Source organism: Desulfovibrio intestinivivus (genome assembly GCF_053570665.1).
Window position 1 is genome coordinate 2,738,408 of the sequence record NZ_JBRBQT010000001.1, and the last position, 115,343, is coordinate 2,853,750.

Genomic DNA, 115,343 nt, shown 5'->3' on the forward strand with positions numbered 1-115,343 from the left:
GAGGTACGCTTTTTCTGGCAGGAGGGCATCAGCCGCTCTGCGCTCTTTGACGGCAAAAAAAGCCGCAGCCGCTTTGTGGAGCAACTGCTGTGGGAAGAAGAACAGCGCCGTGGCGAGCTGCTTGTGCCCGGTCAGGAGCCGCTGGGCATGGCTCGTTGCGTGGTGCGCAGCACCCCTGCCGCGCCCAAAAGCCTGCCCCGCACAGAGGCCCTGCACGAGGCCATGCTGGCCCTTCTGCAAAAACCGCTTTCACCTACCCGGCTGGATGTTTACCAACAGTGCCCTCTGCGCTTTGCCTGGCAGTACCTCTGCGGCTTGCAGCCACCGAAGGAAGTCAACGAAGGCGACGACCCCGCAGCCGTGGGTACCTGCGTTCACGATACGCTGCACGCGCTGTATGAACCGTATCTCAATAAAGAGGTACGCCGGGGCGATATCAGCCGCGACACCATGCTTGCGCGTTTTCATGAGGAGCTTGAAAAGGCCGACCTGCGCCGCATTTTGCCGCCGGACAGCTGCCTCATGCTGGAAGAAGCCGCCCCTGTGCGTTTGAATCGTTTTCTGGACAATCAGCCCGACAGCACAATCATTGTTGCGTTGGAGGAAGAACTCAAGGCCACGCTGTCGCTGGCTGGCGGTGAATATTCCTTCAGGGGCATAATGGATCGCATTGACCGGCGCGATGACCTGCTGCACATCCTTGACTACAAGACAGGCAGCCTTAAATTACATGATGGAAGCTTGTGGGGCGACATCCTTTATTTCAGGCGTACTGAGAGCCTTTTTGAGGCCTTGCGCCAGACGCAGGTGGGCGGCGAATATGAGCCGGACGCCCAGATGCTTGAAGATATGGATACCCTCTTTGAAGAGCTGCGGCCCCGGCTGCCCAGCCTGCAATTGCCCTGCTATGTGAGCATGGCTGTGGGCAGCGGCCTTGGCCCGGTTGGCGACGCCGCGCTGGTTGAATTGCGCGATGCTGGCAGGGAGTATCCCCTTTTTGGCGGGCTGGTGGATGAAGACCTGGCGGAGGCCATTGGATACTGCCATGCGGCGCTTTCTCTTGTATTGCTGCACATGCGCCATGCGCCGTCGTTTACGGCGCGTCCAGACCGTCATTGCGACTGGTGCCCCTATGCTTCATTGTGTGCAGGATAACGGGCCGGAATACATATTATAAAGATGATTGTTGCGTCTTGTGAAATTACCAGCTATGCTTCCCGGCAAACATAGGTATGTCGTTTGAAATCGAAACGATGCAAAATGACACCCTGCTTACGGACAGGACGGAGGTCTTGCAATGTCTTTTCCCGCACTCAAGATAGGTGATCTCACGGCTAAAATCCCTGTAGTTCAGGGTGGCATGGGCGTGGGCATTTCGCTTTCCGGGCTGGCGTCGGCTGTTGCCAATCAGGGTGGTATCGGCGTCATCGCCGGGGCCATGATCGGCATGAAAGAACCCGATGTGGCCAAGGATCCCCTTACAGCCAATCTGCGCGCCCTGCGCAATGAAATATTGAAAGCCCGCGAACTCAGCAACGGTATTATTGGCGTCAACCTGATGGTGGCGCTTACCACGTTCAGCCAGATGGTGCGCACCGCCGTTGAAAACAAGGTGGACATCATCTTTTCAGGCGCTGGCCTTCCCCTCGACATGCCGCATCACCTGTTGCAGGTGTGCGAGGAAAAGAAAGAAGAATTCAAAACCAAACTGGTTCCCATTGTTTCTTCAGCCAGAGCGGCCACGGTAATCGCCAAAAAATGGGCTTCGCGCTTTGGTTACACGCCTGACGCCTTTGTGGTTGAAGGCCCCAAGGCTGGCGGCCACCTCGGTTTCAAGGCTGAGGAACTGCAAGATCCCAACCATTCGCTTGAAGTTCTGGTGCCGCAGGTGGTTGAGGCCGCCAAGGCCATGGAAGACAAGTGTGGTCGTGCTGTGCCTGTTATTGCCGCTGGCGGCGTCTATTCCGGCGCTGACATCATGAAGTTCCTCGAGCTTGGCGCTTCCGGCGTGCAGATGGGTACCCGCTTTGTGGCCACCCACGAATGCGATGCTGATGACCGCTTCAAGCAGAGCTACCTCACGGCGCGCGATGAAGACATCACCATTATCAAAAGCCCGGTGGGCATGCCTGGCCGCGCTCTTGGCAATGAATTCATCACTGCCTCGCGCGAGGGCAAGAAAAAGCCTTTCAAGTGCGTGTTCCACTGTGTGCATACCTGCGAACAGGAAAAAACGCCCTATTGCATCGCCCAGGCGCTCATCAACGCCATGAGGGGCAATCTTGAACGCGGCTTTGCCTTTTGCGGTGCCAACGTGGCGCGCGTGAACAAGATTATCTCGGTGCATGAACTCATGGACAGCCTGCAAAAGGAATTTGACGACGCCATGAGCACCCTGAGCAAGAGCGTGCAGAACATGCAGAGCAAGCTCAATTTCAGCATCAAGAGCTAACGCTCTACCCTGCCTGAAAATGCAAAGCCGGGTCTGGATTTCCAGGCCCGGCTTTTTCGTGCGCTACAGTAAAATATTGCGTTGATGGCGCGCGATATCTGTCCCGTAATCATCCGACTGGAATTGTGTTTTTTGATTGTGTTGGGGCGTTTTTCGCTGGCATTAAGTGGGCGCAGTCAGGGCACCTGCGGCGCAATTCAGCGGCATTGGCAGCAATGCTGATGGAGGTGCGGCCTGCATACTGGGCAGCCAGAGAAACACATTCACACGCATCAATGGATGATGTGTGTTTGAATCCACGCCGGGTCATCTCTGTTACAAGTTCCTCATGCCTCGCAAAAAGTTGCTGCGGGTCAACCAATCCGCCAGAAAGAAAACCCTCAATACTCTTGCCGCGCCGCATGCTGCCAAGAAGCATATGCAGTTCCACGTGTTCGCCCAGCAAATGTTTGCGGCACATGCCTTCAGGGGGTAACATCCACATGCGCATACGATTCTCCTGCAAGCAGAAAAAGTTTTTTGAAGCCAGAGATTGCGTCACCCATTCCGCTGTATGCGAAAAGGCCCGAATCCTGAGATCCGGGCCTTGGTGTATCAGTCGGCAGTGACCGGCTTGCGCTAGTCGTTGACCGTGCGGGAGTATTCCAGAGCCTTGGCCTGCTCCTCGAAGTTCTGGAAGCCGGAGTGATGCAGGGCATCCTCAACCGTCTCGTTCCAGTTCCAGGTGGCGTAGATCACGGGCTTGTGGAAAGTGGAACGGAAGCTCTGCAATTCAGCGCGGTAGAAGGCTTCCTTGGGGGTGTCGAGGTGCTCGCGGAACTGCTCGTGCCGACGCTGCAACTCGCCCTCGTACCATTCCTGAATATCCTGCGGTTCCTTGTACTTCTTGAGGATATGACCGTAACCGGTCTTTTCCATCAGATCGGCAAGGCGCTTGTGGTGTTGGGCGGCAAGCCACTTGCCGAGGTCGGCTGCAGAATGGTTTTCCCCTTCCACAGAGGCGATGTCGAACACGGTCTGGTAGTAGGTATCGGGCACCACCGAGGCGGAGGTAATACCCGCAATGGCGACCAGGCCGCGCAGGATGATGCTGTTGGACACGCCCTGACCGCAGAAGCCCACCTTCTTGGCGTACTTTTGCCCGGTGAATATGCTGACAAGGATGGCCCAGATAACAGCGGGATCTTCCTCGTCATAGATGTGGGACAGGCGCGAGTTGTCGCGGTCTGTCGCCAGCACCATCTGGGTCATGTCGTTGGAGCCGATGGAGAAGCCGTCAAACTCGGAGATGAACTGCTTGGCCAGAATGGCGTTGGAAGGCAGCTCGGACATGAGGATGATCTTCAGGCCGTCCTGACCGCTCTTGAGCTTGTGAACCTGCTCAAGGTAGCTGCGCATGGAGCGGGCTTCTTCCAGAGTGCGCACAAAGGGCAGCATCATGCGCAGGTTGGAGCCGCCGTATACGCCGCGGGCCAGCTTGAAGGCTTCAATTTCCCAATCATGGATATTACGGGAAACGCCGCGATAGCCAAGCATGGGGTTGTCTTCGGTATGTTCAAAGAGGCTGCCGCCCAGCAGATTGCGGTATTCGTTGCTCTTGAAGTCGGTTGTGCGGTACGTGATGGGCTTGCCGTAGAAGGCCATGGCAAAGAGGGCCAGGTTTTGGGCCAGGGTCTGAACGTAATGCTCCTTGCCGGTACGGAAGCCGCGGGACTTGATGATGCCGCGAATTTTGTCCGTCAGGTTGCGCAGGTCGTCCATTTCCTTTTTCAGGCCGGAGCGCAGGCTCACTTCTTCACGCAGATGGTTGATGTTGTCCATCAACTTGGTGACTGCGGGCAGATCCTTGATGCGGCGCACATGTTCTTCAACAGTGGCTTCGATTTCGGCAACACGCTTGGCGGATTCGGGGTCAGCCGGATTCAGCAGGGCCAGAGCGTCATCGTAACCCATGATGATGCGAACATGGTCGGCCAGATCATTGGAGGTCTTGAGCACTTCAATACGGCGCGAGGCCATTTCGAGGTGCTGGTCAACCTTGTGATCCAGTTCGCGCATTTTGCGGTGCTGCATCAGCACTTCTTCCGCATTCAGGCTCTTGCTCGCTTCGGCAAAGGCTTCAACCTCTGCGGCAAGGCCGGTCACTTCGCCCACGTATTCGCGCAGGTTGAAGTTGAACACGATCAGCCCGGCAGCCATCTGCTCGCGCAGCACCTTGGAAAGGCGGTTTTCAAGCTCTTTCAGCTTGCTGTGCACCACATTTTCCAGTTCGCCGTTGTCAAAAGCTTCCAGTGCCTGCGGATGGATGCTGATGTTGCCAAGCATGAATTCCGCGCGCAGCAGGCCCACTTCAAACTGGGGGAAGTTGCGCAGACGGGAGAGGAACAGCGCCTGACCCACATCGGCCAGCACAAGGCCGACCTTGGTCTTGGTAAGGGGCAGCTTGGAGAGATCCATTTCGCCGCCCACAAGGTGCAGGGGCAAAAGGCCGCGATAGACCTTGCCGCGTGTGCCGTCAACGGTCACTTCCGCGCCGTCGAGCGCACGCAGTATGTCAAGTCGCTGAATGCCAATAATGGCGGCAATGCCAAGCTCGCGCGAGGTAATGGCCGCGTGGCTCGTGTCGCCGCCCACATCGGCCATAATGGCCGAGGCCACGCGCATGCCCGGCACCATGTCCGGGTCGGTGCGTTCGGCGGCAAGCACATCGCCCTTGGCGATCTTGTTCAGTTCAAGGGCGGAGCGCAAAAAGCGCACCGTACCCTGACCAGCCCCGCGTGAAGCGCCATTGCCTTCCACCAGCACTTCGGCTTCGGCGGCGGCTTTGGCATCTACCTCGCGGCGGCGCATGAAGATGGTATGGGGGTGCAGCTCAAGGTCATCGTTCCAGCGGGTTTCGGGCCGCGCCTGGACGAACCAGAGCTTGTCGTTGGCGTCAATGCAGAATTCCGTATCCATGATGATGCCGCCGTAAGCCTTGCTGACGGAGCGCACACCCTGGGCTACGCGTTCGGCCTGGCTGAGCGAAAGCGCCCAGCGCAGAGCCTCAAGCTCAGAAACTTCCACTTCACGGGTGCCGCCACGTTCGTCATAGACGATCTTCATGTCCTTGCAGCCCATCTGGCGGATCACAACTTCGCCGCCGTCATCGCGCTGGAAGACATAAAGCTTGTCAGGCGTCACCTTGCCGCCTACCACAGCCTCGCCGAGGCCGTAGCTGGCGTCGATGCTGACCAGTTCGCGGCGGTCTGTGCCGCGGCAGCCCGTGGCGGTATCGGCAGAAAAGGCCGTACCGGAAATCACGGGATTGATCATCTGCATCATGCAGACAGAAAGCGAGGTGTGCTCAATGGCCCACTCAAGCTTGGCGTTTTCAGCAATGCTCTCATCGCCGGTTTCTTCGGCCTTGGCCAGAGCATCAAGGATGGCCTCGCGGCGGTAGGTCATGGAGCGCAGATTGTAGGCAGAGGAACAGTCCCAATGGTAGGCTTCCACTACTTTGTCTTCACCCACCATGTTCAGGTAGGTATCCTGCAGACCGGCAAAGGCCTTCTTGCGCGAGTCTTCGCCTGCAGCGGAAGAACGCACGGCCACGGGGGTCATGTCGTCTTCGTTTTCGCGGCAGATGTCGCGGTATGCGCCGCGCACGGCTTCCGCAACATCGTGCGGCACTTCAACAGACAAAATGGCTGCCTGCACCATGACCGAGCGCTTGCGCAACTGGTCGATGCCCTCGGGGGAGGTGGCGAAACCTTCGACTATATTATTGATAAAGGTGCGCAGCTTGGTATTGGTTTGCTCGCCTTCCGCCAGCGCGGCCTGATGAATCTGCTTGCCGAGCTGGCGCACGAACTTCTGCAAGAAGTCCGGATCCTGGTTGATTTCGGGGTCGTTCCAGTCAATGCGCCCGTATTCACGGTCCACCACGCTGCGTACCACACGCCCATTAACCTTTGTTTCATCAAGCAGATGATGAAAGGCAATGGATGAGATGGCGCGAAAATGGGGCGCCTGAATGCCCTGGATCTGACTGATCAGGGCTGTGTTGTAGTTCTTACCACCAACAAGCAACTCCGCTTCGGGACCAATCTGCACAATTTCGGCGCCATCAAGCACCAGTTTTTTCTGAACTGCCTCGGGCGCGGCGCCCTTGGGTTTGTTCTGCGCAGGTTTGGCGGCGGGAATCTTAGCCATGTCTTCCTCCGGTTTGGGAAACAGAAGCTTTACAACCTTGGAAATTGTATATCGCCATTAAGGAACTGTCCACAAATTCCAGTAGTGAGCGTAGTAATTAACTTACGCGCACACCGCAATAGGGGCAGAATGCGATGTTATCCATAGGAATGGGCTGGCCGCAGGCCTCATTGCCGCATATGCGCGGCACAGGCCCCAGCTCCACAATAAGCTCACCTTCTCTGACCGAAACCATTTGCTTGTTTTCTTTAAAGTCGGCGGTTTTGAGCACACGTTTCACCATGCCGTCAATGGGGGCCAGAACGGCCTTTTCCTGCTTCATGATGGAAACGTTAAAGAGCTCTTCGCCCGCTTTGACCACATCACCGGGATGCACATACATGACCCACAAGTCGCCGTTGCTCGGCGCGGCCACGTGATACTTGTTGGCCGTATCGGCCATAAGCGTGCTCTTTGCACCGTTGCCCGAAGGCTGACGAACCTGAACCTCGCAGCTCATGAATTCGGAGTCGAGCACGTAACGGCAGATGGAGATGCCCGCCTCGTTGGGGTTGGATATGCTGAGCAGCAAGAGGTGGTGGGGCTTGCCGCTGCTGTCGTTGAAGTACAGATCCTGGCCGACTTTCAGCCCCTCGAACCATACGTGCAAAGGCAGGTTGTTGGGGTCGCCGAACTTGGACTTGAACTGGATGGTCTTGAGCGCGTCCGCCGGATGGTTAAGGTACAGCACGAATTCTTCATCGTTGGGCTTACGCTTCAGAATTTCGGTGCAGGCCTTTTCTTCGGCTGCAAGGTTCACTTCTGCCAGCGATTCAAGGGGCGAAGTCTCGGTGCGGGCCGCCATGGCGCTCTTCCAGTCAGAGCCGAAGGCGCTCTGATAGACCCAGTCAGCCGGGAAGCCGAGCGGCAGTTTGCCGAACTTGCCCTGAAGCAGGTTGCGGAAGGCGTCGTTGCAGTCCTGATAGATGTTCAGGCGCGCCCGGCGCATTTCGTCCGTAAGTTCTTTTTCAGGGGTGCGGGTGACCTGACCCAGCACTTCCAGAAGGTAGCGCACTTCGTCTTCGCCGCCCCGCTTCCATGCGCCTGTAACGGCCAGAAACGCCGTGTTCCAGGTGATCTGCGAGCCGGGCGTAACATCGTGATAGCGCACGATCTGACGGGTGCCTTCAAGGAACTTGAGCATGTAGGGCAGCAGGTGAATGTACCCCTGCTTCATGGCGCCTTCCTGCGAGGAGGAAGTGGCCCCGCCGGGCATGCCGTGGCGCGTTACGTCATAGTCAATGCCCTGGAAGTACGGCGCACAGTAGCGGTCGTAATAGGGCATGATCTGCTTGCAGACGAAGTTGGCGTCACGAATGGCGTTTTTATCAAGGCTGCACTTGAGGCCCAGTTCGTCTTCAATATAGGCCATGGTGGCGAGCACATCGCCCTGACCATAAGAACGCACCGAAGAGCCGAGGCCCACGTCGATGATGTGCGCGCCAGCCTTGGCCGCAGCACCGCACGAGGGCACGAACAAGCCGTCTGTATAGTGCCTGTGGTAGTGCAGCACAAGTTCGGGCCAGGCTTTGCGCAGGGCTTTGACCAGCTCGTCCATGAAGCGCGGCGGGCAAACGCCGGCCATGTCCTTGAGGCCCAGAATGATGTGGCGCGAGGCTTCCTTGGGGCTTGCGCCCATGATGTCGCCCACCATGCGCAGCATGGCTTCGGTAACGCCCAGGTAGTGCTTGACGTCAAAACCCTTGGCCCACGACATGGAAATGGCGGGCTGGAAGATAATGTCCTTGCGATCCATGACCACTTCGGCAATGGGGCGCATGTTTTCCACATGGTTCAAAAAGTCGAAGCAACGTACGACCTGATAGTGGTCGCAAATCATTTCGCCCGTTTTGAGCATGAGGTTGCGCGGCTGCGGCGTATACCCAAGCACGTTGGTGGAGCGCACCAGCAGCTGCTTGAGGGTTTTGGGCGCAAAACGGTTCCATTCCTTGGCTTCGGTAAAGGGGTAGGTCATGTTGGCCAGCATGGCCACATGGAAGTGCGCCCCGCCGCCGTTTTCGAGCGAGAAAAAGCCCGCATTGTCAAGGTAGGGGCCCATGAGTCTGTCCTCGGCAAGGCGCAGGCGGTTGCCGGAGTTGGACTGCGTGAGGTCGCGGGTAGTGGTGTCGGTAAAGTGCACCAGCCCGGAATCACGGATGTAATCCAGCGTGGCCATGCGGTCGCCCTGCGGATAGGGCGAAGGCTGACGGCGCGCAGCCGTGCTTATGGCAGGCAGCACTGGCTCAAAAGGTCCAAGACAGGGCGTGGAGCTTGAACGGTATTCGCCAAGCTGCACGTAGGGGTTGAAGCCCTTGGCCGAAATTTCGGCCACCAGCTTGGCAAGGCGCTCGCCTTCGGGCGCAAGGTCGGTGTAGACCATGAGCTCGGGATGCGTGGCGATGAAGTTGGTATTAATGTTGCCCTGTTTGAACAGCGGGTGCTTGATGACCTGACGGAAGAAGGGAATGGTGGTTTTGATGCCGCCAATCACATATTCGCTCAAAGCGCGTTCAGTGATGCCCAGAATCTTTTCCCAGTCGGTTGCGTACGAAATAAGCAGAGCGCCCGCAGAGTCGTAGTTGGCGGGGAACTCGTAGCCTGCGCTGATGTTGGAATCAAGGCGCACGCCGGGGCCGCCGGGCGACACATAGCGCGAAATGAGGCCGGAATTGGGGGCGAAGTTGTCCTGCGGGTTTTCGCAGTTGATACGCACCTGCATGGCCCAGTACGAAGGACGCTGGCTTTCTTCGCGGTAGCGCAGTTCCGCGCCAAAGGCCACGGCGATCTGCTCTTCCACAAGGTCAATGCCATAGCGGCATTCGGTGATGCCGTGCTCAACCTGCAAACGGGTGTTAACTTCAATAAGGTACGGCGTACCGTCAGGCGTAACGAGGAATTCGACCGTGGCAAGCGAATGGTAGCCCACGGCGCGAACCAGGCGGCGGGAATAATCCTTGAGCCTGTCGCGCAGGGCCTTGGTCATACCCGGCCAGGGCGAAGGCGTGATTTCAATGAGTTTCTGGTGGTTGCGCTGCACGGTGCAATCGCGTTCGTCAAAGGCGAACACGTTGCCGTACATATCGGCAATGACCTGAATTTCAATGTGGCGCACATCGGCAAGGAACTTTTCCACAAACAGGCGCGGATTGCCAAACGAAGCCTGAGCCATGGTGGAAGCCTTGAAAAAGGCATCTTCCAGGTCAGCCTCGTTATGGATGGCAAAAATACCGCGTCCGCCGCCGCCCCCTTCTGCCTTGAGCATGATGGGCAGCCCGATCTCGTTGATAAGCTGGCGGGCGGTAGGAATATCCACGGCTCCTTCAGAGCCGGGCACAACAGGAATGCCCAATTTGCGAGCCACTTCTCGAGCCTGAACCTTGTTGCCCAACAGGTTCATGGCCTCGGCTGTCGCGCCGATAAAGGTGATGCCCGCCTCTTTGCAGCGCTGCGGAAAGCGCGTGTCCTCGGAAGCAAACCCCCAGCCTGGGTGAATGCCGACTACGCCACGTTGTTTGGCTTTGTCGATAATGCGGTCAATATCCAGATACGCGCGGGGGTCTGTCCCGAGCAGCATCAGTTCCTGCGCCGTTGAGGCCGCAGGGGCCGTTTTGTCCACATCAGTCGCTGTCATTGCCGCTACCGCGTCAAAACGTTCGCGGATGGAACGACAAATGCGACGGGCCGGAATACCGCGGTTAGCTACCAGTATTACCTTGCCCTTCAAAAAATCCTGAACTTCCGAGAATGTCTTGTTGGCCATGCCTTTCAGCCCTTTTCTACCGGCGCATTTCTGCCCACGCACCGGCGTTAGACGGCGAAAACACGCTTAGTGCTTCGCATTGGGCGGCGATGCCCCCAGGCCCAACCATGCCGGAATGACCATAATCCCGCGTCATTCCCGCGCAGGGCTCAGCCGGAGACTACCGCAAATGAATTCCTCAAGCCGTCCGTTGATGTTAAGACACAGGCCGCCTGACGTTCCTAGGCCCGCCAGCCAGCCGCGTACGATGCGGTCATCGTCACGCAGCTCCACGTTCTCGCCGCGCCAGAGCAAAAGAGGCTCCGCACGGGCTCTCCACCCCTCGGGAAAAGAGTGGCAGTTAATATAAGCTGAAAACATGCGCTTTACAAGGGTTTGCCACAAGGCTTCGGCCATTGGAGGTGCAAAAGTGGCGGATTTATACTGGGTGGCAAGGCTGGTTGCCTCTAGAGCGGCGTCCGCCCGCATCTGCTCCGCCGGTGGCGACCAGCACACATTTATGCCAATGCCAGCCAGCAGCACCCCGCCCCGCTCCTCCAGCAGTATGCCTGCCAGTTTTCTGGGTTCGTCTTCCGACGTACACAGCACAAGATCATTGGGCCATTTCAGGCGCACCTGCCAACCGTCCACTGCCAAGGCTTCGGCCAGCAGGGCACCCACTGCCGGGGCCGCCGCCGTGCCGTCAAAAGGAGGCGCAAGCGGCAAACGCAGGGCCGCATACAAATTGCCCGCAGGCGAATGCCACTGACGCCGCAACTGCCCGCGCCCCGCTGTCTGGCTGACAACCTGAACACTGTCCCACGGATCAAGCCAGCCCCGCGCCGCAAGGTTTGCAGCGGTATCAAGGCAGGAGCCTACCTCGCCAAAGCGCCAGATACGCGGAACAAAATTTTTGTCAGCACCAGTGGGGGAGCTTCCCTCAAACGGTTGGCTGTGACATACTGGGGGCATGGAACTCTACCTCGTCGGCGGCGCAATGCGCGACCTTTTGCTTGGGCGTATGCCCACGGAGCTGGATTTTTCCTTTTCAGGAAGCATGGACGATTTTTTGGCCGCGCATCCCGATGCGGTCTGCGTGGGCAAAAGCGTCAATGTCTGCCTGTGGCGCGGGCGCGAATGCATGCCCCTCCGGGGCGGCACCCTGGAGTCTGACCTTGCAGCGCGGGATATCACCATCAATGCCCTTGCGCTCGACAGCGCTGGGCGGCTGTACATGCATCCCAAGGCGGTTGACGACCTGCGCAATAAAATGATGCGTCCGGCTTCGTCCACGGCCTTTGCGGATGACCCCACCAGAATTTTTCGTCTGGCGCGCTTTGCCTCCCGCTGGCCCGACTGGCGCATCGCCCACGAGGCTTTTGAGCAGATGCGCGCCACGCCCAAGGCTTTGCTGGCGGCCATTCCGGCGGAGCGTGTGGCCAAGGAAATGCTCAAGGCGCTGGCCTTGCCGCGCCCGGCGCGATTTTTTCGCGTTTTGGCGCAGGGGGATTGTTTATCGCCCTGGTTTGAAGAACACGAGCGCGCACGCTACATTCCGGCAGGCCCCGTGAAGTGGCATGCCAACAGCGTGTTGGGCCACAGCCTGCGACTGATGGACGAACTCGCGGGCGATGCCATGGCCGTGTGGATGGCCTTGTGCCATGACCTCGGAAAAATCTGCACTGACCCTGCCCTGCTGCCCCATCATTATGGGCACGAAGCGCGCGGCGTGCCGCTTGCACTGGCCCTTGCCAAAAGGCTGCGGCTGCCGGCAGTCTATGCGCGGGCTGGCGCGCTTGCTGCGGAAGAACACATGAAGGCGGGCATGTTTGCCAGCCTGCGCACCGGAACGCGCCGCGACCTGCTTTGGCGGGTTAACCAACTCGGGCTTTCGCGCCCTTTCTGGAAGCTGGCGGATGCCGACAGCAATTCACCTATCAGCAGTTTGGCCTACCCGAGCCTGAAGGCTATAAACGCCGTGCGTCTGCCCGAAGAATGGCACAACCGGGGCGAAGAATCAGCCCGCAAGCTGCGCGAAATGCAATGCATGGCCTTGGCGGCACTGAACAGAAAGCGGGCCGCCTAGCCGATTTTGTGCAATCAGACCGAGACTTCGGCGCATCAAGCCACTGCTTCGGCGGCGACTACCATGAAATAATCGCTCACCGCATCCATCTGCGCGCTGTGGTCAAGCCCGCACAGGTGGGCCATTCCGTGGGCCAGCAGGCGTAGCGCGTGCTCGCCCGGTTCCTGCCCGTACAGCAGGCACTCCCTGCGCAGCGTATCCAGTGAAAACAGAAGAGTGCCGGGGCTGTCACAGCCACCGGGGAAGGAAAGCACGTTGGTAGGGCCCTGACAGCCCATACTGCGCCTGTTGGCTGCGCTCATGGCGGCATCATCGACCAGATGCAGTTCCACAGCCGGGGGCACAACAGGCACGTTGGCCTGCTCTGCGGTGGCAAGCATGGCCGCAAGAGCAGCGCGTTGCTGCCTGCGGTCAAGCGGCAGAATCCATGCTGTGGCCGGATAGCGGCAAAAAATGCGCACGGTTGCCTGTTTCTGCCTGTCCTTGACTGCGCCCATGATTCCTATGCCTGTCCCTTTTCTTCAGGGATGGCTGGTATGCCAGCCTGTCTGGCGCTCTCCGGCTGGTTCGTCAGGGCTTTGACTTCGGGCGATTGCGCTGCAGCGGGTTTGTCTCCGTTACAAGGCTTGTCGCCGCACGGTTTGCCATGCCCCGTGGGGGTAAGGGCCGTTGCGCCATGCGTTGCAGGGGCAGATCCATTTTTGCCGTTGGGCTTGTTTTCAGCCCGGGCGGCATCATTGATTCTGGCGTCAGGATAGGCAATGCGCTGATGGAAAATACCCGTCAGAATACGCTGGAAGTTTTCGCTCAGGAAGTGCAGATCCTTAAAAGTCAGCTCCGATTCGTCCAGCTGCCCTTCCGAGAAGATGCCCTTGATGATGGTGTCAATGTGCGACTTGATGCGCGCGGGCGTAGGATCGTTGAGCGTGCGGCTGGATGCCTCAACGGAGTCGGCCAGCATGAGGATGGCGGCTTCCTTGGTTTGCGGGCGCGGCCCCACATAGCTGAAATCAGATTCACGCGGCTTTTCGCCCTGGTTCAGGGCCTTCTGGTAGAAAAAGCGTATGAGCCTTGTGCCGTGGTGCTGACTGATAATGTCGGCAATATCCTGCCCGAGCTTGTACCGCTCTGCCAGTTCCGTGCCTTTTTTGACATGCGAAAGCAGAATGAGCGCACTCATGGACGGGGCCAGTTTGTCGTGCTTGTTGGGCCCGCCAAACTGGTTTTCGATGAAATATTCGGGATACGAGAGCTTGCCCACGTCATGATACAGTGCCGCCACCTTGCACAGCAGGCTGTTGGCGCCGATGGCCTTGGCCCCGGCTTCAACCATGTTGGCGACCACAAGGGAGTGATGGTAGGTGCCGGGCACAGTTACCATAAGCTCCTGCATGAGGGGTTGCTCAAGGCTCATAAGTTCCATGAGGCGGAAGCGCGTACTGTACCCAAAGCTGATTTCAAGCACAGGGCTCACGGCAAAAAGCAGAATGAGCGAAAGCACGCTGTTGATAAACACGGCCAGCAACTGCGTGGGCATGACGCCGGGAGCGCTTTGGGCCAGCAGGGTTGCGCCAAGCCAGATGATGGATTGCCCGATGGTCAGCGGCACTATGCTCCACACCACGTCCTGCCGATTCTGGGCATTGGTCACAAGCCATGTGGCCAGCATGCCGCCGAGAAAATGGAGTAGGAACAGGGAAAACTGCGCCTGAAACATGAGCATGGTAAAGAACGAGATCAACAGGGCCATTGTGCAGTAGCGCCGGGCGGCAAAAACCATGGCGACCAGCCCCACTGCCCCTGCCACAGGGTAGCCCACGGCCAGCGTATTGATGAACGAATGGCTGTCGATGCGCATGCCAAGCACGTATACAGCCTTTGCCCCGGCGCTGAAAAGCAGCAGAAGCAAGGAAATGAGCAGCATGTCCTTGCAACGCAGGGGGGTGCCGGGTTTGCCGCTGGGGGCAACAAAAAAGCCGATGGAAAGCACCAGCGAACACAAAAAGGCGCCAGCGGCTATATCCCAGTGCATGGGGTCAGAAGCGGATTTATAAAGCGTTTGCAGCTTGATCTGCTGCTCGCGGCTGACCCTTTCGCCCTTGCGCAACACGATCTCGCCCTTCTGTATCTGATAATAGACGGGCTCAACCATGGACATGACGGCAGAGCTGCGCTTTTGGGTAGATTCCCGATTCAGCGTCAGCGAGGAAGGCATGGTTGCGGAAAGCAGAATATTGATGGCGCGCCGCGACTGCGGGTTTAGCGTGGAAACCTGACGTATCTGGGCAGAAATTTCCGCCAGATACGATTGCACGTCGGGCAGATTAACCACGTCCGGACGCAGTATTTCTGTATTTGTATCCAGATTGCGCACTATAACGCCAGAACGGTCAACCCTGGCCGAGCGTATGTCGCCCACAAGGCCTTCTGCCATATGGTCGCGAATCTGGGGCAGCAGCACCTTGAGCAGATACGTCTGCGCCTCGGGCTGGGCGAGTTCCGGCAAAATTTCGTCAGCAACGGTGGGTGTCAGTTCATCCACCAGCCTGTGCAGCGGGCCTTCGACCCCGACATGGTAATCGATGCCGTTGTTCAGGCTGCGCATGATCTCCACAATACGGTTCTGAAAGGCCGTAAAGGGTTCAAGACTCAGATCATAGACAGGCGGTTGCAGAAGCTGCACCTGTTTGCGCCGGGCCTTGGTGGCCTGCACGTCTTCTACAAGGATGTCGCGGTCGGCAACGACGTCAGAATCCGCCACTTGCCCGGCAACGTACACGCGAGGCACAGCCTCAAAATTGGCCCCTGAAAGCAGGCTGATGAAAAGCAGGGTGAGCACAAGTACTGAAAGCCCCAGGCCACAATGGTGGCGGGCCCGCAACATGCGAAAGAGTGCGAGGATGCTAGCTGGACGTGCCGCTTTTTTCTGCATTATCATAGGCGTTTACAATTGCTCCCACCAAGGGATGACGCACTACGTCGGCCTTGGTGAAGTGATGCACTGCGATGGTTGGAACTTTGGCAAGGATATTCAGCGCGTGGATAAGGCCCGAGCGCGGACGCTGACCGCCGGGCTGCATGGGCAGGTCGATCTGGGTGGTGTCGCCCGTTACAACCATGCGCGAGCCAAAGCCCATGCGGGTGAGGAACATCTTCATCTGTTCCTGCGTGGTGTTCTGCGCTTCGTCAAGAATGATAAAGGCATCGTTAAGGGTGCGCCCGCGCATGAAGGCCAGGGGCGCAACTTCAATGGAGCCCACTTCAAGCATGGACGCCACCTTGGGCTGGGGCATCATGTCGTGCAGGGCGTCATAGAGCGGGCGCAGATAGGGGTTGACCTTGTCGGCCAGATCGCCGGGCAAAAAGCCAAGGCGTTCTCCCGCTTCCACTGCGGGGCGCGTCAGCACAATGCGTTTAACCCTGTGCTGCTGAAACATGGACAGCGCCATGGCGACAGCAAGATAGGTTTTGCCCGTACCGGCAGGGCCAACCGCAAATACAAGCTCATTGCGCCGCAGCAGGTCAAGGTAGGTGCGCTGGGCAACATTGCGGGCAGTGACCGTTTTGCGCGGGGTGTTGACGAAAACGGCATTCTTGAAAATCTTTTCCAAATTCAGGCCGGGATCCGCGCGCAGCATCTCGTAACTGCGGGCGATATCCTGCTGGCTCAGCGACAATCCGCCGCGCAGCAGCTCGTACAACTGCACAAAAACATTGCACAGCACCTGCCGCGTGTTCATGTCTGGGCTTTCAATAAGAATGCTGGCGCCACGGCTGCCTATGGAGGCCCCGCTGGCTGCGGCCAACAGCTCAAGATGCGCATTGTGAGGGCCAAATAGCTGATTGGCTAAAGCGGGATCGTCGAATTCGACGGTCTCAAGCATGGAGGAATGTACTGCCATAGCCGCTCTCTAGCCTATTTCAGTTGGGCTGTCCATTACTGGATTCGGAACCTGTATATTTTTAATGGGCGGGCCGACCCAGCCTGACCTCACCCGTAAAATATAGCTGGCCTGGAATATGCATAAGTGAATAATACGGCACCCCAAAGCCCCAAAATCGGGCAAAAACTGCCGAGGAGTGATCATGAGCAACGTATCGGGCGTAAACAGCTATACAAGCGGACTGTACCAGTGGCAGAACCAGAAGCTGAGTACCTCCACTTCCGGCAGCTCATCGTCTTCGGGTTCCAAAAGTTCTTCAAGTTCGTTGAGTCAGATGCTCAGCGGCAATAGCATAACCAGCCAGCTTTCCAGCATGGTTGATCTGACAAAGTATGCCATGGACGCCATGGGCCTTGAAAGCGGCAGCCGCGTTACTTTCAGCCAGATTACCAAGTATCGCGAGCAGTTGAATAATGAATTCAACACTGCCGTCAAGGATGGCCTGTCCAAGCTTGGGGTCAGCGATCCTTCAAGTGTCACTTTCACTTTAGCTGCGGACGGCTCCCTCACTGCCGCCAGCGCCAATGCCACAGATCAGGCAAATGTGCAGACCTGGCTGAAGGGCAATACTGCCATTGGCAAGGATCTGCGCACAGCCCTTACCGCTGCAGGCGTCAGCCCCAGCACTTCAGTGGCCATGACCGTTGACAGCAGCGGCAAGCTGACCGCTGCCAGCAGCACGGACAGTGCCAACAAGGCCGCCATTCAAGCAGTGCTGGATAATTCCAAACTCGGTCAGACGCTGAACAGCGGCATGAGCAGCCTTGCTGTGAGCAGTGATGCAAAATTTACCCTGCAAACCAAGTCCGATGGCAGCCTTGTGGTTGAAAGCAGCGATGCCGCCACTAAAGCTGCCGTGCAGAAGTTTTTTGACAACAATCCGGCATTGGCAAAAAAATTCGGCCAGATTCAGGCTCTCTCCGGCCTTGATGATGCGCGCAAGTCATTGCAGGTTTCGCCCTCTGACCTGCGTAAGCGCATTGAGGTGGAATCCATGGCCGCATGGTGGTCCGGCTCGGGCAACGCCACCAATTCTTTTGGCAGTTATTCCAACAGCAGCCTTTCCATGCTTTCGGGACTGAACCTGAACGTTTAGTTTTTACACATGCATGCTGTGCTCATGCTGTCAGCGCTTTAGGGGCCGCAAGGCCCCTTTATGCACATTGGGAAGTTAGCAAATCAGACTTTGTCAGTCAGCAATGCCCGATACCCCTGCTATCCTTCCTGCACGTGAAAGCGGCCAGTAAATATATTCCGCCCGACCGACAACACTGGTGAGGGGGGCAAAAAATGCCATCTGACTCGCAGGGTTGATGCTCGCCAGATAGATATTTCCTTCGCCCACCAAACATTCTCGATATCCCTGCCCTTCCCAGCCCGGATTTTGCTGCCCTGCTGGAACAGGCACGCGCACGCGTTCGCCAGCAAGGCCTGCAACGCGGCTTATTATGTGTGGCCCTCCCCCCTTTCCTTCTGCAATGTGCCGGGTGGAAATCACAATGATATCGCCCTTCTCCGGCTTGGCCGTATGATAAGCCTGTTTGTCCACGAGCAAGCGGGACTCCGGCGTGATCAGGGGAAGCAAAGAGCGGTTGCCGTTCATGGAATATGCCTTGATGGCAGGTTCAGGCGCGGACAGCGCCATCAATGCCAGCACAAGGACGCTGAAGGCAAGCCCCCTGGCGACCATGCTCCGCTGGCGGGCGCGTTGTGATCCGGCCTGTGAACGTTGGCGAAAAACTGCATCGATTGCCGAGCCAAGTCGAAGCAGGACTTCACAGGCAAGGGCCGCAAAGTAAGCCGCATGCCTGCCATCCGCATCAAGACTGCTGCCCAAAGCAACCAACGTGTGAGCAGAAGCAAGCCACAGAGCAAAAAAGATCACGCCGGGAATGAAAAGGCCCGAGAGTATCTGCCCGCTACCCGGCAAAACCAAGGAAGCGAGGGGCGGAACAATAGCGGTAAACTTCATGAACAGCCTCGACTAAAAATCAATTGCTCCACATTATTGAAAATGATTTTATATTTCAATTAAAAAGACTGCTAATCTATGATCGCAATGCTAGCGGTTCAGTCCTGTCTAAAAGAATGTCGTTGTGGCAGCTTCTCCGCGCACAAAAAAGCGGGGATCCCGGCATGACCGAAATCCCCGCTTGGGCGTTTATTTACTGACGAGAGTTTACAGTTTTTTGGCAAGCAGTTCGTTCACCAGAGCAGGATTGGCCTTGCCCTTGGTGGCGCGCATGATCTGCCCCACAAAGAAGCTGATCAGCTTGGTTTTGCCGCCGCGATAGGCCTCCACCTCAGCGGGATTGGCCGCAATGACTTCGTCCACGGCGGCTTCGAGCGCTGAAGTGTCGGAAATCTGCACGAGGCCTTTTTCCTTCACGTAGGCTTCAGGCATGACGCCCTGCTCAAAGATGTCGCCAAAGATATCATTGGCGATCTTGGCGCTGATGGTGCCGCCGTCAACCAGCCGCACCAGTTCGGCCAGAGCCTCGGGCTTCATGGCCCAGGCGGAGGGGTCAGCGGCAGAAAGCCCACGGGCATTGCATTCACGCAGCAGCGGCCCAAGCACAAAGTTGGCAACCTTCTTGGGGTCGGCCTTGGCGGCGGCAGTTTCAAAAAAGTCGGCCAGCCCCTTGCTCTGCACCAGCACTTCTGCCTCGGCTTCGGGCAGTCCCGCCATAGCCACAAAGCGGGCCACGCGAACATGGGGCAGCTCCGGCATTTCGGCGCGCCAGCGGGTCATTTCTTCTTCCGTAATATCTATGGGCAGAATGTCCGGGTCAGGGAAGTAGCGGTAATCGTGCGCTTCTTCCTTGCTGCGCATGGAGGCAGTAGTGTTCTTGACGGCATCATACAGGCGGGTTTCCTGCACAACCTTGTCGCCGTCGTCCAGCACGTCCTGCTGGCGGGAAATTTCGTATTCAATGGCGCGCTGTACGTTGCGGAAAGAGTTGAGGTTTTTCAGTTCTGTGCGGGTGCCGAAGGGCTCGGTTCCCACAGGGCGCAACGAGACGTTGGCGTCGCACCTGAAACTGCCCTCTTCCATATTGCCGTCGCACACGCCAAGATAGGTCACAATGCTGTACAGGGCTTTGAGGTAGGCCACGGCCTCGGCAGCGGAGCGCATGTCCGGCTCGGAAACAATTTCCACCAGCGGCGTGCCCGCGCGGTTGAGGTCCACATAGCTCAGGTTTTCGCCCTGAGCATGAATATTCTTGCCAGCATCGTTTTCCATATGGATGCGCGTAATGCCCACGCGCTTGCGCCGCCCGTCCACGTCCACCTCAAGGTGCCCGTGTTCGCAGATGGGCAGCTCGAACTGCGAAATCTGATACCCGGAGGGCAGGTCAGGATAAAAATAGTTTTTGCGGGCAAAAATGGACCGTGTATTGATGGCGCAATTGGTGGCAAGGCCGACCAGAGCCGCAAAGTGAACAGCCTGGCGGTTGGGCACGGGCAAAGCGCCGGGCATGCCGGAGCACACTTCGCAAACATTGGCGTTGGCGGGCTGCCCAAAGGTCGTGGGGCAGCAACAGAACAGTTTGGAGGCCGTGGCAAGTTGCACATGCACTTCAAGGCCAATCACGGCTTCATAGGCGGCCATAGATCAAATTACTCCCTCAACGGGGTTCACCCCGTAGTTGCGCGGCAAAAGCGCCGCTTTGCGCACAAAGCGCCCGCTAACCTGGCATCCGGCGGCTTGCGCCGCCCATTTTGACGCAAAAGCATCAATGGGGGATGCTGGCATCGAAATATTTGCCCACACCGTACTCTCCCCTGCGGAAAAACCGCTGTGGGTCGGGGCCGATGATCTGCATTTCCCTGTTTTTGGCCTGCACGTCCAGCGCGATACGCATTTCCTTGGTGCAGCCGGTGGAAAAGGTGGAATCCTTGCCCGACCATTGCGGCGGCACCTTGCGACCAAGCAGGGCAAAGCTTTCCTCAATGTCCTCAACGGTCTGAAACCGCCACACATCAATAAAGCCGCTGCGCTGCACCTGCTCCCACATATACATGAGGTCGTCGCCGTCCATGCCTTCAATAAAATGCTCGGCAGGATTAATTATCAGGATATTATCCATTTTTTTACGCAGATTGTCTACAAAGGCGCGCACGATCTCGGTAGCGGTACCAGTCTCGCCGGGGATGCTGCCGATCACGCAGCTGTAAAACATGACCGTGCGGCCCTGCATGCGGGCCTCGCGCATGCCTGCGATGATGTTTGCCGATTGGGCGGCAATGTCGCTCTCGCTGAATTTATGGGCGCTCTCGGCATGCTGGCGCAGCTTGATGTGAAAGCCCTGATCATCCTGCCAGTAGCAGATCACATCGCGCGTATACTGGTGGCTGCTGCCCATGAGCACATCGGTCACGCGCCAGCCCTTGCCCAGAATAAGGTCGGCTTCCTTCCATGCGCGGGAGAATGTCACCGAGACCCTGTACAGATTGAGCCGTTCCCGCGTGCCATCGCCAATAACCATGAGGCGGTACTCGCGCAAGTGGCGCAGCAGTTCGTTCTTGCTCATGCGCGACTCGTGCTGCACTGTGCCGCCGCCGATCATCTGCCGGATGGAGGGGTCAATCTCCATGTCTTCCAATGTGGGCGAATAAAAGAAAAAGCCTGATTTGACCGCAAAAATAACCTTGTGCCCCATGCGAATAAGGCTGTTGGCAACAGCCAGATCAAACACAACGCCGCCATCGGCGTCGCACAAAAAGAGCACCGTGCCCGATCTGACCGCGCTGGCCTCAAAATAATGCCGCAAGTGGGCGCAGGTTTCGCGCGCGGTATCCATAGCCTGGCGCACTGTTTCGGCATCCGGCGGCGTCTCCACCCAAGGGCGGGACATGGCCGAAAGGCACAGCAGGCGCGAAAGCTCCACATAGTTGAGCATGCGTCTGACAGAGGCGATGGAATTGGCCGCCACGGCATCCGCAGGCACTGCGGCGAGATTGTCACGCACAGATGCTTCATCCAGCATTTCAAGCTGGCGTTTGGTGGAAACTCTGCGCAGCTGCCTCCAGGGGTCGTCCAGCTGGTTGCCCTGGGCAAGCACAAGATCAGTCATGCGCTTGACCAGCCGCGAAGGTATCAGGGTATGCTGGGCAACATACTGCTTGAAGCGGAAACGACAGAACTGCAAAATGCGCCTGCGTTTCTGCCCTTCGGGCGTGAAGGAGCGCACGAGGCGCATGATGATGCGCCAGGAGCGGTTGTACTGGCGGCGAAGTTCTTCGGGTGCGGTCTGCTGGCACAACAGTTTGAACGTGTCGTCAGAACAGGGCAAATACACCTGATCGCGCGCAAGGCTGACCATAAAGGCCATCTGTTCCTGGCTGGCCACAATGTCGGGGTTCATGCCATAGGCGATGTTGTTGTCCATCAGCATGCTGTAAAGCCATGCGTCAAAGCGGACACTCTCCCCAAAATGAAACTCGCGAACCGAATTAACAGAAATCGCGTTGCTCATGCATTTTCCCCGCACCTGACGCATTCAGTGCCTTGCAGGGCAAAGCCGCGCGAACGCAAACGCTCGAAAAAGGTTGTTCCTTTGCCAAGAAAATGCACGGCATCGGGCAAACCGTTGACGGTCACGGTATCGCCCAGTTCCAGCTGTTGCCCTTCCTGCCCATCGACAGTAAGGTAGCAATCTGTGGAGCCCTGCAAAATCTGGAACCGGCACTCGGTATCGCCGGGGAACACCATGGGCGAAATAGTATTGAGGAAAGGGCAAATGGGCGTGACGGCCACGGCTTCCATAGAAGGATGCAACAGCGAGCCGCCAGCCGAAACACTGTAGCCGGAGCTGCCCACAGGCGTGGCAATGATCATTCCATCGCCGCGCAATGAGCCAAGGCGCTCACCGGCAATATAGACATCAAACAGAACAAGCCGCGACAAAGACCCCCGGCTCAGGACAACATCGTTGACCGCGCAGCCGCTGGCAATCTGCTGGTCCTTGCGGGTGAGCGTCCACTGCAAGGCCATACAGGAGCGCACAGGCTCCATGCCGGTGAGGGATTCTTCGAGTTTTTCGCGCCACTGCTCCGGCTGGGCATCGGTTAAAAAACCGATCCGGCCAAAATTGATGCCCAGCACAGGCACGTTGTGCCCCACAAGGCGGCGGGCCACTCCGAGCATGGTGCCGTCGCCGCCAAAAACAACCACAAAGTCAAGGGGAGTCGTTGCGTAGGCGAGGGTCTCCGTGCCAGCGCAGATCACACCCGCAACTTCGTGCCCTTTTTGGCGCAGCCACTGGGCGGCTTCTTGGGCAAGAGCCGCAGCCTTTTCGTGCCGGGCCTTGTAAACCAGAAGTATGTGTCGGCTTGTTGCGTTTTGCATACCTGCGCAAGTTACGTTATCAAGTCTGTTACCGCAAGCCTGTGGGCGCTTGTCAGTTGCAGGGCTTTGCCTTAAATAAGAAGGCTTCCATGTCACGTTTCGGCAATTGTGAGCGCCATGCACGATACAGCCCTTGATATTATTGAACAGCACGCCAGCGAAGGCGCGCGCCTGCGCGAAGATTTTTTTCGCTCGCAGGCAGATTTTCTTCGCCAGGCGGCCTTGCGCGCGGCCACGTGCCTTGCGGGCGGTGGTAAAATACTGCTCTGCGGCAATGGCGGCAGTGCGGCACTGGCCCAGCACATGGCTGCCGAATTTGTGAACAGATTTTTTATGGACAGGCCCGCCCTGCCCGCTCTGGCGTTGTCTGCCGATGCGACTTCGCTTACGGCCATTGGCAGCGACCTTGATTTCAGCCAGGTATTTTCGCGCCAGATTGAAGCTCTGGGGCGGCCAGGCGACATGCTGGTGGCAATTTTTTCCACCGGCAGCAGCGCCAATATTATCGCCGCCCTTGAGGCGGCACGTCGCGGCGGGCAGTTTGCCGTGTGCCTGTGCGGGCACGGCAGCGAAATGGCCCTGTACAGCGACATGGTTCTTGAAGCGCCGCAGGCTGAACCCGCGCTGGTTCAGGAACTGCACCTTGCAGCCGGGCACCTATTTTGCCGGCTGACGGATTATTATCTTTTTGAAAATGCTGTCGCACTGACCCCCTATTTGCAAGGGCGACACACAACCGAGGTTTGACCATGCCCATCTACGAGTATTCTTGCCAGAAATGCGGTCGGGATTTTGAAGAACTGGTGTTTGACGAAACCCCGCCCACTTGCCCGTATTGCGGCTCCAATGATACCCAGAAGCTCATGTCCTGCTGCGCGCGTCGCAGAAACGGCGCAGAAGGCGGCGAGTACGCGGCTTCAACAGGCGGTGGCGGCGGCTGCGCCGGATGTTCTGGCGGCAACTGCGCGAGCTGCGGGCATTAGGCGGCAGGCATGCGTAAATCCTTAGTTATCGCTACCCGTGGCAGTCAGTTGGCCCTCTGGCAGGCAGAACACGTCAAAAGCCGTTTGCAGTCGCTTGACCCGGAACTGGCCGTTGACCTTGTCATCATCAAGACCAAGGGCGACATCATTCAGGATGTTCCCCTGGCTCAGGTGGGCGGCAAGGGCCTTTTTGTAAAAGAAATTGAAGAAGCCCTGCTCGATAACCGGGCCGACCTTGCCGTGCACAGCATCAAGGACGTGCCCATGGAATTGCCCGATGGGCTCATACTGGGTTGCATTCCCAAGCGTGAAGCGCCTACAGACTGTATGCTTTCGTGCAAGTATGCCGACCTTGCGGCCCTGCCCCAGGGCGCATGCGTTGGCACCAGCAGCCTGCGGCGTCAGGCCCAGTTGCTGGCTCTGCGCCCTGACCTGCGCATTGAAAGCCTGCGCGGCAATGTGGACACGCGCCTGCGCAAGCTGCGTGAAGGCGTGTACGATGCCATTATTCTAGCATCCGCAGGCATGAACCGCCTTGGCTTGAGCGCGCCCTACATGCATGCTCTTGATCCGCAGACCTTTTTGCCCGCAGTGGGCCAGGGCGCCATTGGCATTGAATGCCGCGAGGACGATTACGATCTTTTTGCCCTGCTTGCAGAGATTGAAGACACCCCCACCCGCGTATGCGTAGAGGCCGAACGAGGCTTTCTTGCCGGGCTTGAGGGCGGGTGTCAGGTGCCCATTGCCGGGCATGCCCGCCTTGAAAATGACGAAACCTTCGTGCTCGAAGGGTTGGTGGCAGAGGTTGATGGCAGCCTCATTCTGCGCGAGGCGCAGCGGGGTCACACCTCCAAGGCCCGTCAGGTGGGGCTTGAGCTTGCAGAAACACTTCTTGCCAGAGGCGGCCGCGCCATTCTGGAAAAACTTTATCAACAATAACGATTTCCTATGCCAACTATCGCTCCCCTGCCCGCGTCACGACTGCACGCCACGTTAGACCCTGTCCGTATTCCATGGGAAACGAGCAAGGATATCCCGCTGCCGCGCAACGGACGCCAGAATCCATTCCAGCCCCGTGCCATGCAGGCGCTGGACCTTGCCCTGCAAATCAAGAATCAGGGCTACAACATCTACCTGTCTGGCGAGGCCGATCTTGGCCGCAGCCACATGCTGCTGAATTACCTTGGCCCTCAGGCCAAAAAGGCCCAGACGCCTGACGATCTCGTATACGTGCATAATTTTGCCGATCCTGACCGTCCCTGCCTTTTTGCCCTGCCCACAGGCATGGGTAAAAAGTTAAAGCAGCACCTTAAGGAATTGATTGAGCATATACGTGAGGAGCTGCCACGCCGTTTTGAGGCCAGTACCTACGTAAAGCGCCGCGCCAAGATTGTGGACAACTTCCAGAACGCCCGCATGGGCCTGCTGCGCAAGATGAATTCCGTTGCCGTAGACAAGGGATTTAATCTTGATATGGACGAGAGCGGCGGTCTGACCCTGTATCCTCTGGTGGAAGGCAAGCGCCTGAGCGAGGAAGAGTTCGACAGGCTGGACACAACCCTTCGCCTCAGCCTCAAAAGCCGGGGCGACAACCTCGTGCAGGCCATGTCTGGCTACATGCGGCAGCTGAACAAGGCGGAAGAAAGCTTTCAGGACGACGAGCGCGGCCTGGAACGCGAAGCCATGACCCAGGTGCTGACCACCTTCTTCAACCCCATTGAACAGCGCATACTCAAGACCTGCCCGGTCAAGGGGCTGGATGCCTACTTTACGGCCTTGCGCGAAGACATCCTTAAAAATACCGATGCCTTTTTGCAAAGGGACGGCGGCCCTATGGGCGACCCGCACGGCGCGCCGGTGGAGGCTGTGCTCTACCGCTACGAGGTCAACCTGCTGGTGGACAACAGCGGCCTTGATGGCGCACCCATCATTGTGGAAGACCACCCCACCGCCGTGAACCTGCTTGGCTGTGTGGAGCGCGAATCTGAAATGGGCGCGCTGGTCACGGATTTCACCCTTATCCGCGCGGGCAGCATCCACAAGGCCAACGGTGGGTTTCTGGTGCTGCATATTGAGGATCTTCTGCAACATCCCAATGCCTGGGAAGGGCTGCTGCGCGCACTGCGTTCCAATATGGCCCGCATTGAAGATTCCGGCGAAGGCCCGGATACGCCCATCCGCACCAAGGGCATCAATCCCGAGCCGCTGCCCCTGAACCTCAAGGTGGTGCTGATCGGCGACGAAGAACTGTATGAAGGTCTGCTTGTCAATGACGACAGATTCTCAAAGCTCTTCCGCATCAAGGCCCACATGGCCGACACTACCGAGCGTAATGCCGCCAATGTGCGCGCCTACCTTGGGCACATTGCCACCATTATCAAGGAAACAGAGCTCCCCTGTTTTGACCGCACGGCTCTGGCGTGGCTCATCGACCTCGGGTCGCACATCTGCGAAGACCAGCGCCGTCTTTCGCTGCGATTCCCCGAACTGCGCGAGCTCATGATCGAGGCTTCGGCCCTGACACGCATGCGCAAGCAGGATGTGGTCACCGCGCCAGTGCTGGAAGAAGCCCACGCGGCGCGCATCTACCGGGCCAACCTGGTGGAAGAGATTTATATGGAGGAATACGACCGCAACATGATCAAGGTGCAGACCTCGGGTCAGGCCATTGGTCAGGTTAACGGTCTTTCCGTCACATGGCACGGCGACTTTGAATTTGGCCTGCCGCACCGGATTTCATGTACTGTGGGCGTGGGGCACGAGGGCATCATCGACCTTGAGCGCGAGGCCGAACTGGGTGGCCCCATCCACACCAAGGCCATGATGATCCTGAAAAGTTACCTCACTGATCTTTTTGCGCGCAAAAAGCCCCTGGTGCTCTCCGGTTCGCTCTATTTTGAGCAAAGCTACGCTGGCATTGAGGGCGACAGCGCCTCTGGCGCGGAACTGGCCGCCCTGCTCTCGGCCCTTGCCGATGTGCCGGTGCGCCTTGATCTGGCCTTTACCGGGGCTGTGAGCCAGACGGGACAGATCATGGCTGTGGGCGGCGTTACCCGCAAGATTGAGGGCTTTTATAATGTTTGCGCCAGCCAGGGACTCACGGGTACGCAAGGGGTTATCATGCCCTTTGACAACGTGGATCACCTCATGCTTGCGCCCAATGTTATTGAAGCGGTTGAGAAAGGTCAGTTTGCCGTTTATCCTGTGCGGCGCATTGAAGAAGCCCTTGCACTCTTGACTGGTCTTTCAATCGGTCGCAGACTGAAACAAGGCGGCTTTACGAAAAACAGCCTGTACGACATGGTTGACCGCAGGTTGGAGCGTCTGGGCGATTACGCGCAGAATGCCTTTCGCCGCACCAGAAAATCCAAAGAGGGATAATTCTGCGCTGCCCGTGGCAGCTGCAAGATAACCCTCTGGGTATTTTCACATTGAAATGTTTGCCTTAGGGCGGCGCACGCTTGCCGTGATGGCACTGTGTGGTGCGGTTTTTTACAAAAATCCGCGTTGGTCAGGCAATCAGTTTACTGTCGGCCTGCTCACGAGAACAAGCAATAACCTCACGCATACCTTGACTTTACGGGTTTTATGTGTAATGGGGTCAACGCAAGGAAAAACCTTATGCCTCACTCTAACCCAGCAAAAGCCGTGATGAACAAAAACAAGAAAGAAGCGTTGCTTCAGGCCGCCAAAGAACTTTTTGGCGAATGCGGGTATGTGGAAACCACATTTAAAAAAATATCCGACAAAGCTGGCGTTGCCCTCGGGTTGCTGACCCACCACTATGGCAACAAGGAAAAGCTGTTTCTTGCCTCTGGGCTTGATGTTCTGGAACGCTTTCTCGTAAGGCTGCGCGCAGCCACCGCCGAAGCCACCTGTGGTTACGACGGCGTCATGCGTTTTTGCAAGGCATACCTTGATTTTTCAATCGACAAGGATTCCAACTGGCTGGTACTTGTGCGCTGCTCGCCCTACAGCGACATGAAAACCAAGACCGACCGCGATATTATGGATTCCATGTTTTCGCAGGTACACAACGAGCTTGAGCGAGTTATCGCCAAGGGCGTGGAAGACGGCAGCCTTGTGAAGGTTGACAGCAAAAGCACCGCTCAGGTGATCATTTCCCTCATGGTCGGTTCCAACCGTACTCGAGTGCTGACCCCTTATGCGATGCCCACCCTGTACGAAGATGTCCTTGATTTCATTTCCCGCTCCATCAAGGCATAGAGCTTGTTAGCAACACATAGTTGGGCCGTCGGTCGTAAAGATCGGCGGCTTTTTTGCATCTTTTGTTGCCCAGCTGGTGTGTGCAGCAATGGAAAACATAAACGTTTTGCGCCCTGCCCTGCATTTGCGTGACAATCTTGTGCATGCTTGATGCTCCAGCAGGGCAATAAGGCTTGCCGAGCCACAGCGCTTTGAAGTAAATTCAAAATGTTCAGGGTACATTATCGCGAGTGAACAGTTCTATTCGCTTCATTATTCTGTGCGGATTGCCGGGAGCTCTGGGCAGACATGCCGTGGCGCTCGTAGACTCAACCCTTATTGAGGAGACGGTTTTTATGCAAAGGCTTGCCAGCATACCCTTGTGCCTTTTTCTTGCTGCAGGATTGTTGATCTCGGGCTGCTCCAGCAAATATGGCGACCAGAAAACCAAGGTCAATTATTATCCGCAGTGCTATCAGCCTGTTAACCAGTTGCGACAGGACGAAAACAGCACGGGTAAAAGCACTGCCGCTGGCGCGGTTGGCGGCGCTCTGCTTGGCGCGCTTATTGGCGGTCTTGCCACGGGCAAGGCCAGCGGCGCTGTGGCGGGCGCGGTTGCAGGCGGCGCTGCGGGCGCTGTGGCGGGCAACGTCTACGGCAAGTCCAAAGCTCAGGATCGCGATGCCGCATATCTGCACCAGTACAGCCAGCAGCTTGGCAGCGAGGCTGCCAGCATGAATCGCTCCACCGCCGCAGCCAAGGTTGCGGCCAAGTGCTATGACGAACAGTTCAAGCTTGCCGCCGGGCAGTTCAAGGCCGGGCAGATCACCCGCATGGAATTTCAGGACAGGTATAATGAAATCCGTAGCGGCCTTGAGGAAACCTCGTTTATCCTGAATGATACCGCCACCACCATGGCCAAGAAGGACAGCGAGTATCAGCAGTCTCTAGCCGAACCTTACACTTCTGCGCAGCCCAAGAGCTCTCCTACGGCTTCGTCTTCCAGTTCTGGCGCTACCAAGTTCAAAAAGGGCGCAACCGCGCAGCCCAAGAGCACTCCTGCGGCCAGCGCCTCGCGCACGCCGGAGCAGAACAACGTTGCCGCGCAGGCCTCGGAGTGGAAATCTTCGCGCGAGGATCTTGAAACCACGCGCCGCGATGTGAACGCGCGCATGTCCAGTTACGAAGAAACTGTCAATAACCTGCTGGGATAACACTGCTGCCGCGCAGCCGCTATTTCTATGGCGGTTGCGCGGCTTTTTACTGCGCCGCATATACCGCGCGGAGCCATAGATGAACGAAAGCCAACACCCTGTACCACCTGAAACACCGCCAAGCGCCGCTCCTGCCGAAGGTGTCGCACCTGCTGCGGTTGTCCTGCCCTGGTATCGCCGCCCTTTTTTCTGGGGTGTGCTGCTGTTTCTGGGGCTTTTGCTGCTGACCGCATGGCTGTTCTGGAAAGAATGGCAGCAGGCCGAGGCCTCCAAGGCTGCTGTTGCCGCTCAGACAGAACAGTGGCGCGAGCACAACGCGGCGCTTGAAACGTTTATGCAGCAATTGCGCGCCCTGCTTGCCAAGGACCCTTGCGAAGTAAAGCAGGGGCTTGGGCTTGTCACCCCGCCTGCGGGTGTCATGTGGCCTCCTTTGGGGTCAGGGTCTGGCGCTGCGCATCAAAACTCTGGACGTGCGGATGCAGCCACGCTGCCGCCCACGGCAGACGCCAAAACGCAAGTGCCGCCCACGCCCATGCAACAGCAGACGCCCAAAAATGTTTCCGAGCTGATGGAACAGGGCACAGTGCTTGTGCTGGCCATGCGGGAAGAAGGCCTTTCCATGGGTTCCGGCTTTTTTGTGGCCCCGGGCTACGTGGTTACCAATGCCCATGTGGTTGGTAACGCCCCACAGGCGGTCGTTGTGAACAAGGCCCTGGGCAGACCTTATGAGGCAACTGTGCGTCAGGTAACTCACGACAACGGGCAGGATTTTGCCGTGCTTGGCGTTAACGGCGCATCTGGTGTTGTGCCGCTCAAGTTTGCGCCGAGCGTGAGCCGCACCGAACGCGTGAGCGCCTGGGGCTTCCCCGGCGCCGTCACCACTGACGATCCAAAATTTGCGGCCCTGCTCAAGGGCGATGAAGCCGCCGCCCCCGAAGTGGTGTACACCGAGGGCGTTGTGAGCGTCATTCTTGAGCGCAAGCCGCCGCTTATTGTGCACACGGCCACAGTCTCGCAAGGCAACAGCGGCGGGCCGCTTGTCAACGACAAGGGCGATGTGGTGGGCATCAACACCTTTATCAAGCTGGACGATGCCTCCTACAGACAATCCAGCCTCGCCATTGTCAGCACGAGCCTGGCAGCGTTTTTGCGCTCGGCGGGCGTTCCCGTCACTATGGCCCAGAGCAGTGAATCCGCCGGAGGCAAGCCATGAGTACCCGCATTGCGGTCAGTCTGCGCGGTCAGATGCGCGCGCTTGCCAGCCAGGGCATCTTTGCCACCGACTGCTATGAACAGCTGAAATCCATCCTGCTGCAAAAGCTCGGGCCGGATCATGCCGCCCTGCTCGCCGAACCGCAGCACAATGCCGAGGGCAACAGCGTTGACTGGTATGCCGAAGGCAATGGCCCGGCGGTTCCTCTTGCGGAACTTTCGGAGCAGGATGCTCAGGCTCTGCGCGCCCGTGCGGGCACGCTGGCTTCCGATATTGCCGGGTTGTCCAGCGACCTCACAGCAGACGCTCAGGCGCGGCAGGCCCTTTCGGGCCAGTTGCTGCGGCTTGCCCTGCAACACCCGGCGGACGAAGACATCTGGTCTGTGGATGGCCGCCCCGTTCTTATTAACTGGGGTTTTGCCCCTGGCAGCGTGGGCGCGCAACCGCAGGACCTCACCCGGCTTGGCGGAGTGCTGCCGCCTCCCCCGCCGCCCGCGCCTGTAGCTGCTGTTCCCGTGGCTGTGCCGCCGCGCAGCGGGTGCCTGCCGTGGCTGTTGCCACTCCTGCTCTTGCTGCTCCTGCTCTGGCTTTTGGGCGCGGCGCTGGGGCTTTTGCCTTCTCCTCTGCCTTCGGGCTGCTTGCCCGTTGACCGCAGCGTTCTGGAGGCCGAAAAACAGAAAGCCGCCGCCAACGAAGATCAGCTTGCCCTCCTGTGGCGTCAGTTGCAGGAGCGTGCGGCCCTGTGCAAGCCTGTTGCGCCTCCGGTAACGCCAACGCCCCCCAAGGTTGAGGAAAAGAAGGAAGAGCCCAAGCCCGACCCTGAAGTGGTGGAACCCTTCCTTGGTGAAACGCCTGTGGAGCCGCCCAAAGTGGCGGAAGCTCCCAAGCCCAAGCCAAAGCCTGAACCCAAACAGGAACCCAAGCCCCTGCCCAAGGAAGAACCAAAGCCGCAGGAGCCGCCCAAACCCGCGCCCAAGAAGAATGACAACCTTGCCATTCCTGAAGACGCGGCCAAAAAGAACGATCTGACTTTTCTTGAGGGCTGCTGGACAAGCGAAACCGGCCTGTATTCGCACCCCTCCAACGAGCCGATCATTGCAGAATACTGCTTTGACAAAAGCGGCAAGGGCCGTCGCCTTGTGCGCGAACGCAATGGCCAGGTGTGCAGCGGTTCGGCCTCGGCGCGGTTTCAGGGCAACCAGTTGCAGTTTGATTCCAGTCAGGCCCGTTGCCCGCGTGGCGGCACCTATGTTCCGCAAAAGGTTGAATGTACCGGACAGGAAAACACCACCCAGTGCAAGGGCAGAGAGCTTGGCGGGGCCAATCTCAAGTGGGATGCCCGTTTCAAAAGGAAATAATGATGGATGTCATACCCCGTTACCTTTCGCCGGTCAGCATTATTCCCGGCGGCTGCCCGCAGTTTCTTGATTTCTCCATGCCCGAAGATGCCGTTAAGCGACTGCGGCGGTATTTTCGCGAAGAAAAAAAGAAAGAATCTGACGAGCAGACGCGCTACACCCACTATCTGCGCTGCCTGACAGAAACGGAAAACGGTTTTATCGACCAGTTGAGCGGCCTGCCCTGCGATGAGGACTACAGCATTGAAGCCCGCCGCGCGCTGGATGCCTGGGAAGGCCACTGGCTGCCCATTCCTTTTTTGCGCACGCTCGACCAGCCCTGGCCGGACGGCGGCAAGCGCTTTGAATGCGGCCCTTCCAACTGGGCGCGGGCGCGGGTTATGCGCTCCGACAGGGATGACAGTCTGCTTCGCGTTGTGCTCATGTTTGACACCAATGTGGAAGACCGACCCGCTCAGGGCGAACAATACCATGCGCTTTCGCCGCAGGATGTGACGGCCCACGGGCATTTCATGCTGGCCCACCTCGTGCGCGACAATTCGTGGTTTCTCAACGCGGCCTGGGTGGATGAATGGCTCCACGGCCTCTACGATGCGTGGAAGCAGTCGCAGCACCGTGGGCGCGGCGCATGGTACGATGGCTACCCCTACGTGCTGGAGCATCTGGCCTCCTACCTCACCTGGCTTGACGTGGTGCGCCTTGCGCTCAACGATCTGGCTGCACAGGTCATCAATCCTGACCGCGATACCCCGGTGGATGTGGATCTCGTGCTGGATATCGGCAATTCGCGTACCACGGGCATCTTGGTGGAAACCCTGCCCCAACGCATTACCAACCTCAACGACAGTTACCTGCTTGAGCTGCGCGATCTGAGCCAGCCGGAGCACATCTATTCCGACCCCTTTGAAACGCGTGTGGAATTTGCGGACGCGGCCTTTGGCAATGATGCGCTTTCGCGCCGCTCGGGCCGCCAGACTCCGGCCTTTGCCTGGCCTTCTGCCGTTCGCATCGGGCCGGAAGCCGCCCGCCTCGCCACGCAGGCCGTGTGCGCCGAGGGCACGACAGGCATGTCCAGCCCCAAGCGCTACCTGTGGGACGAGCGCCCATGGCAGCAGAGCTGGCGCTACAACACTGGCGGCAAGTCAGAACCCATGGTCAGCCGGGGGCTGTTTCCGCGCCAATTGAACCCGCAGGGCACGCCGCTTTCGTGCTTTGACGACCCCATGTTCAAAAAAAGTCCCGCCCTGCAAAAGCAACAGCCTGAGCCGATTTTTGAATCGCTGTTTACGCGCTCGTCGCTCATGCTCTTCATGCTGGGCGAAATCCTGACTCAGGCCCTTGTGACCATCAATTCGCCTGCCACGCGCGCGCGCCGTGAACTGCCCAACTTGCCCCGCAGGCTCAGAAGGCTCATTTTTACGGTGCCTACGGCTATGCCCGTTGCGGAAAAACGTATTTTCCGCCGCTGGGTCACGTGGGCCGTGCGTGTGGTGTGGGATGCACTGGGCTGGAGCCAGTGGTATACGCCCCGCCTGCAAACCCGCAGCCTTACGGGCGATTACCGCCAAAGCCCGCAGGTGCGCTGCGACTGGGACGAAGCCAGTTGTTCGCAGCTTGTGCTGCTCTACAACGAGCTTGCCGTCAAACAGCATGGCGACGCGCACCATCTCTTCCGCCTCATGGGCAAGCCGCGCGAGGCCTGCGGCAACCATCCGTGCATCCGCATGGCTTCCATTGATATTGGCGGCGGCACAACCGACCTTTCCATCACCACCTTCGAGCTTGCCAGCGGCGAGGGCGACACCGCACGCATCAAGCCGCATACTGAATTCAGGGATGGCTTCAACATTGCGGGCGATGAAGTGCTGCGCGAAGTGGTGGCCAACCATGTGATTCCGGCCATTGGCCAGGCTCTGGCCCGCGAGGGGCTTGCAGAGCCGCGCTCGCTTCTGGGGCAGCTTTTTGGGCGCGATTCCATCGGCATGTCGCAGGAAGACCGTAACACCCGCCTGCGTCTGGTACGGCAGATTGCCGTGCCCGTTGCCCTCGGGCTGCTGGCAACCTGCGAAAATCCCGACCTGCGCGGCAGTGTCTTTAACTGCACGCTGGGCGACTTTTTTGAGCCTGACCCTGTGGGCAGCGGAGAAACGGCTGATGCTGCGGCAGACACGGCGGCGGACGCCGCACCAGCTGCGGCAAAGCCCGCAGCGGACTCGCCCCGGATCAGCCCGGCAGTCCTCGCGCCACGTCCTCAGCCTGCAACACTGCGGGATGTAAAAGCAATGGTGCGGCGTTCCGCATCCTTCATCCAGAACTTCAACATTCTTGATGTGCCCATCAGCGTCAATCAGGCCGCTGTGGAAGAAACCATCCGCAGCACGCTTGGCTCAACGCTTTCCGCCCTGTGCGAAGTGGTGCACATGTACGATTGCGACGTGCTGCTGCTCACCGGGCGGCCCAGTTCGTGGAACGGCGTTATCGCCACAGTGCTTGCCAAGCTGCCCGTGCCGCCCGACAGGATCATTCCCATGCGGCGCTATCACGCTGGCTCGTGGTATCCCTTTGCCGATGCGCAGGGCCGCATTACCGACCCCAAAACCACGGTTGTGGTGGGGGCCATCCTCTGTGCGCTGGCCGACGGGCACCTTGAAGGCTTCTCCTTTGATTCCGGCGCGCTCAAGCTTACGTCCACCGCGCGTTATATCGGCGAGATGGATATTAACAGCCAGCTCAAGCGCCCCAAGGTCTGGTTTACCGTGGATGTGGACAGCAAGGACGGCACGGACAAAACCCGGGCCGTGGCCTTCAGTGGGCCGCTTTCCATCGGCTACAGGCAGCTGGATGCAGAGCGCTGGCCCACTACCCGCTACCATCTGCTGACCTTTGCCACGGAGGAAGCCCGCTCCCGCGCTTCGGGCCGTCTTCCCTACCGGGTTGAGGTCAGCCTGAGCGTTGCCGATGCCCTGGATGAGGAAGATATCCGCAGCGAGACGGACAAGGATCGCCGCAGCGAAGGCGAGTTCCGCATTGATTCCATCGTGGATTGCCAGGAGCGCAGCGTTGACCGCCGCGATCTTGAAATCCGCCTGCAAACCCTGAAACTGGACGAAGGCTACTGGCTGGATACGGGCATTGTCACCGACGCCGGATAATTGAGGATGGTTATGCAGCAGCAGGATATGGATTTAGCGCGGCACTGCCGCGAACTGGCGGAAACTTCCCGTTCCGCAGGGGCATGGCTTCAGGACAATGCCGAGCTTGTGGGCAACGAACGCGCGGCCCTGCAAAAGGATCTGCGCCATGCGGCCCGCTTTTTCGGCAAGTGCGAGCAGGCGGCCCGCCGCAAGATGTGCGTAGGCGTGTTTGGCCCCAGCCAGTCGGGCAAGTCCTACCTTATCTCGGCCCTTGCCAGTGATGCAGACAAGGTGCTTCTGGCCGATTTTTGCGGTCAGACCTTCAATTTTATCAAGGATATCAACCCAGAAGGCGGCAAGGAATCCACGGGGCTGGTCACGCGTTTTACCACCACGCCGCCTGAGGGTATTACCGAGGCCTACCCCATCCGTCTGCGTCTGCTTTCAGAAACTGACGTGGCCCGGGTGCTCGCCAATACGTACTATGCGGACTGCGACCACAAGGACGCACCCAATGCCGAGGCCCTCGCCAAGGAGCTGGAGAGCCTTCAGGGCCGCGCCCAGTCTGCTCCCGTGCCCGGCGGCATGAGTTTGGACGATGTGGAAGAGCTGCGCGATTATGTGAATAAAAACTTCATTTCGCGCCCCAGAGTGCAGATGCTCCAGAACGGTTACTGGGTGCGGGCCATGGAACTGGCCCCCCGTCTGGAGCTGGAAGACCGCGCCCGCCTTGTGGGCCTGATCTGGGACAGCGTGCCGGAATTCCAGGCAGTGTATATACAGCTTGGCGCGGCTCTGCGCCAGCTTGGCAACGCTGCCGAGGCATGTTGCGCCATTGACGCGCTCATACCCCGCAGCAACAGTATTATTGACGTGGCGCGGTTGCAGGGCCTCAACGAGCCGCTCGCAGACATGCTGACCCTTGTGGGCGCGGAGGGCCGCAAGGCTGACCTGCCGCGTGCGCTGGTGACGGCCCTTACGGCCGAAATCACCATCTACATGCGTGAAAAGCCGGATGATTTCTTTGACCACACCGACCTGCTGGACTTCCCCGGCTACCGCGCGCGCTATAAGTTCAGCGATCTGCGCGCCGCGCTGGACAGCCGCAAGGACATGCTTAAGGAACTCTTTCTGCGCGGCAAGGTGGCTTACCTCTTTGAGCGCTATCGCGAAGAAAAAGAACTCACCAGCATGCTGCTCTGCATCGGACCCAGCACCCAGGAGGTGCAGGATCTGCCGCAGGCCGTGTATGAATGGATATGCTCCACCCACGGCGAAACGCCGGAAATGCGCGCCAGCAAAGCGCCAGCGCTCTTTTTTGTGCTCACCAAGATGGACATGGAGTTTGAAAAAAAGGCCGGATCGCCCTCTGTGGAAACCCGCTGGACAACCCGGCTGGAATCCTCGCTGGTGAACTTTTTCGGTCAGGTGCACGACTGGCCGCAAAACTGGGACGGCACGCACCCCTTCAACAACGTCTTTTTGCTGCGCAATCCCAACTTTTTGTGCGAGGCCATTTTTGATTACGCCGACAGGCGTGAAACCGGCATCCGGCAGGAACAGCAGGCCTTTGTTGAAGAAGTGCGTCAGTCCTTCATGCAATCGCCACTGGTGCAGAAACATGTGGCTGACCCGGAACGGGCCTGGCAGGCGGCCATGACGCTCAACGACGGCGGCGTTGGCCTGCTGCGTCAGAGCCTGCGGCCCCTGTGCAACCCCGAACTCAAGCGGCAGCAGATCAGCGGCAGCCTTGTTGAAAAATGCGAGCGCCTGCGCACCGGGCTTGCACCCTTCTACCGCACGGACGACAGGGAAGAACTGCGCAGGCAAAAGGAGCAACTCACGCGCCTGCTGGTTTCGCAGATGGCCAAGGTTGCGGAAAAGCAGCTGTTCGGCGAATTTTTGCGCCGCCTTCAGGTGCGCGATTTTGACCTGTACGAAATCTGTCTCAACGCCCGCCAAAGCCCGGATGAAGGTCAGACCTCAGCGCCTGCGCAGGTTGTGGGCGCGCGCGTTTCCGCCAACGACATTCTGGGCGATATCTTTGGCGACGACGCCCCCGTGGCCGCGCCAGCGGCAGACGCCGTTGATGCAGAAGTAAAGGACAGCGCCCAGGTCTTTGCCGGAATGGTCATGGATCACTGGACAGGGCGGCTGCACGACCTCTGCAACGATGTGGAAGTCAGGGGCCAGCTTGGCCTGCCAGCCAAGGAACTTGACCAGTTCTGCCACGAGCTGGTGCAGGCCGCAGCGCGCTGCAAGCTGCGCGAAAATCTGGAGGCTGAGCTGCGCCGCTCATCGGCATTCAGCAACATGGCCCGCGAGCGCCTCATGTGGAAGCAGGTGAGCCTTGCTGCGGACGCCATCAACGCCTTTGTGGACTGGTGGGGCTTTGACCCACGCTTCAAGGATCAGACGCGGCGCACCGTTGTTGTTGGCGGCAAAAGCGTGCCCCTGTTTAACCCACCGCAGGAAATCAAGGGCGAACCCCGCATCGGCGAGGAAGAATCGCCCTATGACCGCCTGTGGTATACCGACTGGCTGCGCGCCATGGCCTACAGCGTTATGGCCAATGTGGATTTTGACGGCCAGCAGAGCGTCAACCCCGAACAGAACAACCGCCTGCGCGAACTTTTGCAGGCGTTCAAAGGATAACCCATGCGCGCCAGCATTTCAGCCGATACCGGGCGCGGCCCCGGCAACGGAATCATCGAGATTTTTGACGCAGGCGATGTGAGTGAACCCGGCTTTACCCTGCTGCGGGCATCTGACGGCAAATGTCTTGGCCCCCGTGGCTGGCAGGAGAGCGAAACCCTGCTCACCCCCGAGGCCTGGGACAATGACGGAGGCAGCCTGCGGCTGGCGGTCGGCCCTGCGGTGGTGGACGAAGTAGACAACCTCGATGCCTACCGCATCAGCCTGCGCGGCGTGGGCAGCTGCGCCCTTGCCGTAAAATCGCTCATATATTCCAACATTGCGGGCGGGCATGGCATGGGCGCTGGCACTCCGCAAACTCCCCCGCCTGTTGCACCGCCCGCCCCCGAGCCGGAGCCGGAACCAGTGCTGGAATCGCCGGAGCCGCCTCTGGCTTTTGAGGAGCCGCAAGCGCCCCAGCAGCAGGAAGCCCCGCTTGAAATGGCAAGCAAGGAGGAAGGCAAATCCGGCGGCAAGGCCGGGCTTGTGATCCTGCTGGTGCTCGCAGCCATTGCCGCAGGCGTAGCCGCGTGGTGGTTCTTGCTGCGCGAGCCGGAAAAGGCCCCCCTGCCCACGCCTCCTGAGCAGACGCAGAATGCGGACAAGCCCCAAAGCCCGGATCAGGCGCAGCCCAAGCCCGCAGATGCCGGTCAACAAGGTGCGGATGCCGCCAAACAGCCGCTTTCTCCGCTTGCCTCGGCGCGTGAGCAGTTGCGCGGGCAGGCATTGCCCGACGTGAGCCTTGCCATGGCAAAGCCATTGCGCAAGGCCGACGCCAAGCCCGAGGAAAGCGATGCCGCATTCTTGCTGCTGGAAGATGCAGCGCAGAAAGGCGATGCCGAAGCCATGTTTCTTGTGGGTCAGTTTTACGACCCGGCCAGCACCCTGCCGCGCGGCAGCATCCCCGCCGACCTCACGCAGGCCAAGCGCTGGTATGATCAGGCCCTGCAAAAGGGCCAGCCTCAGGCCAAGGCGGCACTGGACACGCTGAAAGAACACGCCCGCGCCCTTGAGGCCAAGGGTGATGCCGAGGCGCGCTCCCTGCTGCAAAACTGGCAATAAACGCGGCCCCGAGCAGTTTGACCTAGAATTGCTGTATTCCGCGAGGAGTTCACTATGCATTGCATGCCCATGTTTCGCCGTTGCTGCCTTGTAGCCCTGCTGGTGCTGGGCCTTGGCGTCTGCCTTGCTGGCACTGTTTCCACCTCTTCTGCCGCGCCCCTGTTGCAGCAGGGTAAAAAAACGCTGTTCCAGCGGGTGGTCAGCCATCCCGGCGCGGCCCTGCTGGCCGAGCCAAAAGCCGATGGCGCGGTGGTGCGCAAAAGCGTGGTGCCCTTTACGGTTATGTACGTCTATGACCGCAAGGACGCGTACCTTCAGGTTGGCGCTTCCACCGCGCAGCCCGAGGGCTGGATGGAAGCCGCCAAGGCTACGGACTGGAACCAGTCGCTCACCCTGCTGTTCACGCCCCGCACCGGGCGCGATCCTGTGCTGTTTTTCAAGACGGAAACTGGCTTGAACGAACTTTGCGCCGCACCAGACATGGAAAAAAGGCTTGATGCCCTTGAAGCACAGGCCGCAAGCCTGCGCCAGAGCAACCAGCCCGCGCCGGAAACCATGCCCGTCCTTGCCAGCGAACCGACGGACACGCAGGGCGCAGTGTCTGAAAAGCGCTTTTATCTCATGCCCATACTGGACATGAAAGACCCCTTTGACGGCGTCAAGTTTCTGCGGGTAGCTTCCATCGACCCAGGCAACGGCAAGAACAAGGACGGCAAGAGCGGCCCGCCCAAGACCGGCATTGCCCTTGTCATCGACACCACCATTTCCATGAAACCCTATATCGACCAGAGCCTGAATGTGGTTCGGCAGATATACGACAAGATTGAAAAAGACCACATGACCGACAACGTGGGCTTTGCCGTTGTGGCCTTTCGCAGCAGCACCAAGGCTACGCCCGGTCTGGAATACACCACCGAAGTTGTGAGCGATTTTGCCACGGCAAAAGACCGCAAAAGCCTTGAAGAAAAGCTTTCAAAAGTGCAGGAAGCCAAGGTTTCCAGCCACGATTTCAACGAGGATTCGCTGGCTGGCGTGTACAAGGCCGTTGAGGGTCTGAACTGGGGCGACTATTCCTCGCGCCTTATCCTGCTGATCACCGATGCAGGCCCGCTCAAAAGCGGCGACAAGTTTGCCTCGGTGGCAATGGGCCCAAACGAAGTCAACGATTTTGCCCGCCAGAAGGGCATCTGGATTACCGCCCTGCACCTCAAAAGTCCCGGCGGCAACGCCAACCACGCCTATGCGGAGCAGAGCTACCGCGCGCTGAGCAAGCTTTCGGGCAACCGTTCCAACTATCTGGTGGTGTCTGCGCCCACGCCTGCCAAGGGTGCGGAGCAGTTTGCCGCCATCACCAAGACTCTGGCAACTGGCATGCTCGATATGGTCAAGAACACCGCCGAAGGCAAGATCATGACCAAGCCCAAGGACGAAAAGCCGCAGACTGCCTCGGCGGAGGATCAGGCCGCCAATCTGGCAGCGACCCTCGGCTATGCCATGCAGCTTGAATACCTTGGCAAGACGCGTGAAAACGCCGCGCCTTCCGTGGTTAACTCCTGGATTGCAGACATGGATCTGAGCCAGCTTGCCAAAAGCAGGCAGACTCCCAGTGTTGACGTGGCCGTGCTGCTGACCAAGAACCAGCTCAACGATCTGAGCGCCCAGCTCAAGGCCATTATCGACAATGCCGAGCGCACCAAAAAGACTGACGCGCGCGACTTTTTCCAGGGTGTGCTTTCTGCTTCCACCCGCATGGCCCGCGACCCCAACATGCCCACACAGGGCAAGAATCTGGCCGAGCTTGGCGTGCTTTCAGAATTTCTGGACGGCCTGCCCTACAAGAGCGACGTCATGCTGCTGCGCGAGGAAGACTGGTACCGCATGAGCGTGGGCGAACAGACGGCCTTTATCAACCGCCTCAAATCCCGGCTTGCCCGGTATGAGGAATATGACCGCGACCGCGCCAACTGGGAAAGCTTCGGTCAGCCAAACCCCGGCGACTGGGTTTACCGTGTGCCGCTGAGCATGCTGCCCTAAGGCTTTTTGTCCCCTGCCCGCGTCAGGTGGCCTTTTTATTTAGGTCGAGTAGCAACAGCGTACACGCCCTTGATAAAAGGCTCCCTTCCTTGGCAGGGAACACAATTTCTCATAGTTTTTGCCCCAACGGGCACGGCAATGGGTCAGCAGACCGGCAACAGCAAAAGCCTGCGGCACGCCGTAATGCTGGGAGTTTTAATGTCCGACATGGTTTTCAGCCTGCGCAATATTGGCAAAACCCGTCCCGGTGACGAAGGCTTTCGCCTGCGCATCGAGCAGCTTGACGTGCCGCGTGGCAGTCTGCTGGCTCTGGTTGGCCCCAGCGGTTGCGGCAAAAGCACGGCACTGGATATGCTGGCATGCGCCCTCAGCCCGGATATGACGCCCGAGGGCTTTGCCCTGCCGCACACTCCCGCCGGGTCACGGCAAGACGACCTGCCCCATCCCGCCAGTGCCGCCGCCAGTTTTATGTTCAGCCCGCAGGCCGGTGCCACCACGGATATTCTGGCCGCGTGGCGCAGTGGCGGCACCGATGCTCTGGCCCTGCTGCGTCTGCACTATCTTGGCTATGTGCTGCAAACAGGCGGGCTGCTGCCTTTTTTAAGCGCGCGCGAAAATATCGTGCTTCGCTGCAAGAGCCTTGGCACCCTTGCCGCGCGGCAGGAGGCCATCACAACCGTGGTTGACCGGCTTGGCATCGGGCACTTGCTGGGGCATTACCCGGCAACGCTCTCCGTGGGCGAACGCCAGCGGGTCGCCATAGCTTCGGCGCTGGCGCACGGGCCATCGGTGGTACTGGCGGACGAACCAACTGCTGCGCTTGATCCTGGTCATGCGGCCAACGTGCTGCGGCTTTTTGCGGAGTTGGCGCGCCAGTTAAGCATCACAGTGGTCATGGTCACGCACAACCTTGAGCAGGCGCGTCAGGCCGGATTTGTGCTCGCGCCGGTACGTGTGGAACAGGACAAGGGCGGCAGCGCGTCCATCCTCCACTGGACAGGGAGGGCGGCCTGATCATGGCGGCGAATACCTGGACAACCATGCTGCGGCTGGCCTGCAAGGACTACTGGCACGAATTTCTGCTCTCGGCCTGCGCCGTGCTGGGGCTGGCAGCTGTGCTCACTCCCCTGCTGGTGCTCTACGGCGTAAAATTCGGCGTGGTGCAAACCCTCACCGAACGGTTGCGCAACGATCCCCGCAATCTTGAAATTTCACCCGTCATAAGCGGCAGATACACGCCAGAATATCTTGCCAAACTGGCAGCCCATCCGGATGTGGCCTTTGTGCTGCCGCGTACGCGCTCCATTGCCGCCACCATGGATCTGAGCGTGGGCAATGGCGATGCCCGCTCTGTGCTGGTGGCCTCGCTGGAGCCAACAGCCGAGGGCGACCCCCTGTTGCTGCGCTTTGACGCTGCGGTGCCGACCATGCCGCAATCGCCCGACACGGAAGCCATTGGCGTAACCCTGTCGGCATCTGCGGCGGAAAAGCTGCATCTTAAACAGGGCGACACCCTTAATGGAAAGGTTGAACGGCGCTTTCAGGGCAAGGTGCAGACTGCCCGCGTGGCCCTGCGCGTGGCGGCAGTGCTGCCCCTTGCCGCTCAGCAAAAGGATGTGGCCTACGTGCCGCTGCCTCTCATGGAAGCTACGGAAGACTACCGCGATGGTCGCGCCGTGCCGGAGCTGGGCGCGCAGAATGGCTGGACTGGCGAACCCCGCCCTCAGGGCGAGCGCGTCTATCCCGGATTCCGCCTGTATGCCCGCGGCCTTGACCATGTCATGCCACTGCGGGAGGCCTTTGCCGCCCAAAAACTTGATGTGTACACCCATGCGGAAGAAATCGAGCAGGTTACGGCGCTTGCGCGCGCCCTCAACCTGATATTTGCCCTCATATGCGCAGCAACAGGCATTGGTTTTCTGGCGTCCACCGCCAGCAACGTACTGGCTGGCATCAAACGCAAGGAGCGCATCCTCGGCCTGCTGCGGCTCCACGGCTTCACCACGGGCAAGCTCATGCTGTTTCCGCTGGCGCAATCGTTGCTCACAGCCCTTGCGGGTACGGCCCTGGCCTCCGGCGTGTACGGGGTGGCGGCCTTTGCCATCAACAGACTCTTCAGCGCCAGCGTTATCGGCATGGAGCAGGTATGCCTCCTGCTGCCAGAGCATTTTGCGCTGGCCTTTGCCGCAGTTTCGGGGCTTGCCCTGCTGGCCGCCCTTGCCCCTGCTTTGCGGGCTGCCCGCGTTGAACCCTCGGAGGTTATCCGTGAAATCTGATCTGCGCATCCGCAATTTCGCGCCCTTGCAGTGGAGTTTTGCCGCCGCTGTGTGCTGCGCCCTGCTCCTTGCCCCCTGCGCCTCGCAATCCGTGCTTGCGGCCCTGGCCCGCAAGGCCGATGTGAGTACGGCTGACGCCTATAATCCCAAACCGGCGGATAACGACATCATCCTGCCCATGCCCTGCGGCCTGAGCATGGTTTTCAAGCTGGTGGCAGTGCCCGCCAAAGGCTTGCTGTGGGATATGCCCATGCGCCCCGGTGTGGACGACAGCGCCCATCAGGATCGAGCCTTCTACGACCGGCGCTACAATACCGCGCTTTCCGGGGCTTTTACGCTTGAAGACCTGCCCGCCGCCTGGCGCAAACAGGCTCCGCAGGGGCAGAACTACTTTTACCTTGTGGCTAAGTACGAAGTCAGCAACCTGCAATGGCATGCCGTGATGGACAATGCCTGCCCGGATACGGCAAACCCTGGCGCAGAAGCGGCCCGCCCCGCTACAGATATGAGCTGGTACGATGCCGTGGACTTTACCCGCCGTTACACCACATGGCTTTTGCAGAACGCGCCCGATTCGCTGCCGCGCTTTGCTGGCGACCAGCGCAACGTAGGCTTTGTGCGCCTGCCCACAGAAACGGAATGGGAATACGCCGCGCGCGGCGGGCAGACTGCTGGCAGCCAGCTGCTGTTGCAGGAGGATTTTTTTGCCCTGCCCACCGGGGAGAGCAAGGCCGACTACGCCGTTTACAGGCCGGAGCAAGGCGCAAGGGCCGAGGGCATGGCAAACATAGGTTCGCGCAAGCCCAATCCGCTTGGCATTTACGACACCGCTGGCAATGCGGCGGAAATGGTGCTGGATGCCTTTCGCTTTTCAATGGCTGGGCGTTTGCACGGCTCTGCTGGCGGTTTTGTGCGCAAGGGCGGCTCCTTCCTCTCTGGCGATGCGGAGATTCTGCCTGGCCGCAGGGAAGAAATGCCCTTTTTTCTCACAGACGGCCCCGCACACGCCCGCGATCTGGGCTTTCGCCCTGTGATATCGGGTATCAACACTCCCGGCGGCGGGCGTCCGCAGGAACTGACCGCAGAATGGAACAAGGCTGGTGAAAAACTGGCCCCGCTGGCGCAGGACGGCCAGACCGCCCGTAATCCTCTTGATGAACTCGACCGCCTGCTGGCGGCAGCGCCGGATGAGGCATCCCGCAAGAATCTTCAGGATCTGCGCAATACCATCAAGGAAAACAATATCATGCTGGAACGCCAGAAGCAGCTTGAAGCGCAATCGCTGCTGCGTACCGGCGTATATATGATCGAAACCATAAGAAATTACTCCAGCAGACGTAACAGTTTGAAAACGCAAATCGAAAGTATGGAGCGTGAAAAGGCTTCCGCCAAGGGTGCGGCCCTTGAAAAGCTCAAGCAGATATTGGATACTGCCAACCGGGGCCTTGTGATGCTTGATACGAGCATTGAAAAGTCCCTCACCTTCTACCGCAGCAAGGTAGAAGAAAGCGCGTTGCTTGCTCCCGAAGTTCTTGCCGCCGCAGATGCATCCCTTGCAAAAGATTTCAGCGGCAATGACCCCTTCAATGAGAACATGCATCGAAACCTTGAACTGTATCGGCTCCACGTGGACGCGGTGCGCAAAAACAAAACCGTTTCGCGCGAGGCCATGCAGAAAGCAATTCTTGAACGCCGTTTTCAGTAGACAAAAGGAGAGAATCAATGGCTGACAAAATGCGTATTGGCTGGATTGGCACGGGTGTTATGGGCCTTTCGATGGCTGGACACCTTCAGGCAGCCGGCTGGCCGCTGACCGTATATAACCGCACCAAGGCCAAAACCGAACCCCTACTCGCCAAGGGCGCCAAGTGGGCCGACACCCCCCGCGCCGTGGCCGAAGCCTCTGACGTGGTCTTTACCATTGTGGGCTACCCCCATGATGTGGAAGAAGTGACGCTGGGCGAAAACGGCGTGCTGCGCGGCCTGGCCGCTGGCGGCATTGTGTGCGACATGAGCACCTCCAGCCCCGTGCTGGCCGAGCGCATTGCCGCTGCCGCCAAAAAGCAGGGCTGCGAATCACTGGACGCCCCTGTTACCGGCGGCGATGTGGGCGCGCGCGATGCCAAGCTCTCCATCTTTGTGGGCGGCGACAACGCGGCTTACGAGCGCGTACTGCCCTGCTTCAACAAGATGGGCACCAACATTTTGCACTGCGGCGGCGCTGGCTTTGGTCAGAAGGGCAAGCTTGCCAATCAGGCCGCCATCGCTGGCGTGATGATCAGCACCTGCGAATCCTTCCTCTTTGCGCAGGAAGCAGGCCTTGACGTCGCCAAGTGGATGGAACTTGTGGTTGCCGGTTCCGGCGGCAGCTTTGCCATGAACACCCTTGGCCGCCGCATGCTCAAGGGCGACTTTGCCCCCGGCTTCTTCATCGACCACTTCATCAAGGATCTGGGCCTCTGCCTTGACGAATGCCGCCGCATGAAACTTGTGCTGCCCGGCATCACCCTGGCTGACCAGCTTTACCGCATCCTGCAGGCCAAGGGCCAGGGCAGCAAGGGCACTCAGGCTCTGGTGGAATGCCTTGCCGAACTTTCGGCCAAGGATTGGCGCGCCTGCTGCAAATAACTGACGCTTCCGGGCCAGCAATGGCCCTTGTGCCCGTCCGGCTTCCGGGCCGGACGGGCAATGCATGACGAGCCTGCGCCCGCCACTTTCGGGCAACCATAAACAGGAGATCCGCCATGCCTTCCGCTTCTCCCGGCAGTCCGTTGGATGACCCGGCCCTGGAGCAGTACCGCCCCTTCATTCAACGCCGCACCCAAGCCTGTATGGCAGAAATTGAGCGCATACGCACCCTCTACGGTTCGCTGAGCGCCTACGCTGGTCAGCACCTCACCTTTGGCGCTCACCGCCTCACAACGCCCGCAGGCAACATCTGGCGCTGGCGCGAATACATGCCCAATGCCGAAAGCCTGTGGCTCACCACCGACAAACTGAACTTTCAGCGCCACGCCAAATACCGCTTTGAGCGCTGTGCAGACGGCATTTTTGAACTGGAACTGCCCGGCGATGCCCTGCAACACGGCACCTACGTGGAGTTGCGGCTGGTTCCCGCGCATGCGCAGGACGCGCAGCACCCCGGCAAGGCCCTCAAGCGCGTGCCAGCCTTTGCCAACTGGGTGGAACAGAACGCGGCTGTGCCGGAGCAATGGTGCGCCCGCCTGTGGCTGCCGAATGAACCCTACCGCTTCAAGCATCACCGCCCTGCCCGGCAGGCCTTTCCACGTATTTACGAGGCTCATGTGGGCATGGCGCAATCAGCGCAGGCGCACAAGGGCGACAGCGTGGGCAGCTATGCGGATTTTTGCCGCGACATCCTGCCCCACATCAAGGCTTGCGGCTACACGGCGGTACAGCTCATGGGCATACTGGAGCACCCGCTGTACAAATCCTTTGGCTATCAGGTGGGCAGCTATTTTGCGCCGTCCTCGCGCTACGGCACCCCGGACGGCTTTAAGGAGCTTGTGGACACCGCGCACGGCCTGGGGCTTGCGGTGATACTTGATGTGCCCCACGGCCACGCCAGCGCCAACACGGAGCAAGGGCTGGCGCAGTACGATGGCAGCAGGTATTTTTTTACCGAGCAGCAAAACCAGTGGGGAACGCCATCCTTTGACTTCAGTCAGGAGGCAACGCGGCGTTTTCTGCTCTCCAACTGCCGCTACTGGCTGGAAAAATTCCACGTGGACGGTTTCCGCTTTGATGCCGTGGGCAACATGCTCTATGCGGATTTTGGCGAGGATGACGACTTTTCTCATGTGGGGCGCTGCTTTTACGGCAAAAACGGCCTGCCCCGCGCAGATGTGAACGGGGAGCTGTATCTCAACCTTGCCAATGCCCTCACGCATGAGCTTGCCCCATCAGCCATGACCATTGCCGAAGAATTTTCCGGCATGCCGGGGCTGACCTGCCCGCCGGAGCAAGGCGGCCTTGGCTTTGATTACCGCTTTGCCATGGGTATTCCCGATTACTGGGCCAAGTGCATTGAAGAGCCGCGCGACATGGGCAGCCTGTGGTATGAAATGACCAACCATCGGCCCTACGACCGCACAATCAGCTATGTGGAATGCCACGACCAGCACATCAACGGCAGCGATGCCATGATCTGGCGGTTGCTGGGCGATGCCATGTATGGCCATATGGGCAACAAGGCCGAGAGCTGGAACATATCGCGCGGGCTGGCCTTTTATCGGCTCATGCGGCTTATAACGCTGGCAACGGCAGATGCGGGCTACCTGAACTTTATGGGTTGCGAATTCGGGCATCCCGAATGGCTGGATGCGGGAAAAAAAGCGCACCGTCAATGGCGGCTGGCGGACGACCCGGGGCTGAAATATCACTCCCTGGCCTCATGGGACAGGCAGATGCTCGCCCTTGTGCAAAGCCACCTTGAGGACTTTGCACAGCCGCCCATGTTCCGCTTTATACATGAAGAAAAACGCCTGCTGGCCTTTGAACGCGGGCAACTGCTCTTTGCCTTCAACTTTCACGAGCTTGAGGCACAAAAGGGCCTGCGTTTTGCTGTAAGCCCCGGCAAGTATGCGGAGCTGCTTTCGTCTGACGAAATCCGCTTTGCCGGGCATGGTAATCTGGCAGTAAAAAGCCCGCCAACAGAGCATTTTACTGCTCCCCTGCCGGGTCGGTATGAGGGGGATATCACCCTGTATCTTCCGCCGCTTGTGGGATTAGTCTTAAAAAACGCAAAATAATGTTGCAAAAATGTTGACAGGCAGGGCTGTTCCGCGTAGTTACTCTTTTCGCGTCGGGATGTAGCGCAGCCTGGGAGCGCACTTGAATGGGGTTCAAGGGGTCGAAGGTTCAAATCCTTTCATCCCGACCAGAGATTTGAAGGGAATTCATGGAAACATGGATTCCCTTTTCTCGTTTGTGGCTTTTTTTACAAACCCTAGTATGGCACGAAATGATTTTAGAAATTATCAGGGGGTTGCCATTTTGAAGAAATGATATTTAACTAGGTACAAAATCAGCATAAGGTAAAGTGATGGATATTATATATCATTATGATTCAGAATTTCATTTTTTGTTAGGCTACACGAATGAGCAGCGCCAAGACGGTGTGCCAATACCAGCACACTCCACTTTAATAGAGCCACCTCAGTTTTTGGAGGGGCAAATCCCTGTTTTTGACACTGAAAATCAGTTATGGAAAATAGTTGAGGATACTTTTTGGCGTCCAACATTTGAAATGCAGCCTAGTCTTCAGTCTGAAGCCTGCGATATTAGCACACCCTATGAGATAGTAATGCCAATGTCGGCTTTTATGAAGACTTCAACTAAATCTATTAGCTGCTTATTAAATGGGTCACTTTTTACTATTTCTCTTTTTGAACATGTTGCCATGCTAAACACTGCATGTGTAAAAGCATATGAAAATTTATCATCTACGTTAAAAGATATATCTTCGTCATATATTAAAGTTGCAAATTTTAACTTTCCGTTAAATTATATTGAATATAAAAATTCTGTACACAATTCAATATATATAATGAGATCAATTTGTGACTTGCTGGTAATGTCAATTTCGCTTGAATTATATAAAAATGACATTTGGAAGGATAAAAAATTTTCGACGGATTGCATTGGAAAAATTTTAAATGCAAGGAGTGATAAAGAAAAAAATATAAAAGACCATATAATAAAAAACGATTCTGACTTAGTTTTTTTAGAAAGAATTAATAATATTAGTAATGGATTAAAACATTCTTTTTTAAACTGTGAAAGTGGACAACAGATGATTAGTGATTATCCAATTATAAATGTTTACTATGCTCATTATAATAATTTCGGAGGACAAAATATAATTACATACAGAGAATATATAAACATACTCATGATTCACATGGAGAATTTTTTACATAATGTTTTTCAGTAAATGAATAAATTTTTTGTAATTGCAGCACAATGGCGCTGGATAGCGCCAAGTGACTTCTAAGTAAAATGGAATGTTCGGCAATTGAAGAGTTTGAATATTCGTCATCCCCTAATCCACTCTACGACATTCCCAGGCTGCACTTTTTATGGCAACGATTAGAGCTAATTGATAAAAAAAATTGTAAATCACAATTCAGATTTTTACCTCAAGAGCGATGATGCCCCGGCCATAAAAAGGGCCGGAGAAATCCCCGGCCCACTAATCGAGCTGACAGCTTGTCGTTTCCTATACCTAGAACGTAAAGCGCAGGCCAAGGCTGAATTCATTGGCATACGGAGTATTGCCGATGGAGACCTTGTTGTCGTCAACGCGCTTGCTGATGTCGGTATAGCCCAGCCCCACAAAGCGGTAGGCCAGATCTGCCGAGATGTTTTCCGTAAAGGCATAGGAACAGCCCGCGCCGAGATTCCATGCAAAAACGGTATCATACTGCGTCAGGCTGCCGGAATCCCCATCGCCGTCAACATCTGCAGTGTACTTGGTCTTGATGAATCCCATGCCAAGGCCGCCGCCGAGGTAAGGAGTAAAAGCCGTGGAGTTGTGGAAGTCCCAATATGCGTTGGCAAACAGCGTCTGCACGCCCCACTCGCCCTTAAACGAGGCCGTTCCGCCATTTACCTTCTGATCCCAGGTCTTGGTCATATTGCTTCGTATCGCGTATTCCAGTTCTGTACGCATGGGCACCTGAAACTGCGGGTAAAAGTCGTACCCCACAAAAATGCCGCCCCCAACGGTGTTTTGCGAATACTGACCTACGCCAAGCCCCTTCACATCCCCGCTCAAAGAGAACGGGCCAGTGCTCTGAATGGAATCAATAAATTTTAGACCGCCATAAACGCCGGTGTTTTCCGCAGCCGCAGGAGCCGCGAGTGCCAGGGACAGAACCAATGCAAGCATAAGACGCTTAAACATGATGACCCTCCTTGGTTTTGCCAAAAAAAACAGGTTTGTTTTCTGCATATTCCTTTTTTTTCTTGACGACAACAGTCAGGCAACTGTTTTTGGCACAAATTATGCTTGGTGAGATAAAAAAGACAGATTTTTTAAACTTACAGGCAGGGGAATCTGGTTTTTTGTCGATAGAAAGCGGAAAAACAGCCGTTAGAAACGAGAAAAGGGAATTCATGTTTCCATGAATTCCCTTTAAATCTCTGGTCGGGATGAAAGGATTTGAACCTTCGACCCCTTGAACCCCATTCAAGTGCGCTCCCAGGCTGCGCTACATCCCGACGCGAAAGGTGTATCTACGCGGAACTGCCGAGCCTGTCAACTTATATAATCATTCCAAGATTTTTCCTTTAAGCGGGCGCTACACGGCGCAAATCCGCGGCACACGAGATAATCTCCCTACCATATCTCCCAATGCGGGCCGCCGTGCTTAAACCTCTTTCCATCCATCTGATTGCGGGCGAAGAAATCTGCCGGGTAAGTCACTCGGCTATTTTGACTTGCATTGTCCCTCACGCTGCGCAATTTTAGAAAAGCCGCCCCGGCTGCTGTTGCGCAACTGCAAACCATCCTTCGCCAGAATCCGACAGTGATACTGCTCTACGCCGCAAAAGCTACAGAAATGAATAATGCCGTGGCGTTGAAAGAATATATTGAAGATATTTTTCATGTGATACGCAATATAATGAAGCTATAATAATATTAAAAATTACTGATTTTTCCATATTATTACCGTAAAAGGATGGTTTACATTATGAATACAGAAGATCAAGAAAAACTATTAAAAAGTATAACTTCTGCATTACATGAAATATTCAACAATACTAATCTTCATGAACCACAACTGGTGGCAAACCTAGTTTGGCATCTTCCTCACTATCTGAACAGCACACTTCTTTCCCATGGCAATTTCATCAAAACTGGTGGCGTATTTATACACGCGCATCCATTTGTTAAGATCGATCATTTCCCGGATAAAACTCAAAACTATGTTGAACTAGGCGATCTTTTACTATTGCGAACAGCATATCGTAATGGGCAGCTATGTGATCGCCGTGCAATCCTTTTACAAGCCAAGAAGATTGGCGGCATTCCGGCACTTCCAGACAACATAAATCAGCACCATCTTTATGCGAATTGGCCCATATTTGAATACGTACGCTCATCCAGGCACTTGAACGGACAACTACGCCACTTGCGGGGGCCTGATTTATACAACGCAACAAAATATTTACTGATCGGCAATGAAGACGCAGAAAATTACCGCATTTGCTGTAACTATTATGGCTGTGAACCGGCAATAATTTGCAGTTGTCTTCAGCCAATTTTGACAGCACATCCATCTGCACCTCAGCTTTCACATTATTACTGTTTTGCCCGCGAGTTGCTTGATTTCATTCTTGGAAACTCTGGTAAACCGTACAGCACGGAAGTGCACCATGCTGAAACTGGTTGGAATATGGTCATTAAGGACCTAACAAGCTGTATTGGTCTGCATTACTCTAAATTTATGAGTAGAGCATCACGGGATGCTTCCAGAGCACGCAGTGCTGGCAGCAATACCTTTTTTGTGTCTGGCAAAGCCGAAAAGCAATCCATATTGTCAAAGATAGGGGTGATGCCAGAGGGGGACAGCTCTTTTGGCCGTGATGTTCCACCAGATGTGCCTGACAGAGAATACATTGGTGACTATGACGATGATGGTGGAATTTCTGCACTAGAGTTTACGGTTCATATGGAAGGAACGGAATAATGCCCGGTGTACCAATGAAACAGCGCAGGCTGCGTGGAACGACCAGTAATGGCATTAGGAAGGATTGCATGCCATGTTGAAGCCCTCAACAAACTTATTCGGAAAATCAGCGGCAAAAATTGCCAGCCATCTGGCGCGTACGGCACAAAGAAAAGAAAGATGGCAGGCCTTGCGCACGATTCTGCACAAAGGCTCCCTGCCACCATCTATCGCTCAAGGCTAACAGATAACCGCTTTTGCGGGCTGTTACTGATTTATATGTAACATGGCATGATGCGGTCGCCGCTTCAGGCTGCAACTACCACGGCATCACGCCCCGCTTCCTTGGCAGCATACAGGGCTTTATCTGCGCGGATCAGCATGACGGCCAGCGCCGCCTCGGCGGATTCTGGCGATTCCACCATGTCTGTCATATCTGCGCATACCGCCACGCCAATGCTTATTGTTACCGTGAGCTTGCTGCCTTCGTGGAACGAGGGGTTCGCTCCCACCGCTTGCCGTATGCGGTGGGCAAGCTCTTCGCCTTGCCGGGCATCCGTACAGGCAACAAGAACCACAAACTCCTCGCCTCCATAGCGCACTAGAAGGTCCGCACTGCGCACGCTGGCATTGATTATCCGCGCAGTGTGCTGCAACACCATATCGCCCGCATTGTGCCCAAAGGTGTCGTTGATAGTTTTAAAGTGGTCGATATCAAGCATCAGGCAAGCGCACTGCTGGCCTGATGAATGCGTTTTTTTAAGAAATTCCGTACCCATAACCTGCAAAAAACGACGGTTATGCAGGCCTGTCAGCGCGTCTTTCAGGCTCACGGCCTCGGCCTTTTTAATCTGCCTGGCGACCCTGAAACTCATTACGGTAAACGCATCAAACAGAATTTTGAGTTCGCTGGGCATATCTTTCTGGTCACACAATTGCCCTGTTGCCTCATAATTATTTTTACGCAGCTCAAGCGCATAGGCCGTCAGCTCCTCAAGCGGAGCTTCAATGCTGCGACAAAAGCGCCGCATGAGTGGCATCATGAACAATATGGCGCACAGCGATCCAAGGCCGACAAAAATTGTAAGCCAGCGGTACCCTGTCAGAATTTCGTCTACTGACCGAAAATACACCAGCCGCCAACCACCACTCCCAACAGCAACGGAAGCGCCGAGCATGCGCACGCCCTGATCGTTCACAAATACCTGACCATATTCATCAAGTTGCATAAGCTGCAAGGGAATTTGCTTTGCTGCATCGTCTGCGTTGCTTGCAACCACCCTGTGGGGGGCGAGTATGTTTCCCTGCGCATCGCACAGTATCAGCCCCTGCTTGTCCGGCACAAAAGATCCGCGCAGCCATGCGTCAAGCTCGCCCACGAGAATGGACAAAAATACGACTCCGTCAAATTCCCCAGCCTGATTAGTCACTGGCATTGAAAACATGCACACGGGCTTGCCAGAAACACGCCCTTTGATTCCTGTAGTAATTGCACGGCGGCCCATCATTGCTTGTTTAAAGTAATACCTGTCGCCCCCGTACAAACCAGGTTTGCCCATAGAGTCAATTTCTGAAATGCCCTGCGCATTAACAAATACCGCTGCTGCAATGCCTGTGTGGCTTTCATCGTAATCGCTAAATTCTTTTGCAGCACTCTTCATATCTGATCTGTGCGCTTTAATAATTTTTGTCAAAAATGAAACATCCTGAAAGCACACGTCCACATAAGCTTCAATTGTATTTTTATTTTGGCCCAGAGTTTCAGCAAGTTGCTTTTTTTCATGCTCGATAAGGCGTTCTTGCTGAAAGAAAATAAAAAAAAGAGCCGCAATGATAATTGGAATGCAGACAATGGCAATAGTATAAGCGCGGATACGCCCCCTGATCGTATCAAACCGAAAAATATTCATAAGCTTATGTCTGTTCATGACCATCTCACTAACTGCTATATTTTACTTTTTTGCCTGTCTGAAATCATAAGCAATATCTGTTCCAGTACATTTTTGTTTCCTGTCAAAATATTGGTAACAAACCACATATCTTGTGCATACGATAAATAATAATGAAAAGGAGATAGTTTTTCAGAATACAAGCAGTGTGGTAAATCATTATATTTATGCTGGATAAAACTATAGAAAATGTCTTGAAACATGGTACATGGCAATTACTTGAGACCGTTCCAAGGGTATTCACTTATCGGATAAATTTTTTTCATGTTTATGCCGGATCATACATTTCAAGAAAATAGTGAGTTCAAAAAGATTATTGAGCGCATCTGCTCCTCAAAATACTATAAAAATATGAACCTCAATTTTGTGAGCAATTTTTAGCGCATCAAAACATACATACACCACCAATACAGCAGTAATCAGTTCAAAAATTAGATATCTTGATTGCAATAATTGCACACAGTCCTGTCCAAAAAAGTAATATCAACATAATTACGACAAATCACGACACTATTTATAAAGCAATTATTATCGAATGTTATATTTTTAGACATCTGTTATTTCGCACAAACTCCAGCATGTGAAAAAAATATTTATATTTATGAAACATAAACATTATAACATAAATTCCGTAAACCAAATTGCAGCATCACTACTATTGATACCAACGCATGCCACGGCTTTATAAACAGCAAACAGTTTCTGCCGATGCGCCTTGTTAGCAATATTGCGCTGTAAATCGTCCATTATGATATTAAATTGCCTGCGGAGGAACTGTTTTGATCAGCCAGATACTGCATACGTTACGCGGAAAATTCATCCTCACTATTTCTGTTGGGGCCATTGCCATGGCCGGGCTATTTTGTTTTTCGTTGCAGGCAATTAACAATATTGAAATCAAATATGCCAACACCCGCGATACCGCCATCGCAGGCAGAATTATTGCCCTTGAAGTAACTAAAAATATAAATTATTTTAGTCGTTTAACAAGAAATATCATGCTTGGCAGCAATATTGACAAAGACCTCAAGCAAATAGACACAGCCCTTGCCGCCGTTAAAAAGCACTTTGCCACGCTCTCCTCCCTCAAGCTGCCCGCAGACTCCAAAGCTTTGACGGATAAAGCTCACGAGGCGGCCATTGCATTCATGAACAACGGCCAGAGCCTTGTTGCTCCCTTAAAGGATATCCCCGCAGACCAGCGCTACCGCACCTACAAGACCTATGAAAAGGAAGCCACGCCCTATGCCGTGGCATTTCGCGAACATTTTGAAAAATTTGACGCAAATATTACCGCCCTTGCTGAAACAGCCATGGCCGAAATGAATGATGACATCGCATCGCGGCGCACCCTGATGTGGATTGAGTTTATTTTTGCCATATGCCTGGTGTATTGCGCAGGATATTTCCTGACCAACAGGGATCTGCGCGCCATGCGCCAGTGTGTGTCTTTTGCCTCAACCCTTGGAACCCAGCAGTCAGATGAACGCCTCGCTGCCGGAAGTTTTGCCAGCCTGAGCACTCTGGCTCTGGCGCTGAACAGCACGGCAGACAATCTGGCAAACTACCGCAAGGCTTCTTCCACCGCACAGGCTGAAGCAGAGCATGACCGCGAAGAAGCCAGAAAAGCCCTTGCGGAAGCCCAAAAGGCGCAATCTCTTGCAGAGAGCGCCAAAAGCGAAGGGATGCTCCATGCAGCCAGCCAACTGGAACATGTGGTTGAAATTGTCTCCAGCGCTTCGCAGGATCTTGCGGTCAAGATAGACCAATCCCGCAGCGGGGCTGACGATCAGTCTGGCCGTGTGCGTGAAACAGCCACGGCCATGGAGCAAATGAACGCCACCGTGCGCGAAGTTGCCCAAAACGCGCAGCAGGCCGCCGGCATTGCAGACCAGACCCGGCAACAGGCACTGGAAGGCGCGCAGATTGTTAACGATGCGGTCAAGGGCATTGAGTCGGTGCACACGCAATCCCTTGCCATCCGGCAGGATATGGACGTGCTGGGCAAACAGGCCGAAAGCATCGGGCAAGTTATGAGTGTTATTGCCGACATTGCCGACCAGACCAACCTGCTTGCGCTTAACGCCGCCATAGAAGCTGCCCGGGCGGGCGATGCCGGGCGCGGCTTTGCCGTTGTTGCTGATGAGGTGCGCAAACTGGCGGAAAAAACCATGTCTGCCACCCAGGAGGTGGGTCGGGCCATTGGTGATATTCAGGCCGGGACACGAAAAAATATTGTGAATGTGGAACAGAGCGCCAGCGCCATTGAAGAGGCGACCAAACTTTCCATCCGCTCCGGTGATTCGCTCAAACAGATTCTTGAGCTTGTTCACCTGGTGAATGATCAGGTTCAGGCTATTGCCGCTGCAAGCGAGCAACAGTCTGCCGCCAGCGAGGAGATCAACAAATCCGTTGAGCAGGTTGCAACCATTTCTGCCGAAACGGCTCAGACAATGGAAAATGCCGCGCATGCCGTTGATGGCCTTGCGCAGCAGGCGCAGGTGCTGCAAGGGCTTATCCGCGACATGAAAAATCAGGGCTGAAGCTCCTGAGTGCAATCGTCCTTTGTGAAAGGCCGTCCATCACCGGGCGGCCTTTTTCATTGCCGCAGCAATTTTTGCGCATGCGCATTCCGCAGTATCTGCAATCGACAAGTAATATTTTTGCGCCACAGTGTATGGACACAGTTCGCAAGGCGCATTAGGCTGATATAACCAAAATGCTTGGAATGGCTGCATCAGCATCCCAAGCCGATTTTCTGGGTATCACATACTCTATGGTTCGTAGTAGATGCTAGAATCATTTCCACGTTTAACATAAAAATTTCAATTTGTTATAGTTGTGTAAGACTTTTGTCCGCACTTGCTGCGGCCATTCAACCTCATGCTTTTTGGGGAGGTGCACCATGCAGTTAAAAGTAGCAACCCGGCTTTGGCTGGGTTTTGGCTCCATTTTTTTTCTGATACTGCTCAGCGCCTTGATTATGCGCCATAACCTGAGCCAGGCCGACCTCCTTGCCGACACAACAGCCAATGAAAGCATGCCGCTGGCCATGCTGGCTGCGGATATGAAGCTGCAAACCGTGCAGGTGCAGCAATTCCTGTCTGACGTTTCGGCAACGCACAGCCCTGATGGCTACAAGGAGGCGCAGGAAGCCGCAGATACCTTTCATGAGCATGCGGAGAAATTCAAAAACAAATTCGCTCTTGCGAACAACAAAAAATCGCAGGAACGGCTTGCCGCGTTGGTCGCGTCGTTTGACGCCATGTACGCGCTGGGCCGCAAGATGGCCGACACTTACATCAACCAGGGCATAGAGGCTGGCAACGAACTCATGGAAGATTTTGACAATGCCACAGAAGCTCTCACAACTGCTTTGGAACCATTTATTGAAGAGCAGACCGGCGTGGCAAGCCACAACCTCGGCACGTTAAAGGACGAGCTCGCAACAAGCCTGATTCTGCAATGGATTCTGACCGGGATTTCAATTATTACTGGCTCGCTTGGGGCATTTTTTACAATCCGGTCGTTCATGGCGCAGCTTGGAGCGGAACCTGCCGATGTGGCAGAAGTGGCGCGCAAAATTGCCCACGGCGACCTTGAAGTGGATATGAGCCTGCACGGCAGCCGTAAAAACTGCGGTCTGTTTGCAGCAATGCGTGAAATGCGCGACAAACTCAGCGAAAGTTTCACCCAGGCATCCACGCGGCAGGCTGAGGCGGAACTGCAAGCCGAAGCCGCCCGCAAGGCAACTGCCGAAGCCCAGCAATCAAAGCTGATGGCTGAAAGGGCCAAGGCGGAAGGCATGTTGCAGGCAGCCCAGCAACTTGAAGAAGTGGTTGAAGTAATCTCTGGCGCTGCGGAGCAGCTTTCTACGCAGATAACCCAATCCAGCCGCGGGGCGGACGAACAGTCAAACCGCGTGCACGAAACTGCCACCGCCATGGAAGAAATGAATGCGACGGTGCTTGAGGTTGCCAAAAATGCCCAACTCGCAGCAGGGGTTTCTGGCAACGCTCAAAAACAGACCATTGAAGGCGTACAGATTGTTAGCACCGAGGTTGAGAATATTAAGTCCATTCATGCTAAGTCATTGGCAATCAAGCAAGATATGGGGGCATTGGGCAAACAGGCCGAAGCCATTGGCCAGATCATGAACGTCATTGCGGATATTGCCGACCAGACAAACCTGCTTGCGCTTAACGCCGCCATTGAGGCTGCTCGTGCTGGCGATGCAGGCCGGGGCTTTGCCGTGGTGGCTGATGAAGTGCGCAAACTTGCAGAAAAGACCATGACAGCCACCCGTGAAGTTGGGGACGCCATCACAGGTATTCAGCAAGGCACAAGAAAAAATATTGATAATGTGGAAGACGTGGGTGCAGCCATTGAAGAAGCAACCACGCTCTCTGCCCGCTCTGGCGATGCTTTACGGCAAATACTTGAGTATGTAGAGCACGTTAACGATCAAATCCAGGCAATTGCCGCTGCAAGTGAGCAGCAGTCGGCAACCAGCGAAGAAATCAACAGATCAGTCGAGCAAGTCGCAACCATTTCTGCCGAAACTGCGCAGGCTATGGATCACGCAAGCAAGGCAGTGGATGCCCTCTCCCAACAGACGGCTGCACTGCAAGGACTAATACGCGACATGAAAACTCACGGATGACGCACCTTTTCTTCCTGCTGTTCATGGCCGCCTTCGGGCGGCCTTTTTACTTTTCGGACGGATTTATGATACGGAAATCTGAATAAAACCACATTACAGTAATAATAACCCTTACCGTTTGTAACAATTGCAATACACTTGCAATCTTTTTTTCATCCCATTATATATCAAATATAGGATTAGTATTCCTTACAAACATATAACCAATTGCGATGCTCCGGCTCAACCTGCATCAGACACGCACGTTTTGTAAAACGCACCCAAATACCAAAGAGCCTTCGGCATCCAAGCAGAAAGGAAAATTGCGCCAAGCAGTCCCCCATTTTTACCAGCAAGCTATTGGAACAGGAGATGGCAAGCCTCAGGACTTGCTGCGATATCAACAACTTGTGAAGGATATGCCCATGACCAACCTTCTTGGTGAATTTTTTGGAACGATGATTCTGATTACCTTTGGTGCTGGCGTTGTTGCCTGCGTTTTGCTTAAAGACTCCAAGGGCAACGGAGGCGGCTGGATTGTTATAACGGCGGGCTGGGCTTTTGGCGTCATGCTCGGCGTATTTACCTCGGTGGCGCTTGGCGCGCCCCAGGCTGACCTCAACCCGGCCGTGACCCTGGCCAAAACCATGCTGGGCGTCTACGGCGCAGGCCAGGCGTTCGCAACCATGCTGGCGCAAATCGCTGGCGGTTTCACCGGCGCTGCCATCGTGTGGCTTGCCTACCTGCCCCACTGGGCGCCCACTGAAGATCCCGGCCTCAAACTGGCTGTCTTCAGCACCGCGCCTGCCATCCGCAGCTACGGCCAGAACTTTCTGTGCGAAGTTATTGGCACATTCATGCTGCTTTTTGGCATCTTTGCTATTTTCCACACCAACAATGGCACCCTGCCTTCTGGTTACGGCCCCTACATGGTGGGCATCCTTGTGTGGGCTCTGGGCCTCAGCCTTGGCGGCCCCACCGGTTACGCCATCAACCCCGCCCGTGACCTTGGCCCCCGCATTGCGCATGCGGTGCTGCCCATTGCCGGCAAGGGCTCTTCTGACTGGGCCTATGCCTGGATTCCGGTTTGCGCTCCCATGGTCGGCGCTGTGCTTGCCTATGTTGTGGGCAAGGCCGTAGGCCTGATCTAGACCGTTTTGAGCAACTCCGTGCTGCCATGCAGCGTGCAGGTTTCCAGACGCCTGCGCTTTGCGGCAACAAACACCAACCATGCTTTCGGAGGATTATATGGCTCATAAATACATTCTGTCGCTTGACCAGGGAACAACCAGCTCGCGCGCCATTCTTTTTGACCGCGACGCCAATATTGTTCAGGTTGCGCAGCGGGAATTCACACAGATATTCCCCCAGCCGGGCTGGGTTGAACATAACCCCAATGAAATCTTTGACACGCAGTCGCATGTTGCCAAGGAATGCCTGAAACACGCCAACGTGCAGAGCAACGAACTGGCCGCCGTGGGCATCACCAACCAGCGCGAAACCACGGTTGTGTGGGACAAAGCCACCGGCGCACCCGTATACAATGCCATTGTGTGGCAAGACCGCCGTACGGCTGGCTTTTGCGACCAGCTGCGCGCTGCGGGCAAGGCTGATGTTATTCGTCAGAAAACCGGCCTTGTGCTCGATGCCTATTTTTCCGGCACCAAGGTGCGCTGGATACTCGACAACGTGCCCGGGGCGCGCGCCAAGGCCGAAGCGGGCGAACTGCTTTTCGGCACCATTGATACCTGGCTTATCTGGAACTTCAGCAAGCGCGGCGCGCATGTGACCGACCCTTCCAACGCCAGCCGCACCCTGCTCTTCAACATCCACACCGGCCAGTGGGATGATGAACTGCTTGAAATCATCGGCGTGCCACGCGCCATGCTGCCCGAGGTGGCCCCCTCCTCCAGCGTTATGGCTCAGACCCACCCCGAATTTTTCGGTCAGGCTGTGCCCATCGCGGGCGTGGCTGGCGACCAGCAGGCCGCTACCTACGGCAATGCCTGCATGACCGAAGGCATGGCCAAAAACACCTATGGCACGGGCTGCTTCCTGCTGCTCAACACAGGCACCAAGGCCCGCGAAAGCAAGAACAACATGCTGACCACCGTGGCGTGGGAAACGCCCAAGGGCCGTTATTACGCCCTAGAAGGGAGCGTTTTTGTGGGCGGAGCAGTGGTGCAGTGGCTGCGTGACGGCCTCGGCTTTATCCGCGATTCTTCTGAAATGGAAAGCCTTGCCATCACCGTGCCGGACAACGGCGGCGTGTATCTTGTACCCGCCTTTGTGGGCATGGGCGCTCCCTACTGGGATCAGTACGCCCGAGGCACCATGGTGGGCATCACCCGCGGCACCAACCGCGGGCATATTGCCAGGGCGGCGATTGAATCCATTGCCCTGCAAACCCTCGACATCATGGAGGCCATGCAGAAAGACGCGGGCGTTCCCCTGACCACCCTGCGCGTGGACGGCGGCGCAAGCCGCAACAACATGCTCATGCAGTGCCAGGCCAACCTCACAGGCGTGGTTGTTGAGCGCCCCATGGTTACGGAAACAACCGCCCTTGGTGCCGCCTACCTTGCCGGTCTGGCTGTGGGTTTCTGGGAAAGCGAAGAACAGCTCTGCGCCCAGTGGAAACTTGACCGCCGCTTTGAACCCAACATGCCCGAAGACCGTCGGCAGGAACTGCTGCACCAGTGGCACCGCGCTGTGGAGCGGGCCAGAAGCTGGATTGAAGAATAAGTTTCTCCCCGGCTAGAACCGGACGCACAATACATAAACAACAGGGCTGCTCCATTGGGGCGGCCCTGTTTTGCGTGCTAATAAGCTGCGTAGGTTATGAGTTGTTATATGTTTATAACATCATGTTATTGAACATTATTTTAAAATTATTATGTGTATTATCTACCTTGCAAATTTTTACGAATGTGGCTAATTTGACATTGAAATTAAATTTCAAACCTGCTAATCCGTGACCTCACTTGAGCAGTGTTCTCAATCCTGCCCGCACGTCTGAACGTGAACGGCGCGTTTCGCCGACCATAAGGATACGTAATGTTGTGCCATTCCCGCCTTAACCTTGCCGAATGCGCCACCCGCCACGAAAAACTCGTTCCTTGCAGCTCTGCTGTGACAGAAATCATCCACCAGCTTGCGGAATCACTCGGCAAAGCCATAGACGCCAAGGATACCTATACCCTCGCTCATTCAGAAGAAGTTGCCATCATCTCGCAGTCTTTGGCCCTTGCAATGGGGCTGGGGCACCAGGCTGCCGACATAATCCATGTGGCCGGGCACCTTCATGACCTTGGCAAAATTGGCGTTCCTGACGACATCCTGGCCAAAACATCCGCTCTTACACCCAAGGAATGGCTGGCGATCCGCAAGCATCCAGACATGGGGGCCGACATTCTTGCTCCCATAGCCTGCCTGCGGGATTGCGGCATTGTGGATATGGTACGCGCCCACCACGAACGTTTTGACGGCAACGGTTACCCGCAGGGGCTTAAAGGCGGGCATATTCCCCTGGGCGCACGCATCATCACTGTTGCGGATAGTCTTTCTGCCATGCTGCAATCACGCCCATACCGCCAGGCCAAGAGCTTCGACGAGGCCTGCCGTGAAATAATAAAAGGTACTGGCAGCCAGTTTGATCCGGATGTGGTCAAAGCCTTTATGAGCATCAGGGACAGGCTGCGCGACCTTGTTGCCATGTTGCGTGTGGACTGAACATCCATCAATAAGTGCCAGAAAGTCCAGCATACGGTGCTGGCGCAACATCCTTCACAAGGTTGTAACCTGCTGAACCTGCGGCTCATACTGCAGCCGGACATCTGCAATTCAAGCAGTCACCCAATGTAAACTGTTTGACTGCCTTAAAGTAAGTGGTTAAATTGTCGTTTTGGCAAATGAACGGCCCACGCTGTGTTTCGTGAGGTTTTGTCCTCGCGGTGTGGATGCGGATGGTTGCAGCGCAGCGCAAACGCACGGCATTCGCCGTGCTGCTTTTTTGCCCAAGCCCGCGCAACCAGCCAGCGCTTATTATGCGGCAGACCTTTGCGCCGCTATGTAGCCGGATTCTGACCCACCGGCACACTCCTGACCTCTGAATTCCAGGCAGATTTATGCAAACAAACATATCTTCGGCCATGAGTCGCGAAGCGCTCAGACGCCGCACTTTCGGCATTATTTCCCACCCTGACGCAGGCAAGACAACCCTCACGGAAAAGCTGCTGCTGTTCGGCGGGGCCATCCAGATGGCGGGCGCGGTCAAAGCCAAGAAGGCCCAGCGCCATGCCACATCTGACTGGATGGAAGTTGAACGCGAGCGCGGTATTTCTGTTTCATCCTCAGTGATGAAGTTCACCTACGCCGACCATATCATAAATCTGCTTGATACGCCCGGTCACCAGGACTTTTCAGAAGACACCTACCGCGTGCTCACGGCTGTGGACTCCGCCCTCATGGTCATTGACTCGGTCAAAGGCGTTGAAACGCAGACCCGCAAGCTCATGGAAGTGTGCCGCATGCGCGACACGCCCATTCTGACCTTTATCAACAAGCTTGACCGCGAAGGCCGCGATGCCTTTGACCTCTTGAGCGATATTGAGCAGACTCTGGGCATTCAGGCCGCGCCCATGACCTGGCCCATTGGCATGGGCAAGAGCTTTCAGGGCGTGTACGACATTGAGCGGCAGGCCATCCGCTTTTTTGCGGAGGACGGCAAAAAGACCTCCCGGCCCAAGGAAGCTCTGGTCATCAACGGATTGAACGATCCGCAACTTGCGGAACTGATTGGTGAAGACGCCGCCGAGCAACTGCGAACGGAAATTGATCTGCTGGAAGGCGCGGGCTTTCCTTTTGACAAGGAACTGTACCTCAAGGGCAAGCAGACCCCGGTATTTTTTGGCAGCGCGGTCAACAATTTCGGCGTTCAGGAACTGCTCGACACCCTTGTGCGTCTTGCGCCCGGCCCCATCCCCCGCGTGGCGGAATGCGCCACGGGCGAGCGTGTGGTCAATCCGCTTGAAGAAGATTTTTCCGGCGTTGTTTTCAAAATTCAGGCAAACATGGACCCCGCCCACCGTGACAGAATTGCCTTTATGCGCATCTGTTCCGGCAGGTTCGAGCGCGGCATGAAGGTCAAGCACCATCGCATCGGCAAAGAGGTGCAGCTTTCGCGGGCAATCACCTTTATGGCGCAAGACCGTGAAGGCGTTGAAGATGCATGGCCCGGCGACATTATCGGTTTGCATAACCACGGTACCCTGAAAATCGGCGACACGCTCACAACCTCGGAGCCGCTCAAGTTCACGGGTATTCCCAACTTTTCGCCCGAGCATTTTCGCCGTGTGCAGCTGGCTGACCCCATGCGCTCCAAGCAGCTTGCCAAAGGGCTGAAACAGCTTGCGGAAGAAGGGGCCATCCAGGTTTTTCGCCCAATCACTGACAGCTCGCATATTCTTGGCGCAGTGGGCGTGTTGCAGTTTGACGTTATCATTGCCCGGCTCAAAGCCGAATACGGCGTTATTGCCCTGTACGAGCCCTGTCCCATTTCTGCCGCGCGCTGGATAACCTCCAATGACAGGGCGGCGCTGGAGTCCTTTAAATCCGACCAGCAGTCGAACCTCGCCTACGACGGCGACGACTGCCTTGCCATCCTTTCCAGTAACGAATGGCGGCTCTCGCGGATTATTGAAGAATGGCCGCAGATAACATTCCACGCCACACGTGAAATCAGATAGCCGGACAAAAACTTCATCTGTTCACACCTGCATAAAATTGAATAACCGCACAAAATCCTGCAAAAACGGTTTTTTGTGCGGTTATTTTCAATTCTGATTACATAGTGAGGTGCCGCAGGCCGCGCCTTATGGGGATATAGAGTTTCTGCCCTCACAAAACCATGCTTGAAAAATTGGCAAAGCAGGCATATATGGTCTACTTGATTATGCTTACGCTTTGGCCTTCCCGTTCAGGTGCTCCCTCGGTGAGGAAGCCCACACGCCTGAACCCCGAAACTTTCTTTCAACCACTCCTTTATGCTAAAAAGATTCCTGATTTTTCTGTTTATGCTGATAGCCATGCTTGAGGTGGCATCCTATTTCTACATCAAGTATATAAACACAAACATTCAGATGCCGTCTTACAGTCTGGTGAACGTTAACAGCAAGTTCTGGACGTTCAGCGACGAGCATTTTGGCGTATGGCACCACCCTTCATCCACATATTTGCACAAAAAGGCCTGCTTCACAGCCCAGTACGCTTCCAATGCCCTTGGCATGCGCGACAAGGAGCGCACCAGGGATGCAGACCAGCCGCGCGTTGTTATTCTAGGCGATTCTTTTGTTGAAGGATGGGGCAACAGATCGGAAGACAGGCTCTCCAACCTGCTTGAGGCTTCGACCGGCATGGAAGTGCTCAATTTTGGCACTTCCGGCGGTTTTGGCACCATTCAGGAATGGCTGCAATACAAGCATATGGTTAAACAGTTCAGGCACGATGTTGTTCTGCTGGGTATTCTGCCCCGCAATGATTTTGAAGATAACAGCCTGGATTTCTACTACACTCAGGACACGGACGATTACCGCCCATATCTGGTTGGCGATTATCCTGATTACAAGCTTTTTTACCCGGTTAAAAAGCTGCCCCAGCCGACTAAGGTTCAGGCCTTGGTCAAGAGCTTCAAGCTCTCCCTGCTGGAATGGAGCTGCCTGTACCGGGTTGCAATTTATCTGAATGATTTCAAGATCGAAAACATGAAGCTTGTCCCCCGCTGGACACCTGAAAATACCGATGATCCTTCGGGCGGCTCCATGTACTATTCTGTGCCCGAGAACGAATGGAACATCATGCGCTATTCACTCGAGCAGCTTGTGGCCGAAGCGGGGAACCGCAAGGTTATTCTGTTCACTATCCCCGCCTATCAAGATTTTGAACACTATGACGGCAAGGAGCCGCCCCTTGCCCGCAAGCTGCGCGAACTGGCCGGGCGCACCGGCGCAACTTATGTGGACTTGATGCCTGCCATGCTTGCACGCGGCGTCAAATACCCCGACCTGTATTTCAGTTGCGACAAGCACTGGAATGCCTTTGGCAACGCTGTTGCCGCAGACATTCTTGAGCCGTACGTGCGCGCCGCCCTGCAATCATCCCCCGCTGCAAGAGGAAACTGATGCAACACCGCAAACTACATTTCGGCTTTTTGCCTGCTGCCGTGAGCAACAAGGAATGCGCCGATACCGCTATGGCCATGACATTGATATGTCTGTTGGCCGTCATGTTCACCCAGTCGCTCACCCTGTTGCCCCTTGCTCTGGGGCTGCTGCTGGCGGGCATGGTCTGGCCCCGCTTGTACTCTCCCCTGGCAAAGCTCTGGCTGGGCCTTTCCCTGCTGCTTGGCTCCGTCATGTCGCGTCTGCTGCTGAGCGTCATATTTTTTGTTGTGGTGACCCCGCTGGCGCTTGTCATGCGCCTTTTCGGGCATGACCCCATGCGCCGCAAAGGCTGGAAAAAGAGCACGGATTCCACCTTTGTTTCGCGCGACCATACCTTTGAAGCAAAAGATCTGGAACATCCTTTTTAGGATTTGTTCTTTCAGGAGATACCAATGGATTTTCTTAAAGACCTGCTGCAATTTTTTATGCAGCGCAAAAAATTCTGGCTGCTTCCCCTTGTGCTCGTTCTGCTGCTGTTTGGCGTGCTTGTGGTGATGACCAGCGGCTCGGCCATAGCGCCCTTTATTTACTCTGTTTTTTAACAGCATCTGGTCAGGCGCACCCAGCGCCAACGACACATGGGAGCCTTCATGCCCAGAGCCATTCTTGGCATTTCTGCCTATTACCACGACTCCGCAGCCGTGCTGCTGGTGGACGGCAAAATTGTGGCAGCCGCTCACGAAGAGCGCTTTTCACGCATCAAACACGATTCCGGATTTCCCAGCCACGCAGCTGCCTACGTGCTGCGCGAGGGCGGGCTGAATATTGCCGATCTTGAGGCTGTGGCTTTTTACGACAAGCCCTACCTCAAGTTCGAACGTCTGCTTGAAACCTACAACGGCTTTGCCCCGGCTGGCCTGCGCAGCTTTCTTTCCGCCATTCCCGTCTGGATCAAGGAAAAGCTGTTCATGCGCTCCATGCTGCGCGAGGCCATCGCCAAGCTCGGCCCTGGCTCGCCCAAAATGCTTTTTCCAGAGCATCATCTTTCGCACGCTGCCAGCGCCTTTTATCCTTCGCCCTTTGACAGGGCCGCCATCCTGACCATTGATGGCGTTGGCGAATGGGCAACCACCACCATTGGCCTTGGCGAGAACGCCAGCATCCGCATCCTTAAAGAGCAGCAGTTCCCCCACTCGCTGGGCCTGCTCTACACGGCTTTTACCGCGTACTGCGGCTTCAAGGTCAATTCGGGCGAATACAAGCTTATGGGGCTTGCCCCATACGGCGATGGCGACATGGAGCTAGTGGGCAGGCTCAAAAAAGCTATCTGCGACAGCCTTGTGGACATTCGCGAAGACGGCTCCCTACTGCTGAATATGGAATACTTTGACTATGCCACTGGCCTGCGCATGTACAAGCGCGACAAGTGGGAAAAGCTGCTGGGTATTCCCCCTCGCGATGCGGAGAGCGAAATCGGTCAGGAATATATGGCCCTGGCGCTGGCTATCCAGCAGGTGACGGAAGACATCGTGCTCAAGCTGGCCCACACAGCCCGCGAGCTGACCGGCTGCGACAATCTGGTCATGGCGGGCGGCGTGGCCCTGAATTGCGTTGCCAATGGCCTGCTGATACGCAGCGGCATCTTCAAGAATGTATGGATTCAGCCCGCCTCCGGCGACTCTGGCGGGGCACTGGGCGCTGCGCAGACTGCCTGGCATATTTGGGGCGACAACGGGCGTCCATCCCCCAACGGCATTGATGCCATGCAAGGCTCCTATCTTGGGCCGGAGTTTTCGCGCAACGACATTCTGCGGGTTGCGCGCCGTTTTGACGCGCCCTATACCGAATACACAAACCTCGAAGAACTGTACTCCACGGTGGCCCAGCACCTGGCAGACGGCTCTGTGGTTGGCTGGTTTCAGGGCCGCATGGAATATGGCCCCCGCGCCCTGGGCGACAGGTCAATTCTGGGCGACCCCAGAAGGCCTGAAATGCAAAAAAAGCTGAACCTCAAGATCAAGTTTCGCGAGGGGTTCCGTCCCTTTGCGCCCTCTGTGCTTGAAGAATACTGCGCCGAATGGTTTGATCTTGACGCCAAGTCGCCCTACATGCTGGTGTGCGCCCCTGTAGCGCAGAAGCACCGCACGGCGCTACCGGAAAATGTGCGCGAGCTGCCGCTCTACGACAGGCTGTATCTGCAACGCTCCTCTGTCCCGGCCATCACGCATGTGGACTGGTCTGCCCGCATTCAGAGCGTTTCGCGCAGCACCAATCCCCGTTACTGGGGGCTGATAGACACGTTCCGGCGTGAGCAGGGCTGCCCCATGGTCGTCAACACCAGCTTTAACGTGCGTGGCGAACCCATTGTCTGCACTCCCATGGATGCCTATACCTGCTTTATGCGCACAGAAATGGACTTTCTTGTGCTTGGCGACATGGTTTTTGACAAGCGCAACCAGCCGGAGTGGCAGGAAAATGTAGACTTCAAGTCCATTTTCACACTCGACTGACGTATAGCTGCATTATAAAAATACCATAAAACAAGAGCGGAACTCCTGAACGGGTGTTCCGCTCTTGCTTTACACGTGTAAACAACGCGCTGCCCAAATGGGCATGACGTAGTTATCACAAAATGAAAAAGCTATTGATAATTGTTTATACAATAAAGTAATCTTATTGCCGTTCTCAAAAATATTATATAATTTGACAGCAGATCTATTTTAATTTCTATAACACCTTATACACAAGATGCATCACATGCATGTGACCTGGTAAATTTGGAGCTAGTGTGGAATTACACATTCCAACAATATTTGTAATGTTGGTTGCAGGTTGCATTACACTTGCAGTATCTACGCTTGCGGCTTCTGAACGCCATGCAGGCGATGGGCTACGCGAATGGGGTCTGGCCCTTTGCATTCATGCTACAAGTTATATTCTCTTTACCCTGCGTGGAAATATTCCAGATTTTTTATCTGTTGTGTGCGCAAACACTTTTTTTTCTATTTCCTATGCAATTTTTTACTATGCTGTTCATATTTTTCTTGGCATACATCCGCGAAACAGATTTCTATTTTGGGGGCCTCCCCTGGTCACAACGGTTGGTGTTCTGATTTTCTTTAATTCTGTGGTCTTTCGCGTTCTGTTGGTCAATGCAATGCTGGCTGTTCAGGGTTTTCTGGTGCAAAAGGCACTGCTGAGCTACAAGTTTGAATTCTCTGTGCGTGGGCGCAACCTGATGGTATTTGGCATTGGGCTATCAATCCTCTCGCTTGCGTGGAAATTCTGTGTAGCCATTATTGCCCCCAATGAGGTAATGAGCATTTTTCTGACCACACCGGCTCAGGTAACACTTTACATTGTCACATTTATTTCTTTGATCATGGTATCAAACGGCTTTGCGCTCATGGCAAAGGAGCGCTCAGATGCGGCCTTGCGTAAGGCTGCCCTGCTCGACAGACTGACCGGCTGCTGGAACCGTGTACGCATTGAAGAGATTTTGCAGCAAGAGATGGCGCGCATGCACCGCTATGGGCATCCGGTTACGCTGTTGATGCTGGATCTGGACAACTTCAAGCGTATCAACGACCAGTTCGGGCACCTTGCTGGCGATGAGGTGCTGCGGGGGGTTGGCAGATTGCTGTGTACAGACATACGCGCAACTGACGTGCCGGGACGCTGGGGCGGAGAAGAATTTGTTGTGGTTTTACCCTCCTCCACTTTTTTTGATGCCGTAACCCTCGCGGAGCACATACGCGATCATCTTGAAAAACTGCATTTTTCTTTTAATGCAAGAGTTACAGTAAGCATTGGCGTGGCAGCCTGTCGGGCAACTGATACTATGGAAGAATGGATGCAACGGGCAGATATGGCTCTGTACAGAGCTAAAGTTAGTGGCCGCAATCAGGTCAGGGTGGAGGATCTGGACGGCAGTATCAGCAATTTTATTTGCAGCCCTTCAAGCGCATTGCGCCTTCAGTGGAGCGAAACATACGAATGCGGGCATGAGGAGATTGACAGGCAGCACCGCAATCTATTTACAACAGTCAACAACCTGCTGCAACTGGACAGCTCCGGCACTGACAAAAAAGCAATTACCGCCGCCGTTGAAGGCCTGTTGGCGGACACGGTGGAGCATTTTCAGTTTGAGGAGCACATCCTGAACCAGATCGGATACCCGGATGCGCCCTCGCACTTGCAGGCGCATCAGCGCCTGCTGGACAGAGCCAACATCCTTCTGGCCCAGTTTCAGCGCGATGGCGCAGGCCTTGCGGCCTTGCTCCGTTTTATGATTTACGAACTCACAGCCCAGCATATCATGATTGACGACAGGTGCTTTGGCAAAATTGACGCTGCAGCGCTTGGAACCCCCGCCCCGTCGCATTCTGCTGATCATGGCTAATCAGCGCTGATCTTGACTTCCGCAAAAGAGATGCGAGGCGCAAAGCGCCAGCAGCAATAACTGCCTGGATACTACGCCCTGCCTTTGCCTTGGCGCACAAAAAAACCTGCAATGCCAAAAATCAGGGCGGGCAATATCCAGCCCAGCCCCACAGATTCAAAAGGCAGCAGGGCTGTCAGCTTGATGGGCAGCCCAAAATCTTCAAGCACGTTCAGGCCGCTGCTCAGCAAAGCGCCAACGGTGGCAAAACGAAAGATGTTGTCGTTCTTGATGAACTTGTCAAACAGTGAAAGCACGATAACAGTCAGAGTGCCTGGGTACAGAAAAATCAGCACTGGCGCCGCAAGCGAAATGATGCTGTCCAGCCCCACGTTTGAGGCCACCATGCTGAACAAGCCAGTGGTGATGACCACAACCCTGTAACTGAAGCGCCCCTTGCTGAACTGCGAAATAAAGGTGCCCGTGGTGCCTATCAGCCCCACAGCCGTTGCCATGCAGGAAACACTTATCACTACAGCCAGCAGCCAATTGCTGGCACGCCCAAAAAGCCCGCCCACAAGGCCGGATACCAGCGCGCCTTTTTCCGTATCAGCCGGATACAGCCCAGAGCCTGCCGCACCAAGATAGCACAGCCCGCCGTAGATTATGAACAACAGCACCCCTGCCACAAGGCTGGACAAGCCAACGGAAAGCGCTTTCTGACTGCCTGAGGTATAGCCCTTGGCCTTGAGCGTATTCACGATAATAAAACCGTAAACCAACGCGGCCATGACATCCAGAGTCTGATATCCGGCGAGAATGCTGTTCCATGCAACCTTGGCGTCATGCACGTTGGCGTCGATTTCTCCCAGCGGCCAGGCTACGGCGGCGCATACAATCAGGATAAAACCGCCGATCTTGATGGGTGAAAGGTAGCGGGCAATGGCGTCCACCATATTTGATTCACGATACGCCAGTAGGGTAGAAATGCCAAAAAAAGCCGCTGAATAGAGAACCTTGGCAAGGCTGAACCCCTTTGACGAGTAGCCAAGCGGCGCAAAAGAAATGGCAAAGGCGGTAGCCCCGGTACGTGGAATGGCCAGCAACGGCCCAATGCACATAATGATTGCCAACATCATGAGCATAGCCGGGGTTCCGCCAAGCCTGTAAAAAAGCCCTTCCTTTCTGTCAATGCAAGAAGAAGCCAGCATGGCGTAAATGGTCAGCAGGGCAAGGCCCACATCTGCCGCATAATAGCACAAAAAACCCGTGAACCACTGCGATCCCGCCGTCAGGCCAATGTAGGGGGGGAAAACCACATTCCCCGCGCCAAAAAGCATGGCGAACAAGGCCGCCCCAACCACAAATGAATCGCGCACGAGTTTTTTGTTCATAAAATTCCAGTAGTACGAGTATTACAGGGGGTCTGCCCTTTGCCATGGCACGGCGCAAGCCACCCGCGCCGCCTCAAATATCAGAAGGCGAGGCCGCAGGCTATATGGTCAGGTCATATTTTTTTGGGTCAGGCGCGGCAGGCGTTCAAAAATAATAACCTTTCAGCATGTTATATACACATTATATACGCAGGCCAGAGCAAAAAATTCGGCTCTGCCGTTTATTGCAAACAGCAGAGCCGCTACCGGTCAAGGCCAATGAGAATGACCCTAACCTAAACTCGATGAATCGATCTATTTGGCTACAGCAAGAATAACCTGCGAGGCCTTAACAATGGCGGTAACCTTTTTGCCGGGTTCCAGGCCAAGGTTCTTGATGCTGCCCATGGTCACAATGGAGGCGATGGAAGCGCCGCCGGGCAGTTCAACGATAACCTCGGCATTGACCGCGCCGGGGGTAACCTTGCTCACAGTACCGGCAAACTGGTTGCGGGTAGAGAGCAGATAGTTTTCTGCATCATTCATCAGCAGTACAAAGCTGGCCTTGATGAGGGCCATTGCGCTGGCGCCGGGCTTAAGGCCAAGATTCTTGGTGCTCACCTTGGTAATGGAAGCAACAATGTTGATACCGCCTTCAACGGACAATTCCACTTCATCATTGACTGCGCCGGAGTTAACGGCAACAACTTTGCCGGAAAAAACATTTCTTGCGCTGGTTTCCATATGATTCTCCTTCAGTTTGCGGAGTGACTGCAATAATCGGGGGGAGGACAACCTCCGCTTTGTATGGGGCAAGACTACAGGCTTTGCAGTAAAATAGCCAACCACTCGCAACGTTACATTGATAAATATTAATATTCTGTTATTTCATGCGATTAAATTATCACGATTTTAATTAAATGCGTGATTATAAAAAATATTTTTTTGATGCCCCGGTAAAAGCACAGCGCCACCTCGATACACAGAATATGCAGTCTATCGCCGCCGCCAGAGCGCGCATGGTGACAATGTGTTCAAGACACCGTACTATGCTCAGCCACAAGCCGAGTTCTACTGCGCCTAGCGCGGAGCCAGCGGCCTTTCCCTACAACAGCAGCCTTCAGTGGGGCCATGACAGCCACGCCGTGATTAACCGTGCGTGTGAGCACATGCCCAACTGCCAATATCCGGAGAAGCGCATGAATACGTTTGATGTTGTCATTATCGGCGGCGGGCCTGGCGGAGCCAAGGCCGCAGGCATACTTGCCCGTGGCGGAAAATCCGTTGCGCTGGTGGAAAACACCCATATGGGCGGCGTGTGCCTTAACTGCGGCTGCATCCCCACCAAGCTGCTGCTGGGCGCAACCGCTCCAAAAGGATTGCTGCGTGGTCTTGAGCGCCAACGCGTGGCCAAGGGCAGCATTGAGGTGGATTACGATGCTCTGCAAAAACGCATTCAGCGTTTTGTCAAAGCCTCGTCCCAGACCTTGAGCAAGGGATTGGAGCAGCTTGGCGTAACACTTATTGAAGGCCGCGCCGCTTGCGCCGGCCCCTCGGAGGTTTTGGTGACAGCCGCAGACGGCACCGTGCAGAATCTGCGGGCAGAACATATAATCCTTGCTGGCGGTTCCCGATCCGCTGCATTCCCCGGCATGACGCCCGACCATGATGCCGTTCTGGACAGCACGGACATGCTGCGCGTGCCCGCTGTGCCGGAAAGCCTGATCGTTGTGGGCGCGGGGGCCATCGGCCTTGAAATGGCCGACTTTTTCAACGCAATGGGCAGCAAGGTCACCATTGTAGAAGCCGCACCCCATCTTGCCCCAACAGAAGATGCCGATCTTGGTCAGGAAATGGCAAAGCTCCTTGGCAAAACCGGCATAACCTGCATCACAGGCGTTAAGGCTGCATCGCTGACAACGCGCGAGGGCGCGGCTGTGCTCGTGCTTGAGGACGGCAGGGAACTGACCGCAGCCAAGGCCCTTGTGGCTGTAGGCAGAACGCCCAACACGGATAATCTTGAAGCGGAAAAAGCCGGATGCACGCTTCAGGCGCGCGGGTTCATCACTGTTGACGAGCACCTTATGGCTGCCCCAAACGTTTACGCCATTGGCGATATTAACGGGCAAACCCTGTTGGCGCATGCTGCGGAGCATCAGGGCGCGTATGTGGCGCGGCGCATTATTGGGGCGCAAAGCGGCCCTTACGCTTCCGGGCCGGTGCCTTCCTGCGTTTACGGCAGCCTGGAAATCATGCGTGTGGGCATTACCGCCAGGCAGGCCCAGGCCCAGAGCGGCCCGGTGGCTGTTTCCAAGGCGCAACTCATGGGCAACGCCATTGCCCAGGCCGGGGGCGATGCGTCCGGCTTTATCAAGATTGTGTGGCAGAACGACAGCATTGTCGGCATTGCAGCTCTGGGGCACGGGGTTTCGCACCTTGTCACAGCGGCGCAGTTGCTGCTCATAGGCCAATACCACGGCTCTGCGCTCAATGCCTTCATGTTTGCGCACCCGACACTGGACGAAGCGTTGCACTCTGCGCTGGAAGCGACACCAGAACCTTGCGGGGAACTTTTTGCTGGCTGATTGCCATAAATTTCCCCATTCCCGCCATTCAGCCCCGGTCAGCCCCTCAAGCCGACCGGGGCTTTTTGTCGCAAACGTCGCATCTCTCATATCGGATTACGTATTTTTTTTAAATTCTTGTCAAACTACATCATCTTGTCTAAAAAAAACCTGCTTGAATCAATGTTATGCGGAAATTTTTTCGTGCAATCCTTACCCCCCCTATCAGGAGAGCAACATGCCTTATGTTGAACGAGTGTTAAATAACCTTAAAGAAACCTATCCCCATGAACCTGTTTTTTTGCAGGCTGTACAAGAGGTGTTGCAAAGTCTGCAGCCCATCCTGGACAAGCAAACTGAATACGCAAAAATGAAAATCCTTGAGCGGATTGTGGAGCCGGAACGCTGCGTCTCCTTCCGCGTACAATGGATGGACGATGCAGGACAGGTTCAGGTTAACCGGGGTTATAGGGTTCAGTACAACTCGGCTCTTGGCCCGTTCAAGGGCGGTCTGCGCTTTCACCCCAGCGTGAATCAGGGCGTGCTGAAATTTCTTGGTTTTGAGCAGATTTTCAAGAACTCGCTCTCGGGCCTTGCCATCGGCGGTGCCAAGGGCGGCTCTGATTTTAACCCCAAGGGTAAATCCAAGACGGAGATCATGCGCTTCTGCCAGGCATTCATGACGGAACTCTGGACGCATATTGGCGCAACAGTTGACGTGCCAGCTGGCGATATTGGCGTGGGCAGTCAGGAAATCAGCTTTCTTTTTGGGCAGTACAAGCGCCTGACCCGGCGCTACGAAGGCGTACTCACCGGCAAAAATCTGCTCTTTGGCGGCTCGCTGGCGCGGCCTGAAGCCACAGGCTACGGCGCTGTGTATTTTGCCCAGGCCATGCTTGATGCGCGCGGCCAGAGCCTTGAAGGCAAGGTCTGCACGGTTTCCGGCGCGGGCAACGTGGCTATCCATTGCTGCCAGAAGCTTATTCAGGTGGGCGCAAAGCCTGTGACCGTTTCCGACTCGCGCGGCATGATCTATGACCCTGAAGGCATCAGGCTGGACGTGCTCAAGCAGGTGAAAGAAATTGAGCGCGGCCCCCTCACCCGCTATGCGGAGCTGGTTTCTTCCGCCAAGTACACGCCTGTGGCGTCTTATCCCGCGGGTCGCAATGCCGTGTGGAACGTGCCCTGCTTCGCGGCTTTTCCCTGCGCGACGCAGAACGAACTGAACCTTGCGGACGCGGAAACCCTGCTGGCCAACGGCTGCGGTTGCGTGGCGGAAGGTGCAAACATGCCCTCTACGCTTGACGCAGTGCATGCCTTTATCTCCTCCGGCATCGCCTACGGTCCCGCCAAGGCCGCCAACGCGGGCGGCGTGTCTGTCAGCCAGCTTGAAATGGCGCAGAATGCCAGCATGCAGCGCTGGACGTTTGAAGCGGTGGACAACCAGCTCAAACACATCATGTATGACATTCACCAGCGCGCCGCCGCCACTGCCGCAGAATTCGGCCACAAGGGCAACCTTGTGATGGGCGCGAACATTGCGGGCTTCCGCAAGGTGGCTGACGCCATGATCGCCCTGGGCGTGTAACACTACTGTTGGCAGTCATGCCTAAGCGTGCCTGCCCGCAAGAATAACAAAAAGCCTGCTGCGTTGCGGAATATTCCTGAGAAGGACACATCCCGTACCGCAACAGGCTTTTTTTATGATTACGCTCAATACTGCCACAATTTTTGGCGCAGCTGCCTCGCGATTACAGTGCCCTGGTGGTGTCGCCAGGGCCAAGCGCCCGCTGCATCAGCACAACATCAACCCATTGGCCGAGCTTGTAGCCAGCAGACTGGAGCACACCCGTGTGCCTGAAGCCATGCGCCGCATGCAGGGCAATGGAGCCAGCGTTGCCGCTGTGCCCTATGACAGCCACCATCTGCCGCCAAGGGCCGCGCTCGCACCGCGCAATGAGCGTTTGCAGCAGCACATGTCCCACACCCTGCCCCATGGCCTGTTGGGCAACATAGATGGAATCTTCCAGGCAAAATCTGTAAGCCGACCGCGTACCGTACAGACCAGCGTAGCAATAGCCCACAACGGTATTGTCCTGCCGGGCCACCAGATAGGGCAAACCAGATGCAAGCACTGCCTGACGGCGGCGCTCCATTTCTTCCACACTGGGCGGCAGCTCTTCAAACGTTGCCAGCCCGTGCAGCACGTGCCAGGCGTAAATGCCCTGCACTGCCGCCATATCATCCGGTTGTGCGTCATCCACAACAATGCGCGGCGCACAGCCCGCGCCGGAGCGCAAAGGTTGCGAATCCATGAGTACAGGCCTCGAGGTTGCGGAGTAAAGCTGTTTACCAGCCGTTCAGATGGACCTTGCTTTCGTTGAATCTGTCCGCCTCGGCAAAAGGCTGCGCAGGGTGCCCCATAACCACAAGACCGAGCATGTTGATCTGGGCCGGAACATTGAGCAGTTCGCGGATGGGTTCAACGCGGTCTTCAAAGGGGTACATACCGCACCACACCGTGCCAAGGTTCAGGCCGCGCGCGGCAATCAGCATGTTTTCCAGAGCAGCCGTGCAGTCCTGCTGCCAGTAGCCTGGAGCTTTGGCTTCATCCGGATTGGCGCAAACCACAATCACCACAGGCGCTTCGGCGGCCATTTTGGCATAAGGGTGCCGCTCGGCAATGGAAGCCAGCAAAGCTTTGTCGCGCACAACCACAAAGTGCCAGGGCTGTTTGTTGTGTGCGCTGGGCGCGCACATGGCGGCCTTGAGTACGAGCTGCAAGTCTTCATCGCTCACAGGCTCAGCCGTGAATTTACGTATGCTGCGGCGGGTAAACAGCGCTTCAAAAACATCCATTGAAATTCTCCTGAAAATGCTGGCAGTGAAACCGCAAACTGCGATTGCGCGCAAAGCAGGGCGAAATGCAGCGCGGACTGAATACAGATAAACTGTGCCTTCCGCCAGTATGCAATAATTTTGCCCCAAACAAAAGTGCAGGATGCCCGACACTGGCGGCGCAAAAAGCCCCCTCTCTTACCCGTGTGGCGGGAGAAAGGGGGCTTTGCGTTCATTCAGGGCAGGCAAAAGCCCGCCAGAGGTCTAGCTCATGTCCCAGTTAGGATACATGGTCCAGATGCCGCAGGGGCAGATGCCTGCGCAGATGCCGCAGCCGATGCAGCGGGCAGGATCAGAAACGTATTCAAATCCGCCGCCAGCGGTTTCTTTGCGGTCAATGGCCTTTTCCGGGCAGGATTTGAGGCACATCTTGCAGTCGCGGCAGGTGCCGCAGCTCACGCAACGGGAGAATTCATCCTGCGGCGTAGGCAGATCACGGTCATGACACTTGGCAAAATAGGCCGTGTGCAGACGCGAGGAAGGCACGAGCTTTTTCTTTTCCGGCGTGTAGGTTTCGCCGCGCACAAAGGCATCAGCGGCAAAGGCGGCATCGCGGCCCGTGCCAATGGCATGCACCAGCAGGCCGGGCTTGATAACGTCGCCCACTGCAAAAACGCCGTCCATGATGCTGAGGTCGGGCTTGGGCACGATCCATTCGCGGAACTTTTCCAGACCTTCCGGCAGGAAGGAGAGGTCGGGCGATTCGCCAATGGTGATAATGACCATCTTGCCGGGAATGAGCGTCCCTTCCTGGCTGATGATGCCGTTATCGGTGACTTCCTTGGTCTGCACGGGCCACACAAGTTTGCCGCCCAGTCCTTCAACATGCTCAATTTCGTGAGCAAAGGCGGCGGGCTTCTGCACGTCGATGCAGGTCACCTGTTTGGCGCCCATGGCGTATGCGCCCACAGCGGCGTCCATACCAGCGTTGCCGCAACCGATAACAATCACGCTGTCGGGCACGGCGGGCTTTTCGCCCTTGTTGATGGCCTTCAGAAAGTCTATGCCAGCCACGATCTTTTCGTGACCGGGCCAGGGGAAGATGCGCGGCACATGCCCGCCGGTGGCGACCACCAGGGCAGAGTGCTTTTTGCGCAGTTCCTCGAACTTTTTGGCGTCGACAGGGCAATTGTTCACAAAGGTCACGCCCATGTCCTCAATGCGCTTGAGTTCCTTGCGCAGCAGGTCATGGTTCAGCCGGGCACGGGGAATCACCTGCTCAAGCTTGCCGCCCATGACGGAGTCGGCTTCGTACACGGTGACGTCGTGGCCCAGCCGGGCGAGCTGCCAGGCAGCCGTGAGGCCGCCAACACCGCCGCCGATCACGCCAATGTGCTTGCCGGTGCGGGTTTTGGGCTTTTCGACCGTGATATCCGCAGAATAGGAACCGAGCTTGCCAATCTGCACGGGGCTGTCCAGATCAGTGCGCGTGCAGCTCTGCATGCAGGGGTTGGGGCACACGCTGCCGCAGACGGAACCGGGGAACGGCGTGTAATCCAGCACCATGCGGTAGGCTTCTTCCACATTACCTTCACGCAGAAGGTTAAGTCTGCGCTGGGTGGGGATGGACGCCGGGCAGTTGAATTCGCAAGGGGCGGCATACTCGGCGTTCTGCCACATGGGCACACGCAGGCGGTAATCGCCGCGCGCCACCAGGCCGTTGACCATAAAGTCATCGGGGGCCACATCGCTGAAAATACCGCTGGGTATCCATTCCTTGCTGCGGAACTGCCCAAGGCTCATGACTTCCTTCTGACCGCGCTCCTCAAACGGCAGCGGCGTGATCTTCTGCCACTGGCTCCAGTCGCACAGTTCGCTGCGCAGGCTGGGCTGATCAATGGCCATCAGAAAGTCGTCAAGACCAGCGTCAAGCCAGGCGATATCTTCATCGTCCAAGTGATTAAGGCGCACGTCCTTGGGCAGCTGTCCAACAGGCCCACGGAAGTAAACAGCACCGCCAACCATGCCGACGCAGGAGCGTTCGCCCATAACCGAGGCAATGTTCTGGCTGTCATGGCCGCACACAACGGCCTTGCCGCCGCCCATGAATTCAAAAGAGAAGCTGCCCACGCTCTTGAGCACCCAGAGTTCCGGGGCTTCATAAAGAGGGTCGTGCTTCATGAGGGAGCCTGAGCGGGTACCCGCACGACCACCAATGTAAACAGTACCGGCTGCCGCGCAATGGGCCGCAGTGTCGCCCGCATCGCCGCGCACCACAATGCGCCCGCCCGCGTTCAACCAGCCTACGTCCGCCGAGGCGGAGCCTTCAACCAGGATTTCGGTGTTGGGCAGGCACATGGAGCCTACCCGCTGACCGGGGTTGCTGACCTTGAAGGTCAGCTTTTTTCCTTCCTTGTTCCACAGGGGGCCGCCGATATCGTGCTGGCCCGAGGCCTCAATATAAAAGTCAGTCTCACCCTTCTCTACCGCCGCCTCAATGGCCAGCAGCAAATCCTGGGTGGACATGCGCTTGTGTTCGTCTACCGTGCTAACGCGCAGCATGTTCTGCTCCTCGCCAAAGTCTAACAGGCGTACTGGATATCCAGCTTGTCGGCCACAGCCTTGTCCGTGGTAACCAGGGCGTCGGAACGCCCAACCGGCAGCGAACTGTTGCCCACAGGGGCCAGCAGCTTGCGCAGTTCGGAGTCAAAGGCCAGCATGTAGTCCACAATGTTCTGCGCACCCCTGTCCACATCCAGCCTTTTGACCAGACGCGGATCCTGGGTGCATATGCCCGTGGGACATTTGCCGGTATTGCAGGCATTGCAGCGGCCATGCTCATTGCCGATGCAGCCCAGCAACTGAATGAGGATCTTGCCGATGATAACGCCGTTGGCGCCAAGGCAGATCACCTTGAAGGCATCCGCAGCAGCGTTGCCTGTCAGGCCTATGCCGCCCCCAGCCCACAGGGGAATCTGCCCCTGAAGACCCTGGGCAACGGCAGCCATGTAGCAGTCGCGCAGCTTGGAAACAATCGGATGCCCGGTATGCTCCAGCGAAACCTCGTTGGCAGCGCCGGTGCCGCCCTGAATGCCGTCGATGAAGAACCCGCCGCAGATCTTGTAGGGATCGCGCAACAGGTTGTTGTAGACGGAAACAGACGTGGCCGATGCCGCGCACTTGATGGCCACCGGCACGCGGAAGCCAAAGGCCGCATTGAGCGAAAGGTGCATTTTCTGCACGGATTCTTCAATGGAATACAGGCCCTGATGGTTCGGCGGCGAATGCAGGGTCGCCTTGGGTACGCCACGGATGGCCTGAATGTGCGGAGCCACCTTGGCTGCGGGCAAGAGGCCGCCGTCGCCGGGTTTTGCACCCTGACCGATTTTGATGAGCACACCCGCCGGGTCGGTCTTCATACGGGGCATGGCCTTGATGATGCGGTTCCAGCCAAAGTGACCGGAGGCGATCTGCAAGATCATGTACTTGAGCTGGTCGGATTCCAGCAGCTTGATGGGCATGCCGCCCTCGCCCGAGCACATGCGCACAGGCATGCCGCAGTGTTCATTAAGATAGGCTGCGGCAAGGGCAATGGCTTCCCACGCGCGGGTGGAGAGCGCGCCGATGCTCATGTCGCTGAAGATGGCGGGGTAAATCCAGTGCACGGGGGGGGTGCGCTCGGTCAGCACAAGGCTGTCGCCGTCAACGCGCAGGGGCAGTTCCTTGGCAAGCATGACGCGGCCAAGGGGCGAGCGGATATCGAAGGTATGACGCTCGGAATCCAGCGCGGGGTCGGTCATCTGACTGATGCGGCCCACAAAGATGGAATCGAGCGTGCGCGGCGGGTTCAGGTTGGTGCGCCCGCCCCGTTTGACGGGGCCGTGGTGACGCGCCAACAGGGGAAACCGCGTATCCTGGTTGCGCACGGGTTTGATCGCCGCATTGGGACAGATTTTTTCGCACATGCCGCAACCCACGCAGGCGTTGGGGATGCTGGCCTTTTGCATGATGACCGGGCGCGCGGAATGTTCCTGTGTCGGGTCGGGAAAGGCCTTGCGCGAAAGCGTGATGCTGCGGCGCATCATGCCCACTTCAATGGCGTTGAAAGTACACGCCGCCACGCACGAGCCGCACATGGTGCACAAATCGGGGCGGTATTCTATCTTCCAGCGCAGGTCGTTAACACTTACGTCCTGAGTTCTTACTGATTCCATCGCTGCACCGCCAGATCGTTGTCAATAACCACCATTTCCCGTTCATTGGGATAGATGTCGTTGGAGATGTCGCGGTCAGGCATGATGGCGTTCAGACCGCAGACCTCGGAGGCGATGGCCACCATGTCCGAGTTTACGCCCACAACAACGGGCCGCAGCTTTTTGGAGTCGCAGCAGGTAATCATCTTGCCGTCAGGCAGAAGGCCGATGATGGTGTTGGGGCCGTTGATCTCCAGATGCGCGAGGGATTCGCGAATAAGGTTCAGCACCTTGCGGTCAGCGCGCTGTTCCGCCTCCACAAAAGGCAGGGGCGTGATCACGTGCTTGTAATACTTGATGGGCCAACGCAGCTCATGCAAGACATAGTGCAAGGTGTACAGAAAGTTCTGCGAGTCGGATTCAAAACCCACATAACCCCTGTGCAGCGACTTCTGGAACTCTTTGTTCTTGGTGAAAAACGTGTTCTCGCCGTTGGCGCACACAGTGTAGCCCTGCAAAAAGAAGGGATGCGCAGCGTAACGCACGATGGCGTAGTTGGTATTCTGGCGGCACTGGGTCACGATGTTGCGCGCGGTCAGGCGGCCATCGTCTTTCCATAGTCGAAAATATACAGCTATGTCGGCAGGATCACCGATTTCTTTAAGGGTCAGTACATCGGGCCAGAACGAATAGACAAAGCCATTCTTTTTCTCGGCCAACAAACCCCGCAGCTCAAGGCGTGTGTCCAGCAGCAGGTTTTCGCGTTCTTCCTGACTACGGGAACGGTATTCCTCGGGGTAGTCATAGTTGCGGAAGACGTAACGGGGCATGGCCTCAATCTTGAGGCCGGGGCGTTTGTCCACTTCAGGCACCCACTGGGCAACCTGCACAAAACCCTTTTCTTCCATGTAGTCGTTGACCAGTTGCACACCCTCGGGGGTGCAGGCCAATGAAAGCAGGGGCTTGTCTTTGTAGTGGCTGAACACGCCCTCCAGGTCTTGCATAACCATAGCAAAACCGGAGTTGTCATGCCCTTCCTGCTGCGGCAGCATTAGATTGAGCGCCATTGAGGGGGGTACAGGCGTCTTGCTCTTGATGGAACCAATTCTGCACATAGCTGTTAACCTCGGGAAAATGCGTCACTTGAAGACCAGCCCGCAAAACTGGGCTACAGGGACGCGAATGAACCCTCTCGTAGGGTGCAAAGTTGACTGACCTTTTGGTATAGTCTGAAGACATGACCAAAACGCACCACGAGTTGAAGCATGGGACTGTCAAAAGACAGCCTCTGCGCTCCAACCGGCGGATCCACACTGGCGGTTGCGTTCGGCCTCTGGCGCAGGGGGGAAATTGAGTTTGCTACAAACCTTTTCGATGGGCAAGAATAAATTGAGGCCCTGCATCAAAAAAAAGTTGCAGTGTTTAAGTTTTGATACCATGCACAAAAACTGGTGTTTATATGTGAAAAATCTAGTAAAGTTCTGCAAATATCTCTGGATGTGCAATTATTTTTGCAAATTTGACATATTGCCATAACATAATGTTGGCATTGTCCGATATTTTTCTTAGAATCAGACTCAGATGGGCATAATTTAAGCCCTTTTAAAAAGAATTTGATAACGCATTTCATAAAATATGGTTATTCCCCTGCGAGGTAAAAGATGAATGTGAGAATGTGGCTTGTTACCCTTTGCTGTGGGTTTGTCGTAGGCATGGCGACCCTTTTTTACACCAACACCCACATGTCCACACTGGTTTTTACGGAAGTAACCATTCCCCAGCTTTCATCGGCATTACAGTCAAAGTATGAGTACGGCCTGAAAAGCGTTATCGATGTTGCTGCGCAAGACCTTGCCGACAGGCTCAAGGGCGTCACCGACCTCACGGAGCAGTACGCGCTGATTGAAAAATATACTGACTATCAGCGGTTCTTTCCCAACGACGAAGGGTACCTGTTTACGTACAAGACAGACGGCACCCGAATAAATGTGCCGACCAACAAGGCGCAGAACGGTAAAAACCTTATCGATCTCAAAGACAGCGATGGCGTCTACATGGTGCGGGAGCTGATTGAAGCCGCCAAAAAGGGCGGCGCATTTGTGGCCTACCGCTTCGACAAACCCGGCGCAGGTGTGCAACCCAAGCTGGCCTATGCCCGTATGATACCGGGAACAGACGTTGTTATCGGCACTGGCGTGTATATTGACAGCGTTGAGGCCGAGCGCACCCGCGTTGCCAACCTGGTTGCCGAGAGAAACGACCATTACGATAATCTTGAGCTGCTCATTTGCGGTGGCATCCTTGTTGTCATTCTTGGCTTTGCTTGGCTGATTACGCGCATTATCTGCCTGCCTCTGCGGCAAATCACCGGCGAAGCAGAAAAAGTGGCCCAGGGTCAGGAAGCTGCCCTGCCCACTCTCAAGGCATCCTGTCCGCTCGAAATCCGTCGGCTTAACAGTTCGTTGAGCATGATGATCGAAAACCTGCATGGCCGTATTGAGGAAGCAGCAGACAAAACCCGTCAGGCCGCCGAAGCTCTGGATCACGCCAAGATAGCGCAGGCCGCGGCCGAAGAAGCCAAGCTGCGCGCAGAATCGGCCCGCAGGGAAGGCATGCTTGCCGCCGCCCATCAGCTTGAATCCATTGCCGAGGCGCTCTCCTCCGCTTCATCTGATCTCTCACACCAGATCAAACGCTCTGATGAAGGCGCGGAAGAGTCTTCCAAGATGCTTTCTGGCGCAGCCACCGCCATGAATGAAATGAACGCCACGGTTCAGGACGTTGCCAGAAACGCCGGGCTGGCATCGGGCGCATCGCTCGAAACCCGCGACAAGGCTCTTGCTGGCGCAAAGATCGTGCAAAACGCCGTGGAAAGCATCACCGAAGTGCAGACCCACTCGCTTTCGCTCAAGGAAGACATGAACCGCCTGAACGAGCACGCGCAGGCCATTAACCAGATCATGGGCGTTATTTCCGACATTGCGGACCAGACCAATCTGCTGGCGCTGAACGCGGCCATCGAGGCCGCCCGTGCTGGCGATGCGGGCCGGGGTTTTGCCGTTGTGGCGGACGAAGTGCGCAAGCTGGCGGAAAAGACCATGGTTTCCACAAGCGACGTGGCCAAGGCCATTCAGGCCATTCAGGACAGCACCGCCAAGAGCATGAAGGGCGTTGAAAACGCTGTTGGTTCCATCGGCGTGGCCACGGATCTGGCCGGGCAATCCGGCGAGGCCCTGCAAGGCATTGTGGAGGTTGTGACCGCCACGGCTGATCAGGTGAACGCCATCGCCGCCGCCAGTGAAGAACAGTCGGCAGCAAGCGAAGAAATCAACCGCAGCATTGTTGAGGTCAACGAGGTTTCGCGCCTGACGGCAGAGGCCATGAATCAGGCTTCCACCGCCGTTGCCGACCTCACCGAGCAGGCCAAAAAGCTCGCCGCCCTGATTCAGGAGATGAAGCAGGGCTAGGCTGTTCTCCCCCGCCATCCAGGTTCCCGGTTTGCGCTTGCACGGCGCAGACCGGGAGCCTTTGTTTTGCAGGTGGAACGGCACGAGGCGGCATGCAAGTTCGCTCAAAGGCAAACGCTTCTTGCGTTTTTGTCCGCAACACGCCACATTTGCAAAACGTCCGGCAGCAGGCGGCCTGTTGCAGTGCGCCTGTGCGAGGCAAGCCCAGTCCAGGCCCGTGACCCTGTGAAGCGTCCCATTGTCCCTTTTCAGGAACATTCATGAAAAACCGCATCCTCATCCTGGTGGTGTTGCTCTTGTGTGCCTGTGCCCGCCCAGTATCCCGGCATGAAACGTCCGCTGACACTCTTGCAGCCACACAGTACGGCGAAGTGCAAGGTTTTGCGGCGGCTGGCGTCAAAACATGGCTTGGCATTCCATATGCCGCGCCGCCAGTAGGCGAACTGCGCTTTCGGCGCAACCAGCCGCCTACCCCCTGGCAGGGCGTTAAAAAGTGCGTGGCCTTTGGCAACAAGCCCATCCAGTACATGAACATGTTCGGGCTTGAGCGTTCGCGGGTTCCCGCCAGCGAGGATTGCCTGTACCTCAACGTGTGGGCGCCGCTGACCGCCGCCAAAGACGCCAAGCTGCCTGTATTCGTATGGATATACGGCGGCGCGTACCACATGGGCGAAGGCAGCGACCCCATGTATGACGGCGCATCCTTTGCCAGAGACGGCGTGGTATTTGTCAATTTCAACTACCGCGTCGGTCCCTTGGGCTTTTATGACTTTTCCATGTACGACAAGAGGTTTGAATCCAACTGCGGCGTTTCAGACCAGATTGCCGCCCTGCGCTGGGTGCGCGACAACATCGCCGCATTTGGCGGCGACCCGAACAACGTGACCATAGCGGGCGAATCCGCAGGCGGCACGGGCGTGTACAACATGCTGGCATCGCCCGCCGCAAAGGGGTTGTTCCAGAAGGCCATTGCGGAAAGCGGCGTCACAGGAAATACCGAATCCCGCCGCATGGTCGAGATGAACAACTCCATCTTTTTTGAAAAGCTCGGCATCAATCCGCGCACAGACATTGCCAAATTACTGGAAATGCCCGCGCAGGACATGCTTGCGGCGGCCACGTTCACGCTCAAGGAAGGCCCGCGCCGCCACCCCGGCATCTTCATGCCCGGCCCGGTCAAGGACGATCTGCTGCCCCTGCATCCGTGGGAGGCAATGGCCCAGGGCAATGCCCGCGACGTTAAGGTCATTCTTGGCACCAACCGTAATGAAGGCACGCTGTTTGCCCTGCTGGGCCTGCTGCCCAAGGACTGGCAACAGGTGGAAAAGATGCTGCACGATAACGGCGCGGCTGCCAGTATCCCTGCGGTATCGGAGCTGTACGCCAATGAAAAAGGCATGAAAAAACTGACGACCCTAGCGGGCGACCGGGCATTTGTGGTGGACATGCTCAAAAGTGCGGATGCCCAGAGCGCATTTAACAGCACCTACGTGTACCGCTTTGACTACGCCCCCTTTCTGCCGGAGCTGTTCATGCTGGGCGCGGCACACTCAACGGAGATTTCCACCGCGCTTGCCACCAATGATCACCCCTTCTGGCTGCTCACGCCCGCATCTCGCCGCAAGGAGCTTACGCAATCCATGCACGGGGCCTGGCTGAACTTTGTAAAAACGGGCAATCCCAACGGCCCCGGCGTTGCGCCCCTGTGGCCTCAATACGAGGCAGGGCGGCGGCTCACCTACATTTTTGACCAGGCTAACACCGTGGAATCGAATCCCCACGGCGCAGTCTATGAGGTGTGGAAAGATATTCAACTGTACCAGTAAGTTGCGGATCGGCTTCATTGACATGGAGCGCTCGGCTTCTTACCCTCCACACGACAACAACTTTTTCACTGCTTTCATCTGCTGAAAGTTCAGGAGGCACACATGACCGAAGACAATACCCAGCCCGGCGCTGATTTTTCGCCGGATGTGGACAATATACCTGAAGATTGCGTTCTTGAGCCGCTTCACGAGCGCCGCTATCTTGTGGGCGGGCGCTTGCTTGAGTGGAATGGCCCCATGCACACCGTGCATTCGCCCCTGTATGTGAACGGTGAGCAGCGCGTCATCGGCTCCTGCCCGGAACTGACCGAGGCGGAATCTCTGGCGGCAGTGGAAGCCGTAACCAAGGCCTGGGACAATGGACGCGGCGCATGGCCCACCATGCGAGTGGAAGACCGCATTGCCCGTGTGGAAGAATTTGCCCGCCGCATGATAGCTGTACGCGATCAAGTGGTGCGCCTGATGGTGTGGGAAATCTGCAAGCCGCTCAACGATTGCCGGGCGGAATTTGACCGCACCATCGACTATATCCGCGCCACTGTGGACGCCCTTAAAGACCTTGACCGCGCCTCCTCGCGCTTTGTGATCGAGAGCGGCATTTACGCCCAGATCCGCCGCGCGCCGCTTGGGCCTGTGCTGTGCATGGGGCCGTTCAACTATCCACTCAACGAAACCTTCACCACGCTTATTCCGGCCCTGATCATGGGCAACCCGGTTATCGTCAAAACGCCTCGCATCGGCAAGCTGCTTTATGCGCCCCTGCTTGAGGCCTTTGCCGACTGCTTCCCCGCCGGGGTGGTGAACATCCTCTTTGGCGACAGGCGCGTGGCCATTCCCGCGCTGGAATCTGGCCGCATCAGCGTGCTGGCCTTTATCGGCTCAAGCCGCGCTGCCGATGCCCTGCGCCGTCACCATCCCTCGCCCCACAGGCTGCGCTGCGTGCTGGGGCTGGACGCCAAAAACGCAGCCATCGTGCTGCCCTGCGCCGATATGGATTTGACCGTGTCAGAGGCCGTGACCGGGGCGCTGAGCTTTAACGGGCAGCGCTGCACGGCCCTGAAGATCTTTTACGTCCACGCCTCGCGCACCGAGGAATTTCTGGCAAAATTCAGCGAGGCCATTGCCGCCCTGCCCATGGGCCTGCCCTGGAAGCCGGGGGTCAAAATCACCCCTCTGCCCGTGCCCGGCAAGATAGACGACCTGCGTGAACTGGTGGACGAAGCTGTTGCCAAGGGCGCGCGCATTGCCAACCCGCGCGGCGGCTCCTTTGACCGCACTCTGTATTACCCCACGCTGGTTGCGGGCGTTACCGCAGACATGCGCCTGCACACGGAAGAACAGTTTGCCCCTGTGGTGCCTGTGGTTTCGTATAATGAAGTGTCGGAAGCCGCTGAGGCAGTGATAGCCTCGCCCTTCGGGCAGCAGGTCAGCATATTCGGCACTGACCCCGATGCCGTGGCTGCGCTCATCGACCCCATGGTCAATCAGGTGTGCCGCGTCAACATCAACAGCCAGTGCCAGCGCGGGCCGGATACCTTCCCCTTCACAGGCCGCAAGGACTCTGCGGAAGGCACGCTTTCTGTCAGCGATGCGTTGCGCGCCTTCTCCATCCGCACACTTGTGGCAGCCAAGGGTTCCGCACCCAACAAGGAACTGATTTCGGACATCGTGCGCAACAGAAAATCCAACTTCCTGTCCACGGATTTTCTGTTCTAGTCGCTGATTTTGCTGGAAAACTGAAAGTTGAAGTAAACATGAAAGGCCGCGTAAGCGGCCTTTCATGTTATGCAGCCCCGCCTAGCTGGAGTATCCGATTAAAAGAACGTGACATAGGATAGGAGCGGAATTCAGCTCGCGCAAAATGCAATACAATTTACTCGGTTGTTAAAAATAAATTGGAATATTGTGAGGAGGGGATAATGAAAAATATTTTTTTGATTGGTGGCACTATGGGCGTCGGAAAAACGACTACTTGTAAAATTTTGATGAAAAAATTGAACAATAGCGTTTTTCTTGATGGAGATTGGTGTTGGGATATGCATCCATTTAAAGTTACTGAAGAAACAAAAAACATGGTTATGGAGAACATCTGCTTTGTTTTAAATAATTATATTAAATGCTCTAGTTATAAAAATATTGTATTTTGCTGGGTTATGCATGAACAAAAAATCATCGACAATATCCTTTCGCACTTGGATATTAAACAATGCAATATACATCTTATATCTTTAATTTGCGAAAAAGATGAGCTAAAAAAAAGAATAACAAGGGATATAGACAATGGATTAAGAACTAATGATACAATCAATATGAGCATTGATCGCATTTCATGCTATACAAAGCTCAATACATATAAAATAGATGTATCTAGTATTACACCGGAACAAGCAGCGATACTTATATTCAACAATTTTTTTTAAGAATATACCTACAAACTTCCACATTATTTCCTGCATTCTCAACGCCCCATCAACTCAGACTTCCGCCTCCTTACGATCAGACAGGGCGTTGCCCACACGGCGAGTAAAAGAGTTTCACAGGCCCATTCCCCCGGTTATTTTGGGGGATGGGCCTGTGAAATATCAACTTCATGCATGGCGGCTCAGCCCTATTCCGGCGGGTAGGAGAAGCTGAACGGCCCGCGCTCGGCAAACTCGCCCGGCACACGGCAGTAGTGGGTGTTCACCCGGCCATCAACAAAGTGGTGGAGCAAAAATGCCGGGGCCTCATCGGTAAAGGCATCCCCGCCAGTGGCGCAGAAATCCGGCACTATGTGCATGCACACCGGGGGAGCCGTCACGGCCGCCACTCCGTGCCACATGGTGAACACATGTCTGTGCAGATGCCCGCAGCAGAGGCGCACATTGGGAAATTTCTCCAGCAGGCGGCCAAGGCCCTCGGCATTTTCATATGGCTCGTCCATCACGCCAAGGGCTGTGATAAAGGGCGGATGGTGGGTAAAGACCAGCGTGGGCCTGCCGGGCTGGGCTGCCAGCGTCTTTTCCAGCCACGCCGCGACGGGCGCGTCAAAATGGCCGGAATGAGAGCCGGGGCGGGTGCCGTCAAAAAACACGAGCCGCAAGGGAAAATCTTCAACAGTATAGCACAGGTAGGGGGCAACCGCCGCATCCGCAGGGCAATACTGCCCAAGCCCGGCCACAAGATTTTCACGCTTATCATGGTTGCCGGGTAGCACATACACGGGCATGGGTAGCGCAGACAGCGCCTCTGCCGCAATGGCGTAGCCGCCGGGCTGGCCGTTCACCGAAATATCCCCGCTCAGCACAAGACAATCGGGCAGTTGCGGCATGGCCGCAATGTGGGCCACGGTTTTTTCCAGCAGCAGCGCACCGTCAGACACGTTGAATGCCAGGCTGCGCCCGGCTCCCACATGCGGATCAGATATGTGTGCTACAAACATGCCAGCACCTCCCCTCGATATTTTCCACTATTTTTAATCACGGCAGCATGTTGCGGTCAAGTCAGCCTTTGTCACAAAACTGTAATACTGCTGCCTGTAATGTAACGAATACGAAAGCTATCGTTCTTGCCACAAGGCGCAATTAGTGGTAATTAAAATCAAATTTTCTCCATGCAGGCAGCACGGCCTTGTGTTACGCCTCTGGAGTCTGACCGCCCCGCCCACAGCGCGCCATCCACGAAAGGAGCTGAACTTGTCCGCAATACGTCTTGAAAACGTATGTAAAAAGTGGGGTGCAACCCACGCTGTGCAAAATGTTTCCTTTGAAATCAACGAAGGTTCGTTGCTTGTGCTGCTCGGGCCTTCCGGCTGCGGCAAATCCACCACGCTACGGCTCATTGCCGGGCTTGAGAGCGTTTCCGGCGGACGCATCTACATTGGCGACCGCGACGTTACCGACCTGCCCCCGGCGGAGCGCCATCTGGCCATGGTGTTCCAGTCCTACGCGCTTTTTCCTCACCTCACAGTACGGGAAAATATCCTCTTTGGCCTCAAGGTGCGCAAAGTGCCGGAGGCCGACCAGATGAGGCGGCTGGACAATGCCGTTGACGTGCTTGGCCTTTCCGGCCTGCTGGAAAGAAAGCCCTCCGCTCTTTCAGGCGGGCAGCAGCAGCGCGTGGCTCTTGGCCGTGCACTTGTGGCCGAAGCGGCGGTGTGCCTCATGGACGAGCCGCTCTCCAACCTTGATGCCAAACTGCGGCTCGAAATGCGGCGCGAAATCCGCGATCTGCAACAGCGCCTGGGCATGACAATGGTCTACGTTACCCACGACCAGACAGAAGCCATGAGCATGGCCGACACCATCATTCTGATGCAACACGGGCGTATCGTGCAGAACGACGCCCCTGTCGCCATGTATTCCCAGCCCGCCACCACCTTTGCGGCCAGCTTTATCGGCACGCCGCCCATGAACCTTCTGAGTGTTGTCATGTGCAAGGGACAGGCGGTCATCAAGGGCAATGAATGCTGCCCGGTGCCAGACGCTGTTGCGGCCGAATGCACGCTTGGCATCCGCCCCGAGCATATCCAGGTAACGCCTGACGGCCTGTGGGAGGCCGAAGTGTTGAGCATGGAATACCTTGGTGCGGATTCCGTGCTGGCTTGCAGCCTGGGCCAGCAGCAGGTGGCTGTGCAAATAGCGGGCAACCCCGGCTTCAAACCCGGCCACAAGCTGCGCCTGAACTTTGCCGCCGATGCCCTGCACTTTTTTGAGACAGAATCGGGCAAGCGCATGGGCGCGGCATAGCCGATTGCACCTTCACGCGCCATGGCGTGCCGATTTGGCTGTCTTTTGTCGCGCTACTGTCATAATCATTTAATTTTGATACACATTTGCCCCTTATCGGTAACATTCAGGCGATAGTACGGATACAGCCCCCAAACCCTTTGAGGAGAAATCCATGAAACGTATTCGCTCGTTGTTTTTGGCAATTTTCTGTATCTGCCTGTACGCTGGCAGCGCGCTGGCGGCTCAGACCAACCTTACATTTTACTTTCCCGTGTCCGTGGGCGGGCCCATCACCAAAATCGTGGAGGGCATGACCCAGGAATTCATGAAAGAAAACCCCGACATCAAGATTACGCCTGTGTATTCGGGCAATTATCGCGATACGATCACCAAGGCCCTTACCGCCCAGCGCGGGGGCGAGCCGCCGCATGTGGCTGTGCTGCTCTCTACCGATATGTTCACTCTCATTGATGAAAACGCCATCGTTTCCTACGATGAAATTGTCGGCAAGGACAACATGGCCTTTACCAAGGATTACTTTCCCGGCTTCATGCGCAACAGTCAGACCGAAGGCAAAACCTGGGGCATTCCCTTCCAGCGCTCTACCATCGTGATGTACTGGAACAAGGAAATGTTCAAGGAAGCTGGCCTCGACCCTGAAAAAGGTCCCGCCACCTGGCAGGAACTGGTCGAAATGGGCAAAAAACTCACCAAGAAGGACGAATCCGGCAAGGTCAGCCAGTGGGGCGTTGCCATTCCCAGCACCGGCTATGCCTACTGGATGCTTCAGGCCCTTGCCATCACCAACGGCGTTGAGCTGATGAACGATGCGGGCAACAAGGTCTTCTTTGACAATCCTAAAAATATCGAAGCCCTCCAGTTCCTCACCGATCTGGCCTACAAGTACGAAGTGTCGCCCAAGGGCACCATTGACTGGTCCACCACGCCCCGCGACTTCTTTGAGCGCAAAACCGCCATCATGTGGACCACCACCGGCAACCTCACCAACGTGCGCACCAACGCCAAGTTCCTCTTCGGCGTGGGCATGCTGCCCGCCAATGCCCGCCTTGGCTCGCCCACCGGCGGCGGCAACTTCTACATTTTCAAAAATTCAACGCCTGAAGAACGCAAGGCTGCCGTCAAGTTTGTGCAGTGGATGACCACTGCCGAGCGCGCCGCCCAGTGGGGCATTGATACCGGTTATGTGGCTGTGCGCCCCGATGCCTGGAAGACCGAACGCATGGAAACCTACGTGAAGGGCTTTCCCTATGCCGCCGTGGCCCGCGATCAGCTGGCCCACGCCGTGCCCGAGCTTTCCACCCACGAGAACCAGCGCGTGACCAAGGCTCTGGACGATGCCATTCAGGCCGCTGTTAACGGCTCCAAAAAGCCTGACGCCGCCCTCAAGGATGCCCAGCGCGAAGCTGACCGCATTCTGCGCCGCTACCAGAAGTAAACAAGTATTGTGCTGCCAGGGGGGTTGCCCCTCTGGCAGCTTTTTCGATTCAATCAGACGCAAGAGAGCCGCCCTATGTTCAAACCGGAAACCATGCGGCAAATCAACGCATGGCTGCTTTTGCTCCCCGGCTTTGCCCTGGTGGTGACGTTTACGCACTATCCTGCGGTGAGTACGTTTATCCACAGCTTTTTTATGGATGGCCGGGGGGGAGCGCCTGCCCAGTTCGTAGGGCTTGAGCAGTACCGCTATCTGCTGGACGACGAGGTCTTTCTCAAATCGCTGCGCAACAACATCATCTTTGCCTGCTGCACCATCCCCTGCTCCATGTCGCTGGCCATGCTCATGGCCTTTCTGGTCAATGCGCGGCTGAAGGGGCAGACATTTTTGCGGCTGTGCTACTTTGTGCCCACGGTGCTGCCCATGATCGCCGTGGCCAACATCTGGCTGTTTTTTTACACGCCCGATTACGGCCTACTTGAGCAGTTGCGCTTTTTTTTGGGCGCGACCACGGGCATTAACTGGCTTGGCAGCGAGCAGACCGCCCTGTTCTGCGTAATCAGCGTTGCAGTATGGAAGGACGCTGGATTTTTTATGATTTTTTACCTCGCGGCCTTGCAGCAAATCCCGCCCAGCCTTGGGGAGGCGGCCATGCTTGAAGGGGCTTCGCGTGCCTATTATTACCGCCGCGTGGTCATTCCCCTGCTCATGCCTACTACGCTTTTTGTGCTCATCAATGCTACCATCAACGCTTTCCGCATGGTGGATCACCTCTTTGTGCTCACGCAGGGCGGCCCCAACAACGCCACCTCGCTGCTGCTCTACTATATTTATGAAACCAGCTTCAAATTCTGGGATACGGGCTACGGCGCAACGCTGACCATGGTGCTGCTGGGCTTTCTTGGTTTTGCCGCCTTTGTGCAGTTTGGCATCATTGAAAAAAGGGTGCATTACAGATGAACGAACAGCGCAATATGTACGACAGCCGTGGATTTTCGCGCGTGCTGGACACCACCGCCGCATGGATGCTTGCCATTCTGTGGGCTTTGCCGCTTTTTTACGCCATCTGGACTGCCTTTCACCCGGCGGAGTTTTCTACCCGTTTCAGCCTGACTGCCCCGCTGACGCTTGAAAACTTTGCCAATGCCTGGAAGGCCGCGCCCTTTGCCCGCTATTTCGTCAACACCATCATGCTGGTTACGCTGACCACAGGCATGCAGCTTGTGCTCTGCACTCTGGCGGCCTACGCCTTTGCCCGCTACGACTTCAAGGGCAAGGGCATTGCCTTTGCGCTTATCCTCATGCAGCTCATGATCATGCCAGATGTGCTGGTGGTGGAAAACTACTCCACCATGTCCAAGATCGGTGTGCTTGATTCCACCCTTGCCATCAGCCTGCCCTACATGGCCTCGGCCTTTGGTATTTTTCTGCTGCGCCAGACCTTCAAGAGCGTGCCGAAAGAACTGGAGGAAGCCGCCGCGGTGGAAGGGGCCAACACCCTGCAAGTGCTCTGGCATGTGTACGTGCCGTTGGCCAAGCCCACCTACGCGGCCTACGCGCTGGTCTCCATCAGTACGCACTGGAACAACTTTCTCTGGCCGCTCATTGTGAGCAACTCCGTCAATTCGCGCCCGCTGACCGTTGGCTTGCAGATATTCTCGGCTACGGAACAGGGCGTGGACTGGACAATCATCACCGCTGCCACGCTTATGACCTCCGGCCCGCTGCTGGTGGCCTTTCTGCTGTTCCAGCGGCAGTTTGTGCAGTCGTTCATGCGGGCGGGCATCAAGTAGGCCGCACACGCCAACACGCGCAAAACACAACACCCAAGCCCCAACGGTTGCCGACTCGCAGCCGCTGGGGCTTTACGTTTGTGGGCATTACCTACTCATCACCTGTGCGCCTCTTAATGGCGCCAGGCGGAATGCCTGCCATACAATTAACAATGACAGGCGTTCCAACGCGACAGTGCGGGCCTTTAGTGATAAAGTGGTTGGGAAACAGCGGTGATACTGCCGCAGAATACCCCTTGTGGTGTGCGGGCCTTGGAGCATATGCTGAAAAAGACCAAAAAGTCTGACTGCTTTGTGGTCAGGCTGGCTTTTCAAACAGAGCAACCCACAGGAGGGTTCCATGACCTTTTCTGCTAACTCACTGAAAATTCTTTTGGCGGCCGGGCTGCTGCTGGCTGGTACTGCTGTTGCGGCTCAGGAGAGCGCGGGGACAGGGCAGGAGATGTACAACAAGCTGTGCTCGGGCTGTCATTCGGCCAGCCCTGCGGCAATGAAGGGCAAACCTGTAGATTCGCTGGTGGCTGGCATGGAAAGGGTCAAAAACCTGAGCAATGCCACAGGTGCCGCGGCCCGAATGCAGCAGACCGTGCAGAGCCTGACCCCCGCGCAGATGAAGGATATTGCGACGTATCTTAACCAGATGAAATAACTGTAATCGAAGCAAAGTATCAGGCTGGTATTCTGACAGCCCCGGTATAGCGACCGGGGCGGCTCTAATGGAACGGCAAAATTGCGCTTGCAATGTGCTGAATAACAGGGCATATAGCTGCCTGTGCTACGCTGTTTCGGGCAGTTAGCTCAGTTGGTTGAGCACCGCCCTTACAAGGCGGGGGCCACAGGTTCAAGTCCTGTACTGCCCACCAAATATGAAAGGGGTTATCCTAAATGGATAGCCCTTTTTTGTATGTAAAAACTCCCTTCTAGTCATATCTAGCATAGCGCTGCTATGCGTGTGCCTACGCTGCGAGATGCTGATGTCGGCCTCACCCCATCGACATCCCGCACTCATCTTCCTCCTCCTGCGCATCTTCACCCTGCTGCCCTAAAAAATCGCAGATATGCTCTGCCACGCCATCAGCAAGGCCGGGTGAAAGCATGCTTTGATGCGTGCCCGCAGTCCAGCGGAGGGTGATGTTTTTCTCAGGCAAAAAGCGGCTCCAGCCCTGATACTGGTCGTTAAAATCAATGTAAGGATTACTGGCAAAATCCAGTGCGCGGATATACAGAATACGCAGGTCAGACGGCGTTGGGTTGTCATAACGTGCTGCGGCAATGGTATTGAGCCTGTATGTCTGCAACAGGTTTTCCATCTGCGCAGGGCTGAAATTGGGCGGCAGCAGCCCGGCTTTTTCGCCGCATTCCAGCAGATACGTCATTCTCTCAGCCCTGTTCATGGCCCGCAGTTTGTCCACATCAAAGGCCAAGGCTTCATGGAGATGGTTTTTCAGCAGTTCCACATCGCCCTTGGCGGCAAGCTGCTTGTCCCTGGTATTGTCCAGCACTGTGTCGAGAATCAGAACCGGGCCAGAGTCGCCCCCGAGCGCGGCATACTGGCAGGCCGCCTCATAGGCCAGAAGGCCACCGAAACTCCAGCCGCCAAAAACGATGTTCTCCGTGGCTACCTTGAGGATTTCATCCAGATAAATCGCGGCCAAATCCTGAACACTGTGCAGCTCCGTATTCAGAACAGTTTTTTCAGCCTGAAAGCCTGCAGGCTCCACGGCATAGAGGGTGTAGCGCCCATCCAGCAGCCGGGCCAGATCGCTGTAGCAAAACACGCTGCCCCCCACAGGATGAAACAGAAAAAGATTTTTTCCGCCTTCACAATGGCAAAGCTTGATGATGGGGCTATTGCGCACGCCTGCCTTACCCTCTACAAGCTCTGCCAGCCGTGCAATGCTGGAATGTGCCATCAGTTCGTTGACGGCAATATGAACGCGCAACTCTTTTTCAATCATGGCAACAAGGCGCACGGCCATGATGCTGTGCCCGCCCATGCTGAAAAAGCTGGCCTCCGCATCGATTACATCCATGCCCAGCAGCCGCTTCCAGATTGCGGCAAGCGTATGCTCCACAGCCCCTTGCGGGCAGCGCCCTGCAACGGCCTCTGCCCTGCCCAGCGGAGACGGCAGCGCCCTTTTATCCACCTTGCGGTTGGGCGAGAGGGGCAGCTCCGCCATCGGCACAATATAGTCTGGCACGCAAAAGGGCGGCAACTGCTGCTCAAGATAGCTGCGCAAATCAGCCGGATTCACAGCACCCACTACATAGGCGGCGAGGCTTTTGTCGTTGCCAGCCTGATAAAAGTCCGCCACCACGGCCAGCTGCCGCACACCGGGAAAGCTCCCAACGGCCTTTTCGACCTCGCCGATCTCGACCCGGTTGCCCCTGATCTTGACCTGCTGGTCCTCCCGCCCCCGGTAATAGACAAGGCCGTTCTGAATAAAGCCATTGTCGCCAGTGCGATAGCAGCGCCGCCCGGCATATTCGGTAAAAGCATCGGCGCTCTCGCCATTCAGATACCCGCGCGAAACACCCGCGCCCGCGATCCACAGTTCTCCGGTAACAGAGTCCGGCACCGGGCGCTGATGTTTATCCAGCACAAAAATGTTCACGCCTTCAAGCGGCCTGCCAATGGGAAAGGCCGTAAAATCCGCATGATTGGCGCGGTCAATGCGAAAGGCGCTGCTGTCTACCGTGCATTCTGTTGGGCCGTACACATTGAACAGTACAACATCTTCATTGCCGGGTATGGCATAAAATTTTTGAATGACATCTGGCCGCAGCACCTCGCCAGCCAGCAGCACACGTTTGAGCGGCAGGGGCTGGCGGTGCTCCTGCAAATAGTCCACCAGCACATTAAAAAAGGCCGGGGTCATGTCGCACAGATCAATGCCCTTTTTGCGGGCGCAGGCGCAAAATGCCGCAGGATTTTTGCGCTCCTCGTCTGCCATGACATACAAGGGCTTGCCGCAAAACAGTGAAACCGCCAGTTGCTGGATGGACGCATCAAACGAGAGCGGCGCAACCAGCCCCACAGTGCCGCACCCTTCTGAAAACTCCCGCAGGGCATGGATGATGTGCAGGAGGTGGCGGTGCTCAACCACAACGCCCTTGGGCTGCCCGGTGGAGCCGCTGGTGTAGACAATATAGGCGGCAGCGTCCGGCCTGACCGCCGCAAGAGGGGCTACGGGGCAGTCATCCAGATCCCTCAGGCCAAAACTCTCTCGCATGGCTCTGGTTCCGTGGGTTCTGGTATCGTGGGCGCTCCTGAAAATCTGTACGTCATAGCGAAAGACATCCGCCTGACCATTGTCAGAGGGCGCGGGAGCTGCAGCGGGTGAAAATTTCACCTCAACCGGATATGGGCATTCTGCCGACCAGGCACTAAAGAAACGCCGTGGCACAAATAGCTCTGCCGAGCCCTCAAAACGCAGCAAAGCCGACTGATCGCCCGTGGCAAGAGCATGTTCCCTGATGGTTGCCCGCAGGTCGTCCTTGCGGTCCATATCGCGCACAGCGCCCACAAAAATGCTGCCGCCCGCCGTGAGGCGTTCTACAGCGTGGTCAAGCACCCTGCGCAGATAATTGTAACCGGGAAAGCAATCCACAACGCCGTTGAGCACCACAAGGTCAAAGCGCTCATCGAAAAAGCAGATGTCTATGGCTTCCATGCGGTGGATGCTTACGGAAGCTCCACAGGGCACGGCCTGCACCCTGTCCAGTTCATTTCTGGCAATGTCCACCGCCGCGTACCAACTGGCGGCAGAGGCAAGAGCCTGCGCCACCACTCCGGAGCCGCTGCCGACATCAAGCACGCTTTTGCCGCTGGACTGTGCACTTTTGGGGATGCTGCCGGGGGCACGGTTGGGGGCCAGACCTGTTTTTTGCAGCACGCTGCCAGCCATGCGCTCAAGCTGCGACAGATCAAGGGGGTGCGCATCCACATCGTCCAGCCAACCGTGGTCGCTGCCCTGCTCTGCAAGGTGCTCCCAGTATTCCGTGCTGCTCAGGCCGCCACTTTCCAGCACATCCGTAAAATTGAGGGCGTCCAGACAAAGCACGTGGGCAATGTTGGGGTTGCGGTAACGATGATATTCCGCCTGGGGCAGAGAAGCGCTGTCCGTCACCAGCAACCGTACGGGCCTGAGCATGGCTTCCTGACGGAGGCGCGGCAGTTCGCGCTCCACGGGCACATACACGGCACCGGCCCGCATGATGCCAATGGCGGCGGCAAGATACATGGCTCCGCGCTTGCAGAGCACCCCCACTGCCGCTTCCGGCCCATAGTTTTTGGCCTGCACAAAGGCGGCTATGCGCGCGGAAAAATCCTTCAGTTCCCTGAAGTCCAGGCTTTTTCCGCCACCAGAAAGGGCAATGTTGTCCGGGTTCTCATCTGCAATGGAACAGAACAGGGCTTCAAAGCTGGGCCACCTGCCAGACAAGCCAGACATACTGGATGAACACGGCATGGCATTGCCAGCAGCGGAGAGGCTTGAAGGCAACGTGGCTGGTTGTCCTTCGGCAGCAGCTTCCGCCGGATTCTGAGCCGCAGCCTTGCTTCTGGGCATCCCAAAGGTGATGTCGGCAATCTTCATTGTGCGTTTTCCTCAATACCTTCCAGAAAGCTTATCTGATATGTCAGATAGTCCTGCGCCGTCGCAAAAGCCACTTTCGGGGGGGGAGATTGTGGTTAAAACGCAGCATGGTTGCGCTGTCTTCTTTGTGCACAAAGCAAAGCAGCGCCACCCCAGTTGATCCGGGGCGACAACCGACTTTATTCCTTTTTTTCTCTAAGACAGGAACAGTATTTTTTCAATGGATTAGTTCGTGGAGCGGATAATCAAAAGCGCATATAACGTAGATCGGTAGAGGAGAACGACAAGTCCAATGGCATGGATGAATCATGCAAACAGCCGCTAAAATTCCAGGCCACAACTGAAACCGCCGAAGCAGGAAGAACTCTGAGAACGAAATAGCTCCGCTCCAAGCTCAACCTGCGCAAAAAAACCACTGGTATGGTTCGCCCGCACACTGCTGTGAACCAGCATGGCGTCCCGGCCCGACATATCTGACCGGCTTTCAAAACCTGGGCTGTATCCCTTGAATCTGGCGCTGCTGCTGAACGTTCCGTCAAGCCAGTCATGCCGCCAGCCTGCCAGAGTATCCCATGCGAGCGTTGTGCCATTATCCAGGGTGCGGGCAAGATTTGCATGCGCGCCCAAGACTGACGAGAGATTGTTGTAAGTGGCGGCATCAACCCTGAGTGCTGAGGCCCCGGAGCCGTCCTCGGTAAATCCAGGTCTGGAACTCAGGCTATATTCCAGCCATGTCAGAGGGCCAACTTCCACGCCGCCCCAGGCGGTTGCGCAGTTCCAGTCCTTGCCGCCGCCCGCGAGCGTATCTGCGGTTAGGCCCGTCCAGTCGCTGCTGTGATTGCGCGCGAAACCATTAAAGTTGACGGTCCGCTGCATTTGCACATCCTCAAAGCCCACGCGGGCCATGCCCATTACATAGGCACCATCCCACCAGCGTGGCTTGAAGCGCGCGTGGCCGCCAACAGATGCGGCCAGCGTTTCCGCCCTTGCCTCGCCCGCACTATGAATATCTGTGCGGCGGCCTGCGAGCGCCACATCAAATCCTGCAGTCAGTCCGCTCTCCCACAGGCGGTCAACACCAAAGGCCGACCCTGCACCTGACGCCGTAAAGCCCGCTGAGCCGCCATTGGCGTTCATGTTGCTGTAGCTGCCAAAGGGCAGCGCCCATGCCTGCCAGCCAGCGACATCATCACCGCTGGACACGCCAGTACCGCTCACGCCTTGTTGGCCGCTGGCCCCCAAGAAGCGCCGCACCATAAGCAGATTGAGCTGCCGCTGTGCTTCAAGCCCGGCCCGCGCCACAGCATCATAGCTGTTGGGGCTCAACTGCTCCATTGCCGGAGCAATGCCGCTGCCGGATGCATCGCTCCAGTCCAGGGCCTGAAACAGATTTTGCATATCGCCTGTTGCCTGCCCAGATATCTGGTAAAGAGCACGTCCAACACGGCTTGTGGTGGTGCTGTCGGCATAGCGGCTGTACGTGCTTGATGCACGTTGCTGGCCCACCAAGGCCGACCCGAGGCCATTGCTTGACGCGACGCTGAAATTCAATGTTGGTGAAGAAGAACTAACCCCAACGCTGTTAAATACGCCCGTGGAGCTTGTTGCCTGCACACTGTTCATATTTATTGAATAGTTCTCTGCATAAAATCCCGGCGAGGGAGAAAACCGCAAGGCTCCGTCAATATTTGCAGAATTTGCACTGAGTACAGAATATTGGTTTCTGGAATTGAAACCGATTTGCAGCGTACCGTGGCTTGTCTGGGTGTAGTCATTTACTGTGAGCGTCAGGCCGCGATAGCCCGGAGCAACAGTGCCGTAATTGACGACTTTCTTCTGTATTACTCCATCACCCAGCAATACACCGCCCTGGCGCACGAGCACATCGCTGTTTTGCAGCACGCCGCCAGTACCGTCTGCCCTTTTGCTCACGGCCAGGCCCCCGCCATCAACCACGGTCGCCCCTGAATAGCTATTGACGCCGCTGAGAACCAATAGGCCAGCACCCGTTTTACGCAAGCCCACATTCTTGCCGCGCAGGGCCGTGGCGTCCGCCCCGGCCAGAAAACTGGCATGATGGTAGGCATCATTCCACTGGCGTTGGGTGATGTCATTGCTGAATTCTGCGAAGTAGCCCTTGGTGTTAAACGTTTCAAGCGCATAATTGCCAGGGCCCAGTTCAGACAATGTCACCACATCCGAAGCTGACATGCGGTTGGCATCCAGCCGGGCGATGCCGCGCACGGCCTTGCCCGCATCCAGCAGCCCCTGACCAAACACGTCTTCCTTTGTCAGGTCGTTCACAGCTTTCTTGCCCTGATCAACCAGCGCTTTCAAAGCATCTGCCGTTGCGCCTTGATAAACTTGTTCAATCCACTGTTTGATTGTCACATCATTCGGAGCAGGAACACTGTGATCTATAACAGCAATAATAACCTTATTGAGATTACCATCTTTATCAACAGTATATTGAACAAGGTGCGTTGGCGCTACAAAAGTATTATCCGCAGTGGTCAACACAGCATCAGCCAGCTGTTTGCCGGTCATCCAGGGAAAAGCCTGCGCCACCAGGCCCACAGTGCCGCTCACATAGGGCGCAGCCATGCTGGTGCCGCTGTCCAGCATATAGCCGTTGGTGGTGGCATTGAGCGAATTGATATCGCTGCCGGGAGCCGCAACTGTCCAAAGATAGGCTTTGCTCCCCAGGTTACTGAAATAACTGACCCCAGACGGGCCAATGGTGCGTGTTCCGTCCGTCGCTGTAGTGATCCGGCTATATTGAGGGAAACCACGCTGATCCAGCCTGTGAGGTCCGGCGCATAACGCGGCATCATGCCCTCAACACTGGGAGCTATCATGCTGTTGTTGCCAGCGGCAAACACAATGACCTTGCCGTAATCGTCACTGAGCTTGCGGAGTGCTTTGATCTCACCATCCTGGCCAGATATGACATCTGCGGGAATGTCTTTGGCAGGGTCAAGCGATGGGAAAAAATCCGTGCCCCAACTGTTGTTGATGACGCGAATATCCGGATACGCAGCAAAGAGACTCAACAAATCAGGCGGAACAAGATTTTCGTTGCTCCCCGACGCTGTTCCAAGTGTGACCGCCGAAACGAGGTTGGCGTCAAAAGCCACACCGTGCATGCCAACACCATTGCGTATGGCAGCCATGATGCCCGCCACATGGCTGCCATGCGTATCATATGCCCAGTTTGGCACGTATGTCTGACCCGTGGTCTTATCGAGCGGCAAGGCCATCATTAGGACTTTGCCAGCCAGCTCCGGGTGGTCGCCGCGTACGGAAGTGTCAATCATGCCCAGCGTGATGCCTGCCCCGGTATATCCCAGAGCGTATGCATCGGCGGCGTGAATAAAATTCAACCCTGTGCTGTTCCAGTATTCATTGGTTTTAAAACTGTCAGCGCTCGCTGCATTGCTATGAACAGGTATACTTAACGTAAACAGAAACAGAAGGAGAATCTGAAACAAAGCAGGATAAAAACGTACCCAATATCCGCACGAATAAAGAACCATGAATGCTCCGACAGGATTAAGTGGAACTTCCTGTCCTTTTTGTTGTTGCGGGAAACAGCACCTTACTTCAGATTCATAACTTTAACTGATTGATCTTCTGACCGGGCGGCAGAATACTTCCCCATCGTCGATAACGCTTACTATCAAAAATATCTTTTTATTTAAATAGATTATTTTTTAAAAATTTTTCCTGTCACAAGATTGAAACGAGACAACTTTTTGCGGCTGATCACTCTTGCTCAAAAAGCTGCTCTGTTCCATTTTTGCACTGTCTGCAAACTAACCGAGGGGTTCCGGACCATTCCGCAACCCCTCTTTCATATCCTGCCGCTCATACACAGGGACAGTGTCAAGCTGACAGGATTATCCCTCAAACACGCCTTCAAGCGCGTCAGGGACGCACAAGTATCTTGATGTTTTCGTCCTTGTTGTTGATCAGTTCAAGAAAGCCCTTTTCCATAATGTCCTTTAGCTCGATCTTGCCGGTAATCAGGTTTTCCGCCTTGATGACGCCCTTGGCCATAAGCGCGGCAAGGCCCTTGAAATCCTCAATGGTGTAGGCCAGCGTGCCCATGACTTTTTTGTCCGTACCGCTGAGGCTGAAAAAGTTGAAGGAACTGGGTTCTTCAAAAATACCCACAATAATGGCCGTTCCCGTGTTGCGCAGCACATCTATGGCCAGCGGCCCTGTGTGCTTGTTGCCGATGCACTCAAAGGAAACATCGGCCCCGGAGCCACCTGTCAGTTCTTTCACCCTTGCAACCGGGTCGCATTCCTTGGGGTTCACCACAATGTCAGCGCCGCATTCCTTGGCCTTGGCAATGCGCGCACGGGACATTTCAAGCACAATGATCTTGCCCGCGCCAGCGGCTTTGGCAGCCATAATGGTGCCGAGGCCGATGGTTCCCGCGCCGAGCACCACAACATTGAGGCCCAGAATGCTGCCAGCCATACGCACGGCCTTAAAGCCCGTGGCAAGGGGTTCCATAACTGCTCCGGCCTCGGGCGAAACACCCTCGGGCATGATAAAGCACAATTCCGCAGGCACGTTCACATAGGGGGCGAATGCGCCGTCATTGTGCAGGCCCGTAAAGGCAAGCTTTTCACAAACATTGTAACGCCCTTCGCGGCAAGGCTGACACTCTCCGCAGTGCTGGCAGGCATCTGGCGCAACCATATCACCAATCTTGACATTGGTAACGCCGCTGCCCACCGCCACAACCTTGCCGCTGAATTCGTGCCCGAGAATGACGCTCCCCTGCTTGCCCGTAAGCGGATGCGGGGCCTCTGTGGGAATGAATATGGGGCCAGCCAGGTATTCGTGCAGATCCGAGCCGCAGATGCCGCACCAATCAACCTTGACCTGAACCCAACCGGGAGCCGGAGCGGGGGGAACGGGTACAGTCTCAACGCGGATGTCTTTTTTGCCGTGCCAAACTGCCGCCTGCATGGTTTCCGCCATAACTGCCTCGCTTGTTAGATGTTGAATCCGAATACACCCATCATTGCACAGGTCATGCCGTAAAATCCGCGCCAGCAGCGGATGAGCGGACATACCCGGCAGACCTTGCCCTGGCTCAATCGAGAAAAATTGCACATGCAGACAGGTATACCGGAGCCACTGACAGTGTTCTGAAGTGGAACAAAGAAAGACTATGGTGGACGGAAGTGGAACAGAGAGATCAACAGGTCGCGAGGCGGTAAAACGCAAGTGGCTGCCGCAAAAAAGGCCTGCTCCAAACCGCGCGCCACAGGTGGGCTTTCGGTTCAGAGCAGGCCGGGTTGTTTGCGTTCTGAAAAATTACACAGCAAGACTAGTCTTGGGGAACAATCTTGCGCAGTTTGGCGTACAGAGTATTGCGGCCGATGCCCAGCGCCTTGGCGGCCTGGAGCATGTTGCCGTTATAATGCTTCAATGCGCAGCGGATGACATTGGCCTCCTGATTGTCCAGGTTAAAGTCGGTCATTCCGGGCAGGGCCGCCACGGTTTGCCCACATGGTTGCCCGCTGGCTGTATTGGTCCCACCAGCACAGGGCTGCAAATGCGCTGGCAGATGTACAGGCAAAATACAGCCGCCCTGCGCCATGTTGACGGCAAATTCCACGCTGTGCACAAGCTGTCGCACATTGCCGGGCCAGTCGTAATCTTCCATCACGCGCAAGGCCTCGGCAGAAAACCCGCCAAAAGGATGCCCGTAGGTACGGCACAGGCGTTTGCAATGATATTCCGCAATAACAGCGATATCTTCCCTGCGTTCGCGCAGAGGCGGGATTTCCAGCGCAAGCACATGGATGCGGTAAAACAGATCTTCACGAAACGCGCCCGAAGCCATCAGTTCATCCAGATTGCGATTGGTGGCAGTGACTAGCCGGAAATCGACCATTCTGGTCTGCTTGCCGCCCACCCGCGTGACGCAGCGGTCTTCCAGAGGGCGCAGCAGATTGACCTGCATTTCCAGCGGCATTTCAGAAATTTCATCCAGAAACAGGGTTCCCTTGTCGGCCAGTTCAAACTTGCCGGGGCGTCCCTTTTCCACTGCTCCGGTGAACGCCCCCCGCTCGTAGCCAAAAAGCTCGCTCTGAATAAGCTCGCGCGGTAAAGCCCCGCAGTTTACGGCCACAAAGGGCCCTTCGGAACATCGGCTGGCCTTGTGGATGGCCCGCGCAAAAAGTTCCTTGCCTGTGCCCGTTTCGCCCAGCAACAAAACCGCCGCAGGGCTTTTGGCCATATGCCGCGCCTGTTCCACAGTGCGGGACATTTTTTCGCTGCGGTAAACAATATCGCCAAAGGGACGCGTGCCTTCGCGGCGCGGTATATGCGGCACAGGGGCAATAGGCGCGGGACGGGCTTCCACTCCGGCCTGAAGGGTCACAAGGGCATAGCGCGCTTCTGACCTGCCCGCCATAAAGGGCATGACGCAGGCTGTGAGGGCGGGATTGGTCAGGCAGCGCAGGGGGACTCCTTCGGGCTGGCAACTGTTTTCCGCCTGCTGACGAGCGTACAGGGTATAGTCAAAAAAAGCCTCGGCGCGCCCGCCGCGCACATCGCCGCTAAAACCTAGCAGGCGCTCTGCCTGGGCATTGGCATAGGTAATGATGCCGCTCTCATCCACCATCAGCACGCCAATGGGCATGGAACTGAAGAGCGTGCTGAGCAGTGTGCGGGATTTGTTCTCCATGTTGCTCAGCGAGGCGTTGAGCAACAGTCGCTCTATCTCGCGGGCCGCGCCAACTGCCAGCCACAATGCTTGCCGGTGATCAGCCCTGGTTGGCCCGGAAATGTCAAAACAGCCCCACAACTGCCCGAACGGAGTAAAAATGGGCGCGGCAGAACAGCCCCAGGCCTGATGGCTGCTGCAAAAATGTTCCTCGCCCATAACCTGGGCTGGCATGCCGTCAGAAAGGGCCAGACTTATGGCGTTGGTGCCCACGCTTTTTTCAGACCACACCGCGCCAGGGCCAAAATAGAGCTGATCGGCCTGAAGCAGCACTTCCTTGTTGCCGCAGGTGCGCAGCAACCGGCCATTGGCCTCGGAAACCGTCATGAGCAGGCCTTTTTCCTTGATCTGCTCATACACCTGACGTTCCACGCCAGCCGCCAGTTCCGCGTATATTTCGGCCTGGGCGCTGATCTGGCTCATGGGCGTAAATTCCGCGCACTTGGGCAGCAGGGGGTCCACCCCCAGATCACGGCAGCGCATCCACGAAGCCGCTATGGGCCGCGGCAGGCTGTCGTCAACAATTTTACCGGTTCTTATAAAGGATTCCCAGGTTTCCCGCCGGTTCGCTCTTGGTGCGCCGCTATAGCTGTTGAACAAAAACCCCGAGCGGTTGACGCCTTCCGCCATCAGAGGTTCCTGCCGCATTTCAAAGACATCGCCATTTCTTTGCAGAACATACATGACTTATCTCCCGGACGCGCACGCCCTTTCAACAAGCATGCCGGTTCGCTGGTCTTTCCACTTCAAAAAGACCATCTGCCCCACTTCTGAATAATGCGACCCCGCAGCTTTGTTTTAAGCAATAGCATCGTCCGTGAAAAAATGGAATAGCTCTTTGCGCATGGCTACATTCATATTGTGTCCCAAAAAACAACTCCATGAATTTTTTATATATTGTAGTGTATCATAACTGGTCTTACAGAACAGCGTTCTGTTCGATTTTGGAACACTATCAAATACACACATAAAGTATTTTATAAATTATCCATTGATTATTACCTGTTATAAAGTGGTATCAGAGTTGCAATCAAGTAGGCATAAACGCGTGCGCCACATCGGCGCAAGGAGGTAGCGGATGGCCTACGAAGTGCAGATGCCCAAATGGGGCCTCACCATGAAAACAGGCAAGATTGCGCGCTGGCTTGTGGCCGAAGGCGGTGCGGTGGCAGTGGGGCAACCCCTGCTGGAAGTGGAAACAGACAAGATCACCAACGTGGTCGAGTCTCCGGCAGGCGGCGTTCTTTTGCAGATTGTCAGCCCGCAGGGCGAGGTTGTTCCGGTCATGCAGGTTATCGGCATCATCGGCGAATCGGGTGAGGCTGTGGCCGCCCCTGCCTCGCAAAGCGCTGATGCGGCGGCCAGCCCTGCCGCTCATGCCCCTTCCGGGGCCAAAAGCCAGGGATCGGCAACACAGGCCAGCACGGCGCAAGGAGAGGTTCGCGCCATGCCCGCAGCCCGCAAGGCCGCCAAAGAGCTGGGCGTTGATCTGGCAACGGTAACGGGCACAGGACGCGATGGCATTGTTACGGAAAAGGATGTTCGCGCCGCCCACGAAGCTGCGGCAAAAGCCCCTGCTCCGGCCAGCGTAGCCCCGGCGCAGCCATGCTCCGCCCCTGATGCTGATGCGGACGAAGTCATCCCCATGGACGGCCTGCGCAAGCTTATAGCGGACAACATGCAGGCCAGCCTGCAAAACGCGGCGCAACTGACCGTTTTTGTGGAAGCCGACGTTACCGAAATGGTTGCGTTGCGCGATACCATGCTGGCCCGCAACAAAAAAGACCCGGAATACCGCCTCTCGTTCAACGACATCATCGCTTTTGCCGTGTGCCGCGCACTCAGGCAGCACCCCGTCATGAACACCACCCTGCAGGCAGACGGCGTCCACATGCACAAACATGTGAACCTTGGCATCGCCGTTTCGCTCGATACGGGCCTCATTGTTCCCAACGTCAAGAATGCGGACACCTACAGCCTTGAAGAACTCAAGGCCAAGGTGCGCGACGCAGCCAGCCGCGCCCGCAAGGGCGGCCTTTCCATGGACGAAATTTCCGGCGGCACGTTTACCATTTCCAATGTGAGCATGCTTGGCGTGGACGGCTTCACCCCCATTCTCAACCCGCCGGAGACAGGCATCCTCGGCGTTGGTCGCGTGGTGGAAAAGCCGGGCGTTTTTGAATGCCAGGTGTGCGTGCGCAAGATGATGACTCTTTCCCTCACCTTCAACCACATGGTCACCGATGGCGGCCCGGCCATGAGTTTCCTGCGCACCCTTGCGGACATGCTCGAACAGCCCGTGCGCATGCTGGGCTGACCCGCGGAGGAATCCAATGCTGCAACGTTACGTGGTTGAACTGGGCACCGGGGCAGATCTGCACGGCGCAAACATGACCAAGGCCGCATACCGCGCGGTCAAGGACGCCATTTCGCGCAGTTGTTTGTGCGGCATGGTGGAGATACTCGGGCGCGGATCTTTTCAGGGTGTGCATGTGCATGCGCGCATTGCCGTGCCCGAGCCTGATCTGGTGGACAAGGAGGCAGTGCTTGCCGCCATCCCCATCGGGGAAAAGAGCATTGAGGTCGTTACGGGCGGCTTGCGCACTCCGGGCCTTGAAGTTGCCTGCTTCAGCCCCGGTTGCAGCGACATCGTGTTGGCCTGCGCGGCCCTGACCGTGTCGGTAGATATTGACTGAGTCGGCACCACAATCAGCAATCTGAGGAGAGTACCATGAAACATCCCGACAAAAAGGTTCTGCTGGAAATGTTCAGCACCATGACCAAGATCCGCCTTTTTGAAAGCGAGCTGCAAAAGTTTTTTGCAGCTGGCAAAATACCTGGATTCGTTCACCTCTACCTTGGTGAAGAAGCCGTTGCCACAGGCGCGTGCGCCGCGCTGAAGCAGACGGACATGATCACCAGCACCCACCGTGGCCACGGGCATTGTATTGCCAAGGGCGGCGACCTCAAGCTCATGATGGCCGAAATCTATGGCCGCTCCACCGGTTACTGCAAGGGCAAGGGCGGCTCCATGCATATTGCCGATTTCAACATCGGCATTCTTGGCGCCAACGGCATTGTGGGCGGCGGCGGCCCCCTGGCCGTGGGCGCGGCCTTCAGCTGCCAGTACAAAGACACCAAGGGCGTGTGCGCCTGCTTTTTCGGCGATGGCGCGTCCAACCAGGGCACCACGCAGGAATCGCTGAACATGGCCAGCGCCTGGAAGCTCCCCGTTATCTTTATCAATGAAAACAACGGCTACGGCATCTCCTGCCCGCAGAGCAAATCCATGGCCATCACCGACATTGCCGACCGCGCCGCCGGATACGACATGCCAGGCGTCGTCATTGACGGCAACGATGTGCTTGCCGTGTACGAAGCCGTGACCATGGCCGTGGAACGCGCGCGCAAGGGGCAGGGGCCCTCGCTCATCGAATGCAAGACCTACCGCTGGCGCGGCCACTTTGAGGGCGATGCCTGCGTATACCGCAGCGAAAAAGAACTGGAAGAATGGAAGGCCAAGGATCCCATTCCGCGTTTTGCCAAAAAACTGGTGGAAACCGGCACCGCCACTCAGGCGGAGCTGGACGGCATCTCCGCGTCTGTGGCCGCCGAAATTGAAGCCGCCGTCAAGTTTGCGGAAGACAGCCCCTTCCCCAAGCCGGAAGACCTGCTGGAAGACGTGTACGCCTAAAGCGTTTGCCTGAAACTGCGGAAACCACCTTCAGATTTTTCAGAATGGAGAAAAATATGGCGATCAAAACCTACCTGCAAGCGCTTAACGATGCCATGCGCCAGGAGATGGAGCGGGACGAAAACGTGTTCATCATCGGTGAAGACGTGGGCAAGTTTGGCGGCTGCTTTGGCGTGACCCAAGGCCTTTTTGACAAATTCGGCGAACGCCGCGTGCGCGATACCCCTATCACGGAAAGCGCCATTGTGGGCGCTGCCGCCGGTGCCGCAGCAGCTGGTCTGCGCCCTGTGGCAGAGCTGATGTTTGTGGACTTTATCGGCGTTGCCTTTGACCAGCTCTTCAATCAGGCCGCCAAAATGCACTACATGTTTGGCGGCAAGGCCAAGGTGCCCATGGTGCTGCGCATGCCGCAGGGCGCTGGCGTGGGCGCTGCGGCCCAGCACTCCCAGAGCCTTGAAGCATGGTTCATGCACATTCCCGGCATCAAGGTGTGCATTCCCTCCACCCCGGCAGACGCAAAAGGCCTGCTCATCAGCGCCATCCGCGACGACAACCCCGTGGTCTTTCTTGAACACAAGATTCTGTACGGCGTGGAAGGCGAAGTTGGCGACGAGGCGATGCCCATTGAGCTTGGCAAGGGCGACGTAAAGCGCGAAGGCACGGACGTAACCATTGTAGCCACCTCGCTCATGGTTCACTCCGCCCTTCAGGCCGCAGAAACCCTGGCCGCTCAGGGCATCAGCGCCGAAGTGGTAGACCCCCGCTGTCTGGTGCCGCTCGACAAGGACATCATCCTCAATTCCGTCAAGAAAACCCACGCCCTTGTGGTTGCTCACGAAGCCGTCAAAACCGCCGGAGCCGGTGCGGAAATCGCCGCCATGGTAGCCGAGGAAGCCCTGGACTATCTGGACGCGCCCATCGTGCGCGTGGGCGCTCCTTACTGCCCTGTCCCCTTCAGCCCGCCGCTGGAAAAGGCCTACATTCCCGGCGCGGATCAGATCGTCGCTGCGGTCAAGTCGCTGCGATAATTAAGCCGCGTTCAAGGGGCAGGCACAGGCACAAGGCCTGCCCCATCGCGGCAGCATATGATTGCAACAGCTATTGCAAGCAATGCAGCAGGCACTGCCTGCAACCTACATCCACCGGAGCCAACGTGAAAGCAGCCATTATCGCCAACCCGGCATCAGGCAAGGACATACGCCGCATAGTCGCGCACGGCAGTGTTTTTGACAATCAGGAGAAGGTGCGCATGGTGCGCCGTATTCTGGTTGGCCTGGCAGCCGCCGGGGTACGTGATGTTCTGTATATGCCCGAGGGCTACGGCATCGTGCCGCGCGCCCTGAGCGATCTGGAAGCTCTGGAAACGCCTGTGAACGTGGCCCCGGTGGATATTTACCTGCACAACACGCAGGAGGACACCATCAACGCCGCCGCCCTCATGCAGCAGGAGGAGGTTGCGGTCATCATCGTCATGGGGGGCGACGGCACAAGCCGCGCCGCCTGCAAGGGCGCGCGCAAAACGCCCATTCTGCCGCTCTCCACAGGCACCAACAACGTTTTTCCTGTCATGGCCGAAGCCACGGTGGCTGGCCTTGCTGCGGGCGTGCTTGCCTGCGGCGGCGTAACCATTGACGAAGGCTGCCGCGAGGCCAGCCTGCTTGAAGTGCATGTGGACGGTCAGTTCCGAGATATCGCTCTGGTGGATGTGGCCGTGTACGACGACCTTTTTCTCGGCTCCCGCGCTATCTGGGACATCACCAGAGTCAGCCAGATTGTTGTTTCCCGCTGTCGGCCAGACAGCATCGGCCTCTCCACTGTAGCCGGGCAGCTCATGAGCATCTCGCCCGAAGAACCACGCGGTCTGGCCCTTGATCTTGATCCCGATTTTGCCTGCCGCGTGCGCGCCGCCATCGGCCCGGGCCTCTTTGCCGACGTGGGCGTCTCCCGTGTGCGCCAGCTGCTACCCGGCGATGATGTGCCTGTGGCCCTCACGCCCTGCGTGCTGGCGCTGGACGGCGAACGCGAGGTGGAGGTTCGGCGCGGGCAGCGCGCGAGCATACGATTGTCAGAAGACACCATGCGCGTGGTGGATGTGGCCCGCGTCATGGAATACGCCCGGCAGCGAGGGCTGTTTTTGCGCGGCGCGCAGGTCTGTTACGCCAACTAGGCCCAGACCGGCAACAAGCCTGATCACCCCAACACCAGGAGCATGGTTATGAAACTCAAGGCTGCATTCATTTTTCTGAGCCCCCGTGGCGAAGGCAACGGCGTCAAGGCCGAGCACCGCAGCTGGACGCGCACCCCCGGCGTGGAACTGCTGACCATTGGCGTGACATCCTACAGGGAGGCCGTTGAAGCGGCGCAAAAGGCCGTTGATGAAGACGGTTGCGTTGCCATCGAGCTGTGCGGCGGCTTTGGCTACGAGGGCGCAGCGATGGTCGCACGGGCGGTCAAGGTGCCTGTGGGCGTTGTGCGCTTCGACATCCATCCCGGCCTTGGCAATGCCAGCGGCGACGGAATTTTTGCCTGATGCAACATGCAGTTTGCGGCCCACAGGGTGCTGCCATCCACGACATGCCCAGTTTGCGCCGGTTTGCGCCGATTTGCGCCGGGCATGCGGCAACACGGAGGATACTATCATGACTATTAACGGCAAAGTTGTTCTGGTTACCGGCTCCGCTCAGGGGATAGGACGCGGCATAGCCCTGCGTCTGGCAAAGGACGGCGCGGATATCTGCCTTGTGGATATGAACGCGGACAAACTGGCCGCCACTGCGGATGAAGTGCGCGCCCTTGGCCGCAAGGCCACCACCTTTATTGCCGATGTAAGCGACCGCGCGCAGGTTTTTGCCGCCGTGGACCATGCGGAAAAAGAACTGGGCGGCTTTGACGTCATGATCAACAACGCGGGCATCGCTCAGGTCAAGGCCCTGCTGGACGTCACCCCCGAGGAGCTAGAACGCATCTTCAGAATCAACGTCAACGGCGTGCTCTGGGGCATTCAGGCAGCAGCCACAAAATTCATGGCCCGCAAGCAGAAGGGCAAGATCATCAGCGCTTCTTCCATTGCCGGGCATGACGGTTTTGCCCTTATCGGCGCATACAGCGCCACCAAGTTCGCCGTGCGCGGCCTCACCCAGGCGGCGGCGCGGGAACTTGCCTCCAGCGGCATCACCGTAAACGCCTACTGCCCCGGCGTGGTCGGCACCGACATGTGGGTGGCCATTGACGAAGGCTTTTCAAAGATCACAGGCGCCCCCAAGGGTGAAACCTACAAGAAATACTGCGAAGGCATAGCCCTTGGCCGCCCCGAAACTCCGGAAGACGTGGCCGCCTTTGTTTCCTATATGGCAGGGCCGGATTCCGACTACATGACCGGACAGGCCGTGCTTATTGACGGCGGCATGGTTTACCGCTGACGGCATCGGCCCGGCTGACGGCAAAAAGGCAGCCTTCCGCCCCAACACACAACATCGCAGGAGAACAGCAGTGAGCATAGAACTTGCCATGCCGAAACTTGGTCTGACCATGAAGACCGGTAAGGTTTCCAAATGGTTTGTGGCCGAAGGCGCCGCAGTCAAGCAGGGCGATGATCTGTTTGAAGTGGAAACCGACAAGATCACCAACAAGGTGGAAAGCCCCGCCGATGGCGTGCTCTTCCAGATTATGGTGCAGCCCAAACAGGAAGTGGCCGTGGGTGCCGTGCTTGGCATTCTGGCCGAACCTGGTGAAACAATCGCCCGGGTTGAAGGCGCGTCTGACTCCCCCGCTTCCGCCACAGCGGAAGCGGGCGCGCCCAAGCCAGCAAAAACCAACGCGTCAGCCGCCGTGCAACCCTCTAGCACTGGCGGGATAGCGTCTCCCGCCGCTCGGCGGCTGGCGCGTGAACTTGGCATTGACCTTGCCTGCGTCGCAGGCTCCGGCCCCGGAGGCCGCATTGTTGAACGCGATGTGCAGGCCCGCCACAAAGTTATCGGCAAAATCAGGATCACGCCCCTTGCCGCTGCCATTGCTGCCAAGGCAGGGCTGGATATCTCCACCCTCACAGGCACTGGCGAAGGCGGCAAGATCGTGCGCGAAGATGTTGACCGCGTTCTGCACCCCGAAAAGTTCGCTGCGACGCAGGATGCGGGCCAAGGAGCGTCTCAGTCCACCTGCGCCAGCGCCGTTTGCGCCAGCGAGTTAGGCTCCGTGCCCATGGAAGGCATGCGCAAGATCATTGCCGACAACATGCTGGGCAGCCTGCAAAACTCCGCCCAGCTCACCCTTGTGAGCGAAGCGGATGTAACCGCCAGCGTGCACATCATCAACGACTTCAAGGCCCGCAACAAAAAGAACAAAGACTTCCGCCTTTCCATGAACGACATGCTCATTCTGGCCGTTTCAAAGGCCTTGAAAAAGCACCCGCGCATGAACGCCACCTTTGACGGGCAAACCATCACCCGTCACGGCGAGGTGCATATGGGCGTGGCCGTGGCCCTGCCCGAGGGCCTGATGGTGCCCGTGCTGCACCATGCGGACAGGCTGCCCCTGCTTGAAATAGCCAAGGAAGCCCGCCTGCTTGCTGGCCGCGCCCGCAAGGGCGAGCTGACGCCCGACGACATGAGCGGCGGCACCTTTACCATCACCAACATGGCGCATTCCGTGGTGGATTTCTTCACGCCCATTCTCAAGCCCGGTGAAACGGGAATCCTGGGCGTGGGCCGCGTGGTGGAAAAGCCCGTTATCCGCGAGGGGGCCGTAGTTGCCCGCTCCATGATGGGCTTGAGCCTCACCTTTGACCACCGCGTTGAAGACGGCGCGCCCGCCGCAGAGTTTTTGAAGACACTTGTGGAATATCTGGCGGAACCGGCCCTGCTGCTTTTTTAGGGCATTCCCGGCAGGGCTGCGGCAATGCCGCGCCCATACAGCAACCAGCACAGATCAGGAGAACACAATGTACGATGTAGTTGTCATAGGTGGCGGCCCCGGCGGCTATGCCGCGGCCATTCGCGCTTCGCAGCTCAAGGGCAAGGTTGCCTTGGTGGAAGGCGGCAACATGGGCGGCACCTGCGTTATGCGCGGCTGCATTCCCAGCAAGATATGGCTGCGCGCCGCTACCCTGCTGGAACAGTCGCGCAAGGCTGGCGAATTCGGTCTGGAGCTCACCGTGGGCAAACTGGATTTTACCGCTGTTCTTGCTCGCAAGCAGGGTGTTTCCAACGATATCCGCATGGGTATGGAAGCGCTGCTCGCCAACAACGGCGTGGACGTGATCCCCGGCATGGCTGTTGTGACCTCGCCCACCTGCGTGGATGTGGCGGGCAAAAAGGTTGAGGCCAAGAGCATCATCATCGCCACGGGCAGCACCCTTGCAAAGCCCGAGGTTCCCGGCCTGGATCAGGCCGCCTTTACCAGCGACCAACTGCTGGACATGACGGAAGCCCCGGCCTCGGTGCTTATTACCGATCCCACCTATATCGGCGTTGAAATGGCTACCCTGCTAAGCATCCTTGGCAGCAAGGTCATCTATGCCGTGCCCGGCCCGCGCATTCTGCCTGACGAAGATCAGGATTCCAGCCAGCGCATGTCCCAGTCCCTGCGCGAGCGCGGCGTGCAGATCATTGCCCGTCACACCCTCGTCAAGGTTGCCGGCAAAACCTGCACCCTCAAAAGCGGCGACAAGGAACAGACCGTTGAAGCCGACAGGGTGCTGGTCTCTGGCCGCAAACCCGTTGCCTCCAATCTGGGTCTGGAAGCTCTGGGGGTTAAATTCAATGAAGACGGCGGCATAACCGTTGACCAGCAGTGCCGCACCGCCTGCCCGAGCATTTTTGCCATTGGCGACTGCACAGGCGGCTGGATGCTCAGCCATGCGGCCTCTGCCATGGGCATCTGCGCGGCGGAAAACAGCATGGGCGTATCCGCAAAGTTCCCCTGCCACCTTGTTTCGCGCGCCATCTGGGGCAGCCCGGAAATGGGCTCCGTGGGCCTTTCTGAAGAACAGGCCGAGCGCAAGGGCTACGAGGTCGAGGTGGGTGGTTTTCCATATTCCATCAACGGCTATGCCATGTTGCGCGGCGAAGTGGACGGCGCTGTAAAGATGGTTGCCGATGCCGACACGGGTGAAATCCTGGGCGTGCACATTGTGGGCAGCAATGCTTCCGAGCTGATCGGCGAGGCGGTGCTTGCCATGCAGCTTGAATGCACGGTGCGCGAATTCGCCAAGGGCTTCCGCGTGCATCCGGCCTTTTGCGAAACCGTTGTCGATGCCGCGCGCGATGCCGCCGG

At 56.6% G+C, this 115,343-nt stretch carries 82 protein-coding genes and 3 tRNA genes (2 of these 85 running past the window's edge); 58 read left to right on the forward strand and 27 right to left on the reverse strand.

Features of this window, described 5'->3' with window-relative positions; translation table 11 throughout:
* Positions 1 to 1,155: the 3' portion of a PD-(D/E)XK nuclease family protein gene (locus tag ACUZ9P_RS11790; protein ID WP_449249847.1), read on the forward strand. Its footprint begins 1,857 nt before the window's first position; only the last 1,155 of its 3,012 coding nucleotides appear in the window; its start codon lies beyond the left edge, outside the window; its stop codon occupies positions 1,153 to 1,155.
* Positions 1,156 to 1,297: 142 nt separating this feature from the next.
* Positions 1,298 to 2,452 carry an NAD(P)H-dependent flavin oxidoreductase gene (locus ACUZ9P_RS11795; protein WP_022658824.1) on the forward strand — a complete coding sequence of 385 codons (1,155 nt, stop codon included), beginning with the start codon at positions 1,298 to 1,300 and terminating at the stop codon, positions 2,450 to 2,452.
* Positions 2,453 to 2,561: 109 nt separating this feature from the next.
* Here ACUZ9P_RS11795 and ACUZ9P_RS11800 read toward each other — a convergent pair whose 3' ends face one another.
* The 4 genes from ACUZ9P_RS11800 to ACUZ9P_RS11815 form a co-directional block, all read right to left on the reverse strand.
* On the reverse strand, positions 2,562 to 2,942 hold the full coding sequence (locus ACUZ9P_RS11800) for a pyrimidine dimer DNA glycosylase/endonuclease V (protein WP_449249848.1): 381 nt from the start codon (positions 2,940 to 2,942) through the stop codon (positions 2,562 to 2,564).
* 128 nt (positions 2,943 to 3,070) lie between these two features.
* On the reverse strand, positions 3,071 to 6,646 hold the full coding sequence (locus ACUZ9P_RS11805; RefSeq protein WP_449249849.1) for a PEP/pyruvate-binding domain-containing protein: 3,576 nt from the start codon (positions 6,644 to 6,646) through the stop codon (positions 3,071 to 3,073).
* Between the two features lie 97 nt (positions 6,647 to 6,743).
* Entirely contained in the window at positions 6,744 to 10,445 is a 3,702-nt protein-coding gene (locus ACUZ9P_RS11810; protein ID WP_449249850.1) for a pyruvate carboxylase, read from the reverse strand.
* 132 nt (positions 10,446 to 10,577) lie between these two features.
* Positions 10,578 to 11,396: a biotin--[acetyl-CoA-carboxylase] ligase gene (locus tag ACUZ9P_RS11815; RefSeq protein WP_449249851.1), complete on the reverse strand. Its 819-nt coding sequence runs from the start codon at positions 11,394 to 11,396 to the stop codon at positions 10,578 to 10,580.
* 25 nt (positions 11,397 to 11,421) lie between these two features.
* Here ACUZ9P_RS11815 and ACUZ9P_RS11820 point away from each other — a divergent pair, with 25 nt between their 5' ends.
* Entirely contained in the window at positions 11,422 to 12,510 is a 1,089-nt protein-coding gene (locus ACUZ9P_RS11820; RefSeq protein WP_449249852.1) for a polynucleotide adenylyltransferase, read from the forward strand.
* Positions 12,511 to 12,545: 35 nt separating this feature from the next.
* On the opposite strand, the gene ybeY is transcribed toward ACUZ9P_RS11820, so the two are convergent.
* The 3 genes from ybeY to ACUZ9P_RS11835 form a co-directional block, all read right to left on the reverse strand.
* Entirely contained in the window at positions 12,546 to 13,007 is a 462-nt protein-coding gene (ybeY, locus tag ACUZ9P_RS11825; RefSeq protein ID WP_449249853.1) for an rRNA maturation RNase YbeY, read from the reverse strand.
* A 5-nt stretch (positions 13,008 to 13,012) separates the two neighbouring features.
* Complete coding sequence (locus ACUZ9P_RS11830) at positions 13,013 to 15,349, reverse strand: HD family phosphohydrolase (RefSeq protein ID WP_449249854.1); 2,337 nt, start codon at positions 15,347 to 15,349, stop codon at positions 13,013 to 13,015.
* A gap of 64 nt (positions 15,350 to 15,413) precedes the next feature.
* Positions 15,414 to 16,412, reverse strand: a complete 999-nt coding sequence (locus ACUZ9P_RS11835) for a PhoH family protein (protein WP_449249855.1) — start codon at positions 16,410 to 16,412, stop codon at positions 15,414 to 15,416.
* A 184-nt stretch (positions 16,413 to 16,596) separates the two neighbouring features.
* Between ACUZ9P_RS11835 and ACUZ9P_RS11840 the strand changes: the two genes are divergently transcribed.
* A complete protein-coding gene (locus ACUZ9P_RS11840) occupies positions 16,597 to 17,550 on the forward strand; it encodes a hypothetical protein (RefSeq protein ID WP_449249856.1) in 954 nt (317 codons plus the stop codon).
* A 93-nt stretch (positions 17,551 to 17,643) separates the two neighbouring features.
* On the opposite strand, the gene ACUZ9P_RS11845 is transcribed toward ACUZ9P_RS11840, so the two are convergent.
* The 4 genes from ACUZ9P_RS11845 to ACUZ9P_RS11860 all read right to left on the reverse strand — a co-directional run bounded on the left by ACUZ9P_RS11845 (position 17,644) and on the right by ACUZ9P_RS11860 (position 22,806).
* The gene (locus ACUZ9P_RS11845; RefSeq protein WP_449249857.1) at positions 17,644 to 18,426 is read right to left on the reverse strand and encodes a S26 family signal peptidase; all 783 of its coding nucleotides are present in this window, start codon (positions 18,424 to 18,426) and stop codon (positions 17,644 to 17,646) included.
* A gap of 207 nt (positions 18,427 to 18,633) precedes the next feature.
* Positions 18,634 to 20,067: an Asp-tRNA(Asn)/Glu-tRNA(Gln) amidotransferase subunit GatB gene (gatB, locus tag ACUZ9P_RS11850; protein WP_449249858.1), complete on the reverse strand. Its 1,434-nt coding sequence runs from the start codon at positions 20,065 to 20,067 to the stop codon at positions 18,634 to 18,636.
* Positions 20,068 to 20,191: 124 nt separating this feature from the next.
* Positions 20,192 to 21,934: an ARMT1-like domain-containing protein gene (locus tag ACUZ9P_RS11855; protein ID WP_449249859.1), complete on the reverse strand. Its 1,743-nt coding sequence runs from the start codon at positions 21,932 to 21,934 to the stop codon at positions 20,192 to 20,194.
* Entirely contained in the window at positions 21,931 to 22,806 is an 876-nt protein-coding gene (locus tag ACUZ9P_RS11860; RefSeq protein WP_449249860.1) for an NAD(+)/NADH kinase, read from the reverse strand. Before ACUZ9P_RS11860 ends, ACUZ9P_RS11855 begins: the two co-directional genes overlap by 4 nt.
* Positions 22,807 to 22,923: 117 nt before the next feature.
* Here ACUZ9P_RS11860 and ACUZ9P_RS11865 point away from each other — a divergent pair, with 117 nt between their 5' ends.
* The 19 genes from ACUZ9P_RS11865 to ACUZ9P_RS11955 all read left to right on the forward strand — a co-directional run bounded on the left by ACUZ9P_RS11865 (position 22,924) and on the right by ACUZ9P_RS11955 (position 48,936).
* Positions 22,924 to 23,553 carry an SIS domain-containing protein gene (locus ACUZ9P_RS11865; protein ID WP_449249861.1) on the forward strand — a complete coding sequence of 210 codons (630 nt, stop codon included), beginning with the start codon at positions 22,924 to 22,926 and terminating at the stop codon, positions 23,551 to 23,553.
* 2 nt (positions 23,554 to 23,555) lie between these two features.
* Positions 23,556 to 23,789, forward strand: coding sequence for an FmdB family zinc ribbon protein (locus ACUZ9P_RS11870; protein ID WP_298993750.1), 234 nt, complete (start codon positions 23,556 to 23,558; stop codon positions 23,787 to 23,789).
* A gap of 9 nt (positions 23,790 to 23,798) precedes the next feature.
* Positions 23,799 to 24,728, forward strand: a complete 930-nt coding sequence (hemC, locus tag ACUZ9P_RS11875; RefSeq protein WP_240824300.1) for a hydroxymethylbilane synthase — start codon at positions 23,799 to 23,801, stop codon at positions 24,726 to 24,728.
* 9 nt (positions 24,729 to 24,737) lie between these two features.
* Positions 24,738 to 27,170, forward strand: a complete 2,433-nt coding sequence (locus ACUZ9P_RS11880) for a Lon protease family protein (RefSeq protein ID WP_449249862.1) — start codon at positions 24,738 to 24,740, stop codon at positions 27,168 to 27,170.
* Between the two features lie 270 nt (positions 27,171 to 27,440).
* Positions 27,441 to 28,016, forward strand: a complete 576-nt coding sequence (locus ACUZ9P_RS11885) for a TetR/AcrR family transcriptional regulator (protein WP_298993805.1) — start codon at positions 27,441 to 27,443, stop codon at positions 28,014 to 28,016.
* A gap of 293 nt (positions 28,017 to 28,309) precedes the next feature.
* Entirely contained in the window at positions 28,310 to 29,209 is a 900-nt protein-coding gene (locus ACUZ9P_RS11890; RefSeq protein WP_449249863.1) for a hypothetical protein, read from the forward strand.
* A gap of 79 nt (positions 29,210 to 29,288) precedes the next feature.
* Positions 29,289 to 30,422, forward strand: a complete 1,134-nt coding sequence (locus tag ACUZ9P_RS11895; protein WP_449249864.1) for a S1C family serine protease — start codon at positions 29,289 to 29,291, stop codon at positions 30,420 to 30,422.
* Positions 30,419 to 31,780, forward strand: a complete 1,362-nt coding sequence (locus tag ACUZ9P_RS11900) for an SrfA family protein (RefSeq protein ID WP_449249865.1) — start codon at positions 30,419 to 30,421, stop codon at positions 31,778 to 31,780. The genes ACUZ9P_RS11895 and ACUZ9P_RS11900 overlap by 4 nt, the downstream gene beginning before the upstream one ends.
* A gap of 2 nt (positions 31,781 to 31,782) precedes the next feature.
* On the forward strand, positions 31,783 to 34,932 hold the full coding sequence (locus tag ACUZ9P_RS11905) for a virulence factor SrfB (RefSeq protein WP_449249866.1): 3,150 nt from the start codon (positions 31,783 to 31,785) through the stop codon (positions 34,930 to 34,932).
* A 27-nt stretch (positions 34,933 to 34,959) separates the two neighbouring features.
* Positions 34,960 to 37,569, forward strand: coding sequence for a virulence factor SrfC family protein (locus ACUZ9P_RS11910; RefSeq protein ID WP_449249867.1), 2,610 nt, complete (start codon positions 34,960 to 34,962; stop codon positions 37,567 to 37,569).
* A gap of 3 nt (positions 37,570 to 37,572) precedes the next feature.
* A complete protein-coding gene (locus ACUZ9P_RS11915; RefSeq protein WP_449249868.1) occupies positions 37,573 to 38,670 on the forward strand; it encodes a sel1 repeat family protein in 1,098 nt (365 codons plus the stop codon).
* Positions 38,671 to 38,724: 54 nt separating this feature from the next.
* Positions 38,725 to 40,704, forward strand: coding sequence for a vWA domain-containing protein (locus ACUZ9P_RS11920; RefSeq protein WP_449249869.1), 1,980 nt, complete (start codon positions 38,725 to 38,727; stop codon positions 40,702 to 40,704).
* A 198-nt stretch (positions 40,705 to 40,902) separates the two neighbouring features.
* Positions 40,903 to 41,718 (forward strand): ABC transporter ATP-binding protein, encoded by an 816-nt coding sequence (locus tag ACUZ9P_RS11925; RefSeq protein WP_449249870.1) that lies wholly within the window; start codon positions 40,903 to 40,905, stop codon positions 41,716 to 41,718.
* Between the two features lie 2 nt (positions 41,719 to 41,720).
* A complete protein-coding gene (locus ACUZ9P_RS11930; protein ID WP_449249871.1) occupies positions 41,721 to 42,980 on the forward strand; it encodes an FtsX-like permease family protein in 1,260 nt (419 codons plus the stop codon).
* A complete protein-coding gene (locus ACUZ9P_RS11935) occupies positions 42,970 to 44,685 on the forward strand; it encodes an SUMF1/EgtB/PvdO family nonheme iron enzyme (RefSeq protein WP_449249872.1) in 1,716 nt (571 codons plus the stop codon). The genes ACUZ9P_RS11930 and ACUZ9P_RS11935 overlap by 11 nt, the downstream gene beginning before the upstream one ends.
* A gap of 17 nt (positions 44,686 to 44,702) precedes the next feature.
* On the forward strand, positions 44,703 to 45,608 hold the full coding sequence (locus tag ACUZ9P_RS11940) for an NAD(P)-dependent oxidoreductase (RefSeq protein ID WP_209817353.1): 906 nt from the start codon (positions 44,703 to 44,705) through the stop codon (positions 45,606 to 45,608).
* 116 nt (positions 45,609 to 45,724) lie between these two features.
* Entirely contained in the window at positions 45,725 to 47,752 is a 2,028-nt protein-coding gene (locus ACUZ9P_RS11945; RefSeq protein WP_449249873.1) for an alpha-amylase family glycosyl hydrolase, read from the forward strand.
* 54 nt (positions 47,753 to 47,806) lie between these two features.
* Positions 47,807 to 47,883 (forward strand) — tRNA-Pro (locus ACUZ9P_RS11950).
* Positions 47,884 to 48,045: 162 nt separating this feature from the next.
* On the forward strand, positions 48,046 to 48,936 hold the full coding sequence (locus ACUZ9P_RS11955; protein ID WP_449249874.1) for a hypothetical protein: 891 nt from the start codon (positions 48,046 to 48,048) through the stop codon (positions 48,934 to 48,936).
* A 291-nt stretch (positions 48,937 to 49,227) separates the two neighbouring features.
* Here ACUZ9P_RS11955 and ACUZ9P_RS11960 read toward each other — a convergent pair whose 3' ends face one another.
* Both ACUZ9P_RS11960 and ACUZ9P_RS11965 read right to left on the reverse strand, forming a co-directional pair.
* Positions 49,228 to 49,908 carry an outer membrane protein gene (locus ACUZ9P_RS11960; RefSeq protein ID WP_298993786.1) on the reverse strand — a complete coding sequence of 227 codons (681 nt, stop codon included), beginning with the start codon at positions 49,906 to 49,908 and terminating at the stop codon, positions 49,228 to 49,230.
* Positions 49,909 to 50,148: 240 nt separating this feature from the next.
* Positions 50,149 to 50,225: transfer RNA gene (locus ACUZ9P_RS11965), tRNA-Pro, on the reverse strand.
* 224 nt (positions 50,226 to 50,449) lie between these two features.
* On the opposite strand from ACUZ9P_RS11965, the gene ACUZ9P_RS11970 reads away from it, so the two are divergent.
* The 3 genes from ACUZ9P_RS11970 to ACUZ9P_RS11980 all read left to right on the forward strand — a co-directional run bounded on the left by ACUZ9P_RS11970 (position 50,450) and on the right by ACUZ9P_RS11980 (position 51,920).
* Positions 50,450 to 50,641 carry a DUF488 family protein gene (locus ACUZ9P_RS11970; protein WP_449249875.1) on the forward strand — a complete coding sequence of 64 codons (192 nt, stop codon included), beginning with the start codon at positions 50,450 to 50,452 and terminating at the stop codon, positions 50,639 to 50,641.
* Between the two features lie 57 nt (positions 50,642 to 50,698).
* Positions 50,699 to 51,697, forward strand: a complete 999-nt coding sequence (locus tag ACUZ9P_RS11975) for a hypothetical protein (RefSeq protein WP_449249876.1) — start codon at positions 50,699 to 50,701, stop codon at positions 51,695 to 51,697.
* Positions 51,698 to 51,770: 73 nt separating this feature from the next.
* Positions 51,771 to 51,920, forward strand: a complete 150-nt coding sequence (locus ACUZ9P_RS11980) for a hypothetical protein (protein WP_449249877.1) — start codon at positions 51,771 to 51,773, stop codon at positions 51,918 to 51,920.
* A gap of 64 nt (positions 51,921 to 51,984) precedes the next feature.
* Here ACUZ9P_RS11980 and ACUZ9P_RS11985 read toward each other — a convergent pair whose 3' ends face one another.
* Positions 51,985 to 53,610, reverse strand: a complete 1,626-nt coding sequence (locus ACUZ9P_RS11985) for a diguanylate cyclase (protein WP_449249878.1) — start codon at positions 53,608 to 53,610, stop codon at positions 51,985 to 51,987.
* 1,013 nt (positions 53,611 to 54,623) lie between these two features.
* Here ACUZ9P_RS11985 and ACUZ9P_RS11990 point away from each other — a divergent pair.
* The 11 genes from ACUZ9P_RS11990 (at position 54,624) to ACUZ9P_RS12040 (ending at position 69,829) form a co-directional block, all read left to right on the forward strand.
* On the forward strand, positions 54,624 to 56,168 hold the full coding sequence (locus ACUZ9P_RS11990) for a methyl-accepting chemotaxis protein (protein ID WP_449249879.1): 1,545 nt from the start codon (positions 54,624 to 54,626) through the stop codon (positions 56,166 to 56,168).
* 362 nt (positions 56,169 to 56,530) lie between these two features.
* Positions 56,531 to 58,288 carry a methyl-accepting chemotaxis protein gene (locus ACUZ9P_RS11995; RefSeq protein WP_449249880.1) on the forward strand — a complete coding sequence of 586 codons (1,758 nt, stop codon included), beginning with the start codon at positions 56,531 to 56,533 and terminating at the stop codon, positions 58,286 to 58,288.
* Positions 58,289 to 58,692: 404 nt separating this feature from the next.
* Positions 58,693 to 59,418, forward strand: a complete 726-nt coding sequence (locus ACUZ9P_RS12000; protein ID WP_449249881.1) for an MIP/aquaporin family protein — start codon at positions 58,693 to 58,695, stop codon at positions 59,416 to 59,418.
* Between the two features lie 97 nt (positions 59,419 to 59,515).
* Entirely contained in the window at positions 59,516 to 61,012 is a 1,497-nt protein-coding gene (glpK, locus tag ACUZ9P_RS12005) for a glycerol kinase GlpK (RefSeq protein ID WP_449249882.1), read from the forward strand.
* A gap of 312 nt (positions 61,013 to 61,324) precedes the next feature.
* Positions 61,325 to 61,999, forward strand: a complete 675-nt coding sequence (locus tag ACUZ9P_RS12010) for an HD-GYP domain-containing protein (protein ID WP_449249883.1) — start codon at positions 61,325 to 61,327, stop codon at positions 61,997 to 61,999.
* Positions 62,000 to 62,394: 395 nt separating this feature from the next.
* Positions 62,395 to 64,014 (forward strand): peptide chain release factor 3, encoded by a 1,620-nt coding sequence (locus ACUZ9P_RS12015; protein WP_449249884.1) that lies wholly within the window; start codon positions 62,395 to 62,397, stop codon positions 64,012 to 64,014.
* A gap of 327 nt (positions 64,015 to 64,341) precedes the next feature.
* Entirely contained in the window at positions 64,342 to 65,445 is a 1,104-nt protein-coding gene (locus ACUZ9P_RS12020; protein ID WP_449249885.1) for an SGNH/GDSL hydrolase family protein, read from the forward strand.
* Positions 65,445 to 65,855, forward strand: coding sequence for an SxtJ family membrane protein (locus tag ACUZ9P_RS12025; protein ID WP_449249886.1), 411 nt, complete (start codon positions 65,445 to 65,447; stop codon positions 65,853 to 65,855). Before ACUZ9P_RS12020 ends, ACUZ9P_RS12025 begins: the two co-directional genes overlap by 1 nt.
* 24 nt (positions 65,856 to 65,879) lie before the next feature.
* Entirely contained in the window at positions 65,880 to 66,029 is a 150-nt protein-coding gene (locus ACUZ9P_RS12030; protein ID WP_192111728.1) for a DUF5989 family protein, read from the forward strand.
* 48 nt (positions 66,030 to 66,077) lie between these two features.
* Complete coding sequence (locus ACUZ9P_RS12035) at positions 66,078 to 67,937, forward strand: carbamoyltransferase family protein (protein WP_449249887.1); 1,860 nt, start codon at positions 66,078 to 66,080, stop codon at positions 67,935 to 67,937.
* 647 nt (positions 67,938 to 68,584) lie between these two features.
* The gene (locus tag ACUZ9P_RS12040; protein WP_449249888.1) at positions 68,585 to 69,829 is read left to right on the forward strand and encodes a diguanylate cyclase; all 1,245 of its coding nucleotides are present in this window, start codon (positions 68,585 to 68,587) and stop codon (positions 69,827 to 69,829) included.
* Positions 69,830 to 69,900: 71 nt separating this feature from the next.
* Here the strand turns inward: ACUZ9P_RS12040 and brnQ are convergent, their stop codons facing one another.
* Positions 69,901 to 71,202, reverse strand: coding sequence for a branched-chain amino acid transport system II carrier protein (gene brnQ, locus ACUZ9P_RS12045; protein WP_449249889.1), 1,302 nt, complete (start codon positions 71,200 to 71,202; stop codon positions 69,901 to 69,903).
* A gap of 294 nt (positions 71,203 to 71,496) precedes the next feature.
* On the reverse strand, positions 71,497 to 71,925 hold the full coding sequence (locus tag ACUZ9P_RS12050) for a TOBE domain-containing protein (protein WP_022660132.1): 429 nt from the start codon (positions 71,923 to 71,925) through the stop codon (positions 71,497 to 71,499).
* Between the two features lie 455 nt (positions 71,926 to 72,380).
* Here ACUZ9P_RS12050 and ACUZ9P_RS12055 point away from each other — a divergent pair, with 455 nt between their 5' ends.
* The gene (locus ACUZ9P_RS12055) at positions 72,381 to 73,766 is read left to right on the forward strand and encodes a dihydrolipoyl dehydrogenase family protein (RefSeq protein WP_449249890.1); all 1,386 of its coding nucleotides are present in this window, start codon (positions 72,381 to 72,383) and stop codon (positions 73,764 to 73,766) included.
* Positions 73,767 to 73,983: 217 nt separating this feature from the next.
* Positions 73,984 to 75,333 (forward strand): NADP-specific glutamate dehydrogenase, encoded by a 1,350-nt coding sequence (gene gdhA / locus ACUZ9P_RS12060; protein WP_449249891.1) that lies wholly within the window; start codon positions 73,984 to 73,986, stop codon positions 75,331 to 75,333.
* 163 nt (positions 75,334 to 75,496) lie between these two features.
* Here the strand turns inward: gdhA and ACUZ9P_RS12065 are convergent, their stop codons facing one another.
* From ACUZ9P_RS12065 to ACUZ9P_RS12085, 5 genes are all read right to left on the reverse strand, one after another.
* A complete protein-coding gene (locus tag ACUZ9P_RS12065; protein ID WP_449249892.1) occupies positions 75,497 to 76,060 on the reverse strand; it encodes an N-acetyltransferase family protein in 564 nt (187 codons plus the stop codon).
* 34 nt (positions 76,061 to 76,094) lie between these two features.
* Positions 76,095 to 76,604, reverse strand: a complete 510-nt coding sequence (locus tag ACUZ9P_RS12070; RefSeq protein WP_298994101.1) for a nitroreductase family protein — start codon at positions 76,602 to 76,604, stop codon at positions 76,095 to 76,097.
* A 243-nt stretch (positions 76,605 to 76,847) separates the two neighbouring features.
* Complete coding sequence (locus ACUZ9P_RS12075; protein ID WP_449249893.1) at positions 76,848 to 79,145, reverse strand: FAD-dependent oxidoreductase; 2,298 nt, start codon at positions 79,143 to 79,145, stop codon at positions 76,848 to 76,850.
* 20 nt (positions 79,146 to 79,165) lie between these two features.
* Positions 79,166 to 80,797, reverse strand: a complete 1,632-nt coding sequence (locus ACUZ9P_RS12080) for a glutamate synthase-related protein (RefSeq protein WP_449249894.1) — start codon at positions 80,795 to 80,797, stop codon at positions 79,166 to 79,168.
* Positions 80,785 to 81,891 (reverse strand): glutamate synthase, encoded by a 1,107-nt coding sequence (locus ACUZ9P_RS12085; protein ID WP_298994106.1) that lies wholly within the window; start codon positions 81,889 to 81,891, stop codon positions 80,785 to 80,787. Before ACUZ9P_RS12085 ends, ACUZ9P_RS12080 begins: the two co-directional genes overlap by 13 nt.
* Before the next feature lie 597 nt (positions 81,892 to 82,488).
* Here ACUZ9P_RS12085 and ACUZ9P_RS12090 point away from each other — a divergent pair.
* From ACUZ9P_RS12090 to ACUZ9P_RS12105, 4 genes are all read left to right on the forward strand, one after another.
* Positions 82,489 to 84,243, forward strand: coding sequence for a methyl-accepting chemotaxis protein (locus tag ACUZ9P_RS12090; RefSeq protein ID WP_449249895.1), 1,755 nt, complete (start codon positions 82,489 to 82,491; stop codon positions 84,241 to 84,243).
* Between the two features lie 260 nt (positions 84,244 to 84,503).
* Positions 84,504 to 86,069 (forward strand): carboxylesterase/lipase family protein, encoded by a 1,566-nt coding sequence (locus tag ACUZ9P_RS12095; RefSeq protein ID WP_449249896.1) that lies wholly within the window; start codon positions 84,504 to 84,506, stop codon positions 86,067 to 86,069.
* 102 nt (positions 86,070 to 86,171) lie between these two features.
* Positions 86,172 to 87,785, forward strand: coding sequence for an aldehyde dehydrogenase family protein (locus tag ACUZ9P_RS12100; protein WP_449249897.1), 1,614 nt, complete (start codon positions 86,172 to 86,174; stop codon positions 87,783 to 87,785).
* 203 nt (positions 87,786 to 87,988) lie between these two features.
* Positions 87,989 to 88,489, forward strand: coding sequence for an AAA family ATPase (locus ACUZ9P_RS12105; RefSeq protein WP_449249898.1), 501 nt, complete (start codon positions 87,989 to 87,991; stop codon positions 88,487 to 88,489).
* A gap of 188 nt (positions 88,490 to 88,677) precedes the next feature.
* Here the strand turns inward: ACUZ9P_RS12105 and ACUZ9P_RS12110 are convergent, their stop codons facing one another.
* Positions 88,678 to 89,490, reverse strand: coding sequence for a phosphodiesterase (locus ACUZ9P_RS12110; RefSeq protein WP_449249899.1), 813 nt, complete (start codon positions 89,488 to 89,490; stop codon positions 88,678 to 88,680).
* A 253-nt stretch (positions 89,491 to 89,743) separates the two neighbouring features.
* On the opposite strand from ACUZ9P_RS12110, the gene ACUZ9P_RS12115 reads away from it, so the two are divergent.
* From ACUZ9P_RS12115 to ACUZ9P_RS12140, 6 genes are all read left to right on the forward strand, one after another.
* Positions 89,744 to 90,796: an ABC transporter ATP-binding protein gene (locus ACUZ9P_RS12115; RefSeq protein ID WP_449249900.1), complete on the forward strand. Its 1,053-nt coding sequence runs from the start codon at positions 89,744 to 89,746 to the stop codon at positions 90,794 to 90,796.
* A 154-nt stretch (positions 90,797 to 90,950) separates the two neighbouring features.
* Positions 90,951 to 92,234, forward strand: coding sequence for an ABC transporter substrate-binding protein (locus tag ACUZ9P_RS12120; protein WP_449249901.1), 1,284 nt, complete (start codon positions 90,951 to 90,953; stop codon positions 92,232 to 92,234).
* Positions 92,235 to 92,309: 75 nt separating this feature from the next.
* Positions 92,310 to 93,194 carry a carbohydrate ABC transporter permease gene (locus tag ACUZ9P_RS12125; RefSeq protein ID WP_449249902.1) on the forward strand — a complete coding sequence of 295 codons (885 nt, stop codon included), beginning with the start codon at positions 92,310 to 92,312 and terminating at the stop codon, positions 93,192 to 93,194.
* On the forward strand, positions 93,191 to 94,027 hold the full coding sequence (locus ACUZ9P_RS12130; protein ID WP_022660114.1) for a carbohydrate ABC transporter permease: 837 nt from the start codon (positions 93,191 to 93,193) through the stop codon (positions 94,025 to 94,027). The genes ACUZ9P_RS12125 and ACUZ9P_RS12130 overlap by 4 nt, the downstream gene beginning before the upstream one ends.
* A 340-nt stretch (positions 94,028 to 94,367) precedes the next feature.
* Positions 94,368 to 94,676 (forward strand): c-type cytochrome, encoded by a 309-nt coding sequence (locus ACUZ9P_RS12135; protein WP_449249903.1) that lies wholly within the window; start codon positions 94,368 to 94,370, stop codon positions 94,674 to 94,676.
* 138 nt (positions 94,677 to 94,814) lie between these two features.
* Positions 94,815 to 94,890: transfer RNA gene (locus ACUZ9P_RS12140), tRNA-Val, on the forward strand.
* 120 nt (positions 94,891 to 95,010) lie between these two features.
* Here ACUZ9P_RS12140 and ACUZ9P_RS12145 read toward each other — a convergent pair.
* The 5 genes from ACUZ9P_RS12145 to ACUZ9P_RS12165 all read right to left on the reverse strand — a co-directional run bounded on the left by ACUZ9P_RS12145 (position 95,011) and on the right by ACUZ9P_RS12165 (position 106,063).
* Entirely contained in the window at positions 95,011 to 98,625 is a 3,615-nt protein-coding gene (locus tag ACUZ9P_RS12145) for an alpha/beta fold hydrolase (RefSeq protein ID WP_449249904.1), read from the reverse strand.
* Positions 98,626 to 98,946: 321 nt separating this feature from the next.
* Positions 98,947 to 101,283, reverse strand: coding sequence for an autotransporter domain-containing protein (locus ACUZ9P_RS12150; RefSeq protein ID WP_449250257.1), 2,337 nt, complete (start codon positions 101,281 to 101,283; stop codon positions 98,947 to 98,949).
* Entirely contained in the window at positions 101,211 to 102,161 is a 951-nt protein-coding gene (locus ACUZ9P_RS12155) for a S8 family peptidase (protein ID WP_449249905.1), read from the reverse strand. The genes ACUZ9P_RS12150 and ACUZ9P_RS12155 overlap by 73 nt, the downstream gene beginning before the upstream one ends.
* 391 nt (positions 102,162 to 102,552) lie before the next feature.
* Positions 102,553 to 103,623, reverse strand: coding sequence for a 2,3-butanediol dehydrogenase (locus tag ACUZ9P_RS12160; RefSeq protein WP_449249906.1), 1,071 nt, complete (start codon positions 103,621 to 103,623; stop codon positions 102,553 to 102,555).
* A 352-nt stretch (positions 103,624 to 103,975) separates the two neighbouring features.
* Complete coding sequence (locus ACUZ9P_RS12165; RefSeq protein ID WP_449249907.1) at positions 103,976 to 106,063, reverse strand: sigma-54-dependent Fis family transcriptional regulator; 2,088 nt, start codon at positions 106,061 to 106,063, stop codon at positions 103,976 to 103,978.
* 394 nt (positions 106,064 to 106,457) lie between these two features.
* Between ACUZ9P_RS12165 and ACUZ9P_RS12170 the strand changes: the two genes are divergently transcribed.
* From ACUZ9P_RS12170 to lpdA, 9 genes are all read left to right on the forward strand, one after another.
* Positions 106,458 to 107,696: a dihydrolipoamide acetyltransferase family protein gene (locus tag ACUZ9P_RS12170; protein ID WP_449249908.1), complete on the forward strand. Its 1,239-nt coding sequence runs from the start codon at positions 106,458 to 106,460 to the stop codon at positions 107,694 to 107,696.
* A 16-nt stretch (positions 107,697 to 107,712) separates the two neighbouring features.
* The gene (locus ACUZ9P_RS12175) at positions 107,713 to 108,075 is read left to right on the forward strand and encodes a Lin0512 family protein (protein ID WP_449249909.1); all 363 of its coding nucleotides are present in this window, start codon (positions 107,713 to 107,715) and stop codon (positions 108,073 to 108,075) included.
* A 35-nt stretch (positions 108,076 to 108,110) separates the two neighbouring features.
* Positions 108,111 to 109,073 carry a thiamine pyrophosphate-dependent dehydrogenase E1 component subunit alpha gene (locus ACUZ9P_RS12180; protein WP_298994129.1) on the forward strand — a complete coding sequence of 321 codons (963 nt, stop codon included), beginning with the start codon at positions 108,111 to 108,113 and terminating at the stop codon, positions 109,071 to 109,073.
* A 56-nt stretch (positions 109,074 to 109,129) separates the two neighbouring features.
* The gene (locus tag ACUZ9P_RS12185) at positions 109,130 to 110,101 is read left to right on the forward strand and encodes an alpha-ketoacid dehydrogenase subunit beta (protein WP_449249910.1); all 972 of its coding nucleotides are present in this window, start codon (positions 109,130 to 109,132) and stop codon (positions 110,099 to 110,101) included.
* Between the two features lie 125 nt (positions 110,102 to 110,226).
* A complete protein-coding gene (locus ACUZ9P_RS12190; RefSeq protein WP_449249911.1) occupies positions 110,227 to 111,240 on the forward strand; it encodes an ATP-NAD kinase family protein in 1,014 nt (337 codons plus the stop codon).
* A gap of 48 nt (positions 111,241 to 111,288) precedes the next feature.
* Positions 111,289 to 111,603, forward strand: a complete 315-nt coding sequence (locus tag ACUZ9P_RS12195; protein ID WP_298994136.1) for a DUF6506 family protein — start codon at positions 111,289 to 111,291, stop codon at positions 111,601 to 111,603.
* Positions 111,604 to 111,712: 109 nt separating this feature from the next.
* The gene (locus ACUZ9P_RS12200) at positions 111,713 to 112,492 is read left to right on the forward strand and encodes an acetoin reductase (protein ID WP_449249912.1); all 780 of its coding nucleotides are present in this window, start codon (positions 111,713 to 111,715) and stop codon (positions 112,490 to 112,492) included.
* A 70-nt stretch (positions 112,493 to 112,562) separates the two neighbouring features.
* On the forward strand, positions 112,563 to 113,942 hold the full coding sequence (locus ACUZ9P_RS12205) for a dihydrolipoamide acetyltransferase family protein (RefSeq protein WP_449249913.1): 1,380 nt from the start codon (positions 112,563 to 112,565) through the stop codon (positions 113,940 to 113,942).
* Between the two features lie 67 nt (positions 113,943 to 114,009).
* Positions 114,010 to 115,343: the 5' portion of a dihydrolipoyl dehydrogenase gene (gene lpdA / locus ACUZ9P_RS12210; protein WP_449249914.1), read on the forward strand. 31 nt of this gene lie beyond the right edge of the window; 1,334 of the gene's 1,365 nt are visible here — the first part of the coding sequence; it begins with the start codon at positions 114,010 to 114,012; the stop codon falls past the right edge of the window.

Excerpts from the sequence above, each read along its gene's own strand:
- ACUZ9P_RS11865 (WP_449249861.1), top strand. The coding sequence starts at position 22,924 with ATGCACGATACAGCCCTTGATATTATTGAACAGCACGCCAGCGAAGGC.
- ACUZ9P_RS11975 (WP_449249876.1), top strand. The coding sequence starts at position 50,699 with ATGAATACAGAAGATCAAGAAAAACTATTAAAAAGTATAACTTCTGCA.
- ACUZ9P_RS11995 (WP_449249880.1), top strand. The coding sequence starts at position 56,531 with ATGCAGTTAAAAGTAGCAACCCGGCTTTGGCTGGGTTTTGGCTCCATT.
- ACUZ9P_RS12185 (WP_449249910.1), top strand. The coding sequence starts at position 109,130 with ATGGCGATCAAAACCTACCTGCAAGCGCTTAACGATGCCATGCGCCAG.
- ACUZ9P_RS11845 (WP_449249857.1), bottom strand. The coding sequence starts at position 18,426 with ATGAAGTTTACCGCTATTGTTCCGCCCCTCGCTTCCTTGGTTTTGCCG.
- ACUZ9P_RS12195 (WP_298994136.1), top strand. The coding sequence starts at position 111,289 with ATGAAACTCAAGGCTGCATTCATTTTTCTGAGCCCCCGTGGCGAAGGC.
- ACUZ9P_RS11870 (WP_298993750.1), top strand. The coding sequence starts at position 23,556 with ATGCCCATCTACGAGTATTCTTGCCAGAAATGCGGTCGGGATTTTGAA.
- ACUZ9P_RS11980 (WP_449249877.1), top strand. The coding sequence starts at position 51,771 with ATGTTGAAGCCCTCAACAAACTTATTCGGAAAATCAGCGGCAAAAATT.
- ACUZ9P_RS11810 (WP_449249850.1), bottom strand. The coding sequence starts at position 10,445 with ATGGCCAACAAGACATTCTCGGAAGTTCAGGATTTTTTGAAGGGCAAG.
- hemC (WP_240824300.1), top strand. The coding sequence starts at position 23,799 with ATGCGTAAATCCTTAGTTATCGCTACCCGTGGCAGTCAGTTGGCCCTC.
- ACUZ9P_RS12125 (WP_449249902.1), top strand. The coding sequence starts at position 92,310 with ATGTTCAAACCGGAAACCATGCGGCAAATCAACGCATGGCTGCTTTTG.
- ACUZ9P_RS12000 (WP_449249881.1), top strand. The coding sequence starts at position 58,693 with ATGACCAACCTTCTTGGTGAATTTTTTGGAACGATGATTCTGATTACC.
- gatB (WP_449249858.1), bottom strand. The coding sequence starts at position 20,067 with ATGGCCGCCTATGAAGCCGTGATTGGCCTTGAAGTGCATGTGCAACTT.
- ACUZ9P_RS11815 (WP_449249851.1), bottom strand. The coding sequence starts at position 11,396 with ATGCCCCCAGTATGTCACAGCCAACCGTTTGAGGGAAGCTCCCCCACT.
- ACUZ9P_RS12030 (WP_192111728.1), top strand. The coding sequence starts at position 65,880 with ATGGATTTTCTTAAAGACCTGCTGCAATTTTTTATGCAGCGCAAAAAA.
- ACUZ9P_RS11820 (WP_449249852.1), top strand. The coding sequence starts at position 11,422 with ATGCGCGACCTTTTGCTTGGGCGTATGCCCACGGAGCTGGATTTTTCC.
- ACUZ9P_RS12130 (WP_022660114.1), top strand. The coding sequence starts at position 93,191 with ATGAACGAACAGCGCAATATGTACGACAGCCGTGGATTTTCGCGCGTG.
- ACUZ9P_RS12040 (WP_449249888.1), top strand. The coding sequence starts at position 68,585 with ATGCTGGCTGTTCAGGGTTTTCTGGTGCAAAAGGCACTGCTGAGCTAC.
- ACUZ9P_RS12160 (WP_449249906.1), bottom strand. The coding sequence starts at position 103,623 with ATGGCGGAAACCATGCAGGCGGCAGTTTGGCACGGCAAAAAAGACATC.
- ACUZ9P_RS11990 (WP_449249879.1), top strand. The coding sequence starts at position 54,624 with ATGCTTGGCAGCAATATTGACAAAGACCTCAAGCAAATAGACACAGCC.
- ACUZ9P_RS11840 (WP_449249856.1), top strand. The coding sequence starts at position 16,597 with ATGAGCAACGTATCGGGCGTAAACAGCTATACAAGCGGACTGTACCAG.
- ACUZ9P_RS12100 (WP_449249897.1), top strand. The coding sequence starts at position 86,172 with ATGACCGAAGACAATACCCAGCCCGGCGCTGATTTTTCGCCGGATGTG.
- ACUZ9P_RS11940 (WP_209817353.1), top strand. The coding sequence starts at position 44,703 with ATGGCTGACAAAATGCGTATTGGCTGGATTGGCACGGGTGTTATGGGC.
- ACUZ9P_RS12085 (WP_298994106.1), bottom strand. The coding sequence starts at position 81,891 with ATGTGCAGAATTGGTTCCATCAAGAGCAAGACGCCTGTACCCCCCTCA.
- ACUZ9P_RS12035 (WP_449249887.1), top strand. The coding sequence starts at position 66,078 with ATGCCCAGAGCCATTCTTGGCATTTCTGCCTATTACCACGACTCCGCA.
- ACUZ9P_RS12135 (WP_449249903.1), top strand. The coding sequence starts at position 94,368 with ATGACCTTTTCTGCTAACTCACTGAAAATTCTTTTGGCGGCCGGGCTG.
- ACUZ9P_RS12120 (WP_449249901.1), top strand. The coding sequence starts at position 90,951 with ATGAAACGTATTCGCTCGTTGTTTTTGGCAATTTTCTGTATCTGCCTG.
- ACUZ9P_RS12155 (WP_449249905.1), bottom strand. The coding sequence starts at position 102,161 with ATGGTTCTTTATTCGTGCGGATATTGGGTACGTTTTTATCCTGCTTTG.
- ACUZ9P_RS11985 (WP_449249878.1), bottom strand. The coding sequence starts at position 53,610 with ATGGTCATGAACAGACATAAGCTTATGAATATTTTTCGGTTTGATACG.
- ACUZ9P_RS11885 (WP_298993805.1), top strand. The coding sequence starts at position 27,441 with ATGAACAAAAACAAGAAAGAAGCGTTGCTTCAGGCCGCCAAAGAACTT.
- ACUZ9P_RS11920 (WP_449249869.1), top strand. The coding sequence starts at position 38,725 with ATGCATTGCATGCCCATGTTTCGCCGTTGCTGCCTTGTAGCCCTGCTG.
- ACUZ9P_RS12105 (WP_449249898.1), top strand. The coding sequence starts at position 87,989 with ATGAAAAATATTTTTTTGATTGGTGGCACTATGGGCGTCGGAAAAACG.
- ACUZ9P_RS12020 (WP_449249885.1), top strand. The coding sequence starts at position 64,342 with ATGCTGATAGCCATGCTTGAGGTGGCATCCTATTTCTACATCAAGTAT.
- ACUZ9P_RS12145 (WP_449249904.1), bottom strand. The coding sequence starts at position 98,625 with ATGAAGATTGCCGACATCACCTTTGGGATGCCCAGAAGCAAGGCTGCG.
- ACUZ9P_RS11955 (WP_449249874.1), top strand. The coding sequence starts at position 48,046 with ATGGATATTATATATCATTATGATTCAGAATTTCATTTTTTGTTAGGC.
- glpK (WP_449249882.1), top strand. The coding sequence starts at position 59,516 with ATGGCTCATAAATACATTCTGTCGCTTGACCAGGGAACAACCAGCTCG.
- ACUZ9P_RS12180 (WP_298994129.1), top strand. The coding sequence starts at position 108,111 with ATGAAACATCCCGACAAAAAGGTTCTGCTGGAAATGTTCAGCACCATG.
- ACUZ9P_RS11900 (WP_449249865.1), top strand. The coding sequence starts at position 30,419 with ATGAGTACCCGCATTGCGGTCAGTCTGCGCGGTCAGATGCGCGCGCTT.
- ACUZ9P_RS11895 (WP_449249864.1), top strand. The coding sequence starts at position 29,289 with ATGAACGAAAGCCAACACCCTGTACCACCTGAAACACCGCCAAGCGCC.
- ACUZ9P_RS11855 (WP_449249859.1), bottom strand. The coding sequence starts at position 21,934 with ATGAGCAACGCGATTTCTGTTAATTCGGTTCGCGAGTTTCATTTTGGG.
- ybeY (WP_449249853.1), bottom strand. The coding sequence starts at position 13,007 with ATGGGCGCAGTCAAGGACAGGCAGAAACAGGCAACCGTGCGCATTTTT.
- ACUZ9P_RS11880 (WP_449249862.1), top strand. The coding sequence starts at position 24,738 with ATGCCAACTATCGCTCCCCTGCCCGCGTCACGACTGCACGCCACGTTA.
- ACUZ9P_RS12065 (WP_449249892.1), bottom strand. The coding sequence starts at position 76,060 with ATGGATTCGCAACCTTTGCGCTCCGGCGCGGGCTGTGCGCCGCGCATT.
- ACUZ9P_RS11835 (WP_449249855.1), bottom strand. The coding sequence starts at position 16,412 with ATGGCAGTACATTCCTCCATGCTTGAGACCGTCGAATTCGACGATCCC.
- ACUZ9P_RS11945 (WP_449249873.1), top strand. The coding sequence starts at position 45,725 with ATGCCTTCCGCTTCTCCCGGCAGTCCGTTGGATGACCCGGCCCTGGAG.
- ACUZ9P_RS12050 (WP_022660132.1), bottom strand. The coding sequence starts at position 71,925 with ATGGAAACCAGCGCAAGAAATGTTTTTTCCGGCAAAGTTGTTGCCGTT.
- gdhA (WP_449249891.1), top strand. The coding sequence starts at position 73,984 with ATGCCTTATGTTGAACGAGTGTTAAATAACCTTAAAGAAACCTATCCC.
- ACUZ9P_RS12025 (WP_449249886.1), top strand. The coding sequence starts at position 65,445 with ATGCAACACCGCAAACTACATTTCGGCTTTTTGCCTGCTGCCGTGAGC.
- ACUZ9P_RS12175 (WP_449249909.1), top strand. The coding sequence starts at position 107,713 with ATGCTGCAACGTTACGTGGTTGAACTGGGCACCGGGGCAGATCTGCAC.
- ACUZ9P_RS11925 (WP_449249870.1), top strand. The coding sequence starts at position 40,903 with ATGTCCGACATGGTTTTCAGCCTGCGCAATATTGGCAAAACCCGTCCC.
- ACUZ9P_RS12170 (WP_449249908.1), top strand. The coding sequence starts at position 106,458 with ATGGCCTACGAAGTGCAGATGCCCAAATGGGGCCTCACCATGAAAACA.
- ACUZ9P_RS11960 (WP_298993786.1), bottom strand. The coding sequence starts at position 49,908 with ATGTTTAAGCGTCTTATGCTTGCATTGGTTCTGTCCCTGGCACTCGCG.
- ACUZ9P_RS12095 (WP_449249896.1), top strand. The coding sequence starts at position 84,504 with ATGAAAAACCGCATCCTCATCCTGGTGGTGTTGCTCTTGTGTGCCTGT.
- ACUZ9P_RS11795 (WP_022658824.1), top strand. The coding sequence starts at position 1,298 with ATGTCTTTTCCCGCACTCAAGATAGGTGATCTCACGGCTAAAATCCCT.
- ACUZ9P_RS12015 (WP_449249884.1), top strand. The coding sequence starts at position 62,395 with ATGCAAACAAACATATCTTCGGCCATGAGTCGCGAAGCGCTCAGACGC.
- ACUZ9P_RS12080 (WP_449249894.1), bottom strand. The coding sequence starts at position 80,797 with ATGGAATCAGTAAGAACTCAGGACGTAAGTGTTAACGACCTGCGCTGG.
- ACUZ9P_RS11805 (WP_449249849.1), bottom strand. The coding sequence starts at position 6,646 with ATGGCTAAGATTCCCGCCGCCAAACCTGCGCAGAACAAACCCAAGGGC.
- ACUZ9P_RS12110 (WP_449249899.1), bottom strand. The coding sequence starts at position 89,490 with ATGTTTGTAGCACACATATCTGATCCGCATGTGGGAGCCGGGCGCAGC.
- ACUZ9P_RS11800 (WP_449249848.1), bottom strand. The coding sequence starts at position 2,942 with ATGCGCATGTGGATGTTACCCCCTGAAGGCATGTGCCGCAAACATTTG.
- ACUZ9P_RS12070 (WP_298994101.1), bottom strand. The coding sequence starts at position 76,604 with ATGGATGTTTTTGAAGCGCTGTTTACCCGCCGCAGCATACGTAAATTC.
- ACUZ9P_RS11860 (WP_449249860.1), bottom strand. The coding sequence starts at position 22,806 with ATGCAAAACGCAACAAGCCGACACATACTTCTGGTTTACAAGGCCCGG.
- ACUZ9P_RS12075 (WP_449249893.1), bottom strand. The coding sequence starts at position 79,145 with ATGCTGCGCGTTAGCACGGTAGACGAACACAAGCGCATGTCCACCCAG.
- ACUZ9P_RS11905 (WP_449249866.1), top strand. The coding sequence starts at position 31,783 with ATGGATGTCATACCCCGTTACCTTTCGCCGGTCAGCATTATTCCCGGC.
- ACUZ9P_RS12010 (WP_449249883.1), top strand. The coding sequence starts at position 61,325 with ATGTTGTGCCATTCCCGCCTTAACCTTGCCGAATGCGCCACCCGCCAC.
- ACUZ9P_RS12200 (WP_449249912.1), top strand. The coding sequence starts at position 111,713 with ATGACTATTAACGGCAAAGTTGTTCTGGTTACCGGCTCCGCTCAGGGG.
- ACUZ9P_RS12090 (WP_449249895.1), top strand. The coding sequence starts at position 82,489 with ATGGCGACCCTTTTTTACACCAACACCCACATGTCCACACTGGTTTTT.
- ACUZ9P_RS12165 (WP_449249907.1), bottom strand. The coding sequence starts at position 106,063 with ATGTATGTTCTGCAAAGAAATGGCGATGTCTTTGAAATGCGGCAGGAA.
- ACUZ9P_RS11930 (WP_449249871.1), top strand. The coding sequence starts at position 41,721 with ATGGCGGCGAATACCTGGACAACCATGCTGCGGCTGGCCTGCAAGGAC.
- ACUZ9P_RS11915 (WP_449249868.1), top strand. The coding sequence starts at position 37,573 with ATGCGCGCCAGCATTTCAGCCGATACCGGGCGCGGCCCCGGCAACGGA.
- brnQ (WP_449249889.1), bottom strand. The coding sequence starts at position 71,202 with ATGAACAAAAAACTCGTGCGCGATTCATTTGTGGTTGGGGCGGCCTTG.
- ACUZ9P_RS12055 (WP_449249890.1), top strand. The coding sequence starts at position 72,381 with ATGAATACGTTTGATGTTGTCATTATCGGCGGCGGGCCTGGCGGAGCC.
- ACUZ9P_RS11910 (WP_449249867.1), top strand. The coding sequence starts at position 34,960 with ATGGATTTAGCGCGGCACTGCCGCGAACTGGCGGAAACTTCCCGTTCC.